The 111,055-nt window shown below is 64.3% G+C and carries 109 protein-coding genes and 4 tRNA genes (2 of these 113 cut by a window edge); 61 read left to right on the forward strand and 52 right to left on the reverse strand.

What is annotated here, in order from left to right; all coding sequences use genetic code 11:
* A protein-coding gene (locus E4S61_RS17695; RefSeq protein WP_135305273.1) for a hypothetical protein crosses the window boundary here: on the forward strand, positions 1 to 88 show its end. 518 nt of this gene lie to the left of the window's left edge; the window shows 88 of its 606 coding nt (coding positions 519-606); the start codon falls outside the window, past its left edge; it ends in the stop codon at positions 86 to 88.
* A 161-nt stretch (positions 89 to 249) separates the two neighbouring features.
* Here E4S61_RS17695 and azf read toward each other — a convergent pair whose 3' ends face one another.
* Complete coding sequence (azf, locus tag E4S61_RS17700) at positions 250 to 1,023, reverse strand: NAD-dependent glucose-6-phosphate dehydrogenase Azf (protein WP_135305274.1); 774 nt, start codon at positions 1,021 to 1,023, stop codon at positions 250 to 252.
* 75 nt (positions 1,024 to 1,098) lie between these two features.
* Here azf and E4S61_RS17705 point away from each other — a divergent pair, with 75 nt between their 5' ends.
* Complete coding sequence (locus E4S61_RS17705) at positions 1,099 to 1,446, forward strand: dihydroneopterin aldolase family protein (RefSeq protein ID WP_135305275.1); 348 nt, start codon at positions 1,099 to 1,101, stop codon at positions 1,444 to 1,446.
* Between the two features lie 66 nt (positions 1,447 to 1,512).
* Positions 1,513 to 2,631, forward strand: a complete 1,119-nt coding sequence (locus E4S61_RS17710; protein WP_135305276.1) for a DUF7544 domain-containing protein — start codon at positions 1,513 to 1,515, stop codon at positions 2,629 to 2,631.
* Positions 2,632 to 2,769: 138 nt separating this feature from the next.
* Here the strand turns inward: E4S61_RS17710 and E4S61_RS25565 are convergent, their stop codons facing one another.
* Entirely contained in the window at positions 2,770 to 2,934 is a 165-nt protein-coding gene (locus E4S61_RS25565; RefSeq protein ID WP_167768555.1) for a hypothetical protein, read from the reverse strand.
* A 204-nt stretch (positions 2,935 to 3,138) separates the two neighbouring features.
* Here E4S61_RS25565 and E4S61_RS17715 point away from each other — a divergent pair, with 204 nt between their 5' ends.
* Positions 3,139 to 3,600, forward strand: coding sequence for a DUF5790 family protein (locus E4S61_RS17715; RefSeq protein ID WP_135305277.1), 462 nt, complete (start codon positions 3,139 to 3,141; stop codon positions 3,598 to 3,600).
* An 82-nt stretch (positions 3,601 to 3,682) separates the two neighbouring features.
* Here the strand turns inward: E4S61_RS17715 and E4S61_RS17720 are convergent, their stop codons facing one another.
* The gene (locus tag E4S61_RS17720; RefSeq protein ID WP_135305278.1) at positions 3,683 to 4,396 is read right to left on the reverse strand and encodes a creatininase family protein; all 714 of its coding nucleotides are present in this window, start codon (positions 4,394 to 4,396) and stop codon (positions 3,683 to 3,685) included.
* A gap of 165 nt (positions 4,397 to 4,561) precedes the next feature.
* Here E4S61_RS17720 and E4S61_RS17725 point away from each other — a divergent pair, with 165 nt between their 5' ends.
* Complete coding sequence (locus E4S61_RS17725) at positions 4,562 to 4,879, forward strand: twin-arginine translocation signal domain-containing protein (protein ID WP_135305279.1); 318 nt, start codon at positions 4,562 to 4,564, stop codon at positions 4,877 to 4,879.
* Positions 4,880 to 4,944: 65 nt separating this feature from the next.
* On the opposite strand, the gene E4S61_RS17730 is transcribed toward E4S61_RS17725, so the two are convergent.
* Positions 4,945 to 5,466 (reverse strand): DUF6789 family protein, encoded by a 522-nt coding sequence (locus tag E4S61_RS17730; protein WP_135305280.1) that lies wholly within the window; start codon positions 5,464 to 5,466, stop codon positions 4,945 to 4,947.
* A gap of 119 nt (positions 5,467 to 5,585) precedes the next feature.
* Between E4S61_RS17730 and coxB the strand changes: the two genes are divergently transcribed.
* From coxB to E4S61_RS17745, 3 genes are read left to right on the forward strand one after another with little or no spacing between them, the layout of a single operon-like run.
* Complete coding sequence (coxB, locus tag E4S61_RS17735; RefSeq protein ID WP_135305281.1) at positions 5,586 to 6,476, forward strand: cytochrome c oxidase subunit II; 891 nt, start codon at positions 5,586 to 5,588, stop codon at positions 6,474 to 6,476.
* Positions 6,473 to 9,082, forward strand: coding sequence for a cbb3-type cytochrome c oxidase subunit I (locus E4S61_RS17740; protein ID WP_135305282.1), 2,610 nt, complete (start codon positions 6,473 to 6,475; stop codon positions 9,080 to 9,082). The genes coxB and E4S61_RS17740 overlap by 4 nt, the downstream gene beginning before the upstream one ends.
* A gap of 11 nt (positions 9,083 to 9,093) precedes the next feature.
* Positions 9,094 to 9,360, forward strand: a complete 267-nt coding sequence (locus E4S61_RS17745; RefSeq protein WP_135305283.1) for a cytochrome C oxidase subunit IV family protein — start codon at positions 9,094 to 9,096, stop codon at positions 9,358 to 9,360.
* Positions 9,361 to 9,422: 62 nt separating this feature from the next.
* Here E4S61_RS17745 and E4S61_RS17750 read toward each other — a convergent pair whose 3' ends face one another.
* The 4 genes from E4S61_RS17750 to E4S61_RS17765 all read right to left on the reverse strand — a co-directional run bounded on the left by E4S61_RS17750 (position 9,423) and on the right by E4S61_RS17765 (position 13,557).
* Positions 9,423 to 9,863 carry a hypothetical protein gene (locus E4S61_RS17750; RefSeq protein WP_135305284.1) on the reverse strand — a complete coding sequence of 147 codons (441 nt, stop codon included), beginning with the start codon at positions 9,861 to 9,863 and terminating at the stop codon, positions 9,423 to 9,425.
* An 81-nt stretch (positions 9,864 to 9,944) separates the two neighbouring features.
* Positions 9,945 to 10,856 (reverse strand): NAD(P)H-binding protein, encoded by a 912-nt coding sequence (locus tag E4S61_RS17755; RefSeq protein ID WP_135305285.1) that lies wholly within the window; start codon positions 10,854 to 10,856, stop codon positions 9,945 to 9,947.
* Between the two features lie 127 nt (positions 10,857 to 10,983).
* A complete protein-coding gene (locus E4S61_RS17760; protein WP_135305286.1) occupies positions 10,984 to 12,906 on the reverse strand; it encodes an ABC transporter ATP-binding protein in 1,923 nt (640 codons plus the stop codon).
* Between the two features lie 39 nt (positions 12,907 to 12,945).
* Complete coding sequence (locus E4S61_RS17765) at positions 12,946 to 13,557, reverse strand: DUF192 domain-containing protein (RefSeq protein ID WP_135305287.1); 612 nt, start codon at positions 13,555 to 13,557, stop codon at positions 12,946 to 12,948.
* A gap of 84 nt (positions 13,558 to 13,641) precedes the next feature.
* Here E4S61_RS17765 and E4S61_RS17770 point away from each other — a divergent pair.
* The 3 genes from E4S61_RS17770 (at position 13,642) to E4S61_RS17780 (ending at position 14,909) form a co-directional block, all read left to right on the forward strand.
* Positions 13,642 to 13,715, forward strand: a tRNA-Val gene (locus tag E4S61_RS17770).
* A 498-nt stretch (positions 13,716 to 14,213) separates the two neighbouring features.
* Positions 14,214 to 14,287: transfer RNA gene (locus E4S61_RS17775), tRNA-Phe, on the forward strand.
* 310 nt (positions 14,288 to 14,597) lie between these two features.
* Positions 14,598 to 14,909, forward strand: a complete 312-nt coding sequence (locus tag E4S61_RS17780) for a hypothetical protein (protein ID WP_135305288.1) — start codon at positions 14,598 to 14,600, stop codon at positions 14,907 to 14,909.
* Between the two features lie 189 nt (positions 14,910 to 15,098).
* On the opposite strand, the gene E4S61_RS17785 is transcribed toward E4S61_RS17780, so the two are convergent.
* A complete protein-coding gene (locus E4S61_RS17785; RefSeq protein ID WP_135305289.1) occupies positions 15,099 to 15,347 on the reverse strand; it encodes a hypothetical protein in 249 nt (82 codons plus the stop codon).
* A 642-nt stretch (positions 15,348 to 15,989) separates the two neighbouring features.
* On the opposite strand from E4S61_RS17785, the gene E4S61_RS17790 reads away from it, so the two are divergent.
* Positions 15,990 to 16,268 carry a hypothetical protein gene (locus E4S61_RS17790; protein ID WP_209309549.1) on the forward strand — a complete coding sequence of 93 codons (279 nt, stop codon included), beginning with the start codon at positions 15,990 to 15,992 and terminating at the stop codon, positions 16,266 to 16,268.
* Between the two features lie 109 nt (positions 16,269 to 16,377).
* On the forward strand, positions 16,378 to 16,866 hold the full coding sequence (gene gvpH / locus E4S61_RS17795) for a gas vesicle protein GvpH (RefSeq protein ID WP_135305290.1): 489 nt from the start codon (positions 16,378 to 16,380) through the stop codon (positions 16,864 to 16,866).
* A gap of 21 nt (positions 16,867 to 16,887) precedes the next feature.
* On the opposite strand, the gene E4S61_RS17800 is transcribed toward gvpH, so the two are convergent.
* The 5 genes from E4S61_RS17800 to E4S61_RS17820 all read right to left on the reverse strand — a co-directional run bounded on the left by E4S61_RS17800 (position 16,888) and on the right by E4S61_RS17820 (position 21,342).
* The gene (locus tag E4S61_RS17800; RefSeq protein WP_167768556.1) at positions 16,888 to 18,192 is read right to left on the reverse strand and encodes a DUF4397 domain-containing protein; all 1,305 of its coding nucleotides are present in this window, start codon (positions 18,190 to 18,192) and stop codon (positions 16,888 to 16,890) included.
* Positions 18,193 to 18,701: 509 nt separating this feature from the next.
* Positions 18,702 to 19,592 carry a hypothetical protein gene (locus E4S61_RS17805; protein ID WP_135305292.1) on the reverse strand — a complete coding sequence of 297 codons (891 nt, stop codon included), beginning with the start codon at positions 19,590 to 19,592 and terminating at the stop codon, positions 18,702 to 18,704.
* A gap of 40 nt (positions 19,593 to 19,632) precedes the next feature.
* Positions 19,633 to 20,337 carry a hypothetical protein gene (locus tag E4S61_RS17810; protein ID WP_135305293.1) on the reverse strand — a complete coding sequence of 235 codons (705 nt, stop codon included), beginning with the start codon at positions 20,335 to 20,337 and terminating at the stop codon, positions 19,633 to 19,635.
* Positions 20,338 to 20,365: 28 nt separating this feature from the next.
* Positions 20,366 to 20,695: a hypothetical protein gene (locus tag E4S61_RS17815; RefSeq protein ID WP_135305294.1), complete on the reverse strand. Its 330-nt coding sequence runs from the start codon at positions 20,693 to 20,695 to the stop codon at positions 20,366 to 20,368.
* On the reverse strand, positions 20,692 to 21,342 hold the full coding sequence (locus tag E4S61_RS17820; RefSeq protein WP_135305295.1) for a hypothetical protein: 651 nt from the start codon (positions 21,340 to 21,342) through the stop codon (positions 20,692 to 20,694). Before E4S61_RS17820 ends, E4S61_RS17815 begins: the two co-directional genes overlap by 4 nt.
* A 173-nt stretch (positions 21,343 to 21,515) precedes the next feature.
* Between E4S61_RS17820 and E4S61_RS17825 the strand changes: the two genes are divergently transcribed.
* Positions 21,516 to 22,079 (forward strand): type 1 glutamine amidotransferase domain-containing protein, encoded by a 564-nt coding sequence (locus E4S61_RS17825; RefSeq protein WP_135305296.1) that lies wholly within the window; start codon positions 21,516 to 21,518, stop codon positions 22,077 to 22,079.
* A 12-nt stretch (positions 22,080 to 22,091) separates the two neighbouring features.
* Here E4S61_RS17825 and E4S61_RS17830 read toward each other — a convergent pair whose 3' ends face one another.
* Both E4S61_RS17830 and E4S61_RS17835 read right to left on the reverse strand, forming a co-directional pair.
* Positions 22,092 to 22,757: a class I SAM-dependent methyltransferase gene (locus E4S61_RS17830; protein ID WP_135305297.1), complete on the reverse strand. Its 666-nt coding sequence runs from the start codon at positions 22,755 to 22,757 to the stop codon at positions 22,092 to 22,094.
* Between the two features lie 171 nt (positions 22,758 to 22,928).
* Complete coding sequence (locus E4S61_RS17835; protein WP_135305298.1) at positions 22,929 to 23,282, reverse strand: hypothetical protein; 354 nt, start codon at positions 23,280 to 23,282, stop codon at positions 22,929 to 22,931.
* Positions 23,283 to 23,408: 126 nt separating this feature from the next.
* Between E4S61_RS17835 and E4S61_RS17840 the strand changes: the two genes are divergently transcribed.
* Complete coding sequence (locus E4S61_RS17840; protein WP_135305299.1) at positions 23,409 to 24,431, forward strand: NADP-dependent oxidoreductase; 1,023 nt, start codon at positions 23,409 to 23,411, stop codon at positions 24,429 to 24,431.
* Here the strand turns inward: E4S61_RS17840 and E4S61_RS17845 are convergent.
* Positions 24,425 to 24,913, reverse strand: a complete 489-nt coding sequence (locus E4S61_RS17845; RefSeq protein ID WP_135305300.1) for a hypothetical protein — start codon at positions 24,911 to 24,913, stop codon at positions 24,425 to 24,427. The two genes, E4S61_RS17840 and E4S61_RS17845, sit on opposite strands and share 7 nt — an antisense overlap.
* Before the next feature lie 135 nt (positions 24,914 to 25,048).
* On the opposite strand from E4S61_RS17845, the gene E4S61_RS17850 reads away from it, so the two are divergent.
* Together E4S61_RS17850 and E4S61_RS17855 are read left to right on the forward strand one after the other, a co-directional pair.
* Positions 25,049 to 25,243, forward strand: coding sequence for a cold-shock protein (locus tag E4S61_RS17850; protein ID WP_135305301.1), 195 nt, complete (start codon positions 25,049 to 25,051; stop codon positions 25,241 to 25,243).
* A gap of 2 nt (positions 25,244 to 25,245) precedes the next feature.
* Positions 25,246 to 25,440 (forward strand): cold-shock protein, encoded by a 195-nt coding sequence (locus E4S61_RS17855; protein ID WP_135305302.1) that lies wholly within the window; start codon positions 25,246 to 25,248, stop codon positions 25,438 to 25,440.
* An 87-nt stretch (positions 25,441 to 25,527) separates the two neighbouring features.
* Here the strand turns inward: E4S61_RS17855 and E4S61_RS17860 are convergent, their stop codons facing one another.
* Positions 25,528 to 26,271 (reverse strand): DUF429 domain-containing protein, encoded by a 744-nt coding sequence (locus E4S61_RS17860; RefSeq protein WP_135305303.1) that lies wholly within the window; start codon positions 26,269 to 26,271, stop codon positions 25,528 to 25,530.
* Between the two features lie 118 nt (positions 26,272 to 26,389).
* Between E4S61_RS17860 and E4S61_RS17865 the strand changes: the two genes are divergently transcribed.
* On the forward strand, positions 26,390 to 27,097 hold the full coding sequence (locus tag E4S61_RS17865) for a nucleotidyltransferase family protein (protein ID WP_135305304.1): 708 nt from the start codon (positions 26,390 to 26,392) through the stop codon (positions 27,095 to 27,097).
* A gap of 37 nt (positions 27,098 to 27,134) precedes the next feature.
* On the opposite strand, the gene E4S61_RS17870 is transcribed toward E4S61_RS17865, so the two are convergent.
* Genes E4S61_RS17870 through E4S61_RS17880 form a run of 3 tightly spaced genes read right to left on the reverse strand, consistent with a single transcriptional unit; the run spans position 27,135 to position 30,456 of the window.
* Positions 27,135 to 28,205, reverse strand: coding sequence for a sugar ABC transporter permease (locus tag E4S61_RS17870; protein ID WP_135305305.1), 1,071 nt, complete (start codon positions 28,203 to 28,205; stop codon positions 27,135 to 27,137).
* Complete coding sequence (locus E4S61_RS17875) at positions 28,205 to 29,167, reverse strand: carbohydrate ABC transporter permease (protein ID WP_135305306.1); 963 nt, start codon at positions 29,165 to 29,167, stop codon at positions 28,205 to 28,207. Before E4S61_RS17875 ends, E4S61_RS17870 begins: the two co-directional genes overlap by 1 nt.
* A gap of 8 nt (positions 29,168 to 29,175) precedes the next feature.
* A complete protein-coding gene (locus E4S61_RS17880) occupies positions 29,176 to 30,456 on the reverse strand; it encodes an extracellular solute-binding protein (protein WP_135305307.1) in 1,281 nt (426 codons plus the stop codon).
* A gap of 291 nt (positions 30,457 to 30,747) precedes the next feature.
* On the opposite strand from E4S61_RS17880, the gene E4S61_RS17885 reads away from it, so the two are divergent.
* The 3 genes from E4S61_RS17885 to E4S61_RS17895 all read left to right on the forward strand — a co-directional run bounded on the left by E4S61_RS17885 (position 30,748) and on the right by E4S61_RS17895 (position 35,945).
* Positions 30,748 to 32,823, forward strand: coding sequence for an alpha-amylase family glycosyl hydrolase (locus E4S61_RS17885; RefSeq protein ID WP_135305308.1), 2,076 nt, complete (start codon positions 30,748 to 30,750; stop codon positions 32,821 to 32,823).
* A gap of 217 nt (positions 32,824 to 33,040) precedes the next feature.
* Entirely contained in the window at positions 33,041 to 34,498 is a 1,458-nt protein-coding gene (locus E4S61_RS17890; protein WP_135305309.1) for an outer membrane protein assembly factor BamB family protein, read from the forward strand.
* A 283-nt stretch (positions 34,499 to 34,781) separates the two neighbouring features.
* The gene (locus tag E4S61_RS17895) at positions 34,782 to 35,945 is read left to right on the forward strand and encodes an ABC transporter ATP-binding protein (RefSeq protein ID WP_135305310.1); all 1,164 of its coding nucleotides are present in this window, start codon (positions 34,782 to 34,784) and stop codon (positions 35,943 to 35,945) included.
* Positions 35,946 to 36,282: 337 nt separating this feature from the next.
* On the opposite strand, the gene E4S61_RS17900 is transcribed toward E4S61_RS17895, so the two are convergent.
* Complete coding sequence (locus E4S61_RS17900; protein ID WP_135305311.1) at positions 36,283 to 38,289, reverse strand: glycoside hydrolase family 15 protein; 2,007 nt, start codon at positions 38,287 to 38,289, stop codon at positions 36,283 to 36,285.
* 98 nt (positions 38,290 to 38,387) lie between these two features.
* Positions 38,388 to 40,787, reverse strand: a complete 2,400-nt coding sequence (locus tag E4S61_RS17905) for a glycoside hydrolase family 15 protein (RefSeq protein WP_135305312.1) — start codon at positions 40,785 to 40,787, stop codon at positions 38,388 to 38,390.
* 139 nt (positions 40,788 to 40,926) lie between these two features.
* On the opposite strand from E4S61_RS17905, the gene E4S61_RS17910 reads away from it, so the two are divergent.
* On the forward strand, positions 40,927 to 41,976 hold the full coding sequence (locus tag E4S61_RS17910; RefSeq protein WP_135305313.1) for a TrmB family transcriptional regulator: 1,050 nt from the start codon (positions 40,927 to 40,929) through the stop codon (positions 41,974 to 41,976).
* Here E4S61_RS17910 and E4S61_RS17915 read toward each other — a convergent pair.
* Positions 41,973 to 42,473, reverse strand: coding sequence for a type IV pilin (locus E4S61_RS17915; RefSeq protein WP_245180824.1), 501 nt, complete (start codon positions 42,471 to 42,473; stop codon positions 41,973 to 41,975). The genes E4S61_RS17910 and E4S61_RS17915 overlap by 4 nt on opposite strands.
* 76 nt (positions 42,474 to 42,549) lie before the next feature.
* A complete protein-coding gene (locus tag E4S61_RS17920) occupies positions 42,550 to 43,548 on the reverse strand; it encodes a glutathione S-transferase family protein (protein ID WP_135305314.1) in 999 nt (332 codons plus the stop codon).
* A 169-nt stretch (positions 43,549 to 43,717) separates the two neighbouring features.
* On the opposite strand from E4S61_RS17920, the gene E4S61_RS17925 reads away from it, so the two are divergent.
* The 3 genes from E4S61_RS17925 (at position 43,718) to E4S61_RS17935 (ending at position 45,735) form a co-directional block, all read left to right on the forward strand.
* Positions 43,718 to 44,251, forward strand: coding sequence for a 50S ribosomal protein L16 (locus E4S61_RS17925; protein WP_135305315.1), 534 nt, complete (start codon positions 43,718 to 43,720; stop codon positions 44,249 to 44,251).
* A 358-nt stretch (positions 44,252 to 44,609) separates the two neighbouring features.
* The gene (locus E4S61_RS17930; protein WP_135305316.1) at positions 44,610 to 44,813 is read left to right on the forward strand and encodes a hypothetical protein; all 204 of its coding nucleotides are present in this window, start codon (positions 44,610 to 44,612) and stop codon (positions 44,811 to 44,813) included.
* 58 nt (positions 44,814 to 44,871) lie between these two features.
* Positions 44,872 to 45,735 (forward strand): ATP-grasp domain-containing protein, encoded by an 864-nt coding sequence (locus E4S61_RS17935; protein ID WP_135305317.1) that lies wholly within the window; start codon positions 44,872 to 44,874, stop codon positions 45,733 to 45,735.
* A 32-nt stretch (positions 45,736 to 45,767) separates the two neighbouring features.
* Here E4S61_RS17935 and E4S61_RS17940 read toward each other — a convergent pair whose 3' ends face one another.
* Positions 45,768 to 46,151: an Hsp20/alpha crystallin family protein gene (locus tag E4S61_RS17940; protein ID WP_135305318.1), complete on the reverse strand. Its 384-nt coding sequence runs from the start codon at positions 46,149 to 46,151 to the stop codon at positions 45,768 to 45,770.
* Between the two features lie 185 nt (positions 46,152 to 46,336).
* Here E4S61_RS17940 and gap point away from each other — a divergent pair, with 185 nt between their 5' ends.
* Together gap and E4S61_RS17950 are read left to right on the forward strand one after the other, a co-directional pair.
* Positions 46,337 to 47,344 (forward strand): type I glyceraldehyde-3-phosphate dehydrogenase, encoded by a 1,008-nt coding sequence (gap, locus tag E4S61_RS17945; RefSeq protein WP_135305319.1) that lies wholly within the window; start codon positions 46,337 to 46,339, stop codon positions 47,342 to 47,344.
* A 131-nt stretch (positions 47,345 to 47,475) separates the two neighbouring features.
* Positions 47,476 to 48,681, forward strand: a complete 1,206-nt coding sequence (locus tag E4S61_RS17950; RefSeq protein ID WP_135305320.1) for a phosphoglycerate kinase — start codon at positions 47,476 to 47,478, stop codon at positions 48,679 to 48,681.
* Here the strand turns inward: E4S61_RS17950 and E4S61_RS25570 are convergent.
* Complete coding sequence (locus E4S61_RS25570) at positions 48,678 to 48,824, reverse strand: hypothetical protein (RefSeq protein WP_167768553.1); 147 nt, start codon at positions 48,822 to 48,824, stop codon at positions 48,678 to 48,680. The genes E4S61_RS17950 and E4S61_RS25570 overlap by 4 nt on opposite strands.
* A 153-nt stretch (positions 48,825 to 48,977) precedes the next feature.
* Here E4S61_RS25570 and ribE point away from each other — a divergent pair, with 153 nt between their 5' ends.
* The gene (gene ribE / locus E4S61_RS17955; RefSeq protein ID WP_135305321.1) at positions 48,978 to 49,613 is read left to right on the forward strand and encodes a riboflavin synthase; all 636 of its coding nucleotides are present in this window, start codon (positions 48,978 to 48,980) and stop codon (positions 49,611 to 49,613) included.
* On the opposite strand, the gene E4S61_RS17960 is transcribed toward ribE, so the two are convergent.
* Positions 49,610 to 50,641: a PrsW family intramembrane metalloprotease gene (locus E4S61_RS17960; protein ID WP_135305322.1), complete on the reverse strand. Its 1,032-nt coding sequence runs from the start codon at positions 50,639 to 50,641 to the stop codon at positions 49,610 to 49,612. The two genes, ribE and E4S61_RS17960, sit on opposite strands and share 4 nt — an antisense overlap.
* Before the next feature lie 112 nt (positions 50,642 to 50,753).
* On the opposite strand from E4S61_RS17960, the gene pdxT reads away from it, so the two are divergent.
* From pdxT to E4S61_RS17975, 3 genes are all read left to right on the forward strand, one after another.
* Complete coding sequence (gene pdxT, locus E4S61_RS17965) at positions 50,754 to 51,347, forward strand: pyridoxal 5'-phosphate synthase glutaminase subunit PdxT (protein WP_135305323.1); 594 nt, start codon at positions 50,754 to 50,756, stop codon at positions 51,345 to 51,347.
* Between the two features lie 41 nt (positions 51,348 to 51,388).
* On the forward strand, positions 51,389 to 51,682 hold the full coding sequence (gene hisE, locus E4S61_RS17970; RefSeq protein ID WP_135305324.1) for a phosphoribosyl-ATP diphosphatase: 294 nt from the start codon (positions 51,389 to 51,391) through the stop codon (positions 51,680 to 51,682).
* A 222-nt stretch (positions 51,683 to 51,904) separates the two neighbouring features.
* Positions 51,905 to 52,633: a hypothetical protein gene (locus E4S61_RS17975; RefSeq protein ID WP_135305398.1), complete on the forward strand. Its 729-nt coding sequence runs from the start codon at positions 51,905 to 51,907 to the stop codon at positions 52,631 to 52,633.
* A 26-nt stretch (positions 52,634 to 52,659) separates the two neighbouring features.
* On the opposite strand, the gene E4S61_RS17980 is transcribed toward E4S61_RS17975, so the two are convergent.
* Positions 52,660 to 52,980, reverse strand: a complete 321-nt coding sequence (locus E4S61_RS17980) for an ASCH domain-containing protein (protein WP_135305325.1) — start codon at positions 52,978 to 52,980, stop codon at positions 52,660 to 52,662.
* Positions 52,981 to 53,117: 137 nt separating this feature from the next.
* On the opposite strand from E4S61_RS17980, the gene E4S61_RS17985 reads away from it, so the two are divergent.
* Positions 53,118 to 54,116 (forward strand): NOG1 family protein, encoded by a 999-nt coding sequence (locus E4S61_RS17985; protein ID WP_135305326.1) that lies wholly within the window; start codon positions 53,118 to 53,120, stop codon positions 54,114 to 54,116.
* Positions 54,117 to 54,131: 15 nt separating this feature from the next.
* Here the strand turns inward: E4S61_RS17985 and E4S61_RS17990 are convergent, their stop codons facing one another.
* The 3 genes from E4S61_RS17990 to E4S61_RS18000 all read right to left on the reverse strand — a co-directional run bounded on the left by E4S61_RS17990 (position 54,132) and on the right by E4S61_RS18000 (position 57,333).
* Positions 54,132 to 55,109, reverse strand: a complete 978-nt coding sequence (locus tag E4S61_RS17990; protein WP_135305327.1) for a calcium/sodium antiporter — start codon at positions 55,107 to 55,109, stop codon at positions 54,132 to 54,134.
* Between the two features lie 81 nt (positions 55,110 to 55,190).
* Positions 55,191 to 55,910 (reverse strand): SIMPL domain-containing protein, encoded by a 720-nt coding sequence (locus E4S61_RS17995; protein WP_135305328.1) that lies wholly within the window; start codon positions 55,908 to 55,910, stop codon positions 55,191 to 55,193.
* A gap of 142 nt (positions 55,911 to 56,052) precedes the next feature.
* Positions 56,053 to 57,333, reverse strand: a complete 1,281-nt coding sequence (locus E4S61_RS18000; protein WP_135305329.1) for a TIGR00341 family protein — start codon at positions 57,331 to 57,333, stop codon at positions 56,053 to 56,055.
* Between the two features lie 150 nt (positions 57,334 to 57,483).
* Between E4S61_RS18000 and E4S61_RS18005 the strand changes: the two genes are divergently transcribed.
* Entirely contained in the window at positions 57,484 to 58,257 is a 774-nt protein-coding gene (locus tag E4S61_RS18005) for a coenzyme F420-0:L-glutamate ligase (protein ID WP_135305330.1), read from the forward strand.
* Positions 58,244 to 59,224 (forward strand): 5,10-methylenetetrahydromethanopterin reductase, encoded by a 981-nt coding sequence (locus E4S61_RS18010; protein ID WP_135305331.1) that lies wholly within the window; start codon positions 58,244 to 58,246, stop codon positions 59,222 to 59,224. The genes E4S61_RS18005 and E4S61_RS18010 overlap by 14 nt, the downstream gene beginning before the upstream one ends.
* On the opposite strand, the gene E4S61_RS18015 is transcribed toward E4S61_RS18010, so the two are convergent.
* Entirely contained in the window at positions 59,178 to 59,399 is a 222-nt protein-coding gene (locus E4S61_RS18015) for a hypothetical protein (protein ID WP_135305332.1), read from the reverse strand. The two genes, E4S61_RS18010 and E4S61_RS18015, sit on opposite strands and share 47 nt — an antisense overlap.
* Before the next feature lie 89 nt (positions 59,400 to 59,488).
* Between E4S61_RS18015 and E4S61_RS18020 the strand changes: the two genes are divergently transcribed.
* From E4S61_RS18020 to E4S61_RS18045, 6 genes are all read left to right on the forward strand, one after another.
* Positions 59,489 to 59,818, forward strand: a complete 330-nt coding sequence (locus E4S61_RS18020) for a DUF7573 domain-containing protein (RefSeq protein WP_135305333.1) — start codon at positions 59,489 to 59,491, stop codon at positions 59,816 to 59,818.
* Between the two features lie 176 nt (positions 59,819 to 59,994).
* Complete coding sequence (locus E4S61_RS18025) at positions 59,995 to 60,954, forward strand: AAA family ATPase (protein ID WP_135305334.1); 960 nt, start codon at positions 59,995 to 59,997, stop codon at positions 60,952 to 60,954.
* Complete coding sequence (locus E4S61_RS18030; protein WP_135305335.1) at positions 60,951 to 61,925, forward strand: DUF58 domain-containing protein; 975 nt, start codon at positions 60,951 to 60,953, stop codon at positions 61,923 to 61,925. Before E4S61_RS18025 ends, E4S61_RS18030 begins: the two co-directional genes overlap by 4 nt.
* On the forward strand, positions 61,922 to 64,162 hold the full coding sequence (locus tag E4S61_RS18035; RefSeq protein WP_135305336.1) for a transglutaminase family protein: 2,241 nt from the start codon (positions 61,922 to 61,924) through the stop codon (positions 64,160 to 64,162). Before E4S61_RS18030 ends, E4S61_RS18035 begins: the two co-directional genes overlap by 4 nt.
* Positions 64,163 to 64,216: 54 nt before the next feature.
* Entirely contained in the window at positions 64,217 to 64,510 is a 294-nt protein-coding gene (yciH, locus tag E4S61_RS18040; RefSeq protein ID WP_135305337.1) for a stress response translation initiation inhibitor YciH, read from the forward strand.
* Between the two features lie 289 nt (positions 64,511 to 64,799).
* Entirely contained in the window at positions 64,800 to 66,104 is a 1,305-nt protein-coding gene (locus tag E4S61_RS18045; protein ID WP_135305338.1) for a dicarboxylate/amino acid:cation symporter, read from the forward strand.
* Between the two features lie 31 nt (positions 66,105 to 66,135).
* Here the strand turns inward: E4S61_RS18045 and engB are convergent, their stop codons facing one another.
* The 5 genes from engB to E4S61_RS18070 form a co-directional block, all read right to left on the reverse strand.
* Complete coding sequence (engB, locus tag E4S61_RS18050; protein ID WP_135305339.1) at positions 66,136 to 66,753, reverse strand: GTP-binding protein EngB; 618 nt, start codon at positions 66,751 to 66,753, stop codon at positions 66,136 to 66,138.
* A 64-nt stretch (positions 66,754 to 66,817) separates the two neighbouring features.
* Complete coding sequence (locus tag E4S61_RS18055) at positions 66,818 to 67,315, reverse strand: metallophosphoesterase family protein (protein WP_135305340.1); 498 nt, start codon at positions 67,313 to 67,315, stop codon at positions 66,818 to 66,820.
* 40 nt (positions 67,316 to 67,355) lie between these two features.
* Positions 67,356 to 67,661: a winged helix-turn-helix transcriptional regulator gene (locus E4S61_RS18060; protein WP_209309551.1), complete on the reverse strand. Its 306-nt coding sequence runs from the start codon at positions 67,659 to 67,661 to the stop codon at positions 67,356 to 67,358.
* A gap of 276 nt (positions 67,662 to 67,937) precedes the next feature.
* Positions 67,938 to 68,588 (reverse strand): hypothetical protein, encoded by a 651-nt coding sequence (locus tag E4S61_RS18065; protein ID WP_135305342.1) that lies wholly within the window; start codon positions 68,586 to 68,588, stop codon positions 67,938 to 67,940.
* A 337-nt stretch (positions 68,589 to 68,925) separates the two neighbouring features.
* Positions 68,926 to 68,998: transfer RNA gene (locus E4S61_RS18070), tRNA-Asp, on the reverse strand.
* 282 nt (positions 68,999 to 69,280) lie between these two features.
* Here E4S61_RS18070 and E4S61_RS18075 point away from each other — a divergent pair.
* Genes E4S61_RS18075 through E4S61_RS18100 form a run of 6 tightly spaced genes read left to right on the forward strand, consistent with a single transcriptional unit; the run spans position 69,281 to position 77,419 of the window.
* Positions 69,281 to 69,508, forward strand: coding sequence for a DNA-directed RNA polymerase subunit H (locus E4S61_RS18075; RefSeq protein WP_135305343.1), 228 nt, complete (start codon positions 69,281 to 69,283; stop codon positions 69,506 to 69,508).
* Positions 69,508 to 71,073 carry a DNA-directed RNA polymerase subunit B'' gene (locus E4S61_RS18080; RefSeq protein ID WP_135305344.1) on the forward strand — a complete coding sequence of 522 codons (1,566 nt, stop codon included), beginning with the start codon at positions 69,508 to 69,510 and terminating at the stop codon, positions 71,071 to 71,073. The genes E4S61_RS18075 and E4S61_RS18080 overlap by 1 nt, the downstream gene beginning before the upstream one ends.
* A 1-nt stretch (position 71,074) precedes the next feature.
* Entirely contained in the window at positions 71,075 to 72,901 is a 1,827-nt protein-coding gene (rpoB, locus tag E4S61_RS18085; RefSeq protein ID WP_135305345.1) for a DNA-directed RNA polymerase subunit B, read from the forward strand.
* 1 nt (position 72,902) lies between these two features.
* Positions 72,903 to 75,809, forward strand: coding sequence for a DNA-directed RNA polymerase subunit A' (locus E4S61_RS18090; protein ID WP_135305346.1), 2,907 nt, complete (start codon positions 72,903 to 72,905; stop codon positions 75,807 to 75,809).
* A 3-nt stretch (positions 75,810 to 75,812) separates the two neighbouring features.
* Positions 75,813 to 76,994: a DNA-directed RNA polymerase subunit A'' gene (gene rpoA2 / locus E4S61_RS18095; RefSeq protein WP_135305347.1), complete on the forward strand. Its 1,182-nt coding sequence runs from the start codon at positions 75,813 to 75,815 to the stop codon at positions 76,992 to 76,994.
* Complete coding sequence (locus E4S61_RS18100; RefSeq protein WP_135305348.1) at positions 76,994 to 77,419, forward strand: NusA-like transcription termination signal-binding factor; 426 nt, start codon at positions 76,994 to 76,996, stop codon at positions 77,417 to 77,419. The genes rpoA2 and E4S61_RS18100 overlap by 1 nt, the downstream gene beginning before the upstream one ends.
* Positions 77,420 to 77,447: 28 nt before the next feature.
* Here E4S61_RS18100 and E4S61_RS18105 read toward each other — a convergent pair whose 3' ends face one another.
* Positions 77,448 to 79,850, reverse strand: a complete 2,403-nt coding sequence (locus E4S61_RS18105; protein WP_135305349.1) for a methyl-accepting chemotaxis protein — start codon at positions 79,848 to 79,850, stop codon at positions 77,448 to 77,450.
* Positions 79,851 to 80,065: 215 nt separating this feature from the next.
* Between E4S61_RS18105 and E4S61_RS18110 the strand changes: the two genes are divergently transcribed.
* The 5 genes from E4S61_RS18110 to E4S61_RS18130 all read left to right on the forward strand — a co-directional run bounded on the left by E4S61_RS18110 (position 80,066) and on the right by E4S61_RS18130 (position 83,206).
* Positions 80,066 to 80,494, forward strand: a complete 429-nt coding sequence (locus tag E4S61_RS18110; protein ID WP_135305350.1) for a 30S ribosomal protein S12 — start codon at positions 80,066 to 80,068, stop codon at positions 80,492 to 80,494.
* A gap of 2 nt (positions 80,495 to 80,496) precedes the next feature.
* The gene (locus E4S61_RS18115) at positions 80,497 to 81,114 is read left to right on the forward strand and encodes a 30S ribosomal protein S7 (protein ID WP_135305351.1); all 618 of its coding nucleotides are present in this window, start codon (positions 80,497 to 80,499) and stop codon (positions 81,112 to 81,114) included.
* A gap of 102 nt (positions 81,115 to 81,216) precedes the next feature.
* Positions 81,217 to 81,801 (forward strand): biotin transporter BioY, encoded by a 585-nt coding sequence (locus tag E4S61_RS18120; RefSeq protein ID WP_135305352.1) that lies wholly within the window; start codon positions 81,217 to 81,219, stop codon positions 81,799 to 81,801.
* Positions 81,798 to 82,499, forward strand: coding sequence for an energy-coupling factor ABC transporter ATP-binding protein (locus E4S61_RS18125; RefSeq protein ID WP_135305353.1), 702 nt, complete (start codon positions 81,798 to 81,800; stop codon positions 82,497 to 82,499). The genes E4S61_RS18120 and E4S61_RS18125 overlap by 4 nt, the downstream gene beginning before the upstream one ends.
* Complete coding sequence (locus E4S61_RS18130; protein ID WP_135305354.1) at positions 82,493 to 83,206, forward strand: energy-coupling factor transporter transmembrane component T family protein; 714 nt, start codon at positions 82,493 to 82,495, stop codon at positions 83,204 to 83,206. The genes E4S61_RS18125 and E4S61_RS18130 overlap by 7 nt, the downstream gene beginning before the upstream one ends.
* Here E4S61_RS18130 and E4S61_RS18135 read toward each other — a convergent pair.
* Positions 83,203 to 83,952, reverse strand: coding sequence for a DUF5781 family protein (locus E4S61_RS18135; RefSeq protein ID WP_135305355.1), 750 nt, complete (start codon positions 83,950 to 83,952; stop codon positions 83,203 to 83,205). The genes E4S61_RS18130 and E4S61_RS18135 overlap by 4 nt on opposite strands.
* Before the next feature lie 263 nt (positions 83,953 to 84,215).
* Here E4S61_RS18135 and E4S61_RS18140 point away from each other — a divergent pair, with 263 nt between their 5' ends.
* A complete protein-coding gene (locus E4S61_RS18140) occupies positions 84,216 to 86,402 on the forward strand; it encodes an elongation factor EF-2 (protein ID WP_135305356.1) in 2,187 nt (728 codons plus the stop codon).
* Positions 86,403 to 86,555: 153 nt separating this feature from the next.
* On the opposite strand, the gene E4S61_RS18145 is transcribed toward E4S61_RS18140, so the two are convergent.
* Positions 86,556 to 87,644, reverse strand: a complete 1,089-nt coding sequence (locus E4S61_RS18145; RefSeq protein WP_135305357.1) for a peptidase — start codon at positions 87,642 to 87,644, stop codon at positions 86,556 to 86,558.
* A 94-nt stretch (positions 87,645 to 87,738) separates the two neighbouring features.
* Here E4S61_RS18145 and E4S61_RS18150 point away from each other — a divergent pair, with 94 nt between their 5' ends.
* The 7 genes from E4S61_RS18150 (at position 87,739) to E4S61_RS18180 (ending at position 92,142) form a co-directional block, all read left to right on the forward strand.
* The gene (locus tag E4S61_RS18150; protein WP_135305358.1) at positions 87,739 to 87,960 is read left to right on the forward strand and encodes a hypothetical protein; all 222 of its coding nucleotides are present in this window, start codon (positions 87,739 to 87,741) and stop codon (positions 87,958 to 87,960) included.
* Between the two features lie 89 nt (positions 87,961 to 88,049).
* A complete protein-coding gene (locus E4S61_RS18155; RefSeq protein WP_135305359.1) occupies positions 88,050 to 88,583 on the forward strand; it encodes an amino acid-binding protein in 534 nt (177 codons plus the stop codon).
* Positions 88,580 to 89,533, forward strand: a complete 954-nt coding sequence (locus E4S61_RS18160; protein WP_135305360.1) for a homoserine dehydrogenase — start codon at positions 88,580 to 88,582, stop codon at positions 89,531 to 89,533. The genes E4S61_RS18155 and E4S61_RS18160 overlap by 4 nt, the downstream gene beginning before the upstream one ends.
* A 153-nt stretch (positions 89,534 to 89,686) precedes the next feature.
* The gene (gene tuf / locus E4S61_RS18165) at positions 89,687 to 90,952 is read left to right on the forward strand and encodes a translation elongation factor EF-1 subunit alpha (protein WP_135305361.1); all 1,266 of its coding nucleotides are present in this window, start codon (positions 89,687 to 89,689) and stop codon (positions 90,950 to 90,952) included.
* 3 nt (positions 90,953 to 90,955) lie between these two features.
* The gene (gene rpsJ, locus E4S61_RS18170) at positions 90,956 to 91,267 is read left to right on the forward strand and encodes a 30S ribosomal protein S10 (RefSeq protein ID WP_135305362.1); all 312 of its coding nucleotides are present in this window, start codon (positions 90,956 to 90,958) and stop codon (positions 91,265 to 91,267) included.
* Between the two features lie 238 nt (positions 91,268 to 91,505).
* Positions 91,506 to 91,577: transfer RNA gene (locus tag E4S61_RS18175), tRNA-Ala, on the forward strand.
* A 148-nt stretch (positions 91,578 to 91,725) separates the two neighbouring features.
* Positions 91,726 to 92,142 carry a hypothetical protein gene (locus tag E4S61_RS18180; protein WP_209309552.1) on the forward strand — a complete coding sequence of 139 codons (417 nt, stop codon included), beginning with the start codon at positions 91,726 to 91,728 and terminating at the stop codon, positions 92,140 to 92,142.
* 112 nt (positions 92,143 to 92,254) lie between these two features.
* On the opposite strand, the gene E4S61_RS18185 is transcribed toward E4S61_RS18180, so the two are convergent.
* The 8 genes from E4S61_RS18185 to E4S61_RS18215 form a co-directional block, all read right to left on the reverse strand.
* The gene (locus tag E4S61_RS18185; protein WP_135305363.1) at positions 92,255 to 93,136 is read right to left on the reverse strand and encodes a hypothetical protein; all 882 of its coding nucleotides are present in this window, start codon (positions 93,134 to 93,136) and stop codon (positions 92,255 to 92,257) included.
* A gap of 234 nt (positions 93,137 to 93,370) precedes the next feature.
* Entirely contained in the window at positions 93,371 to 95,326 is a 1,956-nt protein-coding gene (locus E4S61_RS18190) for a PKD domain-containing protein (protein ID WP_135305364.1), read from the reverse strand.
* A 223-nt stretch (positions 95,327 to 95,549) separates the two neighbouring features.
* A complete protein-coding gene (locus tag E4S61_RS18195; RefSeq protein WP_135305365.1) occupies positions 95,550 to 103,007 on the reverse strand; it encodes a malectin domain-containing carbohydrate-binding protein in 7,458 nt (2,485 codons plus the stop codon).
* A gap of 635 nt (positions 103,008 to 103,642) precedes the next feature.
* Positions 103,643 to 103,780 carry a hypothetical protein gene (locus E4S61_RS25575; protein ID WP_164509626.1) on the reverse strand — a complete coding sequence of 46 codons (138 nt, stop codon included), beginning with the start codon at positions 103,778 to 103,780 and terminating at the stop codon, positions 103,643 to 103,645.
* 91 nt (positions 103,781 to 103,871) lie between these two features.
* On the reverse strand, positions 103,872 to 104,054 hold the full coding sequence (locus E4S61_RS18200) for a hypothetical protein (protein WP_135305366.1): 183 nt from the start codon (positions 104,052 to 104,054) through the stop codon (positions 103,872 to 103,874).
* Positions 104,055 to 104,061: 7 nt separating this feature from the next.
* Positions 104,062 to 104,901, reverse strand: coding sequence for an aldo/keto reductase (locus E4S61_RS18205; RefSeq protein WP_135305367.1), 840 nt, complete (start codon positions 104,899 to 104,901; stop codon positions 104,062 to 104,064).
* On the reverse strand, positions 104,898 to 105,212 hold the full coding sequence (locus tag E4S61_RS18210) for a Gfo/Idh/MocA family oxidoreductase (RefSeq protein ID WP_135305368.1): 315 nt from the start codon (positions 105,210 to 105,212) through the stop codon (positions 104,898 to 104,900). The genes E4S61_RS18205 and E4S61_RS18210 overlap by 4 nt, the downstream gene beginning before the upstream one ends.
* A gap of 30 nt (positions 105,213 to 105,242) precedes the next feature.
* Positions 105,243 to 105,539: a DUF7577 domain-containing protein gene (locus E4S61_RS18215; RefSeq protein WP_135305369.1), complete on the reverse strand. Its 297-nt coding sequence runs from the start codon at positions 105,537 to 105,539 to the stop codon at positions 105,243 to 105,245.
* Between the two features lie 136 nt (positions 105,540 to 105,675).
* Between E4S61_RS18215 and E4S61_RS18220 the strand changes: the two genes are divergently transcribed.
* Together E4S61_RS18220 and nucS are read left to right on the forward strand one after the other, a co-directional pair.
* A complete protein-coding gene (locus E4S61_RS18220; protein ID WP_245180826.1) occupies positions 105,676 to 106,137 on the forward strand; it encodes a DUF6735 family protein in 462 nt (153 codons plus the stop codon).
* 9 nt (positions 106,138 to 106,146) lie between these two features.
* Positions 106,147 to 106,875, forward strand: coding sequence for an endonuclease NucS (gene nucS / locus E4S61_RS18225; RefSeq protein ID WP_135305370.1), 729 nt, complete (start codon positions 106,147 to 106,149; stop codon positions 106,873 to 106,875).
* A 41-nt stretch (positions 106,876 to 106,916) separates the two neighbouring features.
* On the opposite strand, the gene E4S61_RS18230 is transcribed toward nucS, so the two are convergent.
* The 3 genes from E4S61_RS18230 to E4S61_RS18240 form a co-directional block, all read right to left on the reverse strand.
* Positions 106,917 to 107,180, reverse strand: coding sequence for a HalOD1 output domain-containing protein (locus tag E4S61_RS18230; protein ID WP_167768558.1), 264 nt, complete (start codon positions 107,178 to 107,180; stop codon positions 106,917 to 106,919).
* 77 nt (positions 107,181 to 107,257) lie between these two features.
* Positions 107,258 to 110,062, reverse strand: a complete 2,805-nt coding sequence (mutS, locus tag E4S61_RS18235; protein WP_135305371.1) for a DNA mismatch repair protein MutS — start codon at positions 110,060 to 110,062, stop codon at positions 107,258 to 107,260.
* A gap of 63 nt (positions 110,063 to 110,125) precedes the next feature.
* Positions 110,126 to 111,055, reverse strand: the 3' portion of a protein-coding gene (locus E4S61_RS18240; protein WP_167768559.1) for a DUF5305 domain-containing protein. It continues 270 nt past the right edge of the window; only the last 930 of its 1,200 coding nucleotides appear in the window; its start codon lies off the right edge, out of view; its stop codon occupies positions 110,126 to 110,128.

The raw sequence follows: 111,055 nt of genomic DNA on the forward strand, positions 1-111,055 counted from the left end.
CCCATCACTCGTCATAGGAGCGATATTTATATGTTGGTCGTTGGTCTGTCTAAGGGCTGAAATTCAGCAGATTAGCCGTAAGAACTAGAACCCCCCAGACCGTACTACGAGTGAACCGACGGATGGCGACGACCCACCGATACGCTGTGTATGACTATAAAATCGCCTGTCCACAGAGAGGGGTTTCTGAGAAGAATTTCTCCTGTTCTGTCTCAGGCACCGGAATGTCTAAAGAGCCGCTTGCGGCTCTTAGGCGTCCGGTTCCACGACCCTATCTTCACCCTCGAAGTGCGCAGAGTTGTCCTGCGGGGCGTAACCGAGCACGTCTTTCGCCCGCTGGATGGAGTAGTACTTCCGGTCGTTGTCGGAGATGCCGTAGACGATCTCGAAGTCGTAGTCGGCATCCAGCGCACAGGCGTGGATGTTGGCGCAGTCGCGGTAGGAGAGCCACATCGCCTGCCCGCGTTCGTAGTCGATGGGTGGGTGGCCCCGCGTGAGGTTGCCGATGCGGATGTTACAGACGTCGATGCCGTACTCGTCGTGGTAGTACCGACCCAACACCTCGCCGGTGGCCTTCGAGACGCCGTAGAGGTTGCCGGGGCGGGGGAACTCGGTCCCGTCGAGCAGGAAGTCGTCGTCGGAGCGATACATCTCGGGGGTGCGGCGGTCGGTCTCGAACGCGCCGACGGCGTGGTTCGAGGAGGCGTAGACGAACTTTTCGACGCCTTCCTCGACAGCGGCCTCGTACATCTTCTTCGTGCCGTCGATGTTGGTCGAGAGGACCGAGTCCCACGGGGCCTCCGGGCGCGGGTCGCCGGCGAGGTGGATGACGGCACCGACGCCTTCGACCGCGGCCTCGACGTCTTCGGGAGTGATGACGTCGCCGACGAGGTACTCGTGGTCGGGTTCCTCGGCGGGGGGGCTGTGGAACATGAGTTTCCACTCGTAGGCGTCCCCGATGCCTTCGAGGATGGCCGTCCCGACCGCGCCGCCAGCACCTGTGAGTAGAACCGGCTCGTCCATTCGTATGCGGGGGATAGAGAGCGCACAATAGGTAGCTTGCGGTTCTATTATGTCCCGACTCGCCGACGTACCGATATGGAACCGACAGACGCGCAGGTCGCGTGTTTCGAAGCGGGCATCAAGTTCGGGTCGCTGTACCACCAGTTCGCGGGGACGCCGGTCAGTCCCGACAGCGCCGATTCGCTGACGGCGGCGATGGAGGAGGCAATCGAGAACCAACCCTACTGCGAGACGGTGACGGTCTCGGTCCACGAGGATGTGCTTCGGGAAGCCATCGAATCGGCCGGCGCAGACTACACGGAACTCACCGGCCGGTTCCTCGACGTGACGATGACCATCGACTACGAGGACGTGGTCGTCGAGACGAGCATGGCGATGGAGGACGGCTACCCGCTGATGCAGGTGGAGACGGTGCGGGACTGACTCTCGCTACCGTATTCGCTCGGACACGTCGAAAATCTTACCCCATCTCCCGCTGGAGTTCCGGTCGTGTCCCTCCATGCAATCGACGACATCGGCGACGCGATCGACGCCACGAAGTCCTTCCTCTTCCCCGTCGAACGGGGGACGTGGCTCCGGCTGGCGTTCGTGGTGTTCTTCATCGGTGGCGGCGGTGGCGGCTTCAATTTCCTCCGGACGCTGAACGGTTTTAGCACCTCCGAGGGAAGCAGTGGGCCGAGTGGGCCGACCGGACCGATAGGGTCGGGAAGCGAGTTCGCAGTGACAGGGGTACTCGACGCGCTTCCGAGGGTCGGCGGCGGCCTCGCGACGCAGGTGTCGGGACCCGGGTCCGGAATGCCGGGTTCTACCGACGCGCTCTTCGCGGGCCTCGGACTGGCAATTCTCGCCATACTGGGTCTTCTGCTGGTCGTCGTCTTGGTGATGGGATTGGTGAGCAACTTCATGGAGTTCGTCTTCGTGCAGTCGCTCGTCTCCCGGGAAGTGCACGTCCGGCGGTACTTCAGTGACCACCTCGGAAACGGCCTGCAACTGCTGGCGTTCCGAATCGTCTTCGATATCATCACAGCTCTCGTCGGCATCGTCGTCCTCGCCGCGTTCTTCTTCCTCGCCCTCGGCGGAGAGATGAGCGATCTCGGCGGCGGCGTCTTCGCCGCGCTCTCGCTACCGCTCATCGCCCTCGTTGGTATCGGCCTCCTCGTCGCCGGTATCGTCACGGGGTTCACCACTGTCTTCGTCGTCCCGTTGATGGCGACGCGAGGAGACAACATCCTCGAAGGCTGGCAGCGACTCCTCGGCTCGATCCGCGACCACCCCAAACAGTACCTCGCGTACCTGCTCCTCTCGGTGGTCATCGGCATCGGCGTCGGTATCCTGAGTGCCGTCCTCGGTGTCGTCGCGTTCGTCGCGCTGGGGATTCCGTTCGGCATCGCCGGTCTCGGCCTCTGGTTCGCGCTCGGGCAGGGCCTTCTGGCCGGCGTCCTCGCTGGTATCGTCGCGGTCCTGTTCCTGCTAGCGGTGTTCGTCGTCGCGCTGCTCGTCAGCGTCCCGCTGACGGCGTTCACGCGCTACTACGCGATGCTGGTGCTGGGCGACATCGACGAGTCGCTGGACCCGATCCCTGAGGTCCGCGCGGACATCCGGAGCTAAGGGTTCGGTTTCGCGCTATCGGAATCCGCGACAACAACACGACAGTCACTGTCGGCGTGCGAGAGACGGCGACTGACTGCTACATCGGGACAGTTGCAGCCGCCACAGCCGTCGAGAACGGCGGGCGTCGAGGCGGGGCTACGCGGCTGGTTCGACCGAATCCTCGCCACATTGGGGACAGTATTCGTAGTTCTCGTCGAGCGGTTCCTCGCAGGCGACACAGACATATTCCGCTCGCTTGCTATCGGTGAACGCCTGTTTCGTCTTCTCGACCTTCCGCCCGACGTCACTGAAGAGTCCCATCCGCGAAATTAGCGGTGCGACGTGGATAAACGTTGGTTTGGGCTTCGGTTCTCTGTCTCGTCTGTACGCGGACGGTGTGACTGTTTGCGGAGCTTCGCCGATGCCTTTGTTTTCGGTTTCCAATTTCCCCCTCCCCTCACGTCTGTCGGTTTCACTTTCACTTTCAGGCGGGCTTTTAACCTCCTACCACGTCAACGAGTCACCATGAGTCAGACGAACCTGGACGACGACGAACTGTTCGGCGAAGCGGCCAACGAGATGCGTACGGACGTGGAAGCCTCGCTCGACGAAGCACGCGAGGCGCTTCCAGACGGTGACGACGTGTGGGAGATCGACGCCGACAACACGCTCGGTGCGCTCAACGCGCTGAAGGATGCCCTCGACGTGGGCGACGCCGAAGACCACTTGCGGGACGCCAAGAAGTGGTACACGATGGGCGAACGCGCCGACGCCTTCGAGGACGCCGACGACCTCGCCGAGGCCATCGAAGAGATCGAAGACCTCATCGAGGATGTCGAGGAGGCCCGCGAACAGGTCGGCGACCTCACGTCGACCGTCCCGCAACTGCGGAGCACGTTCGACGAGTTCGACGAAGAGGAGGAAGCTGCGTCCGAATCCGACGCCGACACAGACGCGGATGGCGACGCGGAAGAGGCCGAGGCCTGATACGGGTTGTTGTCGCTGTTTACCGATACTCGTCGCACCGGGCCCGAGAATACCGGTACGAGACTACAACAATCCGTATGAGTCACCGCTCGCGAGTCGCCACTCGGTCGAGCAGTTCGACGAGCGCAGCGCTCGCTTCGTCCAGCAGTCGCGCTCCCCGGTCGGCTCCGCTCTCGCGCGGGTCGCCGACGGTCCCGTTCTCGCTGAACTCCGCAGCGTCGTAGGCCAGATTCACGCCGCTGACCCACTCGCCCCAGCCGTCGGCAGCGCCGTCTGCCGCTTCGTCGAGTCGGTCCTCGTGGACGAGTTCGGGGTGGCTGTATCGGAGTAGACTCGTCTCCAGTGGCCCGCCGTGGCCCATGTCGTCGGCGTCGACGGCGTCGAACCACGTGAACGGGACTGCGTACGCGTCGTCGTGGCGGCTGATACGTGCACAGACCTCTCGCAACGGTCCGACGTTGCCGCCGTGGCCGTTGACGACGATGACGCGGTCCCAGCCGTGATGGGCGAGGCTGTCGACCGTCTCGCGGACGTAATCACGGAAGGTGTCCTCGCTGACCCACAGCGTTCCGATGAAGTGGCGGTGCTCCTCGGCGATACCGACGTTTACCGGCGGGGCGACAATGACCTCGCCGTCGTACTCGTCCGCACCCGTTTCGGCGACCGTCTGGGCGGTTAGCGCATCGGTTCCCAGCGGCGCGTGTGGGCCGTGCTGTTCGGTGCTCCCGACCGGGAGGAGCGCGAGGTCCGTCTCGACGCGTTCGGCGTCTGTCCACGTCGCTGATTGTAGGTTCATGCGTGTGCGGTGTGCGTGCGAGGACACAAGCGTAGCGGTCGGATGGCCATTTCGACTCGACGTATGATCTCTACGTTAGGATATATAACGGTCGATACCACTATGTAATGCGGCTGTTTGAGTATAAATTCGATTTAATACAGTTTGGGAAAAACAGGACGGCGTATGTCTACCAACGACGGAATTTCACGACGACGCTTCATCGGTGCCGCAGCAGGTGCAGCAACTGTCGCCATCGCCGGGTGTAGCGGTGGTTCCTCCCAAGCGGAGAGCACCGGAACGGGCGAGGGCGAAACCGACGGAACGGCGGCCAACGAGACGAGTACCGGGACCGTCGAGGAGACGGATACCGTGGAAGTCGAGACGGGAACCGAGGACGAGACAACTACCGTGAACGAAACCAGTACGGCGAACGAGACCGCGACCGACAACGAGACTGTGGCGACCGACGCGACGGTGACCGCGAACGAAACGGCCGAGTAACGAGCGACCCATTCCACACGACGGACCGATTCGGCGTCGAGTTCGACGCCGCGCTTCTCGACGACTCAGACGATGGAGTCCGGTCGCGTGGCGAAGTAGTTGAACACGGCTCCGAGCCCTATTCCGTAGACGACGTGAGCGACGAGCGTCAGCACCGCGTACAACACCAGCGAGAGCCCGGTCTGGTCGGTGTAGAAGGCGAGGACGAACCCAGTCCACATCGCCGCGCCGAAGAAGGCCCCGGAGACGGGGTCGGTTCGACCGGGCAGGTACTCCTTGAGCGCCGCAAAGAGGAGCGGCCACGGGAACATCCCGCCGCCGAGAAAGATGAAGAAGCCGAAGAGTACCTCGGGGACGTAGCCGGTCAGCCCGACCAGTTCGGTGAGGATGGCGAAGTCGGCGAGGTCGAACGCGCCGAGCGACTGCGCGATGAGAAAGACCACCGTCATCATCGCGGTGCCGACCAGCCCGCCGGCCGCGCCGACGACGCCGTCGGCGAGGATTCCCCGCAGACTGTCGAACTCCTCGCTGTCGGCCACGGACTCGCCGTTCACTGGGTCTTCGACCCCGGATGACGTATCTGCCATGTTGTGGTGTAACATACCAATGAACAAAAAGGTTCGCGCACGCCCCTGCTGCGGCGACCATACATGTAATATATCTGTCCACAATACCTAATAGACGCTACAAAAAATCATGAAGAAGGATGAGTCACATGGTACCACGCGGCGTGACTGGGGTTCCACTTCACGGGGGGAGCGTCAGGGCACCGGCTGATGTCTTCAACAGCATCTTCGAGGTGTTCCTGTTGTTGGGGACGGCGGTCGGGATCCTCGTGGTGTCCTATACGCTGTACCACGCCATCAAGTACCGCGAGACCGCGGGCGATGACCCGTATGCGGGCAAAGTCGAACGGCCGCAGATGGGGGAGCTGCCGACGGGCGGGTCCGGCGGGCGGAAGGTGTTCTACTCGTTCGGAATCAGCGCAATCATCGTCGTCTCGCTCATCGCGTGGACGTACACAACCCTACTCTACATCGAGAACGGTCCTGAGGGACCGCAGATAGACGCTATCGAGATCGACGTTGAGGGATTTCGGTTCGGCTGGGAGTTCACCTACCCGAACGGGCACCAGACGAACACGCTTCGCGTGCCACAGGACCGGGTGGTCAGATTAGACGTGACGTCGTCGGACGTGTTCCACAACTTCGGGATTCCGGAGTTGCGGGTGAAGACCGACGCCGTCCCAGGCCAGACCACGCAGGCGTGGTTCACGGCCAACCGGACGGGCAACTACACGGCCAAGTGCTACGAACTGTGCGGGAGCGGCCACTCCATGATGACCGCGCCAGTGCGGGTGGTCTCCGACGAGGAGTACGACGCGTGGTACGCAAGCACCGGAAACCAGACCGAGAGCGGAACGCAGACCGAGAACGGGACGCAAGCGGAGAGCGGGACGGCTCAGAACGGTACCGAGGCGAACGGAACCGCGACGGCGACCGGCAGGACCGCAACCGCAACTCCAACCAGCGGAACCGCCACGCAGACGACGGCCCGTCTCAGTAGTCCGGCGGCCATCGGGGGTGTCCCGGCATGAGCGAGAGCCACGAGCACGGCCTACCGCCCAAATCCTCGATCAGCCGCTGGTTCCTCACGACGAACCACAAGGACATCGGCGTCCTCTATCTCGTCACCGCGCTGTTTTTCTTCGTCTTCGGCGGGACCTTGGCACTCCTGTTCCGACTGGAACTCATCACGCCCGGGGCGGACCTACTGGGGCCGATAGGGTACAATCAGGCCGTCTCGACGCACGGCCTGCTGATGGTGTTCTGGTTCATCTCGCCCTTTGCCTTCGGGTTCGCTAACTACGTCGTCCCCCTGCAGATCGGGGCCGACGACCTGGCGTTCCCGCGCCTGAACGCGCTGTCGTACTGGCTCTACCTCTTTTCGGGCGTCCTGATGGGCGTCTCCTTCTTCCAGGGCTCTACCTTCGCCGGCGGGTGGACGATGTACGCGCCGCTGAACACGCCCGCCTACATCCCCGGTGAGGGACTCGGGGCCACGTCGGTCGTGCTGGCGCTCATCATGTTCACCGCCGCCGTCACGCTCGGGTCGGTGAACTTCCTGACGACGATGTACCGGATGCGCGCCGAGAACCTGCGGATGCGCGATATCCCCATCTTCTCGCTGTCGATAAATCTCACCGTGTGGATGATGCTCTTTGCCTTCGCCGCGCTGCTGGCGGCGCTGATGATCCTCGCGTCGGACCACATCATCGGGACGAACTACTTCCAGTACTCCATCGACGGGACGACGATGGCCACCGACGCCGACAACCCCGGGGCGTCACTGCTGTGGGCGCACTTGTTCTGGTTCTTCGGCCATCCGGAGGTGTACATCGTCTTCTTCCCGGCACTGGGCGTGATGGCCGAGTGCTTCCAGACCTTCACGGGACGGCGACTGGTCGGCCGCAAGTGGTTCATCATCTCGATGGTGTTGGTGGCCATCCAGAGCTTCGTCGTCTGGATGCACCACATGTTCCTCACGGGCATCAATCTCCCCATCAAGACGGTGTTCATGGCGACCACCATCGGCATCTCCCTGCCGTTTGACCTGATGGTGTTCTCGCTCATCTACACGATGGCGAAAGGCCGGGTCAGGTTCAAGACGCCGTTCCTCTTCTCGTTGGGGGCCCTGATACTGTTCATCATCGGCGGCATCACCGGCGTCTTCCTCGGCGCGATCGTCTTAGACTACCAGTTCCGGGGAACCTACTGGGTGGTCGCGCACTTCCACTACGTGATGGTCGCGGGCGCAACGGCGCTGTTCGGCGGGCTGTACTACTGGTATCCGAAAATCACCGGGAAGATGTACGACGAGACGCTCGGGAAGCTCCACTTCGCCGTGTACTTCGTCGGGTTCAACCTGCTCTACTTCCCGATGTTCATCGCGTGGGAGACGCCCCGGCGGGTGTTCGAATACTCCCAAGACCTCCAGATCTGGCACTCCCTGGCCACCGTCGGCGGGTTCCTGCTGGGGGCGAGTTTCCTCATCATGTTCTACAACCTTTTCGTCTCGCTGTGGCGCGGCGAGGATGTCGGCGACAGTCCGTGGGCCTACGCAACCTCTGCGGAGTGGACCATCTCCTCGCCGCCGCCGCTGGAGAACTTCCCCGGCGTCCCGAGCTACGCCGGCGGCTCGCTCTCCTTCCTCGACGACGAGGAGGTGGCCGAACGGACCCGGAAATCCGGGAGCGGCGTCGCGGCCGACGGCGGGGCTGCGACCGATGGTGGTGAGCCGTCCTCCGGACGGCGGGCCTCATCAGGCTATCAGTCTGACGCTGGCACCGCGTCGGTGACGCCTGTGACCGCGACCGGAACGCCAGCGACGACTACCTACGCGATGGGCGACGAGGAACACGCAAGCCACGCCAGTTTCTGGCCGTTCCTCGTCGGCCTCGGCGGGTTCATCGCGTTCTTCGGTCTCTCGGGCGTGCGGACCGGGAGCGTCGTCTACGTCACGCTGGCCGCCCTCGGCGGGCTGGCGACCTTCGGGGCGCTGTTCGGGATGACCCGTGAGCCGTTCCACGCCCCGGAGACGCCCATCGCCGAGCGCTGGCCCTTCGCCAAAGTCGAGAAGCTGAAACTCGGGATGTGGACGTTCCTCGCGAGCGACATCGTCCTCTTCGGGGCGTTCATCGGGTCCTATGCCTTTGTCCGGGTCGCCTACGGGTGGACCGAGTGGCACCACGACCTCATTCCCGCCGAACACGTTACGATGCCGGGACTCATCAACACCTACCTTCTGCTCACGTCGAGCTTCCTCGTCGTGCTGGCGATGGTCGCCGCCGAACGGGAGAGCAAGAAGGGGACTACGGCGGCGCTCGCGGGTACGTTCGCTCTCGGCGTCGGCTTCCTGATAAACAAGGGACTGGAGTGGCAGCACCTGTTCCACATCCACACGGAACTGTTCCCCAACGGCTGGAACCTCTCGACGAACATCGCGTCCTCGACGTTCTACCTCACCACGGGCTTACACGGCGCGCACGTCACTGTCGGTCTCATAATCTGTGCGTACATGACCGTTCGCGCGTGGAACGGGGCCTATCAGGGCGACGACAGGGCCATCGAGTACTTCGGGCTGTACTGGCACTTCGTGGACATCGTCTGGCTGTTTCTGTTCCCGCTGTTCTACATCCTCTGAGGTGAGAGACAATGGACTGGAAAGGATACACCGCAATATACGTCGTGTTGTTCGTCTTCGCAACCGCACAGGCCGTCGTGGAGTTCGCCGGCCTCGTCGAGAGCGCCTATTGGTTGGCCTTCGGGGTCATCATGGTGCTGTCGGTCATCAAAGCCGTCGGCGTCGCCGCCTACTATCAGCACCTGCGCTGGGAACCGCGGTCGGTGACGTACCTCGTGCTTGGCGGCACCGTCGCGGCGATGGCGTTGACCTTCGCCGCCGCGTACTCTATTCTCTGAGCCGGAGCTAACCGTCCTTCGTCGAGTTCCCAGACTGTACAGACGACCACGCAGCGCGGCGCTCAGCCGACCAACTGTAGCGTCACGGCGACCAAAAAGAGCGCGCCGGCCACCGTCGCGGATTCGGCGACGGCCAGCGATCGAGGGTGGCCCCGCCGCGTCGCCGAGAGGTAGATGCCAAAGAGGAGATAGCCGACCAGCAGGAGCCCACCGCCGAGCGCGACAGCGATCCCTGCGGCGGCTCGCATCTCTGGTGGGCCACCGATGTACAGCGCGACGCTGCCGACGGCACCGACCACCAGCAGCGCGAATGCCACCGTCAGCGCAATCGGGTCACCCGACAGCCGGTTGAACCGCTCGTTCAGCCCGTCGCCGGGCGGCAGTGGGACGCGCTCGGTGCTCGGCGAGTAGTGGTACCACCCGCGACTCCGCCCGATCCACCCCAGTACCGCGAGCACGAACATCCCCATCAGGGCCGTGCTCACGAGGTACGCCGTCGTCATGGTACGTCAATACATGACACTCAGTCATAATTGTTTGTGCTAGTTTCCGAACGAAGTCAATAGTGTCCGAACTCGTCCAGTTCAAGCCTCGACGACTCGCTTCCACGCCGCCTTCTCCTCGTCGAGCGCTCGTTGGACGCTCTCTTCGAACGGCGTCAGGTCCACGTCGACCAGTTCCTCGATGCGGTGGTCGTCGACGACCACGCGGTTTCGCAGCCCGTCCACGAGCGGTTTGGCGACGCTGGTGGGGACGTCGGTGACGAGTCCGAGCCACCGTGCCGAGAGGCTCGGCGAGAGGATGGGGACGGGAATGATGAGTGGTTCCCGACCGCGCACGTGCCGGGCCGTCGTCAACAGTATCTGCTGGTAGGTGAGGACGTCGGGACCGCCGATCTCGTAGGTGCCGCCGGCCGTCTCCGGCACGTCGAGGACACCGACGAGGTACGCCACCACGTCGTCGACGTAGATGGGTTGGCAGTCCGTACGGACCCACTCCGGCGTCACCATCACCGGCAGCCTGCCCGCCAGTTGCCGGATTATCTGGAAACTCGCGGAGCCGTCACCGATGACGATAGCCGCCCGTAGCGCCGTCAGTTGCGCGTCGCCGCTGCCGAGGATGTGTTCGACTTCGCGCCGGGACTTGAGGTGGTCAGACAGCGTCTCGTCGTCGTCGCCGCCCAGTCCACCTAAGTAGACGAGGCGCTCGATGCCCGCCTCGTCGGCGGCCTTGAGGAAGTTCCGGGCCGCGTTGCGGTCTCGTTCTCGGAAGTCCTCGCCCGCCTCCATCGAGTGGATGAGGTAGTACGCGGCGTCGACCGACGGCAGCGTCAGGTCCGAGTCGAGGACGTCACCCTCGACGACTTCGACCCCCTCTGGAGCGTCGTAGCTATCCGGGTCGCGGGTCAGTGCGACCACCTCGTGGTCCTGTTCCACCAGGGCTGGGACGAGGTTACTGCCGATGAACCCGGTCGCACCGGTTACGAGAACTCGCATGCTTCGACTTGCGGCGCGAGGCGTTTAACTGTCGGCCCGGCAATCGAGCGTCGCACTCGAACCGTCGCCGCGTTATTCGTCCGCAACTGCGAACGACCGACTGATCAGACATGGCGTCCGCTCTGCGTCAGTCGTCAGCGTCAGTCTGCGCCCGGCGCTGAATCGCCCGCTGGACGAAGTCCTCGGGCAGTTCGTCGATTTCGCCGGCTTGCACCGCCCAGAGGTTCGCGTAGAGGCCGTCCGCCGCGAGGAGTTCCGCGTGGGTGCCCCGCTCGACGATGCGGCCGTCTTCGAGGACGAGAATGGTGTCGGCATCCTTGATAGTCGAGAGGCGATGCGCGATGGCGAACGTCGTCCGGTCGGCGCTCAACGCGTCGAGCGAGCGCTGGATGAGCATCTCCGTCTCGGTGTCCACGTCGCTGGTCGCCTCGTCTAGGACCAGCAACTCCGGCTCTTTCAACATCGCGCGGGCGATGGCAATCCGCTGGCGCTGGCCGCCCGAGAGCTTGACGCCGCGTTCGCCGACCATCGTGTCGTAGCCGTCGGGCAGTGTCTGAATGAACTGGTGGGCCTCGGCGGCTTTCGCGGCCTCGCGTATCTCGTCGTCGCTCGCGTCGAACGTTCCGTACGTGATGTTCTCGCGGACGGTGCCGTAGAAGAGGAACGTCTCCTGACTCACGTAGCCGATTGCTCGACGGATGGACGGGATTTGCACATCACGGAGGTCCTGTCCGTCGATACGCACTGCGCCCTCGTCCACGTCGTACATCCGCAAGAGCAGTTTCATCACCGTGGACTTACCCGCGCCCGTCGGGCCGACCAGCGCGACGGTGTCGCCGCCTTCGACCTCGAAGGAAATATCTTCGAGAATGAGATCGTCGTCGCCGTCGTATCGGAAGCTCACGTCGTCGTACTCGACGGCTCCCTCAGTCACGGACAGCGGCGGCGCGTCGTCGACCTCTCGGAGGCGTCCGGGCGTATCCATCAGGCCGAATACCCGCTCTGCGGAGGCGTAGGCCCGCTGATACATGTTGATTATCTGCCCGAACTGGGCCATCGGCCAGACGAACCGCTGCGTGTAGATGATGAACGCGACGAACTCGCCGGGCGAGAGCGACAGGGAGAGCGGGCCAGGCGCTTGGCCGATGACCATCAGGCCGCCGATGGCGAACGTGAGGACGAAGCCCAGTCCCGAGACGAGACGGAGGCCGGGGAAGAACGTGATGCGCGTCTCGATGGCGTCCCAGTTCGCGTCGAGGTAGTCCTGCGAACTGTTCTCGACGCGCTCGGACTCGAACTTCTCGGTGTTGGCAGTCTTGATGATCTGGATGCCGCTCAGGTTGTTCTCTAGCCGGGAGTTGAGTTTGCCGACCGAGGCGCGCACGTCGGCGTACTTGGGCTGGATCGTCTCGATGAACCGCTTGGTGAATATCGCGATGATCGGCACCGGCAACAGCGCGATGAGCGCCAGCTGCCAGTTCATGTAGAAGAGGTACGTGGCGATGCCGAGCACCATGATGACCAGCCGCGAGGTGGAGTTCAGCCCGTCGTTTAAGAACTTCTCTAGCCGATTGACGTCGTTCGAGAGGACCGACATCATCTCGCCGGTCTGCTTGTCGGCGAAGAAATCCATGTTCAGCCGCTGCATCGTCTCGTAGGTGTCGGTTCGCACCGTGTGCTGGACGTGCTGGGCGAACTTGTTCCACCCCCAGTTTCGACTCCAGTGGAAGATTGCCCCACCCGCGAAGGAGGCGGCGATGAGCCCCGCCGTCAGCCACAACTGCCCGACCGTGCTTCCCGGAATCCACGTCTCGGGGACCAGCGGGAGGCTGTAACTCGTCCGCCCTTGGATGACTGAGTCGATCGCCAGCGCCAGCAACACCGGTGGGAGGAGGTCCAGCATCCGGGCAAAAATCGAACTGACGAGACCGACGAGAAATGCACCGCGTTGGCCGCGACCGTAGGTCGTGAACAGTCGCCACATCGGCCGGTCGACGCGTTCGCGGGCGTCCTCGAAGACGTCGTCGTCCGACGCCGCATCGAAATCCATCAGCCAGTCTAGCGGCCCGAGCCGCAAAAGCGCGTTGGGCTACGCGATGCTCTCGGGCAGTTCGACCCGGTCGCCGACGCTCACGCCGGTTCGGTTGGCCCACCCGCGGTTCACTTCGAGGACGTACTTCCCGCGGCCCTCGTAGCGCTTGAGGTCATCTGTCCCCTCCGGCGGAAGCGGCGCGTGGTGGATGGTCGTTATCGTTCCGTTCGCGTCGATGAAGATGATATCAAGTGGGAAAGACATGTTCCGCATCACGTAGGCGAACTCCCCTTCCTCATCGTGGACGAACAGCATCCCCTCGTTCGGTTCCAGTGACTCCGTCTCGCTTAGCCCGACGTAGCGTTGTCTGTAGGTGTCCGAAATTCGGACCTCGACGGCCGCCAGCCGCTGTGTGTCGTTCGACCGAACCGCCACCGTCGGATTCTCCTCGCCGTCTGTAGTCGTCCCTTCGCTCGCACTCTCAGTGCCCGCCTCGGTCGCGGGCACGCCCGTTGCGGTGGCGTTCGACTCGTTGTAGACGGTCACCTGTCCTTCGTCGTAGCTCCCCACACCGACGATGTCTACCCACAGGCCGGTCTGCAGAGCGACCACGGCGAACACGAGCACGCCGACCAGCCCGAAGACGACGGCCAGCGGACGGCGGTCCATACCCTCACTGACGGCCAGAGAGCGGGTAAGCGTTCCGACCCAGAGAGAAAGGGTTATTCCCGATGGTGGAAAACGTGGAGATGCGGGTCCGTGGTCTAGTTGGTTATGACGTGGCCTTTACAAGGCCGAGGTCGGTGGTTCGAATCCGCCCGGACCCATAGATTCTGCCGCGAACGAACCGTGAGCGGCGAATCCATCTTCCGGGCGGTTCGAATCAGGGAACGAGACTCTCTGTGTTCGTCTCGTAGGGTTCGAATCCGCCCGAAACGCGCCGCGTTTCTGCGCCTCGTCCTCGCTCCGCTCAGACGAGACGCCCGGAGAGCTTCGTTCTCTTGAGCCCTGCGTTCACTCCGGTCGCGCAGAACGCCCGGACCCAGCGATGCCGTCGACTCTCACCGAGATGACAGCTGCCGAAAGTCATTTATCGGGCTCTGTGTTACCGCAGACCATGATCAACGGCTCGACGTGTCCCAAATGTGGGGGGCGCGTCTCGACGGCGAACGGGGCTGAGTACGTCTGTGACGACTGTGGCGCGGAGTTCGACAGTACGGACCTCTTCTTGCCGTAGCGACGTGGGTAACCGACACACGATTCGCTGGATGACGAGCGGACTTTCGAAATCCTTTTTTCTACCCTCGTCCTCGCTTGGAGTGCGCGCCGCCTTAGCTCAGACTGGGAGAGCACTCGACTGAAGATCGAGCTGTCCCCGGTTCAAATCCGGGAGGCGGCATCCCGATTCGACACGATTTCTATTCGAATAGTCTCACACCCGACTGACGGTTGCGCTGTCCCCGTTCCCGCGAGCGGATCGAGTCTCCCGGGAGTTCACAATATAGGGGCGACATATTCTCGCGGTTCGTTTCGTATTGGCCGTATACCCTCGAATTTCGGCGCTCGCATCCCCTCTCCTTCGCGGCACTACTGTTTGTCCCCGTATTAAACAACTCGTAGCTACGCGCATATTACTCGCTCACAACGCGGCTCTCTACTCGGGGGGTTCGAGCAACACGCTCATGGGAATAACGTCCCACTATTCTATCATGACCTGTCCTCTCTGCGGTGGGGAAGTGGAAGGAAATACGGACAGCTACGTTACCCTCGTGTGCGACGGCTGTGACCGGTCGGCGGTAGGCGAGGACGGCGAACCCGCGAAGTACGGTTTTGAGTATCTCGATCGCGAACCCGATACTGACGGTGGAATACAGATGGAACCGGACACCGGGACGAATCCCGTGTTCATCGACGGCGAGAAGTGCTGGCGAAGGTATCGATTCGGGGGGCGGATCACTATGAAGGACAACCACGACTGTGATAGCCTCGAAGAGTTCTACGAGGCCCACGGGATGATGTAGCAATATGGGGCGGTAGACGTCTGCTGGCGACGACGTGAACGAGTGTCGTGAGTGAGCCGTCGGCAAAAGAGGTGGTCGTGGCAAGACGGACGCAGGGGCGCTGAAACCGGAGCAAATCACGCCGTACCGACGATTGGACGGAGAGGTATCGCACGCCGAAAAATAAACTGGTCGGGTCGGACTAGCCGCTTATTTCGAGCTGCGCAGTCGAACTTCGTCGTCGTTGATGCTGTCGACGTGCTCGTTACGGACCTCGTTCGAATCGTCGTCGCCCCAGCCGAGCATGTCCTTGATCTTGTCTGTGAGGCCGTCGTCGTCGTCGTGGTCGCGGTCGACCGTCGCTCGGTCGTTGTCGACGTTTCGAACGGTACCGATGCGGTTGCCGTCTGCGGTGACGACATCCTTATCGCGGTCGTCGTCAGTGAAGTTTCGTGCCATCGCACTTAGCATACGTGGGGCACAGAGGGACCGTTACTGCTTGTTCCTGCGTGGTCGTTATACCTGTGTGGTGAGTGAGACAGCAGCACGACCGGATGCTAAACGTGTGCCTCTGGACGGTTCGTCTGTTCGGAATGGGCGGGTTTCCGTCCGAGGGCTGGATCCCGATTCCGGTGGGGACGACGAGAGGTCGCGTTCGATATCGCTTCGAACGACTGTCCCGCCCGCAGTAAACCGAGCCCTCGGTCGCGCCCGCTTTCGCGTGTGGAGTGTGGGACCAGGATGGCATGGAAAGCGCCCGAGCGACACGGGAGTGAAACGACCCCGTGGTCACGAGACCAGTGGTGCTTTCGGGTGCGTGCCGTGGACTAAAGACGCTCCGTCCCTCCTGACCCCGTTAGGAACGAACACGACTTCTCCGACGGAGCAGACGGCTACGAACGGCGGGTAGTGGGCTCGCGCGGCAATCGACGGCGGCGGTAGCCACTCGTCGTGATTCCGCAGAGACGGGATTCGTCGTCGGTGGTTAGCCGCGATGCGAGCGGAGCGAACCGCCGTCGGTGGCGGATTCTCGATACGCGATAATCGTCTGCAGGTACAGGCAGCGGACGGATTCGGCGGCCGCCCGTTGTTTTAGTCGCAATGGGAATCCAATCAGAGAGCGACTCCGAGACGACAGAAGAGGACACGATGAGTACGGTCGACGACGTCGCTGAGTCGACGCCACTGTCGATGGGTGACCCGGTGGCCACGCTTGCGGCGGGGTCGATCCTCTACTCGTGGTACAAGTTCTACGTTGAAGGGAACAAGGAGGGCGGCATCTTCGTTGGCCTCTGGGCACCGACGCTGCTCGCGGGGGCCAGCTATCTCCAACAGAAGGACGTCATCCAGTCGATCAAGCGCGGCGTCGCCTCGTTCTGAGGCGACGAGTCGCGGCGGCGGACCGTTGCCCGGTCTCGAACGAGGTAGTGCATTCCGGGCGATACCTTTTGCCGCTCCTCGCGCTACGTGAGCATAGTCAGCATTGACCATGACTTCTGGTGACAACAGTGGTTCAGACGATTGGGACGGCGATAGTACCGACACGGATGGCAAAGGTATTCACATCGAGTTCGGCATCTCGTTGAGCGACCTCGTCGACGGCATTCTCGATGGAGACCACACGAGTGACGACCGAGGAAGCCTCGGACACCGCCCCGAGCGGTCCGGAACCGAGCAGTCCTCGCCAGATTCGGATGAGATCGACAGACAGGAACTCGACGAGTCTGCGGTCGATAGCCACGTCAGGACGTACCGCGATGGCGACCAGTTGACCGTTGTCGCCGACCTGCCGGACACTGACTTCGACGACGTCTCGGCCGCGGTCGGTGAACGCACGAACGACCTCGTGGTTCTCGTCGACGAGGCCGTCGTCGACCGAGTATCGCTCCCGTGGGAGGTGTTCGAAGTGGATGCAGCGACGTTCAACAACGGCGTGTTGGAGATTCGGGTCCACGCGGTCGGCGACTCCGTCTCGTGAAGCCGGGATTCGGATAGGGGTTTACAGCTCGCCCGTGCCGCCATCGGAACGCTCACCCTCTTGCGCATCTTGGACGACAACGAGTTCGAACTCCTCTCCAGAGGGATCTCTGGTCGAAACACCGTCTTCTGTTCCGGTGCCGCCGGGAGTCCTTTCGGTCGCCGTTTCCGCGGGCGTGCCGTCTGTTTCGGTGCCCGTCTGTGCCTCCGCTGCTGCGGCTGTGTCCGGGTCGAAATAGCCGAGCGCGAAACCGCTGTAGACCGCTCCGCCGTCGACGGAAACCGTCGCCTGACGCGCGTTCTCACCGACAGCACCGGTACCGCCGTCGGTCTGCCCCCCTTCTGTGGTCGTGCCTGTATCGGTTTCCGTACCGCCCGACTCGCCCGGAGTCGCGGTCCCCCCGTCCGTGCCGCCCTGTTCCGTCGACGTTGCTTCCGACGATACGGAGACGGTCACGCTGTCTACGTCTGGAACAGCGTGGAAGACTCGCACCCGGGCGGTTTCTTCGCCGGGCGCGCTGAGGTCGTCTTCGAGAAGCGAGACCTGAAAGCCGCGGTTGGATTGGTCGCCCTCGCTCGGCGTGCTCTCTTCGCCGAAGCCGTCCTCGGTTTCGGTACCGGTCTGTTCGCCGACCGTCCCTCCGTCGGTCAGCCCCGCCTCACTACTCTCTTCGATGACGAGCGAGTACTCGCCCGCTCCGACCTCGAAGGTGTCGTGTTCGCCGAACGACAGTCCCTCGACGAGCGTCTCGCCGCTGGCGGCAGCCGAACTACCGGACTGATCGCCTGCGCCCTCGTCGGTGGGGGCCTCTTCGAGTCCGCTCGCCGTCTCAGTCTCAGTCGTTGTTTCGCCGATACCACCGTCAGTTTCGGTGCCGGTACCGCCGTCGCTTTCGGTAGTGGTGGGGCCCCGAGCCACCTCGCCGAAACCGACGGCAGTGTATGTCGTCCCCGATTCGAGGGTTACCTCCTGGTCGAAGAGAACGGTCCCCTCGCCCTCGCTGTCACCGAACAAGTCGTCGAGTACTCCCCCGAGGAAGCCCTGTTCCGTCGCCACGACCTGTAGTTGGTACGTCCCGGGGTCGACCTCGTTGTAACTGCTGACGTTCCGAAAGCTTACCCCGTCTATCGCTGTCTCGCCGTCCAGACGGACCTCGATGCTCGGTGCGTCGGGCGACGCGTGGGCGACCCGCAATGCAGCGCTGTTCTCTTGTGTCGTCTCGGTCTGTTGCTGTGCCGTGACGACCGAACTTCCGACGACGCCCGCTACGCCGAAGGCTCCCGCTCCCTGTACGACACGCCGCCGAGTGACGTTGTGGTCGGTCATGCGAACACGCATCGACGCGCGACCGACTTTGTAAGTCAGACACGACTCGGAGACAAGCGAGCGCTTCGCCCAACTACGGGCTGCTTTATTCGGCCTATTTGTGCCGTATACAGCGTAAGCGAGGTGTACCTCGATAATATCTGATTACCAGAGACGGTAAGTTCGGGTCCCTACAGCTGTTTTCGGTAAGGTGCTCCACGCGTAGCGCTGACGCCCGAACACACATTCTTCGGTCCTATCCAGATGGCATGCGTCGCTGATTCGCGTGGCGAGACCGCCACGTTACCTCGGACGCTGGAGTACCGGTAGTGCCCGCTACAACAAGGACCGCAGCAGGCGCAGTGGGAACGTGATGATAGCGATTAGTAGGCTGATGATCTGCTGGAGTATTGCGCGAATGCTACCGAGCATGTCCCATGCTATCTTTCGCCATTGGAATAACTTCTCGGCACGCATATGCCGGCAGCGGTGGAGAAATGGCCCTATGGCGTTGAGAGCGGGTTTTTCACTCACTCATCCTCGTCGTCGTTGGGCGGTGGCTGAAGTGTCGAGAGCCGTCGCGGCTGGCGCATGTCCGATCGGTTCGACGAGGGCATCGAGGAGAAAGTGTTCCGTCGGTGACCGGGATCGGCCACGGTGTCTGTGGCGTCGCTTTCGGCCGTCGACGTCTCATCTGTAGTTTCGTTTTCGGCCGTCGACGCGTCGTCGGCCTCGTCGGCCTCGGCCTTCGTTAGCTGCTCGCGCAGCGACGACTGCGCCGCTTCTATCTCCTCGCGGAAGTCCTCGAGCGATGAGGTGAGCTCTACGTCGAGTTCCTCACCGAATTGCGCCATCGGGTCCATCGACTCGTCGCTGTCCGCGTCCGGACTGTCGCCCGGTTCGTTCGAACTCTCCGTCTCAGACTCGCTTTCTGTCTCTGACTCTCCGTCTGTTCCGGACCGGTCCTCGTCTTCGTCCGCTTCGTCGGCGTCTTCGGCCGCTTCGCTCTCCGTCTCTGACTCGCCCTCACTTTCGGCCGTTTCGGCCGTGGTCGTCGCGTCCGCCTGCGCAGTCAGTTCTCGAAGCTCTTCGAGCGGCTCCGCTGCCGCGTCGTCTTCCGTCTCGGATAGTTCCGAGAGCAAGAAGAGCGTCCGTAACTCAGCAACCGACTCGGAGTCGCTCTGTGAGAGCGCTTTCGGTATCGTCTCTGGACCGCTGTCTTCGGGCAGATCCGTACCCGTCGCTTCCAACAGTGCTTCGGTGTCGGCGCCCTCGATCAGGTCGTCGGCCTCGGCGGCCACGTCCCGGAGCGACGACGACGGCTTCTCGTCAGACGCTTCGTCGCCGAGTTCCTCGCGCGCCGCTCGAAGCAGTTGCTCGACCCGGTCTTCTGTCGGTTTTTCGTCCGTGTCCTCTGTCATTGCTTGTCCATCCGTTCGATTTCTCGCCGCGGTCGCGTTCTCACTCGTCCGATTCGTCAGTCGAGTCCGCCGCGTCGCCAGCGTCCTCCTCGTCGGCCGTGAACTCCTCGACGATGCGCTCTCGCATCGTCTCCGTGTCGAGATTCGCTTTCACGCCGACCTTCTTCGCGATGGACTGCAGCTCGTCGTAGGACATCAGATCGAGGATTTCACGGAGCGTCTCCTCGCGGAGGTTGTCGAGTTCCTCGGGTGAGGTGACGCCTGCCCCGTCTTCGCCGTCCGACTCTGATTCGCCTTCCTCGGCTTCGTCGGCCGCTTCTGCTTCGTCAGCTTCTGCCTCGGCTTCGTCGGTCGAACCGTCGTCTGCGCTCGATTCCTCCTCCTCACCCGCCGCTTCCTCGCCGGCCTGTTCGGGGAGCGAGCGGGCCGTCTCCTGAATCTCTGCCAGCGCCGAATCGGCGTCGGCGTCCGTGAGCAGTTCGGAGAACACCGCGACGAGGAACTCGCGAACCTCGCCGAGAACGTCGTCGGACGAGGATTCCTCTCGTAGTTCGGCGGCGACGAGTTCGCCGACTGACCGACCGAGAACAGCTCCGATCTCGCGGCCGATGCGGGCGCCGACCGCGCGGCCCGTCGACGTTCCGTCCCCGTCCTCGGCTAATTCGTCTGGCACCCATTCGAGGGAGTTGGTTAGCACGTCTACCGATTCTGTGACAGCGTCGGCCACTCTAGACGTATCACTCATGGGTTACCGTCGCGGAGCGTTCGGTCGTTCATTCATCGTCCGAATCACTCTCGTTGTCACTCTCTTCAGCACTCTCCTCGTCCGTCTCGCCGTCTCCCTCCGTCTCCTCGTCTCCGGCTGTCTCGTCGTCTGACCCTTCGAGTAACTGTCCGATCAACATCGCGCCGAGGTAGCCACCGAGGAGTTCGCCGAGTTTGCGACCGGTCAGTTCGCCCAGCCTGCGGCCGACCGCTTCCGTTATCTCGCCGTCCTCCTGCTCGATTCCCTCCAGTTTCGTCCCCTCGAATAGCTCCTCGTAGTCGAGATTCGACAGTATCTCGCTCGTATCGACGGCCGACGCGAGTGAGTCGGAGCTCATGAGTCGTCGCTCTCCTCTGCCGACTCTTCACCGCTCGAGGAGTCCGAGCTGGACGTCTCGGTCAGTTGACTGACCAGTTCGGTTATGAACTGACTGACGAACTTCTCGATGGGGATGTCGTCCATCACGGACTGGGCCGACCCTTTGACGTACTCGCCGATGCCGCCGGAATCGGAGTCCTCGTCACCGCCGCCGCCGAGCAACCCGCCGCCGAGGCCGCCCAATAGGTCACCGAGGCCCGGACCGTCGAGTAGCCCCGAGACCGCCGAAAGCAGATTGCCGAGCAGGTTCCCGTCGCCCTTGCTCGCGGTCACGTCGAGTTCGACTTCGTCTAAGTCCACCTCTAACCCGAGGAGGTCGAGAAAGAGCCCCTCGAGGTCGAGGTAGAGGACACCCGTCTCGCCGTCGCTCTCCTCTGATCCCTGTTCGCTCTCTTCGTTTTCGCTTTCTTGACTTTCGCTCTCTTCGTTCTCCTGTTCTTCACTCTCTTGACTCTCACTCTCGGTTTCTTCCGTCTCGTCGGTCTCTGTCTCCGCTTCGTCGGCGCCGGAGTCGTCACTCGACTCTTCTTCGCTCTCGCCACCGTCAGTCATCAGGCGTCGCTTCGTCTCGGCGTCCGTGGACACGTCCTCGGTAGAGTCTGCCATGTACACGAAACACATTCGTAACACAGAAGTGGCAACTGCTTGCAAAAGCAGCCTGCCGTTTCTGGCTGGGGAGTCAGTGACAGCTTTGGTCGCTGAGAGGAACCGGTTGTTCTCGACTGGACTTGCAAGGGCTTGCCAGCCCCTTACCCGGACACCACCCCGACTCTCCTCCGATGAGCGAATCCGAGAGTCAACGACTCGATGGAGCACGGGTCGCGATCCTGGTCGCAGAGGGAACCGAGTCGGTCGAATTCACCGAACCGAAAACAGCCCTCGCCGACGCGGGGGCCGACGTCGACGTGATCGGGTCCGAAACGGGCAACGTACAGACCGTCGAGAACGACCTGCAGGAGGCAGAGACGGTCGAAGTAGAGCAAGCGATCGACGACGTTTCGGCGGACGAGTACGACGGCCTCGTCGTCCCCGGTGGCACCGTCGGCGCGGACACGCTCCGGTTCGACGACGAGATCGTCTCGTTCGTCACGGAACACGTAGAATCGGGAACGCCCGTCGGCGCGATCTGCCACGGTCCGTGGGTACTGGTCGAGGCGGACGTCGTCGACAGCCGGACGCTGACGTCCTATCCGAGTCTCCAGACCGACATCCGCAACGCCGGCGGCGAGTGGGTCGACGAGGAAGTCGTCACCGACGAGAATCTGATCACGAGTCGGAAACCCGACGACCTCGACGCGTTCTGCGAGGCCGTCGTCGAGGCGGTCGCGGAAGACGTCGCCTAATCGCGGTGTCGGCTACGCCGGTTTCTCGCCGACGACGAACGTCCACCACTTGACGAACTGCGTTCGCTGGTACGCCTCGTAGAGATGTTTCGAGAGGTCGGATTCGGCAATGCTCGCGACCATGAGCGGCGAGCCGAGCGTCCGTTTCGTCACCACGTCGAACTCCTGGGCCACGAGTTCGTAGACGTCCGCCTCTGAGAGGTGACCGTAGATATCGGTATCCTCTTCGAGGAGTCCCAGTCGGAAGGCGACTCCCTTCGTCAGTCGCCGGTACAGTCCTGGGGTTCCTTCCAGAAGAACGACTCTGCCGCCGGGTTTCAGGACGCGTGCGGCCTCGCTGAGGATCCGCTGGCGGTCTTCCGGCGGGACGTGGTGGAGAAACCGTCGGCCGATGACGGTCCCGAACGACGCGTCTTCGAACGGTAGCGAGCGTGCGTCACCGGCGACGGCCGGGTCGGGAACTGACTGAGCGTTCGAGAGCCATCCTTCCAGACCGACGTCCGCGTCCGGGTGCATGTGCTGGCCGAACGCGAGTTCGAGCGTTCGCCCCGTCGAGAGACTCTCCGAGATGAGCGCGTCGTGGCGCTCGTATATCCGCGCCAGCAGCGGATGGCGTCGAATCTCCCGGGGTTGTTCTACGATGGCACCGTCTTGGATGTCCCATGTGGCCTCTGACATACTCAGTCCTCGTGCTCGCGCTTCCGCAGTGCCGTATTTGTTTATAGAGCGGCTATGCGGCCGAAATCGTGCCCTTCGCCGACAGTTCGCTCCCTCGCTGTTATCCGCTTACTACGAGTTGGTAACCGGCTGGCGACGCGAACGACCGCGCTCGACTGCCTGCCGGGCATTCTAGCTCGAGCTATCGTCGTCGCTCTCGACATCGATGCGGAGCGGTTCCCCGTTGTCGTCGTCCTCACTCCCGCCTAGAAACTTAGAGCGAACGTCGTCGGCGAGGGACTGCACCTGATTGCGTAGCGTCTTGACCTCCTCTTCGAACTCGTCGACCGATCGCTCGACGTAGTGGACGCGGCGGGTGGGGATTCGGCGGACGACGTCCCAGTCTCCGTCTTCGTCCTCGCCCATTTTGACTATCCAGTGGTCCTGAAAGTACGCGAGGTGTTCGTTCTGGACCGTTCGCTCGACGGTCCCTTCGTCCGGCGTCTCGTAAACGATAGTTGCCTCGCCGAGGTCCTCATCTACCATGTCTCCGACGACGGGTTGCTGTGTGTTATGTACTGTGGCCGCCCACACGGCGAGCGAATAAACTTTAAACCGGTGTATATCTCTTCTTTCGATGCCCCCTTTCGGGTCTCCGGTGTATGGCTCGTGATGTCCGAGACTAACCGCGTCTATCGGCTGGCGAAGCGTCCCGAGGGAACGCCGGACCGCGACACCTTCGAACTGTCCGAGGAGTCGGTCCCCGACCCCGGGCCGGGCGAGGCGCTCGTCCGCACGCTGTATCTCTCCGTCGACCCGTACATGCGCGATCGGATGCGCGAGGGCGAGTCCTACGCCGAACCGTGGGATGTCGGCGACCCACTGCAGGGCGGCGTCGTCGGCGAAGTCGTCGAATCGAACGGCGCTGGCTTCGAGGCTGGCGACGTGGTGACCGGAAACCTCGAGTGGGCCGACTACGCCACCGCACCCGGCCCGGAACTGACGCCGGTCGACCCCGACGTCGCATCCGTCTCGACGGCGCTCGGTGTCCTCGGCATGCCGGGGCTGACCGCGTACTTCGGCACGCGCGAAGTCGCCCAACCGTCGGCCGGCGATACGTTCGTCGTCACCGGTGCGGCCGGTGCCGTCGGCTCCGTCGCCGGGCAACTGGCGAAGCTACAGGGAGCCCGCGTCGTCGGGTTCACCGGCTCCGAGGAGAAAGTCGAGTTCCTCGAAGACGAACTGGGCTTCGACATCGCGATCAACTACAAGGAGACGGACGATTACCGCACGGCTCTCTCGGAGGCCGCGCCCGACGGCGTCGACGCGTACTTCGACAACGTCGGCGGCGAGATAACCGACGCCGTCTTCACGCAGTTGAACGTCGACGCGCGCGTGGCCGTCTGTGGTCAGATTTCGCAGTATAACGACGAAGATATTCCGGTCGGGCCGCGCAAGCTCACACAGCTCATCCAGTCGCGGGCCACCGTCCGCGGGTTCCTCGTCGGCGACTTCGAGTCGCGCTTCGAGCAGGCGACCAAGCAGTTGGGGCAGTGGGTCGCGACCGGCGACATCGAGTACCGCGAGACGGTCACCGAGGGCCTCGAGAACGCCCCGAACGCCTTCCTCGGCCTGTTCGAGGGCGAGAACATCGGCAAGCAACTCGTGCAGGTCGGCGAACGCGAGGGTCAGTAGTCACGGACGGCAGCGACGATGCCGGCGGTTTGGCCGACGTTCGTCAGCGTCAGTCCGGCGAGTACCAGCGCCGAAACAGGGAGCGCAACACCCGCGAGGTAGACGACCACACCTGCGGCGCTCGCCGCCGCCCCACCGGTATAGGCCCACGGAGTGCGGTCGACGTGTCGACCAGTGTAGGCGAGACCGACCGCTGGGACGACAGTGGCGGTCAACAGCGGTTCGATGTCGCCGAGCAGTCCGGCGACACCCGCTAGCGTGATGGGAAGGCCGACGACCAGCACACGTCGCCACACCAGCAGAACACCGTCGGTCATCTCCCGCCACGAGAGGACGGTGAACGCGGCGATTATCGTCGCCATGACCGCGTGCGCGATGAGTACTGTCCGAGCGGCCAGCAGGCCGAGGTGGGCAGCAGTGGCGAACGTCCACGCCAGCGGGACGAGGACGACCGGGCCGTTCTCTCTGAGTCGACGGAGCATGTTCCACAGTCGGAAGCGACCGACAAGAACGGCCCGAATGCGGTAACTCGCTGCTACTGCCTCTCTACCGTCGTTCTGTGGTCTGATGGTCGTACCGGAACTGTTATCCGTGGTCCCGGCATCTTTGGAGATGCAATGGCGAAAGGAACGGTTGATTTCTTCAACGACACTGGCGGTTACGGTTTCATCGACACTGAGGACGCGGACGAGGACGTTTTCTTCCACATGGAAGACGTCGGCGGTCCTGACCTCGAAGAGGGGCAGGAAGTCGAGTTCGACATCGAGCAGGCGGACAAGGGTCCGCGCGCAACCAACGTTACACGGCTCTAACAATGGCGAAAGGCAAAGTCGACTTCTTCAACGACACTGGCGGGTACGGTTTCATCGAAACAGAGGATGCGGACGAGGACGTGTTCTTCCACATGGAAGACGTCGGCGGTCCTGACCTCGAAGAGGGGCAGGAAGTCGAGTTCGACATCGAGCAAGCGGACAAGGGTCCGCGCGCGACGAACCTCGAACGGCTGTAAGACGGACTTCTTGTCTACAGTCTCGCAATTATTCTCACCGACGAGCGACTGCTGTCGCCTGGCGTGTAACCGTCGTCCACCGCGTGCTCACTCGGTCGAGAGCGGCGTCTCTGCCCGATAGACGAGTTCCATCGGGAGTCCCGCCGCATCCGTCGGCGGCTCGGACGGGAGCGTCCGTAGGTCGCCGTCGGCGGGCCGCGCGGTGTACGCGAGCGCCACGGTGTCTAAGACGTCGGCGACGGTTACGTCGTGGCCGTCGGTCGCCTCGGCTACTCGTTGGACCAGTGGTGCCGCGTCGCGGTCGTAGTTGACGAGCGTCCGCATCCGCTCCGCGTAGCCGCCGGCTGTCTCGCGGGGGTATTCCAGCGGTTCTCCCGCGAACGCGCGAAAGCAAAGCTCCGGGTGGGACTCGCGAACGACGGCGGCGGCTTCGGGGACTTCCCGAAGGAGTTCGTCACACATGGCGATTCCCTCGCGGCGGGCGAACGCCGCCTCCGAGAGTTCCTGCCCGCTCTTTCGCTCGTGAACCCGATTCGCCGTGGAGTAACGCCGTTTTCGGGTCGCCTCCCGCACGGGCGGGTCGAATACGGCCACGCTTCGGGGGCCGAGCACCGTTCGGGCGAGTTCGTCACAGCGACGAACCGGATCGCCAGACTCGACGAGCCCGATGGGGATGTCAACCAATATCCGCGCGGCGGTCTCCTCGTATCCCGACCAGCAGTCGCCGATGCTGTCGCAACGCTTGGTGTGGTCGTACCCGTCCGGTCCGAACGCTACCGCGAGACACGGCCCGTCACCGCAAACGACACCCACGTACAGGTCTCCGGCCATCACTCAAACTCGGTGACGGGGGCGCAAAAGTCTGACCCGCGTTTACTATCCGACTCGTCTTCCGGCTATCTCTCGCATCGCCACCAATCATTTCTCCGTGTCGGTCGACGGGACAGACATGGACGGCGTCGTATTGGCCGCCGGGAAGGGGTCTCGGATGCAACCGCTCACTGAACAGCGGCCGAAGGGGCTGGTCGAAGTTGCCGGGCGTCCGCTACTCTCGTATGCTTTCGACGCGCTGCTGTCGGTCGGGTGTGACCGACTGGTCGTCGTGGTCGGCTACCGGGGCGACGATATCGTCGCCCACTACGGCGAGTCGTATCGGGAGACGCCGCTCGGCTACGTCGAACAGCCCGATCGACTCGGAACGGCCCACGCCCTTCGGCAGGCGTTCCCAGTCGAAGAATCTCCCGTGGTCGTGATGAACGGCGACAACGTCTGCCGTGCCAATCTAGATGCCGCCGTCCGGCGACACCGCGAGACGGACGCCGCCGCGACGCTACTGGTCGAACCCGTCGCGCGCGAGCAGGCCCGGACGACCGGCGTCGTCGAGACGGACGCCGACGGCCGGGTTACTGGCCTCGTCGAGAAACCCGATGACCCGCCGTCGTCGCTCGCCACGCGCGGATTCTACGTCTTCGACGCCGAAATCGATCCGGCGGTTCGACTCGTCACGCCGTCGGCCCGCGGCGAGTACGAACTCGCCGACGCCATCGACCTCCTCGTCCACGCGGGCCACCGCGTCGAGGCGGTCGAACTCGACGGCTGGTGTCACAACGTGAACGAACCCGCCGACCGCGAGCGCGTCGCCGACCGACTGCGGTAGCTATCGAGCAGAGAAAACGGGAGAATACGCGGTCGAATTACCCTTCCATCCCGCTAAAGGATAGGCCGCCCTCGATGTACCGCTGTGCGAAGAGGTACACCAGCATGATGGGCAGCGCGAAGGTGAGCGCGAACGCGGAGAAGCGCGCCCACGGGATGGAGTACTCGTCGACCAACGAGTACAGACCGACCGGGAGCGTGTAGTTCTCGGTGCCCAACAGCGTCTGGGCGACGACGAACTCGGTCCACCCGGTCAGGAAGATGAAGATGAAGATGGTCGCCAGACCGGCGGCGGACATCGGGAGAATGACCTCCGTGACGACCCGCCACGGCGGCGCGCCGTCGACGACGGCGGCCTCCTCGTAGGAGACCGGGATGCCGTCCATGTACGTCTTCAATAGCCACGTGTTGAACGGCACGGCCGTCGCAGCGTAGTACACCGCAAGCGCTAGCTTGCTGTCGTTGAGCCCGAACTGGACGTAGATAGCGTACATCCCGATCAGCAGGGCGACGCCGAGGCCGCCTCCAACCTGCGTCAACAGGACGTAGAGGAACAGTACCTTCCGACGAAAGAGGAACTCACGGCGCGACAGTGCATACGACGCCGGAATAATCAGTGCCATCGCGATGAGTACCGTCGGGATAGCGACAGTGACGCTGTTCCAGAGGTACGTCTTGAAGCTCGAGGGACGCTCGACACCGTAGGCCGAGGCGTCCAGTAGCATGACTTCGGGCGTGACTAGCGAGAGGTTGCTCAGCGGAATCGAGACGACCAGACTGGGTATCCCGATATCACCGAGTACCCAGATAAATGGCTGCAACGTCGGGTTTTCCGGGAAGAGACTGAAGTCGTTCGAGGTGTATAACGAGGCACCGCTGCCAGATAGCGCCGCCGTCAGGATCCAGTAGATGGGAAAGAGCAACAATAACACGACGACGAGTGCTACGATGGTCCCACCGATGATCTTCAGCACTTCGCTGGCTGGCAACTCCCCGTTCTGCACGCTCCGAGCGGTGTGTCGCCAATCACGAAGCGTTCGGGCAGGTGCGGTCGCGACGTTCTTTGCGTCTTCTGCGAGCTTTCGTGTGATACTACTCAGTAGATCCATCAGTCGTTCACCCCGTCGGCGAGTCGTCCTTTCTTGACGTTCAGCCACATGAACGCGCCGATGAACACCAGCGCGATGATGCTAATGGTCGCCCCACGGCCGTACTTCTGGAAGCTCAGCGCTTCCCGGTAGCCGTAGACGATGATGAGCTCGTTGGCTCTGGCCGGGCCGCCCTGGTTGAACACGTACGGGATCAGGAACTGCTGGAACGACGCTGCCGAGGTGAGAATCGTCGCGAACAGCACCGGCCGCTTGATCGACGGTAAGGTGACGTGGAAGAACCGCGAGAAGAAGCCGGCTCCGTCGACGACGGCGGCCTCGTGTAGCTCCTCCGAGACGTCCTGTAGGGCGCTGACGGTGATGATGACCATGAACGGGTACGCGAGCCACATTTCGGTGACGTTGTAAGCGATAAAGGCCGTCCAGCGGCCCGAAAGCCAACCGACGCTCTGGAAGCCTAGCCCCGTTAATAGCTGGTTCATCAGTCCGAAATCAGCCGAGCTGAAGATTCCGCGCCACACCGTGATGGTGAAGATGGCTGGCAGTCCCATCGGGAGGATGATGAACGAACGCATCAGCCGCTTGCCGCGGACGTAGTCGCTTGTCACGACTAGTGCGACCGACACCGACAGGAATATCTTCAGGATGACGCTCGTCGCTACGAACAGCCACGTCACGCCGAAGGAGTTCCAGAACTGTCCGTCGGTCAGGACGCTCACGTAGTTCTCGATACCAACGAACGACGCCTCGCCGAAGGTTAACACCGCGATGATGCCCTCACCGGCAAAGAGATTTGCCGGTTCGGCGTTGGTAAAGGAGATACCGATCAGGTAGACGACCGGAAACAGCATGAACGTCGAGAAGACGAACAGTCCGGGCAACACCAACAGCAGCGAAGCGTCGTCACTATCGAGGAACGGAATCTTTTCGACGCGGTCTGCAACGCGTGTTGCCGTACTCATTATGCGGGTTAGTCTTCCCAGTTGCTACGGACCTGCTCTGCGGCGGCGTCCATCGCCTCCTGAGCAGAGGAATCGCCGTTGAACGCACGAGTCAGGGCGTCGTTGACCGGCTGCCAGACACCGTCCATGTCGGGGTGGCTCGGCATCGGCGTCCCCTGACCGGCCGACTGAGAGTAGGCCTGCACCGTCTCGGGCAGGCCGTCTCCGCCGACGAGGTTGCTGAGGACCGGGATCGAGCCGAGGTCGCTCGCCAGTTTGGTTATGTGGTCCTCGTTGGTTGCGAACCACTCGGTGAACTCCCGTGCGGCCGCGGCGTCGTCGCCGCCGTCTTCCATCGCCGAGGCGAAGTACCACATCTGGATACCCGTGTACGGCCGCGGCTCCCCGTCGCTCATCTCGGGGAAACTGAAGACTTCGTAGTTGACGTCGTTGTCGTTGAGTGTCGCCAGCGACCACGGACCGTTGATGGTGAAGGCGGCGTTACCCTCGTTAAACGCCGCGGCCTGCGGTTCGTAGGTCGGGTCGTTCGGCATGTACGGGACGAAGTTCTCGAGCATGAACTCGACGCCCTGTACCGTCTCGCTCTTGTTGACGCCGAGTTTGTCGTCGGCACTGTTGTCGTAGAGGTACCCACCGAAGGCGTGCAGCCACGCGCTAGTAAAGTAGCCGTCGGCGAACGGGAACGCCAGTCCGTACTGGCCGTTGTCCGGGTCGTGATTCTCCTCAATGAGGGTGAGCATCTCGTCGACGCTCTCTGGCGTCGAATCGACGATGTCTCGGTTGACGATGGGCGTCACCGTCTCGGCACCGTACGGGAGACCGACGAGGTTTCCATCGTACTGGATGGCGTCCTGTGCCGTCTCCGTGAACTGGCCGAGGTCTATCGACACCTCGTCGCTCTTATCCACGACGAAGCCCTGCTCGTAGACGTTGCCAGCCCAGTCGTGTGCCCAGTCGAATATGTGTGGTCCCTCGCCGGCCGGAATCGCACTCGTCGTCTTCTGCTGGAGGTCGGAGATGTCCGCCCCTTCGATTGTGTTGCTGGTCTCGTCGTTGTACGTGCTGATGACCTCTTCACGGATCGCGAGCTCGCTATCGGAGAGCGAGTACCACGCTGTGGCGGTCCCGCCCGAGCCGCTGCTGCTCGACCCGTCCGAGCCGTCACTGGAGTTTCCGTCGCCGCCGTCGCTTCCGCCGTCGTTGTTCTCTTGGACGCTACAGCCAGCGAGTGCTGTCGCGGCACCGATACCACCAATCTGTTTCATCAGCGTTCTGCGGTCCATTGTCATGGATGGATAATGGATGAAATAGTCTTTCACAACTTAAATCATTCGGATACTCACAAACGTTCATCACATATGCTCCGACTGCTACAGCTCATGATGATCGAAGAATCACTCGGCGAGCGGGTGGCGTGAACGGTATTACCCGGCGCTCACGACGTAAATTATCCTCCATGCACAAAAGTAATACGAAATCATACTTCGCTCCTACCGCCAGTGGCTGAATCTACGGTTGACTATTCAAACTAAGTTCGAAAAATAGGAACTGTGAAATAGCGGGCTGGCAACGCTTGGACTATGCACCACCCCGGTCCACCACGGTTTTGCTCCGTCGGCGAGTCAGTCGAATTAGCGCCACGGCGGCCGGAGCCCGACGCTGATTTCCGATGGCGACTCGCGGACGTTCCGGCGTCGAGTTCGGTCTCGCTGGGCGACGGTCCCGTCGTCCACCTCGAACCGGACGCGCCGGGCACCTACCGCGTTGAACTCTCCGCGCCGGACGGGACGCACACGCAGACAGTGCGTGCGTTCCCGGCCTCGACCACGCAACCCGTTCGGTTCAGCGCCACTGCAGACGACGTCGTCGAAGGCGACCCCGCCGACGTCGCCGATGCCGAGAATTGCGTCGTCTTCGGGAAGTTCAACGACTTCACGATGGGCAGTCACTGGGCGACAGAAGAAGATGGCGAGTGGGTTCTGGAAACGGAACTCCCGCCGGGGACGCACACGGCGAGTTTCGCGTTCGACGGGGAGTTCGATCCGTATGCGACCGACGAAGTCACTATCGAGGGGGCCGGCCGACCGCGTATCGAACTCGACAGCTACCGCGAGGGCGAGGAACTGGTCGTCACCGCTGACGCGCGCGCCGCGCCCGACGGGAACGACCCCGATGTAGAGTTCCACTTTGACGACAGAGATTCGCTCGACGAATCGGCGGTCGATATCGACGGCGACGAACTGCGAGCGCCCGTCGACTCACTGCCGGTTCTCTCTCGCGTCCACGCCGTCGCCGTTGCCGAACAGCACAGCATCGCTGATACGCTCGAAATCCGTTCCGGCGCGTCCGGGGACCTCACGATCTCCCGGCCCGCAGACGCCCCCGAGTGGGCCGCCGACGCGACCATCTACGAGATCTTCGTCCGCGAGTTCGTCGGCGACATCGCGGAGACCTCCTTCGAGGAGATCGAGCGCCGGGTTCCGTACATCGAGTCGTTGGGCGTCGACGTGGTGTGGTTCACCCCGGTCGTCCAGAGTCCGACGCGACACGGCTATCACATCACGGACCTTTTCGACACCGCCACTGACCTCGGCACGCGCGAAGAGTTCCGGTCGCTGGTCGACCGCTTCCACGAAGCGGACATCCGCGTCATCTTCGACCTCGTCGTCAACCACACCTCGCGGGACCACCCGTACTTCCAGTTCCACCGCGCCGGCGTCCCGGAGTACGCCGATCACTACGAGCGCGTCCCCGCCGAGTCCGATGTGACCGATGTGGACTGGGCGGGTGACGACGCTCCGGGGCTTTACTTCAACTGGACGCGAATCCCCAACGTCAACTACGACTCGCTCGCCGTCCGCCGGTGGATGCTCGACGTGGTCGAGGAGTGGGCCGACGAAGTCGATGGCTTCCGCTGTGACGTGGCGTGGGGCGTCCCGCACGGCTTCTGGAAGGAAGTCCGCGAGCGGGTGAAAGCCCACGACTCCGAGTTCCTCCTGCTGGACGAGACGGTGCCACACCGTGACGCCGCCTTCCGGGAAAACGAGTTCGACGTCCACTACGACCCGGACTTCTATTTCGCCCTGCAGGACATTGGCCGCGGCGAGGAACCGGCGACGGTGTTGTTCGACGCCCTGGCGGAGTCCCAGCAGTGGGGCTACCCCGACCGCGCGGTTCACATGCGCTACGTCGAGAACCACGACGAGGACCGCTACCGCGACGAGTGCGGGCCAGAACCGCTCCGAGCGGCCGTCGGGGCGACGTTCACCGTCCCCGGCGTGCCCATGATATACTACGGACAGGAACGCGGCGTCGAGGAGCAACGAGGGACGATGCGCTGGCACGACGGCGACACCGAACTGACCGACTTTCACCGCCGACTGGTGACTGTTCGGGACGAACATCCCGCGCTGCGCGCGCCCGGCGTCGACCCGGTAGAGTGGACCGTCGTCGACGGTGACGAGAATGGTGTCGTCGCCTACGAGCGCGCCGACGACGAGGAGACGCTCGTGGTCGTCCTGAACTTCGCCGCCAAGGACGCGACCGTTACCCTCGACCGCGAGGTGACCGGTCGCGACCTCCTCTCAGAGACTGACGTGACGACCGACGACGGTCTGCGGGTCGCCGACGTGGTCGTGACGCGCGTCGCGGAGTGACGTGAGAACTCACCGGCTATAGAGCGACCCTCCCGCTTGCGATGGCGCTCCTTCTCAGGGGGCAGCCGTGATACACGGCCCGTTTCACAAACTCTCCTCGTGAGGGGTTTAGATGCTGGTTAAATGCTGCGGGTTATTGTTTCATATAGTTTCTGGCTGCTACTAGGATATATTTGACTTGATAATAATAAGAAAGCTATTCGTAGAATCCGATGCGATGTCAAGACAGACCTCCGATAGTAGTACCAGCCGCCGAGCGCTTCTCAAAGCCTTCGGCGGCGCGGCCGCCCTCACCAGCGTTGGCGGCGTCGGCAGCGCCCTCGCACAGCAGTCTTCCAATAACAGTGACAGCAGTGGTTCTACCGATGCTCTCACCGGCTGGACCTCCATCCACGGCGGGCCGGGGAACACGAGTTACGCCCCCGACGCGTCCGGGCCGAAAGAGGGAGTCAACCGCCGCTGGGTGGCGGACCCGGAACCGGGAAGCGACAGTGGCTACTCGACGCCAGTCGTCTACGACGGGACGGCGTACGTCGGAGCAAACGAGTTCTACGCGATGGACGCGGCCACCGGTGACGTCCGCTGGGCGTTCTCGACTGACGACTCCGAACGAGAGGCCGACACAGATGATATCGACATAGGAAACCGGTTTCATACGCCCGCGACGGACGGAGAGACAGTGTACGTCGGCACCGGAAACCCCAGTAGCATTCGAGGAACCGTCTACGCAGTCGACCCCGAGAGCGGCACCGAGAAGTGGCGTTTCCAGCGGAACCCGCCCGAAGGCCCCAGTCAAAAGAGACTGGCTTACACCACGATTACAGTCGACAACGACCGGGTTTTCGCTATCGGCCAGAGTACCCTAATTCAGAGTGTGCTCGTCGCTCTCGACGCGGAGACCGGCGAGAAACTGTGGTCGGCCGAAGTCGGCGGTGGTGACCCGGATTACGGCTTCACTGCCGGAGCGGCCGCCGCCGAAGACGGGATGGTATTTACGAAGGCCGACGGTACTATCGTCGCATTCGACGGTGAGACCGGCGATATCGTCTGGACATTCGACGGGAACGTCTTCAGTGCGACGGCAGTCCAGACGCTCGCCATCGACGATGGTACCGTCTACACGAGCGGTGCGGTTGGTGGAGACGAGTTCAACGACAACTACAAACTGCTCGCTCTGAACGCAGACGACGGCAGCGTCGAGTGGACGTTCAAACTGCAGACGAACGTCAGTCTGCGATGGCACGCCCCAATCGTAGACGACGAGTCGGTATACACCCACTACAGCCCCCGTTTCGACGTCGATGAAGAAGTTACCGCGACGGTCGCCGTCTCGCGCGAGGATGGCACGCTCCAGTACGAGGGTGCGAAACTCGGTAACGTCGCCGACGGCGTTGTCTACACAGAGGACGCCGCCTACGCTGCGGCCGACGGGTCGAAACTGTTCAAGTACGGCGTCGAGGGCGAGGGCCCTGCGGTGTACGGAGACGGGCTCTTCTTCGGTGGCGACCGGGTGTTCGCGCTAGAACCCGGTCAGGGGAGGGCGACGCTTCCCGAACCCGAGACCCCGGAGCAACCGGACGAACCGGCCGACGACCCGGATGAACCGACTGACGGTCCAGACTACCCATCCGAGACGCCCGACGACTCGGACGACGACCCGGTCTGCGAGGCCTAACGAACTGCCTGTCGGCGTTGTCACTCCTCTTTTCACTCCGATGTGTATCTCGTGACTGACGAGCAGTGCGCGCCGGCATAACGGTCGTGGTAGCCCCCACCGCCGAAGGCTACGTTGCTGATCAGTGCCTCTCACGCCGTCACTTCACCCCGCCTATCGTTTGATAGATGTGAACTATTGCCATTCTCACGGCTCGTCTCGGAAAAAAAACCTACGAAATTTCCCCTCATAGATTCACTTTTTTGGGGAACATTTATCATGCGGGACACGTACACGGGTACTAATGGCGAGTCTCGAACTGAAAGCACTGAGAAAGGAGTTCGATGGTGGGTCCATCGTCGCGGTCGACGACCTGGAACTGTTCATCGAGGACGGAGAGTTCGTAACGGTCGTGGGACCGTCCGGCTGTGGGAAATCGACGACGCTGCGGATGATCGCCGGTCTCGAACGACCGACCAGCGGTCGTATCCATATCGGCGGCAACGACATCACAGACGTTCACGCGCGCCACCGCGACGTGGCGATGGTGTTTCAGAACTACGCGCTGTATCCGCACAAGACCATCCAGCAGAACATGGCCTTCGGCCTGCGGATGAGCACGGACATGTCCGCGGAGAAACGCGAACAGCGCGTCTACGAGGCCGCGGAGATGATGGGCATCGAGGACTTACTCGACGACACGCCCGGGGAACTCTCCGGCGGGCAGAAACAGCGGGTCGCACTCGGCCGCGCTATCGTCCGCGAACCCGACGTGTTCCTCTTCGACGAACCGCTGTCGAACTTAGACGCGAAACTGCGGACGACGATGCGGACCGAGATCCAGCGCCTGCAGGAGGAACTGGGCATCACGTCGGTGTACGTCACCCACGACCAGGAAGAGGCGATGACGATGGGCGACCGCATCGTCATCCTCAACGACGGGAAACTCCAGCAGACGGGCAAGCCCACCGAGGTGTACCAGAACCCCACCAACCAGTTCGTGGCCGGGTTCGTCGGGTCACCATCGATGAACTTCATCGACATCGAGGCCACACCCATCGATAGCGGCGTCCGCCTGACTGGAGCCGACGGCGCGTTCTCCTACCACCTCACGTCGGGCCGGACCGACACGTTCGGCGACATCAGTGGCACCTACGTCCTCGGTATCCGGCCGGAACACGTCGTCGTCAGCGAGGACGGCGGAGAGGACGCCGTCCCGGCGACGGTGGACGTGGTCGAACCTATCGGGAGCGACAACTACCTCTACTTGGATCTCGGAACGGAATCGCGGAGCTTCGATACCGAGGACGCGCCGGACTTCATCGCTCGCGTCCCGGCCGACATCGAACCGGAGGTCGGCGACCTGATTCATATCTCCTTCGAGGAGTCTTCTGTCCACCTGTTCGACACAGAGACGGGCGAGGCAGTCACAGCGGCCGACGAACCGACCGTCACCGCGCCCCAGTAACGACCCACCGTTTTCCAGATTTCCGAGAACCGACCCGACGAGTGGCGACCGTGCGGTGAAAAACTATGCCGCTACTCCCCAGTCGTTTTGACGAGGGCCGCTCCCTGCGGTCGTCTTACTGCGGCTCTTCGCGTGCGCGAAGATCCATCGCTACTGCTCGCGGCTTCGCCGTCGTCGGGCGGCAACGCCGCCCGACTGCCTGCGGGACCGAAGGTCCCTCTCCGCTGCGCTTCTCTGAGGGCCGCGCTCCTTTCAGTCGCGCGCCCCTCGCTACTGCTCACGAGTCGCTACGCTCCTCGTTCACAATTCGAGGGTCTTCGTTTCACTCAGACCCTCGCTACTCCGCGGCTTCCCGTGGTTCCGCTCGCTGTTCGCCGGCCGCCGAGAGGTGGGCGATGGTCGCCAGCCGTAGCGCGTGTGGCCACCCGAGCGGCGTTGCGGAGTCGGGCGTGCCGTCGTCGAACAACTGTTCCGGAAGATAGCCATTGTCCCGGACGAGCGACCCGCCGGGGAGAATCTCGCTCAGGAGGTCCTGCGACCGACCGTAGGCGTCGGCAGCTCGGTCGTCGTCGACGGCGTCGAGGAGGCTGCCGAGTTCGGCGGCCGCGTTGGCTCCCCACGCCGTCGAGACGGTCCAGACCTTCTCCCCGGCCTGTCCGTGACAGCGCCAGTCGTCGCCCTCGAAGCGGACGAGTCCGCGGATGGCGTCGGTCTCACGTTCGAGACCGTCGAGCGTCGCCTCAACGTGGGTCACGAGGCGGTCGAGCGTCGTCTCCGAGAGGTCGGCGACGGCGGCGTACTCCCGGAACGCACCGGGCAGAGCGAGCGATCCGGAGTCGAGGCGCTCGTCGAGTTCGCCCTCGTGTTCCCGAAGCGCGTAGAACTCGCCGGTCCAGAGGGCGTCGAGGCCGTCGAGGACGGCGTCGGCCTGTGCCCGAGCGTGATCACGCAGGTCGGTCGACACCGGCGCGCGCGCGACGGCGGCGTAGGCGTGGAGGAAGGTGGCGGCGGTGTGGACGAACCGGCCCTGCATGTTCTCCCAGGCGTTCTGACAGGCGATGGGGAGCCCGTCGGCCTCCAGCGTGTCGTCGAGGCTCTCGATGGCGTCCTCGATGGACTGTTCGAGTCCCTCGGGGTCGTCGGGGTCGCCGGTCCGAAGGTAGGTGGCGAGGAAGCCGACGATACTGCCGGTTTGGTCGGCCTGATAGTCGGTGTCCGCGCCAGTTTCGAGACGGGCGTTGGCCCAGCCGGGCGCGAGCGTCTCGTCACCGGGCCAGACGCGGTGGGGCCAGCTCCCGTCGTCGAGTTGGCTCCGACGGTAGAAGTCCGCGGACCGCTGGTGCCAGTGGTCGATGTCGACACCGAGCGTCTGCGCGCTGTCGAGGAGGAACCGTGAGATCTCGCTGTCGTCGCGGAACCACGTGTAGCCGTAGCCGCCGGAGGTGACGTAGAAGGGGTCGAAGTCCGGGCCAGCGATGCGGGCCCCGTTCTCGGCCGACAGCAACGAGACGACGCGCAGGTCGGAGACGACGGTTTCGCGTCGAGGTGCCGAGTCGGGAAGCGACCAGTCGCGCGCCGCGGCGCTCTCGGTCTGAAGCGAGTCGACATCGGCGTACTCGTCGGCCACCTGTTCGACGGTCGAGAGCGCCGACTCGCGGTCCGTCTCGCCTCGTTCGGCCAGGAGTGTCACGAGGGTGACGGTCCCGTCTTCGAACGGTGCGGTGAGGAGAACGCCGCTGGTCATCACCGCGTCCTCGTACCGTTCCTCGTCGGTTCGGCGCGGGAACTCGACGGGGTCCTCGTCGACCAGTTCGTCGAATCGTTCGGGGATCTGTCCGTGGACCTCCTCGAAACCCGTCGAGGTTCCGACGTAGTCGTGCTCGCGTCGGTGGTAGGCCTCGACGGCGGTCTCGTGGAACAGGAGGCTGGTCTGGCCTTCGCGTCCGTCGGGCGCGAACCGCACGTACGCCTGCAAGTCGGGGTTCTCGGGTGCGTCGCCAGCGAGTTTGAACTGGGTAACGTGCGCTCGACCGAGGGTCAGGTCTCGCTGGTAGACTTGCCATCCCTCCTGGTCGTGTACCGTCACGACGACGCCCGCGTCGTCGTACCGCTGGTTGGCGTCAGCGTCGAACCACTCGCCAGCGACACCGAAGCGAGAGCTGTCGATGCCCGAGAGACCGCTGAGCGGATAGGAGTAATCCTGCAGTGCACCGTCGTCGTCGACGTGGACGAGGCGGTCACCCCGTCCAGAGAAGGTGCCAGTCGTAGAGCGGAGTTCGCCCGGGAACTTCCGGTCGTGGTCCCGGTTGCGCTTGTAATCGTTCAACGATGTCCGAAGCGTCATTGCCACTACCCACCACGTCCCTCATTATAAAATCTGCTGTAATACTTTTTCGTCCTTGAAGACGGCCGATAGCGTCGAGTTCGACCGGCCGCCGTCGCTCAGACCGACCGGACGACGGCCGTCGTCCCGATAGCCGGCAGTTCACCGGTCGACGCGACGACGGTGACGCGAGCCGAATCGTCGAGAGCGACGGTCACGTCTACGTCGCCGCCGTCTACGTGGACCGTCTCGGCGCGGGTCTTCACCACGAGGTCGTCGCCATCGGTGTGGCCGGTGACGCGCGCAGTGTCGCCGTCGCGCTCGACGCTCACGTCGAGTTCGGGGCCGGCCGCCAACGGACTGCCGCCGTAGCGTTCGCGGACGACGGCGGGCGTCTCGACGGGTTCGCCCGCGTCGATGCTCCACGCCAGCCTGACGAACTGCGCGTTGGTCCACGAGAGCGGCGTCGCGCTGGACGTGCCCTCGCCGAACTCCCAGTCGAAGTCGTTCTCGCCGTCCTCGTCCCAGACCTGTTCGGGGAGCATCCGCCCGTCGTTGGCGAAGGCTGCGAGCGTCGCGAGGAGGTCCTCGGGTTCGAAGTCCCGCTCGTCTAGCAACAGTTCGTACTCGCCGCGTTCGCCGGTGAAGAACGGCCAGATTCGCCCCTTCCCGGTCATGTCCGGTTGCCACGGCGCGCCCGGCTGGACGCGCTTCTCGCCGTAGCCGTCGCCGGTGTAGCGGTACCAGCCCGGCCCATGGGGCGTCTCAACCATGATGTCGTCGTCGTACTCCGCGACGGAGTTGCGAACCGTCGGGTCGTCGGCCGAGAGAATACCCAACCGAACGAGTTCGAGGAACCCGCCGTCCAAAATGTTCCGCTCGTCGAGCATCCCGCCGCCGTTGTTGTGAGTGCGCAACTCGCCGTCGTCGGGGTTGCCTTGGTCGGTGATGCGGACGTAGTACGGCGTGTTGGTATGTTTCGCGGTGCCGGTCGTCGTCGCGTGCCACTCTTCGAGATTTCGGACCCAGTGGTCGGCGACGCCCAGATAGGCGATGGCGTCGGCGTCCTCGCCAGCGTCGATAGCGAGGTCGGCGGCACAGACCAGCCCGGCGATCTCGGCGGCCGTCGTCGATGGGGAGTAGCCGGGCTCTTCCTCCCAGCGCTCCTGCTGGGAGTGCGGGCCGGTCCCGACGACGTAATCCGAGGAGAGGCGGACGTTCTCGTAACCGTAGGTCGCCTCCTCGAAGTCGTAGCCGTGGCGTTCTTTCAGTTGCTGGGCCATCACCTGCGGAAAGGCGATCTCGTCCATCTGCTCGCCGCCCCAGCGGGTCCGGCCGTCGAGGAAGGTGTTCTGCGGAAGGAAGCCGTCAGCGTCCTGCTGGTAGGCGTAGACGTACTCCGTCGCGTCGATAGCGCTTTGCGTGTCGCCGATGGCGTCGAAGGCGGTGTAGGCCTGATAGAGGTCGCGCGGCCAGACGTAGTTGTAGCCGTAGTCCTGCGGGTCGTTGGCGGCAACGGCGTCACCCCACGGGACCGAGGGGCTGGCGATGCCCGCGCCGGGGAACTCCTTGGAGTCGGCGGCTTTCATCACCATCACGGCGGTCTTGTACTGTGCCAGTAGGTCGTCGTCACCGGCGACGCTGTCGGGAACTGGCACCTCGTCGAGGTATCGTTCCCACGAATCGGCGTAGGCCGCACGAACATCCTCGAAGGGGTCGTCGAGGGCGGCTTCGGCGGTCGCCAGCGCGGCCTCGTCGTCGCTCTCCTCGGCGAAACCGAGCGCCAGCGTCGTGTCGTGACTCGACAGCGTGCCGGCCAGGACGACGTTGCCGCGGGCCTCGTCGTGGCGCTCGTCTGTCGCGCCGGTTTCGAGGAGCGTCGTCTCGACGGCACCCTCGCGGACGTCCGCGGTCGTCCAGTCGAATCCGTCCACGCTCGCAACGCCCAGTCCAACGTCGATGGGGTCGCCCTGTTCGGTCCGGAACGCCGGTTCGGCGTCCTCGGGTGCGTCGTGGGCCGCGAGCAGCGCGACCTCGCGTGCGCGAGCGACGTCGTGGTCGGCGTGGCAGGACAGCGCCGGATCGACGACGACGTGGAGGTCGTACCCCTCGCCCTCGAAGTCTACGTCGAGGAGGAGAGCGTCCTCGTCGGGATGAGCGACGTGTTCGACGGTCAGCGACCAGTCGTGGTCGTCGGTCGGCTGAGCGGTCTGCCGGAAGAGAAGGGCGTCCTCGCTGACGGATTCGGCGGTTCGTTCGACGGTCGTCGGCAGGTCGCGCCGCTCTCGGAAGGTTCGGGCGGCGTAGCTCTCTCCGTCAGTGACGAGAAAGTCCAGTTCGCGGACGTTCATCACGTCGATACGGGGGAATCGCACTTCGGTGACTGCGCCCTCGGTCAGTGTATACCAGATACGTGACGGGTCCGCGTCGTCGTGGTCGGCGACGGTGCCGAACCCATACTTCTCGCCGACCGTCCACGTCGCGTCGGCGGTCGCGGTCGGAATCGCTTCTCGTGTCATACGAGAGCCTGTACGACCAGTACCTTAATGGTTTCTCAAGTCGTAATGAACTATTACAACTACCTTGCCGCTGCTGGCGGCCACCCGCCGCTGGAGACCGAAACGAAATTACTTGCCTTACCGATGATTTTGAGATAACATGGACGATTCGACGCTCGCGGACCGGCTTACGCAACTAGGGCTCTCGGAGAAGGAGGTGGACACGTATCTCTCGATACTCCGGAACGGCGAGGCGAAAGCCAGCGAAATCGCCGACAACACCGGCGTCTCCAAGCGATACGTCTACAGTATCAGCGAATCACTCGAAGACCGAGGGTTCGTCGAGGTCAACGACCACGTCGTGCCGACGACGATTCGCGCACGGCCGCCGTCTGAGGTCATCGAATCGCTATCGAACCAGCTCTCGGAGATGGAGACGGCGCTCGACTCCCGCTACTCCGACACCGAGCGCCGCACCCAGCAGTTCGACGTCATCAAATCCCGTGTGACCGTGGTCAAACGGCTCACGGAGTACATCTCCAACGCCAACAACGAGGTCATGCTGTCGGTCCCACAGCAGTATCTCTCGGAGATCGCCGGCGAACTCGAAGCGGCCGTCGACCGTGGCGTGTTGGTGTTACTGGTCGTCAGCAACGCGACCGACGTCAGCAGCGAGGACGTCGCTGGGATGGCTTCGGTCGCCCGGTCCTGGCAGCAGGAGATGCCCATCATGCTCACCGTCGACGGACAGTTCGGGCTGGTCGCGCCCGCCGACATGGTCATGCGGTCGAACTCCGACCAGCGCGCCATCGCGTTCGTTCAGGAACAACTCGTCCCCGTCCTCTCGGGGTCGTTCCTCGGCAACTACTGGCCGATGGCGGCCGAACTGTACGTCGCCGAACCGCGCGAACTACCCGCGACCTACCGGCGGTTCCGGCAACCCGTGTTGCAGGCGACGCTCCGACTGCGCGCCGACGACCCGGTTCACGTCACCGCGTCGGTCCACCCGGTGCAAGCCGACACCGACGTTCAGACGCTCGAAGGGACCGTCGTCGATACGCGGCAGGGCCTCGTCGAACCACAGACCAACGCCTATCCCATCGAGCACACGCTCGTCGTCGATACGGGCGAGGAAACGGTCACGATCGGCGGGCCGGGGTCGTTCATCGAAGACTACGAAGCCGAGGAGATAATCCTCTCAGACTCCTAACGACGGCTCGGTTCGGGCCACCGGTAGATGACGTAGCTGTCGGCGTCGCCCGCGTCAGTCGGCTTCCACACCAGTCGGAGCGTCGCCTCGCTCAGGTCGAGGTGTTCGCCAGCGGCCGGGTCCACCGCGTCGAAGTGCCCGGCGTGCATCGTTATCTCGATGCCTGACGTGATTCTGGTCGGTGCCTGCGTCCCCAGTGGATCACCGGTCAACGGTGCGGCCGTCCCACCCGAATCTCTCGCGCCCGAGACGACGAGTGAGAGATTCTGCTTATCGAGCGTCTCGCCGCTCTCGAAGCTCAGATTCAGATACTCCCCGTTCCCGCTCGTCCGCTCGCTGTACTCCGCGACGATCGCCATCTGCGGTGCCTGTGTCGCTCGCTGGTCGCCGAAATCGAGAACGTAGACGGCGACGGTCGCCGAGAGCACGACTACCATGGCGACGACGAGTACCACCCCGATGACGGGACTGATACCCCTGTCTGTCTCCCCACGCATTGCTTGTGCTCTCTCGGTGTCAGCTAAAAGCCCTCTCCCCTACTCACTCCTCGATACGGTGGCCACAGCACCATTTTCAATGTGTCGAGGGAATCTCATTTGGCGATCCGCCAGCCAACTCGTCCCGGTTGTGTGCTGCCTCGAAGTCGAGGTCGGGACCGACGGCGACGATACGCTTCGGGTTCACGTCGGGATGGGTCGTGTAGTAGTGTTCCTTGATGTGGTCCATGTTCACCGTCTCGGCGACGCCGGGGGTCTGGTACAAGTCTCGGAGATACGGCCAGAGGTTGTCGTACTCCCGGATGAGCTGGCGGTTGCACATAAAGTGGGTGTGATACACCTGGTCGAAGCGAACCAGCGTCGTGAACATGCAGATATCCGCCTCCGTCAAGCGGTCGCCGGCGAGATAGCGCTGGTCCGCGAGTACGTCGTCCCAGTGGTCTAGTGCGTCGAACAAGTCCGTGACCGCGTCGTCGTAGGCCTGCTGCGTGTCCGCGAAGCCGGCGCGGTAGACGCCGTTGTTGATCGGGTCGTAGATGTCGTCGATGACACGGTCGACCTCCTCGCGATACCCCTCGGGGTAGAGGTCCACGTCGTTCTCGGCCACCGAATCGAACTCGGTGTCGAGCATCCGCAGGATCTCCTCGGACTCGTTGTTGACGATGGTCTCCTCCTGTTTGTCCCAGAGGACGGGCACCGTCACGCGACAAGTCACGTCGTCGTCGGCTTTCACGTACAGCTCTCGGAGGTAGTCAGCGCCGTACAGCGAGTCCTCGGTGCATCCCTCCTTCTCGGACGTGAACTGCCAGCCGTCCTCGTCGCGGTAGGGGTCGACGACGTCGACACTGATGGCGTCCTCCAATCCTTTCAGTTTGCGCACGAGTAACGTCCGGTGTGCCCACGGGCAGGCAGAGGAGACGTAGAGGTGATAGCGCCCGGCTTCGGGCTGGAACCGCGCGTCGGGGTCGTCTTCGATGCGGTCCCGAAACGTCGTCTCCTGTCGGTCGAACTCACCGTCGTCGTTCGTACTCCTGTAGGCGTCCGTCCGCCACTCGCCCGCTACGAGCATGTTCATGGTATCTTTCGGTAGACGCTCGACCCGCATAAACACCCCAGCGAGGTAACATCCGTGTCACCGCGTCGTCGCGTCGGCGGATTCGCGGCCGTGCGACCGTTCGCCACACATCGGTCGGCCTTCGAAGCCCTTATGCCGTCGCTCGGCCACGTATTCGCCAAGAGTACCTATGTCGGACAAACCCGCCTCGATGTACCGGGACATCGACAAGCCTGCGTACACCCGACGCGAATACATCACGGGCATCCCTGGTTCGAAGATTGCACAGCACGAGATGGGCCAAAAGCAGACCGACACGGACGACTATCCCGTCCAGATCAGCCTCATCGTCGAGGAGTCGGTCCAGCTCCGTCACGGCTCGCTCGAAGCCTCGCGCCTGTCGGCCAACCGCCACCTCATCAAGGAACTCGGCGAGGACGGCGACTACAAGATGACGCTGCGAAAGTTCCCCCACCAGGTCCTGCGAGAGAACAAGCAGGCGACCGGTGCCGGGGCCGACCGTGTCTCAGACGGGATGCGACAGGCCTTCGGGAAGATCGTCGGCACCGCCGCTCGCATGCAGGCCGGCGAACAGTTGTTCACCGCCTACTGTCGAGTCGAGGACGCCGAGCACGTCAAAGAGGCGTTCCGCCGTGCCTACAACAAGATCACGCCGTCCTGCCGTATCAAGGTCGAGCGTGGCGCGGAACAGCTGGTTTCGTAAAACCACCTTTTTCTGCGTTGGGTTTCCTCGCACGCTTCGCGGCGCTGCGGGAGGTGCGTGGCGGCTTCGCCGCCACGTCACTCGGTTGCGGGCCGTCGGCCCGCAACCCGCTCCTTGAAAAATCTGGACCAAAAAGGCCGGTCGCGCTCCGCGCGACCGATGAACCGCGGCGCTTCGCGCCGTGGATGCTTCGCTCGTCAGCCTGCCCTTCTCCGTCTTGGTGAGCGGAGCGAACGAAGGCTCGTCAGAGTAGGCTCTGACGGCGTCGCGCGCGATGAAACGCGCGCTCGGCCACCGCAGCCGATGAAATACCGCGATCGCCGAAATCCTATTCACCTAACACGTCGTATCGTCGAGTATGGCATTCCGATTGCTACTGCTCGTCACCGGGCTGGTTGAACTGCTCGCACCGAAGAAGATGGTCGACTTCTGGATGGGGGTGGCGGCGAAAGACGACGACGTGGAACTGCGGCCGTGGGTGTACTCGGTCGCGCGGCTGGAGGGCGCGATTATCGTGTTGTGGCTGTTGAAGCGCCGACGTGCCCGCGGCAGGACGGAGTAACGGCCGGTCTCGGCGGTCGACCGGGAGTATTTGTAGCGACCGCACCAAGCGACGGGTGATGCTGAACCTCGCCGTCACGACGCGGGAGGAGACGTTCGAGCGGATGCGAGAGCCGCTTTCGGCCCGCAACATCGCCGTCGGCCACGTCGACGGCAGCGAGCGGTCGCTGTCGCTTACTGACTCGCCGTTCGCGGCCTACGACGTGGGGTTCGTCTACCCCTCTCGCATCATGGAGGGGGCCGTCGCCGACGCGATGCTGGGCGTGCCGTGGGTCAACGACCGCGAGGCGATACTGCGCTCACGCAACAAAGCCGACGTGCTGACTCGACTCGGGCGGGCCGACGTTCCGGTACCGGAGACGGTGCTCGTCTCGAACCCCGCTGACGAAGCCTCCCTCGTCGCCGCCTTCGAACGGTTCGATCCGCCGGTGGTCGTCAAGCCCAACTCGACGACCCGCGGCGTCGGCGTCACGACGGCCCACGACCTCGATTCGTTCCTGGGTATCGCTGACTACCTCGATTTGGTCCACGACTACCGGGCGACTGGTGATCAGTCGTTTCTGGTTCAGGAGTACCTCCCCGACGCGCGTGACTACCGGGCGATGATCGTCGACGGCGAGTACGTCGGAGCCGTCGAACGATGTCTCTCCGCAGACGCCCGCGCGGGCGGGCGTTGGAAGCACAACGTCCACCGCGGGGCCGACGCCCAGGGGATCACGTTGCCCGACTCGCTGCGCGACCTGGCAGAACGCGCGGCTGACGTACTCGACATTTCGTATCTGGGTGTCGATTTGCTCGTGACCGACGACCGCGCCGTCGTCAACGAGACGAACGCCCGGCCAACCATCGACGACGCGACGAAGTACGAAGAGGGATTTTGGAACCGACTGGCGGCGTTAGTTCGCGCGACAGCACGGCAGTAGCAAAAATCGGTTGGACGCCGATGAGTGCGGCGTTACAGCTCGATGTCGGCTGAATCCTCTTCGCGGTCGAAGGTGACTTCGAGGATGCCGTTGTTGTAGGTGGCCGACGCGGAGTGTTCGTCGACTGCACTGGGGAGAGTGAGTCGCTCGTGGTACTCTCGCTGGTGGCTGTCGGCGTCGATGGTGAGGACGTTGCCGTCGCATTTGAGGTCGATCGCTTCTTTCTCGATGCCGGGGATGTCGGCGACGACGCGAACTTCCTCGTCGGTCTCGTGAACGTCAATGTGTAGGTCGCTCCCCCCGGCCGCACCGTCTCGGTCGATGTGGACGTCCCCTTCGGCACCCATCATCTCGTCCATCATCCGCTCTATCTCGCGGAAGAACTCGTCGAAGGGGTCGTCGTCGTCCCGTCTCATTACTATAGGGCCATTCGGTCGTATCTCTCAAAAGCCTTCTGTCGAACTCAGCTAATCTATTTCGACCGGACACACGGCGCGATGTTTGTCATAGACGTTCGTTCGAAACGTAACGAACACAAACAAACACGGCTCGAAACAATTCCGAAAACACTTTACTCCGAACAGGCACTTTACTAGCCGGTATGAGTGACCCAGTCCGCGTCGGCCTCAACGGCTTCGGCCGTATCGGCCGTAACGTATTCCGTGCTTCGCTGGAGAACGACGATGTCGAAATCGTCGGCATCAACGACGTCATGGACGACGACGAGATCGACTACTTCGCCCAGTACGACACCGTCATGGGCAATCTCCCCGGTGCGAACGTCGAGGACGGCGTCCTCAGCGTCGAGGGTTCCGACTTCGAGGCGGGGATCTTCCACGAGACTGACCCGACGGAACTCCCGTGGGAGGACTTAGACGTCGACGTCGCGTTCGAGGCGACGGGCATCTTCCGGACGAAAGAGGACGCGAGCCAGCACCTCGAAGCGGGTGCCGACAAAGTGCTCATCTCCGCGCCGCCGAAGGGTGATGAGCACGTTAAGCAGATCGTCTACGGCGTCAACGAAGACGAGTACGACGGCGAGGACGTCGTCTCGAACGCCTCCTGTACGACGAACTCCATCACGCCGGTCGCGAAGGTGCTCGACGAAGAGTTCGGCATCGAATCGGGCCAGCTGACGACCGTCCACGCCTACACTGGGTCGCAGAACCTCATGGACGGTCCCAACAGCAAACCCCGCCGCCGCCGCGCCGCGGCCGAGAACATCATCCCGACCTCGACCGGTGCCGCACAGGCCGCCACCGAGGTCCTGCCCGACCTCGAAGGGAAACTCGACGGGATGGCCATCCGCGTCCCGGTCCCGAACGGCTCCATCACGGAGTTCGTCGTCGACCTGAACGAAGAGGTCACCGAGAGCGACGTCAACGCGGCGTTCGAAGCGGCCGCCGAGGGCGACCTCGAAGGCGTGCTGGGCGTCACGACCGAGGACGTCGTCTCCTCCGACATCCTCGGCGACCCCTACTCCTCGCAGGTCGACCTCCAGTCGACGAACGTCGTCAACGGGATGACGAAGATTCTGACGTGGTACGACAACGAGTACGGCTTCTCGAGCCGGATGCTCGACGTGGCGCAGTACATCACCGAACAGTAGACTGGTCTCTCCGCTTCGTTTTCACCTCTCTCGATTTCGCGGGTTCCTGAGCCGGTAGTGTCGTCGGCGACTCGCGAGTCACTCGGTGGACTCGGAAACGCCTAAGCACGGGGCGACTGTGTCTTCGCGTGATGACTTTCCAGACGCTCGACGACGTCGAGGACGGGCAGCGCGTCCTCGTGCGACTCGACCTCAACTCCCCCGTCGAAGACGGCGAAGTACAGGATAACCGACGGTTCGACCGCCATGCCGAGACAATCCGCGAACTCGTAGAGCGTGACTTCGAGGTTGCGGTGATGGCCCACCAAGGTCGGCCCGGCCGGGACGACTTCGTCTCCCTTTCCCAACACGCCGACATCCTCGAATCCCATATCGACAGCCCGGTCGACTTCGTCGCAGACACCTTCGGCGAGGAGGCGCTCGACGCTATCGGCGAACTCGACGGCGGCGACGTCCTCGTCTTGGAGAACACGCGGATGTGCGACGAGGAACTGCCCGAAGAAGAGCCCGAGGTGAAGGCCGAGACCGAGTTCGTCCAGACGCTTAAAGACGAGTTCGACGCGTACATCAACGACGCTTACTCGGCGGCACACCGCTCGCACGCCTCGCTCGTCGGGTTCCCGCTGGTCATGGACGCATACGCGGGCCGGGTCATGGAGACCGAGTACGAGGCTAACACCGCCATCGCCGAGAAGGAGTTCGACGGGCAGGTGACGATGGTCGTCGGCGGAACGAAAGCGACCGACGTCATCGACGTGATGACGCACTTAGACGAGAAGGTCGACGCCTTCTTGCTGGGCGGTATCGCTGGCGAACTGTTCCTCCGAGCGGCGGGCTACCCCGTCGGCTACGACATCGACGACGCCAACCTCTACGACGAGCAGTGGGAACAGAACAGCGACAAAATCGAGTCGATGCTTGAAGACCACCGTGACCAGATCACGCTCGCAGTGGACCTGGCCTACGAGGGCGACGACGGGAGCCGCGCCGAACAGTCGGTCGACGATATCGACGAGAAGACGGTCTCGTATCTCGACGTGGGCAGCGAGACGGTCATGGAGTACTCGCCGATAATTCGGGAGTCCGAGGCCGTCTTCATGAAGGGCGCGCTCGGGATGTTCGAAGACGAGCGCTTCTCCGTGGGCACGGCGGGCGTCCTCGAAGCCATCGCGGACACCGACTGCTTCTCGGTCGTCGGCGGCGGCGACACCTCTCGTGCAATCGAGATGTACGGGATGGAAGAAGACGAGTTCGGGCACGTCTCCATCGCCGGCGGCGCGTACATCCGTGCGCTCACCGGCGCGGAACTCGTCGGCGTCGAAGTGCTACAGCGTTAGTCGCGGTCTGTCTCGGCGTGGCGAACGTTCCAGCCGTCTTCGAGCTCGTAGTCGGCGACTGGCCGTTTCTCGCGGGGACGCGTCCGCGCGTGTCTGGCCGTCCAGTCACCGTCGTCGCGCTTCGGGGGAGCCATCTCTGGCATACCACCGGATAGGGCCGTCAACGTTAAATTCCTTGTGACTAGTGATGTAAATATATTACTCGATTTCGAGTAAGTGTCTTCGATGGGGTCCGGTTCCGTGCTCGACGCGTTGCGAGGCGAAGCGCTTTCCACGCCAGTCGCCAAGCAATCGGTATGTTCACCGGGATTGTCGAGGCGACCGGCGAGATACGGGAAGTCGTGGACGACGAAGACGGCCGGCGAATCCGCATCGGCGCGCCCTTTTCGGACCTCGAATCTGGCCAGTCGATCAGCGTCAGCGGCGCGTGTCTCACCGTCGAGGCGTTCGCCGACGGGGAGTGGTTCGAGGTGTTTCTCGCCCGCGAGACGCTCGACCGGACCTTCTTCGACCGGCTGACCGAGGGGGCGACCGTCAACCTCGAACGGGCGATGCCCGCCGATGGCCGCTTCGACGGCCACATCGTGCAGGGCCACGTCGACGCGACGGCCGAAATCGTCGGCATCGAACGGGAGGGCGGTGGTCCCGCGAGCGACGCGAGTGGGATTTCGTCGTCCGAGCGTAGCGAGTACGACGGCGATTGGACGTTCTCCTTCTCGCTCCCCGACGCACAGCGCGATTACCTCGTCGAGAAGGGGTCGATTACGGTCGACGGCATCAGTCTCACCGTCGCCGCTCGCGACGACGACCGCTTCGACGTGGCCATCGTCCCGACGACGTACGAGGAGACGACGCTCTCTGCGAAGTCCGTCGGCGACCCAGTCCACCTCGAAGTCGACGTGGTGGCAAAGTACGTCGAACAGCTCCACTAGGGTTCGAACTCAATCTGCTCGATTTCGTCCGGGGAGCTATCCGTCACCTGGTGTGCCTGCTCGTATGCTCGCCGGTAGGCGTTGAGTTTTCGAAGCAGTAGCAGGCCGAACAGCGCGTCGTAGACGACGACGAATCCGAGGAAGGCAGTGAACTGGCTGATACCGTACACACCCGAGAGTACCACGGTCACGGGACCCGACAGCGTGTTGTACGTGGCGTGGATGAGCGTGGCGATGAGCAGCCCTTTTAGAATGATTGGGCCGGCGTCGTCCGGGTTGAACTTCGCTAACCCGAGGTAGTAGCCCGCGAACGCCGAGTAGATGACGTGACCCGGCCCGGCCAGCGCCCGCACGGCCGCGATGTCGCTGCCAGCGTTGATTGCCTGTATCGTCCCGTCGACGGCCTCGGTGTTCTGGACGATGTACAGCGCGTTCTCGATAGTGGCGAAGCCGAGCCCGGCGGCGGCCCCGTACACCGCGCCGTCGATAACGGCGTCGAAGCGGTCGTCGCGGTACGGGTACAACCGCACCGCGAGCAGTTTCACGCTCTCCTCGACGGGACCGACGACGAGGAAGAAGAAGAAGAACAGCCCGGCGGGTTCGAACAGCCCGAACCCGGAGCCGATGGCCTGCACACGGTCACCGATGACGACGTTGAGGATGCCCGCGAAGCCGGCGAACAAGACGCCCAACAGGAAGGTCCCGACCAACAACGTCAGCGGTTCCGGGCTGGTCACGTCCGCGCGCCAGATATAGACCGCGAGCAGTAGGGCCGGAACCGCTGAGAGGGCCGCGAGACCGGCGAACAGCGGCTGTACGCCGAGCGCGCCGAGGCTGCCGAACGCGATCTGCAGTATCAAGATGACGAGAGCGATGAGGATGACCATCCCGCGCAGCGCCCAGATGCCCGTGTGATAGAGCCAGTGGGCGAAGCGGTCCAGGCGGGACCGTACCTCCCAGTCAGCGATTTCGTAGAGGTCCGTCGACCGGTCCGCGTTCGATGCGACCGGGTCCCGTCGCTTTCCCATACTCACGGTCTGGGGTGCCCAGCACCTAACGGTTTGGCTCGCGGTATTCGGCCCGGAACGGTGTGCTCACCGAGACGAGAGGGTTTTGATGGTCCCCGGCGTATCGACGACCATGACTCTACGGGCAGGTGTCCTCGCCGTGCAGGGCGACGTCTCCGAACACGCCGACGCGATCGAACGAGCGGCAACAGCCCACGGCGAGACGGCGGAGGTCGTCGAGATACGCGAGGCGGGGCTCGTCCCCGACTGCGACGTGCTCTTGCTGCCCGGCGGCGAGTCGACCACCATCTCACGGCTCGTCCACCGAGGGGGCATCGACCGGGAGATTACGGCCCACGTCGAGGCCGGGAAACCGGTGTTGGCGACGTGCGCCGGCCTCATCGTCGCCGCCAGTGACGCCCACGACGATCGCGTAGAGACGCTGAACGTCCTCGACGTCACCGTCGAGCGCAACGCCTTCGGTCGACAGAAAGACAGTTTCGAGGCCCCGCTTTCCGTGACCGGTCTCGACGAGTCGTTCCCGGCGGTGTTCATCCGCGCACCGGTCATCGACTACGTCGGCGACGGCGTCGAGGTGCTGGCGTCGTGGGACGACCGCCCTGTCGCGGTGCGTCAGGGTCCCGTCGTCGGCACCTCGTTTCACCCGGAACTGACCGAGGACCCGCGCATCCACGACCTCGCCTTCTTCGACAGCGTCGAGACATAACGCTTCGACGGCCTGAATAGGGCCCCCGCCGACCGCCCGGTATGGACGACGCCGACGACGTCATCGACGACCTGTTCGCGGTCATCGAAGACCGCAAGGAGAATCTCCCAGAGGATTCGTACACCACGTCCCTGTTCACCCACGAGAAGGGCGAGAACGCCGTTCTGGAGAAACTCGGCGAGGAAACTACCGAGTTGATTCTCGCGGCAAAAGACGACGACCGCGAAGAACTCGCTCACGAGTCCGCCGACATCGTCTATCACCTGCTCGTCTTGCTCTCGATGAAAGACATGGACCTCGCGGATTTGCGGGCTGAGTTAGCAAAGCGACGATAGCGAGGGGCGTGAACGAAGCGAACGGCCCTCGAAAAAAGCGCAGCGGAGAGGGACCTTCGGTCCCGCAGGCAGTCGGGCGGCGTTGCCGCCCGACGACGGCGAAGCCGCGAGCAGTAGTGGGATCCCGCTCACAAAAACTGACCTGAGAGCTAGGTTTAAACCGCTGCCAAGTGGTTTCCTGATTACATGAGTGGGGAGACCGTTCGTGGGACGATAGCGGGGTTGGGACGACGAGCGAATCCGGCGTTCGCGGTCGGGGTAGTCGCCATCTCCCTCGTCGCACTCGCCTACGCCACGACAGTCGCGTCGATACAACAGCACACCTACGTCCACGTCATGGCGGGCGTCCTCTGGACTGGGACCGACATCTTCATCGGCGCGATTCTCGGCCCGGTCATCGGCGGCTTAGAGGAGAAACAGAGCGCCGCCGTCTTCGAGCGGCTGACGCCCAAGACCGCCTTCTTCCTGCCGTCGATGGCGTTTCTCACCATCGCGTCGGGCATCGCGCTGGCGCTCCGACTGGAGATATTCGCCCACTCGGGACCGTGGCTCGCGTTATTCACGGCGGCCAACGTCATTCCGATCTTCCTGTTGCTGGGCTGGCGGCTGAACGCGTACTCGGACTGGCGCTGGCAAGTGCCGTTCGCCGTCGGCACCGTCGGGTCGCTGGTGTGGATGGCGACGACCGTCGGCGCGTTCCAGATGACCGCCCCCGCCATCGTCGTGGCGCTGGCACTCGTCACCATCCTCTCGGTGCAGGGCTTTGGCTTCTTGATGCCCGGCGAGGTACGCATCTACAAGGAGATGGTCTCGGCTGCACCGGACACGAGCGTCATCTCGGCCGTCGGCCAGCAAAACGCCATGCTCGGCGGCGTGCAGGGCCTCGTCCAACTGCTACTCATCGCCGACATGGTGTATCTGCGCTGGGGCGGATTCGGCGGCCTGCTGTAGCCATTCGGGAGTCACTCGCGACTCGCTCACTCGTCGTCCGCCGGCGCGAACCGATGCCGGACGACGTCGCTGTCGTCGTCCCACTCGAACTCGTCGTGGACGCGGGCGAGCCGATCGCGGTAGGCCGCTAAGTTTTCGGAGCCTTCGCGCTGTGCGTCCTCGTCAGTCAGGTCGCCGAGCGTCCGTTCGGTCACGTCTGTCACTTCGTAGGTGGTGCCGTCGATGTCGAACGTGTCGCCCTCGTCGGCGTAGCGGTGACCGCGGTGCATCTGCGTGATCTTCCCCTCGGCGGCCATCTGCTGGACGTGCTCGTTGGGCAGGAGTTCGCCGGCGTCGATGTGTGCCATACCGGGCGTACGAACGGACCGGTGAAAAGCGTGGGTCGCAGTTGTTTGGGGTCACCTCGCCCTAATCCACGCGCACCCCTCACACGGCTGTCACCGATTGGACGCGTTTTTACGCGCTGGCCGTCTACGACGGCCCAATGAGCCATCCTTTCGAGAATCTACCGACGACGCCGACCGGCGAGGAGGTCATCGACAAGGCCTTCTCGCGGGCGACGCGCGCCGGTGGAAGCAAAGACGGCGTCGAGGCCCAGCAGTCGATGCTGATGACGGCCTCGAACATCGTCTCCGACAACTTACAGAACGTCGCCCAGTCGTGGCCGACCATCGACGAGTTAGACCCGTTCTACGTCGAACTGGCCGACGCCGTGGTCAGCGAGTCCGATCCGGCCGACGACGACCCGGGCATCGACGCCCTGAAACAGCACCTCTCGGAGGTCTCGTGGGCCGGTCGGAAGGCCAAGGAGATTCGACAGGAGTACGAAGGTCGGCTGGTCCGCGGCGATAAGGACACTGCCCGCAAGCTCCGTAAGCAGGCGTTCGCCCGCATGGCCGACGTGGTCGAGGAAGTCGAAGACGACCTCGCGGCCGTCTCGACGGCCCGAGACGCGCTGAAGGTCCTGCCCGATATCCGCCCGGACGAACCGGCCATCGTCGTCGCGGGCTACCCTAACGTCGGGAAGTCCTCGTTCGTCAATCGCGTCACGCGCGCGGACAACGAGATTGCCTCTTACCCGTTCACGACGACCCAGATCCGCGTCGGTCACTTCGAGGACCAGCGCATCCGCTACCAGCTCGTGGACACACCGGGGCTACTCGACCGACCACCGGAGGAGCGCAACGAGATCGAGTCACAGGCGGTCAGCGCGCTCGAACACCTCGCCGACGCCGTCCTCGTCCTCGTCGACCCCAGCGAGGAGTGTGGCTACCCGCTCGCCCAGCAACTCGAACTGCGAAACGACATCCAGACGCGCTTCGACGTGCCGGTGCTCACGATCGCCAACAAGAGCGACCGCTCGACGGACGTAGAAGCCGACCACTACATGAGCGTCACCGAGGACGACAACGTCGAGGGTGTCTTGGCCGCGGCCGTCGACGCCGTCGGCTATGACCTGGAACTGCCGTTCGACGACGAGTAGCGAGCGGAGAGTCAGTCAGCCGAGGGCCCCGAGTAGTCCGAGGGCCCACCGGACCATCTCGGACGCTGCGAACAGCGCCCCTTCGAGGCGCGAGAGCACCCGCCCGGTCCACAGCGCCGCGACCATGGCGACCGAGACGCCGACCAGCCACAGCAGCGTCGCCGTCGCCGTCCCGCTCGCCGCGAGGGGCCGGACGAGCGCCGCGACGCCGACGATTCCCGTGAGGTTGTAGACGTTGCTCCCGATGACGTTCCCGACGGAGACGCCGAGGCTTCCCCGTCGAATCGCCACCAGCGAGACGGCGAACTCCGGCGTTGACGTCCCGGCCGCGACGATGGTTCCCCCGATGACCCACTCGGAGATGCCCGCGCCCCGCGCCAGCGCCGACGCCGCCAGAACCATGTAATCCCCACTCACGAGCACCAGCGCCAGCCCGCCGAGCAACAGTAGGCCGTCCCGGCCGCGGAACGACAGCCGCTCGGTGACTGTGCCGGTCGCCGCGCTCGCCGACTGCTCGGTCCCCGTCTGGTCGGACTGTTCGGTCCGGAGCAGGTACGCGGTGTAGGCGAGGAACACTCCGGTCAGGACGACCCCTTCGAGCCGCGTCACCGCCCCGTCGAACAGAACCGCGACGCCGAGGAGGGTGCTCGCGAGCAGCGCCAGCCCGTCCCGTCGGACCAGCGTCTCGGTGACCGGGAGCACCCGGAAGAGGGAGACGACGCCGAGGATGAACGCGAGGTTGTAGATGTTCGACCCGAGGACGTTCGCGACGGCGATGTCGCCCAGTCCCTTGAACGCGGCGTCGACGGAGACGGCCAGTTCCGGCGTGGACGTCCCCATCGCCACGATGGTCAGGCCGATTGTGAGGTCCGAGAGGCCGAACCGGCGAGCAAGTCGGACGACGGCGTCTACGAGGAATCTCGCTCCGAGCCACAGTCCGAGGACCGACAGAACGACGACGGCGAGTTGGACGATGGGACCACCGGCGGCCATGTGTAGATGCTATCACCGATGGCGGGAAGATGAAAATTTTGTTCGCGAGGCGGTCGGGGCGACCGCGACCCGTCGGTCCGCTCACCCGAGTTCGTAGGTCACCTGCACCGCCGCATCGACGGTGACCGGGCCGGGCGAGATAACCGTACTTCCGCCGGCGCTTCCGGCGTCGGCGGTGGCCATCTCGGCACGGACGACGTATCGGCCGCTGTCGCTCGTCTGGATGGTGGCGACGCCGTCGACGGAGCGCCCCTCGGCGGCGGCGACGGTCTCGGCGTCAGTTCGCGCGCGGTCCATCGCGGTCGTCAGGGCCTCTTGTCGCGCGTCCTGTCGGGTCTCCTCGCTTAGGCTGTAGGTGATGCCATCGACGCGGTCCGCACCCGCATCGACGGCGACGTCGACGAGCGACCCGACCGAGTCGACGTCGCTCGTCTCGGCTTCGACGGTGTGGACGGCGACGTAGCCGACCTGTTCACGGCCCGTCTCGGTCCGTTCGTACTCGGGATGGATGCTAAAGCGCGAGGAGGTGACGTTCGCGCCCGCGTCTTCGAGCGCCTGCTGGACGGCGTCGGCGTCGCCGCTCAGGTTGTTCCGGGCGGCGGCGGCCGTCTCGCCGCGGCCGACGGCGGCGACGGTGACGGTCGCTCGGTCGGGCGCGCGCTCGACTGTTGCGTCCGCGCTGACGCTGACGGTCGCGTTCTCCGCCGACGGGACAGGGCCGCCGCTTGCGAGGGCGAACCCGACGCCGCCGGCCAGTAGAACGGCCAGTACACCTGCGATTGCGAGTGGTCTGGAGACCATACGCTGTCAACGCGCTCGACTGTATTTATGTAATCGTACGTTCAAAAACGCGTTTGAGCGTCGTGTGGACCGTTGTCGTTCAGTTCGACATTTCGCCGAAACGGGGCCGTCGGATATCGGGACACAGCGACAACAGTCCGTCTCAGATGGCGTGTTCGACGACCACGTACTGGACTGAGACCGAGACGTCCCGGCCCGCTGCGGCATCGGCGGCCGCGTCGATTTCGCTGGCGAGACTCGGTGGGTCGGTTCCGGGCGGAATCCCGACGGTGACGGTGACGTGGCGCGGCTCCTGAAAGATGACTGTGTTGGTCTGCTGGACCTCGACGGAAATGAGGTCGGCAGGCGAGGGAACCTCTTCGTCGATGCTTTGGCGTATCTCCCGGTCGGAGGTGGCTCGTTGATAGGAGTCGAGCGTCACGCCCCCGAGGAACGCCGACAGCACGAGGATTGCGACGACGAGGACGCCGATTCGCTTGAGCGTTGCCGACCGGGCCTCGCCCTTCTGAAACCAATTCACAGGTTGGTAGCCCTGATACCAGAGGCCGAGGAGGGCGGCGAGATTGATCGAGAGGACGTTTACGAGTAAGAGCACGCCCGACCCGAGGCTCACGAGCGGTGCGCCCCACGCGATGCCGATCCCCACTGCCGCGGCGGGCGGAATGAGGGCGACGGCGATCATGACGCCGACGAGCGCCGTCGAGACACCGCTGGTGAGGCTGAGGATGCCTGCCGCGCCAGCGCCTAACGCGACGGCGAGCGAGAGGAAATCGGGGGCGACGCGCTCGCCGATCTGGTCGATGGTGGTGATGTCGGTGATGGGCGGGATGACGTTGGCCATCCGAACGAAGAAGGCGAACACCGCGGCGCTGGCGATAGACAGGAGGAGGCCGAGCGCCTGTAGTTTCACGCCGCGGCGGAACATCTCCTGGTCGTCGACGACGGTGCCGACGTTCGCCGACAGGGCCGGGCCGATGAGCGGCGCGATGACCATCGACCCGACGATGACCGCCGCCGAGTTCAACAGGAGGCCGGCGGTGGCGACGACTGCGCTGATGACGGTCATTACGGCGTAGATGGGGAACGCTGGGGCGAGTTCGTTGGCCTTCGCCGTCAGTTCCTCACGGGCGATACGGTCTTCGCTCTCCTCCTCGGCGTACTTCTCCTGCAGTTCGTCGAACTGCCGGGAGATGACGGTGCTCGCGTCGACGACGACGGTGTAGGTATCCTCGTCTAGGCCCACCTCGCGTAGTGCCGCGAGGACGGGTTCGAGCGCCTCCGTCGGAATGGGGAACGAGACCACGGCCGCGATGTCCCGATTGCTCGTCTCGTCGGTGACGACGTAGTCGATCCCCTCGCCGTCGAGGACGTCGAGCGCGGCTTCGAGTTTGCCCGTCGGGACCGTGAGTTGTACCAACCGCACGGCTACTGGTGAGAGTGCGTCGAATAAAAACCCGCGTGGTCGAGATAACCGGGCGACGACTCCCCGCTATCGATGCGGCAGCGATTGCCGACGACGGCCCCGCTTGCACCTAACGGCGGCCTTTTTCCGTCTCACCCCGGAGAAAGGAGTATGGAAGTCTCTGCGGTCGAGGGATTGCCGGAGGTCCGTCCCAGCGACGACGTGGCCGAACTCGTCGCGGAGCGAGCGGCTCTTCGAGACGGTGACATCCTCTGTGTAGCGAGCACGATTGTCTCGAAGGCGGCGGGTCGACAGGCGGACCTCGACGAGTTCGAGGCGGGCGAGCGAGCGGAGCGGATCGCCGAGCGAATCGGGTCGATTACCGGTGAGGAGAAAGACCCCCGGTTCGCACAGGCAGTTCTCGACGAGAGCGAGGAACTCGTCGTCGACGCACCGTTCATCCTCGCGGTCACGCGTTTCGGCCATATCACGGTCAACGCGGGTATCGACCGCTCGAACGTACCCGACGCCGATCTGCTCCTCTTGCCCGAAGACCCGACCGGAAGCGCCGAGGCGATTCGTGCGGGCATCCGCGAGCGCACGGGGGCAGACGTGGCCATCGTCGTCACGGACACCTCCGGTCGGCCGTTCCGCCTCGGCCAACGCGGGGTCGCCCTCGGTTGGGCGGGCATCCCCGCCGCCCGCGACTGGCGCGGCGAACACGACCGCGACGGGCGCGAACTCGGCGTGACGGTACAGGCCGTCGTGGACGAACTCGCTGCCGCGGGCAACCTCGTCACCGGCGAGGGCGGTGGCGGCACGCCGGTCGCTCTCGTCCGCGACTTCGACTTCGGCGACCACGGCGAGAGCGACTCCCTCTACCGCTCGCCGGAGAACGACATCGTCAGGCAGGCGCTCAGAGAGTGGTCTCATGAACGCGATTGAACTCACCCCGGAACACCCGGTCGCACAGCTCTCGGATTTCGCCGTTCAGGCCGAGAAACAGGAATTCGACGCCGTCTTCGTCAGCCACCACTACAACAACCGCGACCAGTTCATGGCGCTCGCGGAGATGGCGAACAGGACCGAAGACGTCCTGCTCGGGCCGGGCATCGCCAACCCCTACGAGACGCACCCGGTGACGCTGGCCTCGCGGGTCGGGACCCTCTCGGAGATGAGCGACGGCCGCGCCGTCTTCGGCGTCGGCCCCGGCGACAAATCCACGATTCGGAATCTCGGATTCGACCACGACGACGCACTGCGTCGCGTCTTGGAGACGCTCAAAGTCGCCGAGCGGCTCTGGGACGGCGAACGCGTCGACCACGACGGGACCTTCGAGGCGGTCGACGCGGGCCTCAACTACGATATCGTCGGCGAGATTCCGACGTACGTCGGCGCACAGGGACCACACATGACGCGAATGGCAGCGAAACACGCTGACGGCGCGCTGTACAACGGCGCGCACCCGAAGGACCTCGCGTGGGCGCAAGAACAGGTCGAGAAGATGGCCGACGAGCGCGTGCCCGACACCGAGTTCGACCTCGCTGCCTACGCCAGCGTTTCCGTCGCCGAGGACGCCGACGCCGCTCGCGAGGCCGCCCGGCCGCCGGTCGCGTTCGTCGCCTCGGGGTCGCCGCCGCCGGTGTTAGACCGCCACGGCATCGACCACGGCGTCGCCGCGGACGTCGGCGACGCCATCTCGGCTGGCGAGTTCGAACGAGCCTTCGGGCTAGTCACCGACGCGATGCTGGAGGCGTTCTGTATCACCGGCACGCCCGAAGACGTGGCCGACCGAGTCGAAGCACTCCGAGAACACGCCGACAGCGTCGTCTTCGCCTCGCCGCTCGGTCCGGATATCGAGGACGCTATCGGTCTGCTCGGGGCGGCGACCGACCGCTCCCCGGACGCATGAACAGGGAGACGACTGCGCCCAGCGAGAGGTAGCCGAAGACTGCCGAAGCAGCCCCGACCAACAGTGCGCCGATGAGGATGAGAAGCCCCGAAAGTGGGTCGGCCAGGGCGATTTTGATGAACTCGCCCGGTGCGTCGAGGATGCTCTGTACGAGTTGTGTGAGGAGTCCTTGCATGGCCGGGCATTAGCGGTGCCCCCACTTTGTGTTTCCGTTCGCGGCGAGGGCAAGACAGCTATTTGGCGCTCCCGGTCGGAGTAACTGCCATGAGCGAAGACGCCTCGCTTGACCAGTTCCTCGGCGGCGGGGACGACGCCGAGGCGGGAGAGAGCGATTCGTCGCCGGACGAATCGGACGCGGGAGACGACCCGGCGGTCGCAAATGTGGAGTCGCCGGACGACTCAGCGTCAGCCGATGGCACGGAACCGACCGACAGGGAACCGACCGATGACGGTGGTGTGACGCCGGCAGTGACGACCTACGCGTGGTCGGCCGAGGGCGCGGCCTGCAGTGTCTGTGGCGAGGCCGTCGAGCGCCGCTGGCAACAGAACGAATCGCTGGTCTGTTCCGATTGCAAGGAGTGGGACCGCTCTTGATCGGCCGTGTGGCAAAGGTCCGCATCCAGCAAAGTTACGTGTACGCACTCCTAACAGGTAGCTACATTGGAACTGCGCACGGTGCGGACGAGCGACGGGCGAACTGACTCACTCGTCGCGGGGTGGTACGCTCGCCCATCGCGCGGTCGGATGCTCGCCGCGCAGCATCTCCACACATGACAGATACGGATACAACACGCGGCCAACAGTCGGACAGTGCGCTCCGCGACGCGAGTCGCGTCGCGACGCAGGTAATCGAGAACGTCGAGGAGGTCATCGTCGGCCACCACGACGAGATCGAACACATCGTGACGGCGTTGCTCGGCCGAGGCCACATCTTACTGGAGGACGTCCCCGGCGTCGGCAAGACGATGCTGGCGCGGTCGGTCGCGGCTTCCTTCGACGGCGAGTTCAAGCGCGTGCAGTTCACGCCGGACCTCCTCCCCACGGACGTCACTGGCGTTAACGTCTACAACCAGAAGACACAGGAGTTCGAGTTCCGCCGCGGTCCAATCTTCGCCAACGTCGTGTTGGGCGACGAGATCAACCGCGCCCCGCCGAAGACCCAGTCCGCACTGCTGGAAGCGATGGAGGAGGGACAGGTTTCGGTCGACGGGACGACCTATTCCGTCCCGCAACCGTTCACCGTCATCGCCACGCAGAACACGGTCGAACAGAACAAGGCCTACGACCTGCCGATGGCCGAGCTCGACCGGTTCATGACGAAACTCCATCTGGGCTATCCCGAGGAAGCCGAGGAGACGGCGATGCTCGGCTCGGTCGTCGGCCACCATCCCATCGACGACCTCTCGCCGGTGGCGACGCTCGCGGACTTACAGGCCGCCCGGGACACCGTCGCCGACGTGACTGTCGAAGAAGCCATCCGGTCGTACGCGACCCGCCTCGCGCGCTACACCCGAGAGAACGCCGAACTCGGCGTCAGTCCGCGCGGGAGTATCTCCCTGCTACGGGCGTCACAAGCCCGCGCGGTGATGAACGGCCGAACCTACGTCGTCCCCGACGACGTCCAGCAGGAAGCGCCGGTCGTCCTCCCCCACCGGATTCGGACCGATAGCAGCGAGCAGACCGCCGACGTCCTCGTCGCGGCGGCCCTCGATTCAGTCGACGTCGAATGAGACCGACACGTCGTGGTGTCGGCGTCCTCCTCGTGGCCGCCACCGCCGTGGCCGTCGCCTCCCGATTCGGCCAGCAGGCACTGGGCGCGGTCGCCGGCCCACTGCTCGTGGGGTTCGTCGTGGCCGTCGGGCAAGTGTATCTGGCCGGGCCGCCGACCGTCGAGCGGTCGTCGCCCCGGCGTGGCTTTCCCGGCGACCACCGAACCGTCGAACTCACCGTCGATGGGAGCGGCGTCGCCCGCCTCGCCGACCGCCTCTCCGACGGACTCAGTGGTGACAGCACCGTTCGCCGCTCGCTCCCGGCGACCATCAGCTACGAGGTGACCTACGACCGGCGGGGCGAACACCGTCTCGGCCCGGTCGACGTGGCGCTGACCGACGCGCTGGGTCTCGTCGTCTCGAAGACGACGGTCGACGCGACCCGCGACGTCCTCGTCTACCCATCGGTGTACCGAGTGGGCGGCCCGGATACCTTCGTCCAGACGCTCGTCCCCGACACCGAGGACCGACAGGCGTTCGACCGACTGCGAGAGTACGTCCCCGGCGACTCCCTGCGGGACGTTCACTGGAAATCCAGCGCCAAACGCGACGACCTTCTCGTCAAGGAGTTCGCCGACCAGCGAAGCGACCGCGGCCTCCTCGTCGTCGCGGAGGCCGAAGACGGCCACGGAGACGAGATGGCAGCCGCCGCCGCGACGGTCGCAATGGGCGCACTGGAGAGCGGACTCGCCGTCGAACTGGCCGTTCCCGGTGGGACCGTCGAGAGCGGCTACGGCGACACCCACCGGACTCGGCTGCTGGAACTGCTCGCCCGCACTCCGGCCGGCGAGACCGGGCGGGCCGACGACGCCGACGTTCTGGTGACCGCCGACGAGGGCGGCGTCACCGTCACCGTCGCGGACCGCCAGCAGACATTCGAGGACGTGACGACGAGCCGAGACAACCCGCTCGTCGGGGAGGTAGAGACGTGAGCGGCGTCACCGACCGACTTCGTGGCGTCTCTCCGTGGAGCGAGACGCGGGTGCTCGCGTTGCTTGCCGTCGCGCTCGCGCTCGGCGCGCCGTTGCGGACGATGTACCACCTCATCGACGTGGTCGGCGACCCGACGCTGTTTCTCGCCGTCAGCGCCGTCTCGCTGGTCGCGGCGGCCCTGTTGGCGCGCTTCCTACCGCCGGTGGTAGCGCTTGTTATCGGCGCGATCCTGTTTGCGGCAGGGCTGGTGTGGTACATCACGAACCTCACGACGGATCCCGCCTTCGCCGACTTGCTCCGGGACACCGCGGCGCTGCTCTCCGGACGGCGACTCCTCCAGATAGCCAACGTTCGCCTGTGGGTCATCTCCTTCGCGCCCGCGCCGGTATTCCTCACGACGTACTTTGCGCTCCGGCGCTGGTACGTCACGGCGGTACTGGCCGCCGGCACGACGCTCGCCTTCTTTGTCCTGACGACTGACGCCGGCGTCGTGACGACGCTGCTCGGCGTCGTCGGGGGGTTCGCCGCCATCGGCTTCGGGAACCTCGATACGCTCTCGCCGCCGGACGAGACGATTCTGCCCGAGTCTGCGGCCTCCGCTTCGGCGACTGCCGGGAGTGCGGCGGCGGAAGACGACGCCGGCATCGATTCGGGTCGGCGGGCGGTCCTCGAACAGTTGGCCGCCATCATCGTTCTCCCGGCTGTTCTCTCTCGCGCGCCGTCGGTCTCCGGAAGCGCTCTCTCCTTTACCGACGAGAGCGGAACGACCGTCGAGGGTAGTCTGCTCAACGCCGACGAGTCGTTGACGGTACAAGGCGATATCTCGCTGTCGCCGACGGTCAGGTTCACCGTCGAGAGCGAGGAGCCGCGCTACTGGCGCGTCGCCGCCTACGACCGCTACACCGGTGACGGTTGGGTCCGCACTGGAAACGCGAGCCCCTACGGTGGCAACCAGCTTTCCGGTCCGCCCGGCGATAGCCGGCCGCTCCGTCAGTCCTTCGAAGCCGAGTCGGCCATCGGCACCGTCCCGGCGGCGTGGAAGCCGGTTCAGTACGATGGAGGGGTCGACGTGAAACTGACGACCCACCGCGGGTTCCAGCCGACCGAGCAACTCGACGCGGGCGACAGCTACGAAATCACGAGCGAGGTCATCGTCGCCACGCCACGGCAGCTGCGCGAGGCCGGCGAGGACTACCCCGACAGCGTGACACAGCGCTATCTCCAACTGCCCGACAGCACGCCCGACCGGGTCCGCGAGACGACGACGACGCTGACTGCCAACGCGGAGAACCCCTACGAGACGGCGCTGGTCGTCGAGCGCTGGTTGCAAAACGAACGGGAGTACTCGTTGGAGGTCGACAAGCCAGATTACAATGTCGCCGACCGGTTCCTCCACGAGATGGACCGCGGCTACTGCGTCTACTTCGCCACGACGATGGTGACAATGTTGCGAACGCAGGGCATCCCCGCCCGGTTCGCCGTCGGCTACACTTCTGGCGAACAAGTCGACGAGAACCGCTGGGTGGTCCGCGGGCTGAACTCCCATGCGTGGGTCGAGGCATACTTCCCCGACCACGGTTGGATTCAGTTCGACCCGACCCCGAGCGGTCCGCGCGAGTCGGCCGAACAGGACCGGGTCGACGAAGCCCGCTCGGACGGTGACGACTCGGCCGACACTGACGAGACGGGCGACGGCAGCCAGTTCACGCCGACACCGACGGCCACCCCACCGCCGCTGACCGAGACCCCCGAGGAGACCGAGACCCCGACGCCCACACCGAACGGCACCGACGAAGTGGCCGATACACCGACGCCACGGGGCGGTGCTGGCGGCGGCACCGAAGGTGGGGACAGTGGCACGACGCTGCCGGAACTCCCCTCGCGCGAGGAAGCCGCGCTCGGCCTCGTCGCGCTACTGGGGACGGCCGCCGGGCTCCGCCGTGCCGGCGTGACCGACCGCGTCTCGCGGGCGATCTGGCTCCGCTACCAGCGCCGGGAGGACCCCGAGACCGACGTCGAACGCGCGTTCCAGCGCGTGATGGCCGTCCTCGCCGACGAACACCGCCCCCGCGAGCGCGGCGAGACGGTCCGGGAGTACCTCGACGCCATCGACGCCGACGCGGATGCCCGGCGAATCGCGACCCTGCGCGAACGGCTTCGCTACGGCGGCGACGTCTCCGAGGCGGCCGCCGACGAAGCGGTCGAAATCGCGGACAGCGTGGTCGCAAACCGGTAGGCGCGGCTTTCGCCCGACAGTGTTTAATACGAAGGTTTCGTACGGGCCGGTGTAATGTCGGAAGTCTGCTCGACGTGTGGGCTGCCTGAGGAGCTCTGCGTCTGTGAAGACGTCGCTAAAGAGTCCCAGCAGATTAACATCCGCATCGACGAGCGCCGTTACGGGAAGGAGGTAACGATAATCGAAGGGTTCGACCCCAAAGACGTGGACATGGACTCGCTGTCTTCGGACCTCAAGTCCAAGTTCGCCTGCGGGGGGACGGTCGAAGACGGCCAGATCGAACTCCAGGGCAACCACACCGGTCGCGTCGAGGACTTCCTCCGCGACAAGGGCTTCAACGTCGCCTGACCTCCTAACCGTCGGAACGGTTCTGCGGCAGCTAGTTGGTGAGTGCCTACAGTGTCGTCACTGAATAGCGACAGTAATTGCCGACATCTGGGGGAGGATGCTAGTCGACGGTCCGAAACTGGCCGCTAAAACCGGTTGAGTATCCGTGCTCACGCGTCCGACTTCGATCGACGCGCGCTGAGAGGGTTGCGCTCACCCGGAGAAACGGCTGACTCGGGCGCCGTCGAAGGTGCCTGCAGATACTGACGGGACGCACGCCCCTTTACCGGTCGCTGGCTTTCCGAGAGGTATGACTCGTTCCGTCAGCTCCCTCTGGAGACAGTATCGGTCCGTCCCGCTCATCTACCGCATCTTCGTCGCATTCGTACTGGGCTCAGTAGCGGGTCTCGTTTTCGGTGACCGAATGGCTATCGTCACGCCGCTTGGCGACCTGTTCCTTCGCTTGCTCGATATGCTGGTCATCCCGATTATCGTCTTTACGCTCTTGACCGGCATCCGACAGCTCTCGCCGGCACGCCTCGGGAGAATCGGCGGCGCGACGGTCGGACTGTACGCGGTGACGACGACGATAGCCGGGATTATCGGACTCGCCGTCGCCAACGTCCTCCAACCGGGCCGAGGCGTTGAACTCGTCGGAGGCGAAGCGCAGTCGCAGTCACCACCGTCGCTGATGGAAGTCGTTCTCGGAATCGTTCCGAGTAACCCGGTGGCGGCGATGGCCGAGGGGAACCTGCTCGCAACAGTATTTTTCGTCATCGTCTTCGGTATCGCACTCACCTACGTCCGCGCCCAGAAGCCGGACCTCGCAGACAGTGTCGACTCGGTGTTCGAGGCCTTCGAGGTCGGTGCCGAGGCGATGTTCGTCGTGGTTCGCGGCGTCCTCGAATACGGCGTAATCGGCGTCTTCGCGTTGATGGCCGCGGGTATCGGCACCGAGGGTATCGGCGTGTTCACGACGCTCGGCGAACTCGTCTTAGCGATCGCAATCGCCATCGTCGTCCACATCGGTGTTACCTACCTCCTCATTCTGATGGTGCTGATAGCAGACGTCTCGCCGCTTGCCTTCCTCGCCGGCGCGAAGGACGCGATGGTAACCGCCTTCGCTACGCGTTCCTCCAGTGGAACCCTGCCCGTGACGATGCGAAACGCCGAGGAAGACCTCCGAATCGCCGAACGAGTGTACTCGTTTACGCTTCCGGTCGGCGCAACGGCGAACATGGATGGCGCTGCTATCCGACAGGCGATTACGGTCATGTTCGCTGCGAACGTCGTCGGGCAACCACTCGTGCTCACGGAGCAGGTGTTCGTCTTGCTCGTGGCCGTCCTCATTAGTATCGGTACCGCCGGCGTGCCGGGAGCGGGTATCGTCATGCTCACCGTCATCCTCACACAGGTCGGCCTCCCGTTGGAAGTCGTCGGATTCGTGGCGGGCGTCGACCCGATTCTCGGCCGCATCGCGACGATGAACAACGTCACCGGCGACCTCGCCGTCTCCACCGTCGTCGGGAAGTGGAACGACGCCATCGATTTCGACCGGGGCGTCTGGACCAGACAGACGAGTCGGTTAGACAGTGTTATGCCCGGTGGAGACTAGGAAAAATCGACTCCTCGACCCCGAGCGGTGCCTAGAAGAACTGAAACAGGTCGTCCCGTTGTGCTTCGTGCAGGTGGTGTCGTACCGCCTCGTTCAGCGCGTCGATGTTCCCGCGTTTGGCGCTGATTGGGGCGATAGTCTCCTGCCACTGTTGCCACGGCGGGTGGAGACCGAGGCGGTCACAGAGGTCGTCTAAGCGTTCGTCCTCGTCGTCGACCTTGTCCATCTTGTTGACGGCGACGACGGGTTCGACGCCGACCTCGCGGAGGAAGTGGAACATCTCGACGTCGTGGGGAATCTCGTCGGGACCGGAGTGGCGGTCGATGATGTCGACGACGGACTTTCCGTCGACGACGAGGATACCGACTAGAATCTTCTCGGCGTTGGTCTCGACGTAGCGGACCACGTCGGTCTTGATTTCCTCGCGGACATCCTCGGGGACGCCCTTCATGAAGCCGAAGCCGGGGAGGTCGGTGAGGACGAAATCGGGACCAGCCCAGTCGTAGTGGTTGGGCTTGCGGGTGACGCCGGGACGCTGGCCGGTGTCGAACGTGTGGCCGGTGAGCTCTCGCATCAGCGTCGATTTGCCGACGTTGGAGCGGCCGACGAGGACCACTTCGGCGTCGCGGTCCGGGCGTGCATCGAACATACTGCCGGTACAGCGCCGACGGGGAAAAGCGCGTCAGTTTCGCTCGGCGGGCCGAACGAGCGGACTACTGCTCGTGTAACATCACGTCGAGCGCACCGTCTCGCACCGAGGCAGTCATCATCGTCGTCCGGTCGGTGGGGGCCGCGCCCGTCGCGCTTCCGGGATTCAGCAGTCGCACGCCGCCGTGCGTCGTATCCACCACTTCGTGGGTGTGACCCGCGACGCCGACGGCGTCGCCGTCCGCCTCCTTGGCTTCCTCGCGGACGACACCGGCGACACGGTCCTCGTATCCTCGATGCGAGCCGGTGCCGTGTGTCACGACGAAGGTGACGCCGCCGAGTTCGACCGTCGCTCGGCTAGGAAGCCCGATACGCGGGTCCATGTTTCCCGAGACGGCGGTCAGCCGTGCCGACATCGCTCTGACGTTCGACAGCGCGCCCTCGCTGTCGAAGTCCCCGGCGTGAATCACGTGGTCGGCCGCTTCGATGCGTTCTCGGAAAGCAGCGGGTATCTCGGTGGCCCGCGACGGGATGTGCGTGTCGCTGATGAGTGCGACGTCCATGGCCGCTGGTTCGACGGCCGACGACAAAATCGTTGGTCCGCTACTCGGCAGTTTCCGTCGTCGTAAACAACCCTTCGAGTTCTTCGAGACGACCGACGAGCGTCTCGATCCCCTCGTTTATCTCCGCGACCCGCTGGTCGATGTCGTCGGCCGGAATCGCCCCCTGCGGCGTCGGGTCGACCAACTCGTCGTCCTCAAGCATCCGGAGCGAGTATCGCACCTTGTGCTCTGGAATCCCTGTCTCCTTTGAGAGCCGAACGATACCGATCGGCCCGTTGTCGATAACCGCTTCGAGAATCGTCAGGTCTCGTCCCTCCTTTTCGACCTGATTGCTCAGTCTTTCCATGCCCATAGAGAATCGTATCTATCCGTACTGTGTGCCGATACATAAACGCCCCAGTTGTGGCCACGCCGACGTTTCACTCGCTTCGAACCACGCTACTGCTCGCGGCTTCGCCGTCGTCGGGCGGCAACGCCGCCCGACTGCCTGCGGGACCGAAGGTCCCTCTCCGCTCGCTTGTCCGGAGACCCCTCGCTTCGCTCGGGGCTGTCCTGCTCGCGTGTCGCTTCGCTCCCGTTCGCGTTTCGTGGTTCTCGCTCGTTTCACTCGCTTCGAACCACGCTATTCTTCGACGGGCGTCCGTCGCAACTCGTCTAGCTGGTCGCGCAACTTCGAGAGCTCCGTCTCCAGTTCCTCGCGGCGGTCGATGAGCGTGCTTAGCTCCTCGGTGTTGACCGAGTAGTCGTTCTCTAGGGCCACGTCGAGGGCGTCGGTGGTCGCCGCCGCGAGGTCCGTCGAGACGCGCAGGACCTCGCTCGGCGTGCCGCGCGACTCGTACAGCTGCTGGTTGCCCGAGAGCGGGCTGTAGGCTATCATCGGCGATTCGACGCCGTGGTGGTACGTGACCGTGTAACTCGTGTCTGTCACCGGATTGAGGCGGTCCTCGGCACGCTCGGTTCTGACGATGTTGAACGGCTCGGCGAGCGTCGGATACGTCTCCGCGAGGTCTCGCAGGCGGTCGGCGGCGGTCACGTCGAGTTGGGCTTCCACGTCGCCGAAGAACTGTCGGGAGTTCGTCAGACTGAACGCGACGGTGTAGAACACGGACTCGTCGCTGTCCGCGAGATTTCGAACCCGCTCGCGCACCTCGCCGTGACGCCCCTCGATGGTCAACTTCTCCAGTTCTTCGAGCAGCGCCCGGACACCCTCCTCGCGTTCGAGGAACGCCTCGACAATCGCGCCGGGCATCGCCTCGCCCTCTCCGTCGTCCATGCCCTCCGTTGGAACGTGCCCACTAAACAGTCTATCGGCGACTGAGCATCGAACCGACCGGCAACGGGGACAAAACATATGCCGGATTGGTGTCTTGCTTCCTACGTCCGCCTCCCGGGGCGGGCCTATGACAGGGCGAGGGGCGCACACCCCCTCATACGCCACACTTCCTCCCGGTAGGCCATTGTTATAGCCGTACTAACCCGCTATCAGTTGCGAGAGCGGTCACTATCGACGTGCTAACCGAGAGGATTCTAATCCCTTTGTCTACGTTTCCTCAAACTCGCCGCCGCTCGGTGACGAGACACCTCTCTGGGGAGTTGAGTTAGAGAGAAAGCGCCCGGAGCGGGATTTGAACCCGCGTCACGACCGTGACAGGGTCGTATGATGGGCCACTACACCATCCGGGCACGCTGCCTTGCTGCACTTCTTCGTATCCCGGTGGTAGTATTAAGGCTTTCCAAAGGAAGGCGCTCTGTGATGGGTACCCGTGACGGGACCCAAACTTCTATATCTGGCCTGACCGAACTGGTTGGTACGCGAGTTCACCCCAACGTTCCCGGCGGGGGTCGGGGTCGAGTAGCTACTGCCGGCCGAGTTAGTAAGCGTTATACCCGTGCCGACAATAACGACCTGTAGTATCTCGTGACAGCAACCTTCTCCAGTAGCAGGCCCCACGCACACGCACACATATGGTAGATGTAAGTCAACACGACCTCGTCCCCGACCACAGCGTCGTCGACGAGGACGACCTCGAGGTAGTGCTCGAGGAGTACGACATCAAACGAACCGACCTTCCGAAAATCAAGCGTGCCGACCCGGCGCTCCCGGAGGACGCCGAGATCGGTGACGTCATCCGAATCGAACGCGACTCTCGAACGACCGATGTCGCGGTCGTCTATCGGCTGGTGGTGGAATAATGGATACACAGGACCGACGCGCAATCTCGCGTGAGTACTTCGCTAAGGAACGGCTCGCAGAACATCACTTCCGCTCGTTCAACTCCTTCCTCGACCGCGGAATGCAACAGGTCGTCGACGAGAAGGAGACCATCGACACCGACATCGGCGACAAAGAGGGCCAGGAGCCGGTGTGGGTCGAACTCGGCGACGTCCGCGTCGTCACCCCCCGAGTCCGAGAGGCCGACGGGAGCGAGGAACTCCTCTATCCGCAGGAGGCCCGTCTCCGCAACATCACTTACTCCGCACCGGTGTTCATGGAGATGGCCATCGTCCGCGGCGGCGAGGAGGAACCCGAGGAAGTCGTCGACCGGACCGAGACCAAGATCGGGCGGATGCCCGTCATGGTCGGTTCGAATAAGTGTAACATCGCCGGCTTCTCCGACGAGGAACTCATCGACATCGGTGAGGACCCGGCTGACCCCGGCGGCTACTTCGTCGTCAACGGCTCCGAGCGGGTGCTGATGACCAGCGAGGACCTCGCCCCGAACAAGATTCTCGCCGAGTACGACACGAAGTACGGCGACGAGGTGCAGGTCGCAAAGACCTTCTCCCAGCGCCGTGGCTACCGCGCGCTCGTCCTCTGTGAGCGCACCCGCGACGGCTTGCTGGAAGTTTCCTTCCCGTCTGTCTCCGGAAGCATCGACTTCGTGACGCTGGTTCGGGCGCTCGGCCTGGAATCCGACGAGGAAATCGTCCACCGCGTCAGCGAGGACCCGGAAATCGTGAAGTTCATGCTCGAAAACCTGGAGGAGGCCGAAGTCCAGACCACCGAGGGTGCAATCGAGACTCTCGGCCAGCGCGTCGCCTCCGGACAGGGCAAGAACTACCAACTGAAGCGGGCCAACTACGTTATCGATCGGTATCTCCTGCCGCACCTCCACGAGGAGGGCGTCGACGAGGAAGAAGTCCGCATCAACAAGGCGTACTACCTCTGCCGGATGGCCGAGGCCTGCTTCGAACTCGCACTGAATCGCCGAGAGTCCGACGACAAGGACCACTACGCCAACAAGCGGCTGAAGGTCAGCGGCGACCTGATGACCGACCTGTTCCGGACGGCGCTGAACAAGCTCGCCCGGGACGTGAAGTACCAGCTCGAACGCGCGAACATGCGGAACCGCCAACTGTCTGTCTCTACGGTGGTCCGCTCGGACGTGCTGACCGAGCGGCTCGAACACCCCATCGCGACGGGGAACTGGGTCGGCGGCCGTTCCGGTGTCTCGCAACTGGTCGACCGGACGGACTTCATGGGCGTTCTCTCTCACCTCCGTCGCCTGCGCTCGCCGCTCTCGCGTTCACAGCCCCACTTCGAAGCGCGTGACCTGCACGCGACCCAGTGGGGTCGCATCTGCCCCTCCGAGACGCCGGAGGGCCCGAACTGTGGGCTGGTGAAGAACTTCGCGCAGGCTATGGAGCTGTCACAGGACGTCGAGGACAATCAGGAACTGAAGCAGGAACTGGCGGATATGGGGGTCCAGGGCATCCCCGGAATCGAATCCATCCAACAGCAGCCCGCGGACGATTAATATGAGTCAGGGACGCGAAGCCAAAGTATACGTAAACGGTAGCTTGGTCGGGACACACCCCGACCCCGAACAGCTCGCAGAACAGGTTCGACAGGCCCGACGGCGGGGAGACGTCTCCCAGATGGTCAACGTCTCGGTCAAGGACCGCACCGAGGAAGTTATCATCAACGCTGACGCCGGCCGCGCCCGACGCCCACTGTTGGTCGTCGAGAACGGCGAGCCGCTCATCTCCGAGGAGGAGGTCGAGCAGGTCAAAGACGGCGAACTGGAGTTCGAGGAACTCGTCGAACGCGGCGTGGTCGAGTTCATCGACGCCGAGGAAGAGGAGGACATCCTCGTCGGCGTCGACGAGACGGAACTCACCGAGAACCACACGCACCTCGAAGTCGACCCGCAGCTGATGTTCGGTATCGGCGCGGGGATGATTCCGTACCCCGAACACAACGCCAGCCCCCGGATTACGATGGGGTCGGGGATGATCAAACAGTCGCTCGGACTACCGAGCGCGAACTACCGCATCCGCCCGGACACGCGTCAGCACCTGCTGCACTACCCGCAGCTCTCGATGGTCAAGACCCAGACCACCGAACAGATTGGCTACGACGATCGGCCGGCCGCACAGAACTTCGTCGTCGCCGTCATGAGCTACGAGGGGTTCAACATCGAGGACGCCCTCGTCATGAACCAGGGCTCGGTCGACCGCGCGCTCGCTCGCTCGCACTTCTTCCGGACCTACGAGGGCGAGGAGCGACGCTACCCCGGCGGACAGGAAGACCGCTTCGAGATGCCCGACGACGAGGTTCGGGGCGCTCGCGGCGAAGAAGCGTACACGCATCTGGACGACGACGGGCTGGTCAATCCCGAGACGGACGTCGGCGAGAACGCCGTCCTCCTCGGGAAGACGAGCCCGCCCCGGTTCCTCGAAGAGCCCGATGACATGGGCGGCCTCTCCCCGCAGAAGCGCCGAGAGACGAGCGTGACGATGCGCTCGGGCGAATCCGGCGTCGTCGACACGGTGACGCTGATGGAAGGCGAGGACGGCTCGAAGCTCTCGAAGGTCTCCGTGCGTGACGAACGCATCCCCGAACTCGGGGACAAGTTCGCCAGCCGACACGGGCAGAAGGGCGTCGTCGGTCACATCGCGCCCCAGGAAGACATGCCCTTCACAGAGGAGGGCGTCGTGCCGGACCTCATCATCAACCCGCACGCGCTGCCGTCGCGGATGACGGTGGGACACATCTTAGAGATGATCGGTGGCAAAGTCGGCGCGCTGGAAGGCCGCCGCGTCGACGGCACCGCCTTCACCGGCGAGGACGAGGAACGACTCCGCGGCTCGCTCGAAGAGCACGGCTTCGATTCCTCGGGCAAGGAGACGATGTACTCCGGCGTCACCGGCGAGAAGATTGAAGCGGACATCTTCGTCGGCGACATCTTCTATCAGAAGCTCTACCACATGGTCTCGAACAAACTGCACGCCCGCTCGCGCGGGCCGGTGCAGGTGCTTACCCGCCAGCCCACTGAGGGTCGCGCCCGCGAGGGCGGGCTCCGTGTGGGCGAGATGGAACGGGACGTGCTCATCGGGCACGGCGCGGCGATGGCGCTCAAAGAGCGTCTGCTCGACGAGTCCGACCGCGAGTTCATCAACGTCTGTGGTCGCTGTGGAATGACCGCCGTCGAGAACGTCGAACAGCGCCGGGTCTACTGTCCGAACTGCGAGGAGGAGACGGACATCCACGAGGTGGAGATGTCCTACGCGTTCAAGCTCCTCTTAGACGAGATGAAGGCGCTCGGCATCGCTCCGCGAATCGAACTGGAGGACGCAGTCTAGCATGAGTTCCCAACAGACACCACAGGAAATCGGTCAGCTCAGTTTCGGGCTGATGGACCCCGAGGAGTACCGCGAGATGTCGGCGACGAAGGTCATCACAGCCGACACCTACGACGACGACGGCTTCCCCATCGACATGGGCCTGATGGACCCGCGACTGGGCGTCATCGACCCCGGTCTCGAATGTAAGACCTGCGGGAAACACAGCGGGTCGTGTAACGGCCACTTCGGCCACATCGAACTGGCCGCGCCCGTCATCCACGTCGGGTTCGCGAAACTCATCCGACGGCTCCTTCGGGGGACCTGCCGCGAGTGCTCGCGGCTCTGTCTCGACGAACACGAACGCGACGAGTTCACTGACCGTCTCCAGCGGACCCGCGACCTCGGCCGGGACTTAAACGACGTGACGAAGGCTGCCATCCGGCAGGCTCGAAAGAAGGACCGCTGTCCGTTCTGCGGCGAGAAACAGTACGACATCAAACACGAGAAGCCGACCACCTACTACGAAGTCCAGCAGGTGCTCGCTTCGGACTACCCCGACCGCCTCGCCGCCGCGATGGAGGAAGCCGAAGACCGTATCTCGCCGCCAGAACTCGCAGAGGAGACGGGTATCGATTCGGGCCGTGTCCAGCAGATTCTCAGCGGCGAGTTCCGCCCGCGACAGGAGGACCGCCGCGCACTGGAGAAGGCGCTGTCGGTGGACCTGACCGAAGAGGACATGAACAAGCTCATGCCCTCGGACATCCGGGACTGGTTCGAGGACATCCCGGACGGCGACATCGAAGTGCTCGGGATGAACCCCGAGCGGTCCCGGCCCGAGTGGATGATTCTCACTGTTCTTCCGGTGCCGCCGGTCACCGCTCGACCCTCGATTACGCTGGACAACGGCCAGCGTTCCGAGGACGACCTGACGCACAAACTGGTCGACATCATCCGCATCAACCAGCGGTTCATGGAGAACCGCGAGGCGGGCGCGCCCCAACTCATCATCGAGGACCTCTGGGAACTGCTGCAGTACCACGTCACCACGTTCATGGACAACGAGATATCGGGGACGCCACCGGCGCGACACCGCTCCGGCCGTCCGCTGAAGACGCTCTCGCAGCGCCTCAAAGGCAAGGAAGGGCGCTTCCGTGGCTCGCTCTCGGGGAAGCGTGTCAACTTCTCGGCTCGTACCGTCATCTCTCCGGACCCAACGCTGTCGATGAACGAGGTCGGCGTCCCGACGCGGGTCGCGCGGGAGATGACCCAGACGATGAACGTCAACGAGCGCAACTTAGAGAACGCGCGGCGCTACGTCGCCAACGGGCCGGAGGGTCACCCCGGTGCGAACTACGTCCGGCGACCGGACGGCCGCCGACTGAAGGTCACCGAGAAGAACTGCGAGGAACTCGCAGAGAAGGTCGAACCCGGCTGGGAGGTCTCCCGGCACCTCGTGGACGGCGACATCATCATCTTCAACCGGCAGCCATCGCTGCACCGGATGTCCATCATGGCTCACGAAGTGGTCGTGATGCCGTACAAGACGTTCCGGCTCAACACCGTCGTCTGCCCGCCGTACAACGCCGACTTCGACGGCGACGAGATGAACATGCACGCCCTGCAGAACGAGGAGGCCCGCGCGGAGGCTCGCGTCCTCATGCGCGTGCAAGAACAGATGCTCTCGCCGCGCTTCGGCGAGAACATCATCGGCGCGATTCAGGACCACATCAGCGGGACGTACCTGCTGACTCACACCAACCCACACTTCAACGAGACGCAGGCGCTGGACCTGCTCCGGGCGACGCGTATCGACGAGTTGCCCGAACCGGACGGCACGGAGGACGGCGAGGCGTATTGGACGGGACGGTCCCTGTTCTCTGAACTCCTGCCGGACGACCTCAACCTGGAGTTCACCGCCTCCGCTGGCGATACGGTGCGTATCGAGAACGGCGAGATGACCTCCGGGACCATCGACGAGGACGCCGTCGGCGCGTTCGGCGGCGAAGTCGTCGACACCATCGCCAAGGACTACTCGAAGACGCGCGCCCGCATCCTCGTCAACGAGGTTTCCGCGCTGGCGATGCGTGCCATCATGCACTTCGGGTTCTCCATCGGAATCGACGACGAGTCGATTCCCCGCGAGGCCGAAGAGCAGATCAACGACGCCATCGACTCCGCCTACGACCGCGTCGAGGAACTCATCGACACCTACGACCGGGGCGAACTCGAATCGCTGCCCGGCCGAACTGTCGACGAGACCCTGGAGATGAAGATCATGCAGACGCTCGGCAAGGCGCGTGACTCCGCCGGCGACATCGCCGAGGATCACTTCAGCGACGACAACCCGGCGGTCGTCATGGCCGAGTCCGGCGCCCGTGGGTCGATGTTGAACCTGACCCAGATGGCCGGCTGTGTCGGCCAGCAGGCAGTCCGGGGCGAACGAATCAACCGCGGCTACGAGGGCCGTACCCTCTCACACTTCGAGGAGGGCGACCTCTCCGCGGACGCACACGGCTTCGTGGAAGCCTCCTATCGCTCGGGGCTCGGGCCGAAGGAATTCTTCTTCCACGCGATGGGTGGCCGCGAGGGACTCGTGGACACGGCAGTCCGTACCTCCAAATCCGGCTACCTCCAGCGGCGGCTCATCAACGCGCTCTCCGAACTCGAAACGCAGTACGACGGGACGGTCCGAGACACCTCGGACACTATCGTCCAGTTCGAGTTCGGTGAGGACGGCACGTCGCCGGTCAACGTCTCCTCCAATCAGGACGAGGCGGCCGTCGATGTCGAACAGATCGCCGACAGCGTCCTGAACGAGGAGTTCCAAGACGACAAGCAGAAAGAGAGCTTCCTCGGGCAGCGCACCGAGCGGACCAACCTCTCGGAACACGCCGACGACTGGTGGATGGCCGAGGGAGACGACTGAACCATGACGAACGTCACCGAAGACATCGAAGCCGTCGTCGAGGACACGGAGCTCCCGCGCCGGCTGAAAGACGACGTGTACAGTTCCATCGAAGCCCGTGACGTCTCCGTCGCGGAGGCCGACGAAATTGCGCAGGCCGTCGAGACGCGCTACATGAACACGCGCGTCGACCCGCTGGACCCGGTGGGGACCGTCTCCGCACAGTCCATCGGGGAGCCAGGAACGCAAATGACGATGAACACGTTCCACTACGCGGGCGTCGCCGAAATCGACGTGACACAAGGGCTTCCGCGCCTCATCGAACTGGTCGACGCGCGGAAGACACCCGACACGCCGATGATGACCGTCCATTTGGACGAAGACCACGCCGACGACCGCGAGCGCGCACACGAGGTCGTCTGGAAGATCGAAGCCACGCGCATCCTCGCGCTTGGTGACATCTCGACGAACGTCGCGGACATGCTCGTCCAGATCGACCTGAACGAAGACACGCTGCTGGAACGATGGCCGACGATGAACGACACGAACGCCATCGCCGAGGAGATCGCCGACATCATCGAGTCGAACCTCGGCGTCACGGCTCGCCAGTCCGACACAGTCATCGAGTTCGGCCCTGAGGAGCCGAGCTACCGGGACCTCCTCCAGCTTGTCGAAGAACTGCGCGACATCGTCTTCAAGGGCATCGAAGAGATATCCCGCGTCGTCATCCGCAAAGAAGACCTCGAAGACGGCGAGGAGTTCGTCCTCTACACTGAGGGGTCTGACTTCGGCGAGGTACTGGGTATCGAGGGCGTCGACGCCTCCCGGACGACGTGTAACAATATCCACGAGATCTACCGGAGCCTCGGCGTCGAGGCGGCCCGCGAGACACTCATCAACGAGACGATGAACACGCTCGAAGAACAGGGGCTGGACGACGTGAACGTCCGCCACCTGATGCTGGTCGCGGACATCATGACCAACGAGGGGACCATCGAGTCCATCGGCCGCCACGGCATTAGCGGGTCGAAAGACTCCGTGCTCGCACGTGCGGCCTTCGAGGTGACGGTCAACCACCTGCTCGACGCCGCCATCCACGGCGAGGTCGACGAACTCGACGGCGTCACGGAGAACGTCATCGTCGGTAAGCCGATCAAACTCGGCACCGGCGACGTGGACCTCCGCATGGGCGCGAGTCAGGACTGATGCGAATCGAAATCTCGGACGAAGCGCGCCGACTGGTCGCCCTCTTCGAGGACGAGGCCGACGTTACCGTCCGGGATTGTATCGTCGACGAGGCACACGACCAGATCGTCTATCTGGTCAAGCGCGGCGAGATGGCCGACGCCATCGGGCCGGGCGGCCAGACGGTCGGTACCGTCGAGGAGCAGCTCGGCCGCGACGTAAAACTCGTCGAAGATGCGGAGACGGCCGAGAACTTCGTCGCCAACGCGCTCGCGCCGGCGGCGGTGTACAACGTCACCATCTCCGAGAACGACGACACCGTCGCCTACGTCGAAGTGGCACAGGAAGACCGCGGGGCTGCCATCGGTCGCGAGGGGAGAAATATCGACGCTGCACGCCAACTGGCGAAGCGGCACTTCGGGATCGACGGCATCGAACTCACCTGAAAACGACTCGATCGAACGTTTTTGTCGCTCAGTCGTCACCAGCCACCGAGGTATCGGTCGCATCGGGGTCGTAGACATCCGTGTCGGTCATGGGCGTCTGTGCCGTCTCCACGTCGAACTGTGCGAGGAGGTCGCGGAGGTCGGTCGCCTGTCCGGACAGCGACTCGATGCTCGTGGTCACCTCATTGATCGTAGCGGTCTGTTGCTCTGTGGCGGCGGCGACGTTCTCGGCTTGGCTGGCGGTCTCCTCGCTGATAGAACCGACTTCGTCCACCATAGCGACGGTCTCTTCGGTAGCACTCGCCTGTTCGTCCGTCGCGTGATTAATCGACTGGATGCCGTCGTTGACGGTGTCGACCCGGTCGACGATGGTCTCTAAGGATTCGATGGCGTCGTCGACGGTCTCGATGCCGTCGGTGACGCTGTCGCCCATCTCCTGGATGTCGTCGACGGCGGTACTCGTCGAGGACTGTACGTCGTCGATGACGGCCGATACCTCGTCGGTCGCCGTGCTGGTCTCCTGTGCGAGTTGTTTTATCTCGTCGGCGACGACGGCGAAGCCCTCGCCGGCCTCACCGGCGCGGGCGGCCTCGATCGAGGCGTTCAGCGCGAGCATGTTCGTCTGTTCTGCGATGTCGTCGATGAGGTCGACCACGTCGCCGATGTGAGCCATCTCCTCGTCGAGCGCTTCCACCCGGTCGATGGTCTCGTCGGCGCGCGCTTCGATGTCGCCCATCACGTCCATCGCTTCGGTGGCTCGCTCGCTGCCGGTCTCGCCGATGTCGGCGGCCTCGTCGGCGGTGCCGGCCACCTCGTCGGCCTGTGCGGCGACCTCCTCGATGGTCGCCGAGAGGTTCGACATCTCGTTTGCAGCCTGCTGGAGGTTCTCGTGTTGTCTGTCCGCACCGGAGGCAATCTCTTGGACGGACTCGCTGACCTCCTCGCTCGCGTCCCGAACCTCGGTGGCGCTCGCGGTGATCTGGTCGGCCGAACCGTCGACGTCGGCGGCGAACTCGCGGATGTGGACGACGGTCTGGCCCAGCTGGGCGAGCATCGCGTTGAACGCCTGTGCGATTTCGTCCATCGCCTCGGTCCCGGTCTCGGTGTCGAGTCGCTGGGTCATGTCGCCCTCCGCGGCCAGACGCATCACGTCGGAGAACTCTTCGGCCTGTTGTTCGAGCGAGTCGGCGAGTTCTTCGGCTTCGCGCTGGGCGGCCTCTGCGTCCGTCTTCGCCGCTTCAATCTCGGTGACGAACTGCTGGAGGTCTGTCTGCATAGCTGAAAGCGACTCACCGAGGCGGCCCGGCACTTCTTCGTCTAAGACCGGATCGTCGAACTCCTGTGCGGCCAGCGCATCGGCCTGGTCTGCGACGGTAGCGAGATACGATTGGATGTCAGTGAACGCCCGCTCGACCTGTCCGATCTCGTCCATCCGCTCGCTCGATTCGCCCTCGCCGTCGATTCGGCCGGCGGCCAGTGCCTCGGCGCGGTCGGCGACACCGGTCAGCGACCGTTTGATGTCGCGACCGACGAACGCCCCGAAGACGACGAAGCCGAGCAGTGCGAGGCCGATGAGCATCGCGAGGTCCTGTTGTATCGTGTCTCGGAGTGCATAGACGCTCTCTGCAGGCGCACGCTTTACGATGAGCCAGTCGCCATCCGTCGTCTCGGCGTAGCCGAACACTTCGCCCTCGCCGACGACAAGTCCGGACGTCTCGTTTTGGCTCTCCTCGACCACCCGTTTTTCCGTTCCCTTCGTGTAGCGTTTGAGAATGGACGAATCGTTCGTGGCGAACTGTATCTCACCGTCACTGCCGAGGACGTGTGTCGTCGTCTGGTCGATTGAAGACGCGAACTGCTGGGCGCGCGTACTGACGTCGTACGTGAGTACGACCGCCTGTTTCTCGTCGGGGACTTTGCTGGCGAAGGCGACCTTGTACTCTCCTTCCCAGTAGAACACCTTCGACCGGGCGACATCGTTCTCGTCGTCGAAGACGAGCATCCCTCGCTCCCAGGACATCCCCATCCGGCTGATGGATTCTCCCCGCATCGACCGGTTGGAACTGCGGACGATTTCGTTCGTCGATAGCGAGATCAAGTGGGCCTCGTCGATGGTCGTTCCCATTCGTGAGCGCTCCTCGGTGAGCGTCGCCTCGATACGGGTCGATGTCGAGTTGCTCACGTATCGGTGGTTCGAGATGAGACGCGTGGCCTGTCGCTGTTCGCTGAGCCAGCGGTCAAACGTCTGTGCTTCCTGTTCGGCCGACGTCGCCAGCGCCGCATTACGCTGTTCAGTTACGTCGGCGGCGATAGCGTTCTGTGCAGCTAGTCCCGCCCCGGTCACGACGATCGCGATGACGGCGACGGCGACGGCGAACTTTCGAAGGTAGCTCTGCCGTATAAAATCTGGGAGAAGTTTAGTTTTCTTCATCGACACTTGGCTCTTCTGTAGCGGTTTTTCGACGCTCTACCTAAGTTCTCCCCTCCAGTTATCACGAGTAAGTATCGCGGACAGACAGAGAGAAATGATGTTTGCCGTCCTCGGTACGTTCGTCAGCGTCATGTGTGCGAACGCCACACATCGACCGTCTCGGCCGCCGACGAAAGAGGAGTCTTAAGTATCTCGGCAGGATACGGAAGCGTACTATGGCAAACGGCAAATACGCCGCGCGCAAACTCAAGAAGGACCGCCAGAAGCACCGGTGGTCCGACTCTGATTACGCGCGCCGCGAACGCGGGCTCGGCAAGAAGTCCGACCCGCTCGAAGGCGCGCCGCAGGGTCGAGGCATCGTCCTGGAGAAGGTGGGCATCGAAGCGAAACAGCCCAACTCCGCTATCCGAAAGTGCGTCCGCGTTCAGCTCATCAAGAACGGGAAGCAAGTCACCGCGTTCTGTCCCGGTGACGGCGCGATTTCGTTCATCGACGAGCACGACGAGGTCACCATCGCCGGGATCGGTGGCGCAAAGGGTCGTGCGATGGGCGACCTCTCCGGTGTCAACTACAAGGTCGAGAAGGTCAACGGCGTCTCCATGATCGAACTGGTCCGCGGTAACGCCGAGAAACCCGTCCGATAATTATGAGCGAAGAAGAACAACCCGAACCCGACGCCCCCGCCGGCACAGACGACGAGGAGACGGCCAGCGCCGAACTGTTCGGTACGTGGTCGGTTATGGACATCGAGTACTCCGATCCCTCGACCGAGCGTTACATCACGGTCACTCCCATCGCACACACGATGGGTCGTCACGCTGACAAGCAGTTCAAGAAGTCCGAAATCAGCGTCGTCGAGCGCCTCATCAACCGCCTGATGCAGACTGACGAGAACACAGGCAAGAAGCAACTGGCCACCTCCATCGTGCAGGACGCCTTCGAAATCGTCCACGAGCGCACGGAGGAGAACCCGGTGCAGGTGCTCGTCAGCGCCGTCGAGAACAGCGCCCCCCGCGAGGAGACCGTCCGCCTGAAGTACGGTGGCATCTCCGTCCCGAAGGCCGTCGACGTCGCGCCCCAGCGCCGCGTCGACCAGGCCCTGAAGTTCCTCGCCGAGGGTGTCTACGGCAGCTCCTTCAAGACGACCACCAACGCCGAGGAAGCGCTGGCCCAGCAGCTCATCGGCGCGGCTAACGACGACGTACAGGCGTACGCCGTCAACCAGAAAGAAGAGAAAGAGCGCGTCGCGGCCGCCGCTCGCTAATCTGCGACTGTCTTTTTCCGATTTTGCCATCGGGCAGCGATGGCTGTGTATCGCGGTCGGTGAACCGTCGATTATATTCTGGTTGACGAGAGAGAGTAGCGCATGTCACAACAGCACGAGTCCGTCGAACTGGTGGGCGACGAGACGGTCAAACACTTCACGACGGCCGTCCTCATCGCAGCACTGACGGCAGCGCTCTCGCAGGTGTCGATACCGCTTCCGGGAACGCTTCCCCCGTTCTCGCTCCAGCCATTCGGGATGTTCTTCGCCGGGCTCTTGCTCGGGCCGCTTTGGGGCGGGCTGGCGCTGGCACTGTTTCTGTTGGTCGGTATCGCCGGCGTCCCGGTCTTCTCGAACGGTAACGCCGGACTTGGATACGTCCTCGTCGGACAGGGGACCGGCGGGTTCCTCGTGGGCTTTCTCGTCGGAGCCGTCGTCGCCGGCGCGCTCATCCATCGCGGAATCGAACCACGTGACATCGCGTCGGTCTCGCTCTCGGTGCAGGTTCTTGGCTTCGTAGCGGCGCTCGTCGTCGTCTACGCCATCGGCGTCCCGTGGCTCTCGGCGGTCACCGGACTCCCGCTCTCGCGTGCGGCAGTCGTGATGGCCCCGTACTTCCCCCTCGATCTCGTGAAACTCGGGATCGCCGTCGCCATCGTGCGGGGCGGCTACCTCGCGCAGCGATGATCGCCGTCGAGGACCTCGTCTACGGCTACGACGACTCCGTCCTCAACGGTCTCTCGCTTTCGATTCCTGACGGGGAGTTCTGTCTGCTGGTCGGCCCGAACGGGAGCGGGAAGACGACGCTGGTCCGGCACTTCAACGCGCTGTTGACGCCTGACGAGGGAACGGTTACGGTCGACGGGACCGACGTGAGTGAGCGGCCGGTCGCCGCGCGGACGAGCGTCGGGATGGTGTTCCAACAGCCGCGGGATCAGTTCGTCGCCGCGACGGTCGGCGCGGATGTGGCCTTCGGCCCGGAGAACCTCGGACTCGACCGCGCGGAGATCGACCGCCGAGTCGAGACGGCGTTGTCGGCGGTGGGCTTAGACGGGAGGGCCGACGAGCGACTAGACGAACTCTCGGGCGGCGAGCAGGCCCGGGCGGCCATCGCCGGTGCGCTAGCGATGAAGCCGTCCTATCTCGTTTTGGACGAACCGCTTGCGGGGCTCGACTGGCCGGCCCGCGAGTCGGTGCTTTCTCATCTCAGCGAGTTACACGCCGAGGGGACCGGCGTCGTCGTCGTCACCCACGACCTGCGTGACCTCCACGAACGGGCCGACCGCGTCGTCGGGTTGCGAGCGGGTCGAATCGTTCTCGACGACACACCCGAGACGGCCCTCGACGAAGTGGCGGCCCTCGGCGTTCGAGATCCGCGATGCTGAGCTATCGGCCCGGCGACTCCGTCGTCCACCGACTCGACCCGCGGTCGAAACTGCTGGTGCAGTTCGGGCTCGCCATCGCCGTCGTCGCCCACCCGACCGTGCCATGGCTCGTCGGAGCGACCCTCCTCTCCTTGCTCGTGCTGGCGGCCGCACGACTCTCACCACTCGCGGTCCTTCGTTCGTATCGAATCGTTATCGCGGTGCTGGTGCTCGCACCCGTGCTCGCCGGCGTCGCACTCGGCCCGCCCTGGTTTCGCATCGAACCGGCGCTTCGCTCCGCGCGACTCGTCGCCCGCGTCGTACCGGTGTTGTTCGTGAGCGCCGCCTACCTGACGACGACGCCGGTCAGAGCGACACGCGCGGCCGTCCAGCGACTCGTTCCGGGGAAACCCGGACAGTTGCTCGGCGTCGGGATGGCGCTGGTCGTCCGCCTCTTTCCGGTCGTGCTGGGCGACGTTCGGGAGGTTCGGGACGCGATGCTGGCCCGCGGCGGGGAGCGCCGACCGGTGTGGGTGCGCGCGCGACTCCTGGTCGTCCGCTCGCTCGACCGGACGCTCGCGCGCTCCGACCGACTGAGCGTGGCGCTCAGAGCGCGCTGTTTCGCGTGGAACCCGACGCTGCCGCCGCTTTCCTTCGAGCGCCGCGATTATCCGGTGCTTGCGGTGGGAATCGCACTCACGTTGTCGCCGACGACGCTGCTCTTCTAGTCGGCGGCCTGCCCACCGTCGCCGCTGGCGTACGCTCTGGTCACGTCGACCAGCGCCTTCCGAAACTCCGATTCGTCGGGGTCGGGCGACAGCGATTCGAAGTGGCGCTTGAACTCCGCGAGGTCTACGTCCGCGGCGTCATGGGCGGCCGCGTGCGCGAGATCGTACATACGGTGGCCCTCACCGACGAGGTCGTGGCGCTCACAGAGTGCCAGCGCGAACGCGGCGTTGACGGCCGTGATGTCGGGGTCAGACGCCGGCGTCAACCGCTCCCAACCCGGTTGCTCGACCGGTCGGTCGGCGACGGCCGCCGCGAGGCTCGCTTCGAGGAAGCCGACGAGCTTGTCGCCCGGTGCCATCGCCATCCAGATGTCGTCGGCGTAGACGTCTTTCATGTGGTTCGCTATCTGATAGCAGTGCGTGAGCTTCCGCTGCTCGACGGAGCGGCCGGCCAGCGCGAGGTAGATTGCCTCTTCCGTCGATTGGGTGTGCGAGGGGTGACCCCGCTCGTAGTGATGCATGTGGGCGAACTCGTGGAGGGCGAGCTCACGGGCCATCGCGCTGGTCGCCGCCTGCCGAGAGATGGTCAGTCGGTGGCCGTGGTCGTCGTGGCTCACCCGGGTTCGCTCGTCCGGACTCTGTTCTATCCGTACTGTCACGGGTCGTTCGAGATCGTACTCGGTGGAAAAGAGGTTCCGGGCCCCGAGAAACGGTTCGGCGGGCCCGCCCTGTACGTGCACGTCCATGTGTCACGTTCACAGGTATCGAAAACGTATGTCTCTTGTGGAGCAGACACTCGTCGCCGGGGTCGTACCGATGCGCTGACGACAGCGGTCGCCTCGTATCGCTCGAACCCGGACCTTCGCGTACGAATGACACGCTCACGCCGAAACACCGGCAGTCCGTTCGACAGACTCTCTCCGTGCCGAGCTTCCGCATTCGCGTGTCTCTGACACGCTCGTGCGGAAACACTATCCTTTTGACCCTCCTGTTGATACGCTTCTGTATAATGGGCCGACGTAAGAAAATCGTTCAGGAATGTGAGACACTGATGGACGACCCGGAGCACATCCGGAACATCGCCATCGCCGCTCACGTCGACCACGGGAAGACGACGCTGACGGACAACCTGCTCGCTGGCGCGGGCATGATCTCCGACGACACCGCCGGTGAACAACTGGCGATGGACACGGAGGAAGACGAACAGGAGCGTGGGATCACCATCGACGCCGCGAACGTCTCGATGACCCACGAGTACGAGGACAAGAACCACCTCATCAACCTCATCGACACTCCCGGCCACGTCGACTTCGGTGGCGACGTGACCCGTGCGATGCGCGCCGTCGACGGTGCGCTCGTGGTCGTCGACGCTGTCGAGGGTGCCATGCCTCAGACCGAGACAGTCCTCCGGCAGGCGCTCCGCGAAGGTGTCAAGCCGACGCTGTTCATCAACAAGGTCGACCGCCTCATCTCCGAACTGCAGGAAGGCCCCGAGGAGATGCAACAGCGCCTCCTCGCTGTCATCCAGGACGTCAACGAACTCATCCGCGGAATGACCGAAGAGATGGACGACATCGAGGACTGGACGGTCTCCGTCGAGGAAGGTACCGTCGGCTTCGGTTCGGCCCTCTACAAGTGGGGCGTCTCGATGCCCTCGATGCAGCGCACCGGGATGGACTTCGGCGAAATCATGGAACTGGAGCGCAACGACAAGCGCCAGGAACTCCACGAGCGCACGCCGCTTTCGGACGTCGTGCTGGACATGGTCTGTGAGCACTTCCCGAACCCCGTCGACGCCCAGCCGATGCGTGTCCCCCGCATCTGGCGCGGTGACGCGGAATCGGAGCTCGCAGACGACATGCGTCTAGTCAACGAGGACGGCGAAGTCGTCCTGATGGTCACCGACATCGGCGTCGACCCTCACGCTGGCGAAATCGCCGCCGGGCGTGTCTTCTCCGGAACGCTGGAGAAGGGCCAGGAGCTGTACGTCTCCGGGACCGCCGGCAAGAACCGCATCCAGAGCGTCGGCATCTACATGGGTGGCGAGCGTGAGGAAGTCGAACGCGTCCCCGCCGGGAACATCGCGGCCGTCACCGGTCTCAAAGACGCCATCGCCGGCTCTACGGTGTCCAGCGTCGAGATGACACCCTTCGAATCCATCGAGCACATCTCGGAGCCGGTCATCACCAAGTCCGTCGAGGCCCAGAATATGGACGACCTGCCGAAGCTCATTCAGACGCTCCAGCAGGTCGCGAAAGAAGACCCGACCATCCAGATCGAGATCAACGAAGACACCGGCGAGCACCTCATCTCCGGTCAGGGTGAACTCCACCTAGAAGTCATCGGCCAGCGCATCGAGCGCAACCAGGGCATCCCCATCAACACCGGCGAACCCATCGTCGTCTACCGCGAGGCCCCGCAGTCCAATTCCCGCGAGGTCGAGGGCCGCTCGCCGAACAACCACAACCGGTTCTACATCACCGTCGAACCGCTCAGCGACGACATCGTCGAGACCATCAAGCTCGGCGAGGCGTCGATGGACATGCCCGAACTGGAGCGCCGCGAGGCGCTGCAGGAGGCCGGCATGGACAAGGACGACTCCCAGAACATCGAGCACATCCACGGGACCAACATCCTGCTCGACGAGACGAAGGGTATCCAGCACCTCAACGAGACGATGGAACTGGTCATTGAGGGCCTCGAAGAGGCGCTCGACGACGGCCCGCTGGCCGCGGAGCCAGTCCAGGGCTCGCTCCTGCGACTGCACGACGCCCGACTGCACGAGGACGCCATCCACCGCGGTCCCGCACAGGTCATCCCCGCCGTCCGTGAGGCCGTTCACAACGCCCTCGTCGACGCGGACATCAAACTGCTGGAGCCGATTCAGCAGGTCCGCATCGACGTGCCCAACGACCACATGGGCGCAGCGTCCGGCGAGATTCAGGGCCGCCGTGGCCGCGTCGACGACATGTACCAAGAAGGCGACCTGATGGTCGTCGAGGGCGTCGCGCCCGTCGACGAGATGATCGGATTCTCCTCTGACATCCGCTCGGCCACCGAGGGTCGTGCCTCCTGGAACACCGAGAACGCCGGCTTCCAGGTCATGGCCGACAACCTCCAGCCCGAGAAGATCACCGAGATTCGAGAGCGCAAGGGCATGAAGACGGAACTGCCCGCCGCGATCGACTACTTCTAAACCACCTTTTTCTTCGTTGGGTTCGCGCTTCGCGCGAACCGCGCCTCGAAAAACGTGGGCGAAAACGACCGAACTCGCGGCCTCGCCGCGAGTTCGGTAGAAACCGCTCGCCGCTGGCGAGCGGTATGCTTATCGCTATTTCTCGCCTGCTTTTTACTCTCGCAATCGGTCGATTCGGTCGCCAAGCGCAGGCGTCTTCGAGAGCGGGTTCGGGATACGCCGACGACTCGGTTCGAGTGTGTGGAAGGCGGCGTAGCGCTCGAACGCGACGGCAAGCGTCTCGCTACCCACCTGTTCGGCGGCGTAGTCGTCGGCAGCGACCACTCCATGACGAGTGAACCAGAGACCAGCGAGGAGGAGCGCGAGCGCCCCGACCACCGCCGGGACCGTCAGTCCGCCGGGGTTCAACAGGAGAAGCGCCAGAACAGCGACGAGGGTACCGATTACTCGCAGGAGGACTCGGGCGTGGCTCCGGCCGGCCTGCACGGCGAGCAGCGCTGTCGCGGTGTCATCGTCAAAGGCGTCGAGGAACGTGTCGGTGACGAACAAGCGGCGGTAGCCCGGTGGCCCGCGTACGACGGTACTGGCCGTCTCGGCGTCCTCGCTTTCGAGAATGCGGGTATCGCGGACATCGAGACCAGCGCGTGACCGGAGGCGTTCGAGGCGGTCGGCCGTCTCGCTGTCGGGACGGTGCGTCGAACGTAGTATCGGAATGTACCACGGCGCGCCGAAGTAGAGGGCGACGGCGAACGCAACCAGCGCGGCGAAGAGCGCGAGCGGCGAGCCGCCGCGCTGGAATGCGGTGAGAAAGACGGCTGCGAGTGTGCCCACGCCGAGGCCCCATCGAAGCATCTGTGCGACCGCTCGGCCTGTGCTGAGGTCAACGTCTCTGACCGCTCGAACGCCACGAACCGTCGGTGCGTAGGCGGCCACGGTGAGTAGGCCCGCCGTAAGCGTCTCGACGAGGGTCGCCGCGCTAGCCACGAGGAAGCCGGATTCCACTTCAACTAACGGCCAGATGACGGCCGGCCCCAGTTCGAGGGCGCTCAGGAGGACGTACGTGACTGCGGCGAACGGGACGAGGACGACCCCATAGAAGAGGCGGTACTTCCCGACGGGATTTGGGAGACGGCGCACGACTGCGTTCCCCATTGCGCCGAGGACGACCCCGACGACGGCGAAGACGGCGATACCCACGAGTGGTGGCCCGAGGGCGGGTGGGGCTGACTGGAGGGCGGACATACGAATGTCCCCATGGCGCGTTGACAAAACGGTGGCGTCTCACGGCTGCACGTCGGTCCCACACGCTTAGGGCGGTTCACGGCCAACCGGCGGTATGGCGAATCGACTACACCAACTCGTGGACCTCCTCATCGCGGCGCTCATCGCGGGCACGTCGGTCGTCCTCTGGGGGCTCGTGGTCCCGCCGGCGGTAGCACTCTGGATAGCGACGCTCTTTGCCGCTATGTACTACTTCTCGCGGAACCCGTGGGGCACACCGAAAGGAGAGGCGTTCAACGAGTTCATCGACGACCTCTACGACCGATATCTCCCCTGACTCTGCCCGCCAAACGGACGGTTTCTTATACGTGCCCCTGCTGAGTCACCCACAATGAGCGGCACTACTTCACAGGAGGTGAGCGGGCGATGAGCGACTCGACCGACGAGGTGCGGTCCTACACAGTTCGGCTGGAACTAGTCGACGAACCGGGCGAGTTGCTTCGAGCGCTCGGTCCCATCGCCGACAGCGGCGGCAACCTCCTCTCTATCTTCCACGAGCGGGGTAACGTCACGCCCCGCGGGCACATCCCCGTGGAGGTCGACTTAGAGGCGACGCCCGAGCGCTTCGATGGAATCGTCGACGCGCTCCGGGACGCCGGTATCAACGTCATTCAGGCCGGAGCCGAGCGCTATAGCGAGACGATGACAGTCATCCTCTCCGGTCATCTCATCGATACGGACCTCTCGGATACGCTCTCGCGCATCCAGGCGGCGACGAACGCGACGGTGACTGACCTCTCCCTTTCGGCCCCCGAAGGGACCGACGACGCCTCCAGCGCCCGCATCCGACTGGCGACCGAACAGGGCGCTGCGGACAGCATCCTCGACACCGTCAGAGCGGTCGCCGACGAGAAGGAACTGCGCGTCATCGAACCGCTGGCGACCGGGGGCGACCTATGAGATTGGCCGTCCTCGGTGCCGGCGCGGTCGGTTCCTCGGTGGCCGAACTGGCCGCCGACTACGGGCATACCGTCACCGCCTATGCCGACTCGCAGAGCGCCGCGGTCGACGCCGGCGGCATCGACGTCGACGCCGTCCTCGACCGGAAACAGGCTGACGGTATCGTCGGTGACGCCGATGCCGAAGCGGCGCTGACAGCGGACTACGACGTCCTCGTCGAGGCGACGCCGACGACGCTAGACGACGCCCAGCCCGGTTTCGGCCACGTCGAGGCGGCCCTCGAACGCGACCGGCACGTCGTGCTGGCCAACAAAGGCCCGGTCGCCGAGCGATACGCCGACGTGCGCGCGCTCGAACGCGAGAGCGAGGGTACCGTCCTCTTCGAGGCCACCGTCGGCGGCGCGATGCCGGTGCTCTCGACCATCGACGACTTCGACCCCGAACACATCGACGCCGTCCGCGGCGTCCTCAACGGCACCGCAAACTTCATCCTCTCGCGGATGGCCGCCGAGGGCCTCGGCTACGAACACGTCCTCGCGGAGGCTCAGGACCTCGGCGTCGCCGAGGCCGACCCGACCTTCGACGTCGACGGCACCGACGCCGCGCTCAAGGGTGTCATCGTCGCCAACGTCCTCTCAGGCGACGACCGAGAGTACGCGCTCGAAGACGCCGACGTGGAGGGCATCCAGGACATCTCCGGTAGCGCGCTCGAACTGGCTGCCGAAGACGGCCGGACTATCCGCCTCATCGCCGAGGTCACCGACGGCGAGGTTCGTGTCGGCCCGCGACTCGTCCCCGAGAACGCGCCGCTCGCGCCGACAGGTACGCGAAATATCGTCCAGCTGGAGACCGAACACGCCGGGCGACTCAACATCTCCGGACGCGGTGCTGGCGGTCCCGAGACGGCGAGTGCCGTTCTCGCAGATATCGGCCGTCTCCCGGAACTGTAGGTGGTTTCTGCTGGTAGGCGCTTTCCCCGTCGCGTGACACCGCGTCCCAAATCGCCAGACAGCGCCACTCTCCCCGGCGAGCACTTTCGAAATCGTTTTATGAACCACTGGCTAAAGACTCCGATATAGCGCCCCTGCGCGTGAGAAACAACAATGAGCGACGAACAACACCAGAACCTGGCCATCATCGGCCACGTTGACCACGGGAAGAGCACGCTCGTCGGCCGACTCCTCTACGAGACAGGATCGGTACCGGAGCACGTCATCGAACAGCACAAAGAAGAGGCCGAGGAGAAGGGCAAGGGCGGCTTCGAGTTCGCCTACGTCATGGACAACCTCGCCGAAGAGCGCGAACGCGGTGTCACCATCGACATCGCCCACCAGGAGTTCAGCACCGACGAGTACGACTTCACCATCGTCGACTGTCCTGGCCACCGCGACTTCGTGAAGAACATGATTACCGGCGCGAGCCAGGCCGACAACGCCGTGCTCGTCGTCGCCGCCGACGACGGCGTCCAGCCGCAGACCCAGGAACACGTCTTCCTGGCCCGCACCCTGGGCATCGGCGAACTCATCGTCGCCATCAACAAGATGGACCTCGTCGACTACAGTGAGTCCGACTACAAGCAGGTCGTCGAGGAAGTCAAGGACCTCCTCAACCAGGTCCGCTTCGACACCGAGAACGCGAAGTTCATCCCTGTCTCCGCCTTCGAGGGCGACAACATCGCCGAGGAGTCCGACCACACGGACTGGTACGACGGCGAAATCCTCCTCGAAGCGCTCAACGCCCTGCCGGCACCGGAGCCGCCGACGGACGCACCGCTCCGCCTGCCGATCCAGGACGTCTACACCATCTCCGGTATCGGGACCGTCCCGGTCGGCCGCGTCGAGACCGGTATCCTCAACACCGGAGACAACGTGAGCTTCCAGCCCTCGGACGTCGCCGGTGAGGTCAAGACCGTCGAGATGCACCACGAGGAAGTCCCGAAGGCAGAACCCGGTGACAACGTCGGGTTCAACGTCCGTGGCGTCGGCAAGGACGACATCCGCCGCGGTGACGTCTGTGGTCCCGCCGACGACCCGCCGTCGGTCGCCGAGACGTTCCAGGCCCAGATCGTCGTGATGCAGCACCCGTCGGTCATCACCGAGGGGTACACGCCGGTCTTCCACGCCCACACGGCACAGGTCGCCTGTACCGTCGAATCGCTCGACCAGAAGATCGACCCGGCCTCCGGCGAAGTCGCCGAGGAGAACCCCGACTTCATCCAGAACGGGGATGCCGCGGTCGTCACGGTCCGACCCCAGAAGCCCCTCAGCATCGAGCCGTCCTCCGAGATTCCGGAGCTCGGCTCGTTCGCGATCCGAGACATGGGCCAGACCATCGCCGCTGGGAAGGTCCTCAGCGTCAACGAGCGATAACACATGTCCCAGCAGGCACGCGTTCGGCTCGCGGGCACGAGCCCCGAGGACCTCGACGACATCTGCGCTGACGTGCGGGAGATCGCCGAGAAGACGGGCGTCGAACTCTCCGGCCCCGTCCCGCTCCCCACGAAGACGCTGGAGGTTCCCACCCGCAAGTCCCCCGACGGTGAGGGGACTGCGACGTGGGAACACTGGGAGATGCGGGTCCACAAGCGGCTCATCGACATCGACGCCGACGAACGGGCGCTGCGCCAACTGATGCGCATCCAGGTGCCCAACGACGTCTCCATCGAGATCGTCCTCGAGGACTGAGCGAAACCGCAAGTTTCGCGAGGGTCGAGTCGCGCCCGCAGAGCGCGACTCGGAACTGAGCCAAGCGGGCGGTCAGAAGACAGCGGTCTTCCAGACGCCGCTCGCTCTGGTCTCTTGTCGGCACCCGACCGCTTCCCGAATCGCACGCCGGGACACACACCACACACCGTGTGAATCGCTATCGAAGTTCGCCCTCACGCGCAGGGTTTTTACCACCCCGCGTTCGAGAGGGAGATGCGGGCTCGTAGATCAGTGGCAGATCGCTTCCTTCGCAAGGAAGAGGCCCCGGGTTCAAATCCCGGCGAGTCCATTCCTTCGCTCGCTACGCTCGCTCAGTCCTGGACTCGCCGACCATCGCGAACGCTTCGCGTTCGCTTAGTCCCGGCGAGTCAATAGCCCCTACGACTTCACCAAGTGTTTCATATTATTTAATAAAGTCTCGTATCTCTGTTGACTACATGAGAACTCCTCCAGAAAGCGTCGAAACGGGGAACGGCTACACACAGACTGAGATTGAGGAGGCATTTGACACTGGCTTTGGATATCAAATATCTGGTATTAATCCTAGAAGGGATAACCAAGATAGGCAGTACGTGTTAGTGTTTGCCAATGAAGATGGCCCGTACAGCGATTCTGTGACACAGGGTCGATTCGAGTATATTGGAGAGGGGCTTTCTGGTGATCAGAGCAAAACATCTCCGGGTAATTCGGTACTTATCGATGCAATTTCAAGCGGTACTCCTATTCATTTCTTCTATCAGGATTCTGGAGACGGAAATTGGGAATATCAGGGGTTAGTTGATGTTTTGGATTGGGCGTTTGAGGAACGTGATGGGCGTGAGGTGATTGTGTTCAGTATGGAACACCAAGAGTAGCGAAAATGAAGCCCGCCTCGGCTCGTATCTCTCTAATACAAGTTTGAAGCAGTAGCTTGTGCTCGCTATTGTAAAATAAAATATTTCGCTGTTTCGCAGGTGGCCCCTGCTCTCAGAGCCGGCGAGCAAGGGCAGCCACAGCGATCAGCGCGACGAGTCCGCCCCCTGCGGCAATTCCCGTGATTGGTAGGCCGCTATCCACGTCGGCTGGCGTCACCGTGCTGACGGTCGTCTCCGTCTGCGGCCCGGATTCTGGCGTCTCAGTGTTCGTCGCTGGCGCGGTGGTCGATTCGGCTGGTGCGCTCGTCGTCGGTTCCTCGTCGGTGGGCGAGTCGGGCGTCTCGGTCGCCGTCGGCTCGGGCGTCGACTCGGTCGATTCCGACGTCTCACTGTCAGCGGAGTCGTCGTCGTCGTTCGAGCCGCCGGACGCGCCCGAATCACCACCGCCTCCGCCGCTACCACCGCCATCACCGCCGCCGCTACGGGCCTCGGTCACGGTCAGCGTCCCGTTTCGAACCTCCGAGATGGCGTAGCCGTCGCCGCGCTCGTCGAAGGCGAGGACGGCGTCGTTGTCAGCTCGGGGCAGGACCGAGAAGTCGGTCGACCCGGCGGCGCGGCCCTCGACGGTGACGGTCAGGATTGGCACGTCGCCGCTATCGGTCGTGTTCGCGGTGGCGTACTCGACGTCGACCCACGAACGGTCGTCGGCGTAGGTCACGTTGGTCAGGCTCGGTGCGCCGCGAATCGTGACGTTCGTTATCGACGCTACACTCGGCTCCGTCACTGCGACTCGCAGTTCGGACGCGCCCACCCCGCGGTTGGCGTCCCCGACGACGACGTCGACGGTCGTCGTCTCGTCTTGTGCTATCTCCGATTCGGTCGGTGTCACGAACACGTCGGTCGTCCCGGCGGCGCTCACTGGCGCGGCGACGCTGACGAGCAGCGTCACCAGGAGCGCGGCCGCGACGACGGCGTGCTGTCGGTTTCCGGTCATCCTTGCTTTCCCACTCCTGACCCGGCGAGGATTCCTTAAAGATATAGACTGACTGAACGGTCTGCGTGGCGTCGGGCGCGTTCCGGAGTGTTTCCGTAGGGGCCGTTTAACCGGCTAGCGACCGCGTCTCGATCGACCGGTGGGGTCGGTAGACAGACGATACCACTCGTAGCAGCCGACTGCGTCTCGGGTCGAGCGGTCGAAAAAAGGTTATCGTGGCGGTCTCGCGGTCGGTTACTGTGACAGGACTGCCTGGTAGAAGGCGGTCTGCACGTCACCAACGTTGATCTCGCCGTCGCCGTTGAAGTCGAACTGTTCGACGTTGTTCTGGACGACCGGGTTGTCCAGGTTGTAGAACAGCGCCTGCACGTCGACGATGTTGAACTCGCCGTTCCCGTTGATGTCTTCGAGGACTGCGTCGTCGTCCATGTTGGCGGGCGGCGTGTCGCCGACGACTGGTTCGAGGCCCACGGACAGCGTCGCACCGCTGGTGCTGTCGACGGTGTAGCCGCTGCCCTGTTCGTCGAAGACGCTGGTGTCCGACAGTGAGATGTCGGTGTCACCGACGCTCTCAGCCGAGAGGGTGATCGTCGCCACGGTCACGGGGTCGTCCGTGCCCGACGGCAGACTGAACACCTGGATATCGGCGGTCTGGTCACCGAGGGCGATGATCTCGTTGCCGTCCGAAGCGGGCGTCGAGACGTCGGTGATTATCGCACTCGACGTGTCCGAGAGCGTGACGGTGCCGTCGAACGCGCCGACGTCGTCGGTGCCGCTGACGACCACGTCGTAGGTCACTTCGTCGCCGGTCGTGGCGGTCTGGTCGGCGGGCACGAGGCTCACGTCGACCGTTCCGGGCGCGGGGTCGGACGCGGCTTCGATCGTCATCGTCCCGCTCGCACTGTCGTCGTCGGTGGCGACGGCGACGGTGTGGTCACCAGTCGAGAGATCGGTGGTGTCAACGTCGAAGCTGACCTGCTGGCTCGCGCCGCCGGCCAGCGTCACGCTCTGGCTGTCGGCTTGCGAACCGTCGAGGTCGAACGCGACCGTCTGGGTCGCTTCCTCATCGCCGGTGTTCTCGACGGTCGCGGTGACCGTGGCGGTGTCGCCTTGGGTCACCGGCGATTCGACGTTCAGGTTCGAGAGGTCGAAGCTCGCCGGCGCGGGCGCGGCGTTGACGGAGACGGTCTGGGTCGCCGTGGCGGTCGCACCCTCGTCGTCGGTGACGGTCAGTTCCACGTCGTAATCGCCGGTGGCGTCGAACGTGTGGGTAACGGACTGACCGGTCGCGGTCTCGCCATCGCCGAAGTCCCACTCGTAGGAGGCGATGGAGCCGTCGTCCGACGCGGTCGCGTCGAAGGTCAACTCTTCGCCGACCTGCGCGCTCGTCGGCCCGCTGATGTCCGCTGTCGGGTCCTCGTTGACGGGTTCGACCGTGACGCTCACGGTGTCGGTGTCGGTGCCACCGTTGCTGTCGGCGACCGCGACTTCGAAGGTGAGCGTGGTCGTGCTGTCGACGCTCGGCGCGGTGAACGTCGGCGTCGCCGTGTCGGCGTCGGTGAGGCTCACGCCAGCGTCGCTCGTTTCCGTCCACGAGTAGCTCAGTGTGTCGCCGTCCGTGTCACTGCTGCCGGAGGCGTCAAGGGTCACGTCGTCACCCTCGTCGACGGTCTGGTCTGCACCCGCGTCCGCGGTCGGCGCGGTGTTGGTCTGCTCTTCTTCGACCGTGATGACGGTCGAGGCGCTATCGGCGGTCGAAGACGAGTCACTGGGACTCAGAGCCGACCCCTCCGCGTCGATGGAGTAGTCGCCGGGACTGGCGTCCTCGGGGACCTGCACCGTGTATTCGACGGTGTACGAGACGTTGACACCGTCGGAGTCACCTGCGAGCCAGGTCCACGTTCCGTCACCGTTGTACGCCGCTGGCCCTTCGGCAGTCTGGTCCGTTATCGCCCAGCCCTCGGGCGTCGTGGCGCTCAACTGCGGCGCGTTGAGCTCTTCGACCGAGAAGTCGGTCGTGACCGTGACTGTATCACCGGGGTTGACTGTCGTGCTATCCGCCTGCTGGGAGACAGAGACGCTCGGCGCGGCCGCGGCCATTCCCACCGGTCCGAGGACCGATAGGACGACCGCGAGCGCGAGGAACGCGGCTGTCGCCCGCTTGAATCGAGTCTGTATCGTCGTTCTCATGAGATGTTGTGGTTTCGTTGGTGTCGCTGCGCGTTGCTACTCGGTTCGTCGTGATCGGGACCCTCACGCGTCGGTCGCGTGTGGTGTCGCTGTCGCCGCACACCCGCTGCCGTTCGATGTTTCTGGCAGTTACCCCCGAACGGCGAGGGGTGCGGGCGGACGCTTACACGCCGGACATCCGGCGCAGTTTGTAGAGTCCCGTACATCGGTCTCGGTCGCGTCCTTACGCGCTCCCTCCTTCGACGATTTCGATGGCGTTGACCTGCGGGTTCTCGGCCGTCCCCTGTTCGAAGGTGACCGTGATCGTCCCGTCACCGTCGTCGGTGACGGTGACGTTCTTCATCGTCCCGGTCTGGTGGCCGACGTCGGCCACGGGGTCGTAGTTCGTCAGGACCTGCTGGCCCTCAACGAAGGCGTTGAAATCTCGGTCGCCTGGGTCGCTCGTGCCGGAGAACTGGTTTCCGACGTACAGTCGCACCTCGACCTGCTGACCGGAATCGACCGAGAACTCCCAGGTGGAGTTGCCGTAGCGCTCGCAGTCGTACACCGCGTCCGGCGTGCTCGCCGGAACGGCGGCGCTCGTCGAGGTGATGTTTCCGTCGCAGTAGTTCCCGCCGTTAGACGGGGCGACCGAGGCGAGGTACTGCGAACCAGTACCGGAGACGCCGGTCCAGTCGGGACCGTCGTCCGTCGCGCTGACGGTGGTGCCCTCGCCTGCGTTCACGCGGTGGAGCACCTGCGTGTCGGACGAGCCGCTATCGCTTCCCTCGTCGTACTTCATGACGACGACGTTCGACGTCGCGCCGGTGTCGCCGCTTTCGTCCTCGACGGCGGCGACGAAGTAGTTGAAGCCGCCCTCGACGCCGCTACCGGACGTATTCGTCAGCGTGACCGGAACCGTCGCCTGGCCGTTGCTGTCGAGTTGGACAGTCTGGTAGCCGACGTTCTCGGCGGTGTTGGCCTCGTAGGCTTCGAGGTCGTAGCCGTTCGCCTGGTTGGCGAGTTCGAGCTGGCCCTCGACGTGAAGCAGCGAGACGGTCGCACCGGCCGGCCCGGAGACCGTGACGGTCTGGTCGGCCGAGGAAACCGTCGCAGCGCTGTGTCGGCTGTCGAGCGCGGTCGAATCGAGCGAGACGCCCGCTGCGCCGGCGGTCGGCGCGGTCGCGACGTCCGCTTTCGCGGTGGCCTGCGAGCCACCCGCACTACCGTCGCCAAACAAGTCCGTCGTCTGCGTGGTGCCGTCGGCGTACTCGACGGTCACCGCCGCGCCCGAGAGTTCCAGCCCGGAGACGGAACCGGCCGCGCCGGTCCCCTGGGCGTTCTTGATACTCGTCGGGTCGATGTCCGTCGAGAAGGCGAAGGACTCGCCGGTCTGGAAGTCGTCGAACGACGCCGACAGTTCGTCGTAGCCGTCCGACGAATTCACGCCGTTGTGCGGGGCGGCGAACGAACCGCCCTGAAGACCGGTCGCGCTCGCGCCGCTGTCGGGCGTGAAGCCCTTCGCGCCCGAGTCACCGGCCGTCCCGTCCGGGTCGAAGACCACGTCGGGGAACGTCGCCGAACTCAGGTCGTAGGTGACCGAGGATATCTGCTTGTCGCCGGTGTTCGTGACCTCGAAGGAGCCGCTACCGTACGTGCTCGCGTCGACACCGCTGTTCGCGTTGACGGCGAAGTCGGCCGAAGCGGTTCCGCTGGAACCGCCCGAGCCGTCGTCGGCCGACACGACCTCGATGGCGCTGACCTTGGCGTTGTCGGATTCGGTGACGAACTCCAGGTTCAGTTCGCCGTCGGTCACCTCGACGGTGACCGTCTGGTTGGTCGCGTTGAGCGTGCCGGCGTTCGCGTAGATGTCGTAGTCGTTCAGGACCTGCTGTCCCTCGGCGTTGACGTCGAACAGTCGGTCGCCGACGTTCGTGCCGTCACCGTTGACGTCGGTGGTGTCTTCGGAGGTCCCGTGGTAGATCTCCGCGAACTCCAGGGTGACCTCGTAGGTGCCGTTCGGAACCGACGCGTTGTACCAGAAGTCGCCGTACCGTTCGGTCTGGTACAGCGGGTCGTTCTGCGTGTCACCGATGGCCTGATCCGTGCTGTAGGTCGAGCCACTGTTGAAGTTCGTATCCGCCTGATAGACCGTTCCGTCGGTCGCGGTGTACTCGCTTCCGCCGGCGTTCACGGCGAAGGCGACGTCATCGGAACCGCCGGTATCACCGCTGTCGGTGCTCTCTTCGTATTTCAGGACCACGACGTTCGAGGCCAGACCCATGTCGCCGCTGGCCTCGCCGTGTGCGGCCACGAAGTAGTTGTAGCCGGCGTTGCCGGCGTCCGAGTCGCCGGTCGTGTTCGTCAGCGTGACCGGGACAGTCGCTTCGCCGTTGCCGTCGAGCGTGACCGTGTAGTACTCGACCGCTTCGGCGTCGTTGGCCTCGTAGGCCTCGATGTCGTACCCCGGTTCGCCGTCGTTGTCGGCGTCCGGAACGTTCGAGAGCGTCAGTTCGCCCTCGACGCGAACGAGCGTGACCGTCTCGCCCGGTTCGCCGGTGACCGTGACGTTCTGGTCGGCCGAGGAGACGGTGGCGGCGCTGTGGTAGTCGTCGAGCGCGCTGTCGTCGAGCGAGACGTCCTGTGCGCCGATGGTCGGCGCGGGGGCCTCGCTGTCGTTGACGACGGCGGTCGAGCCGCCGTCGCTGCCGTCACCCATGAGCTGGGTGGTCTGAGTCGTCCCGTCCTCGTAGGTGACCGTCACCGTCGAGCGGGCGAGCTCCAGTCCGGAGACCGGCCCGGCCTCCTGTGAGCCGACCGTCGCGCCCTTGATGCTGGTCGGGTCGTTGTCGGCCCAGAAGGTGGCCTGCTCGCCGGATTCGAAGTCGGCGAACTCGACGGTCATCACGTCGTAGCCGTCGTCGGCGTTCTGCCCGTTGTGGGGTTGTGAGAACGCGCTGTAGTCGCCGTCGGTGGTTTCGGCGGTCGTGATGTTGGTCCCACCGTCACTGGCGATGTTGAACCCCTCACCGGTCGGGTCGCCCGCGGTTCCCTGCGGGTCGAAGACCATGTCCGGGAGCGTCGCCGTATCGAGGTTGAACGACACGGACGAGATGTTCTTCTCGCCGGTGTTGGTGACCTGATAGGTGCCGCTACCGTAGGTGCTGGTCTCCAGCCCGGTGTCGGGCGTGATCTCCACGAGCGCCGACCCAGCGGCGGTGTCGCCGTCGTCACTGGAGCCGTCGCCCACGGTGGCGCCGGTAGCCCACATATTGATGAGTTGTTGCATCTCCGCGTCACTGATGGTCTCGCCGCCGGTGTTCGGCACCTCGCCGCCGGTGGCCCACCAGTTGATGGCCTGCTGGATCTCGCTGTCCTCTATCTGCGTGTCGTTGTCGCCGCCCATCGCGACCGCCTCTGCGACGGTCATGGTGTCGTCACTACCGTCGCTGACTTTGACGATCTCGATGGCCGAGACCTTCGGGTTCTCCTGCTCGTGCAGGAACTCGACGTCGATAGTGCCGTCAGAGGGCGTCACCTCGGACGACTCCATCACGCCGACGTCGTGACCGTGCTGCTGATAGATGTTGTAGTCGTTCAGCTTCGTCTCTCCCTCCACGACGACGTCGAAGGTCCGTGGACCCTGTGCGTCGACGTTCGAGGCGTCGAGGAAAATCTCGGCAAAGTAGAGACGGACCTCGTAGGTCGCGCCCTGCTCTGCATCGAACGACCACTGCATCTCGGTGTCGTCAGCGGCCGAGCCGCTGGTGTTCTCGTCATAGCGTTCCGTCTGGAACACCGACGCGGGCGTGCTCGACGGCACCGAGCCGTCGAGCGTGACCGTATCCGTCGTACTGTACGTCTGGAGACCGTTGTCGCCGTCGGCATTGACGTACTGTGACGGACTGCTATCCGTGTCGGCGCTCCACGCCGGACCGCCATCGGTCGCCCCGACCTCGGAGCCGCCCGCGTTCACGCGGTAGACGACCTCGCCCTCGGCGGGCGCGGTGTCGGTGTCCTGCACGGTGACGTTCACCGTATCGGCGTCCGTGTCCTCGCCGTCGGAGACGTTGACCTCGAAGGTCAGGGTCGTCTCACCGTCGACCTCAGGTGCGGTGAACGTCGTCTGCTCGCCGTCGTTGACGCTCAGGCTGACGTCGGGACCGGCCGTCTGGGTCCACGTGTACCCGAGCTGGTCGCCGTCCGGGTCGTCGCTACCGGAGGCGTCGAGGGTCACGTCAGTGCCCTCGTCGACGGTCTGGTCAGCGCCCGCGTCGGCCGTCGGCGGCTGGTTCGCGGGCGGCGTGACGTACTCGACGGAGATGTCGGTCCACGTCGCCGAGAACGTGCTGCTCGCGCCGTTGGACGTCGAGATGACGCCGAACGCCGGCGCGACGCCGTCCGAGGTGTCGAACCAACTGGCCGGGACCGCGGCGGTTCCGACTTCGGTCGTGTTACCCGCGACTTCGTACTCGGCGGTCACCGCGACCTCTTCGACGCCGTTGTCCGGCGCGGGGTCGGTCGTCGGGTCCACCGTCATGCGGAGCGTCGTCTGTGACGTCGTGACTGCGCTGTCGCTGACGATGTTCGGCGAACTCGGGTGGGTGAAGGAGTCGTCGACCTCTTTGGCGAACTCGATGCCGCCGTTGCCGCCGTCGGCCGCGACGACCAGCTTCGTGTAGTTCGACTGGTCGCCGGTGCCGACGAACAGGCCGGCGGACTGGTAGTTCTCCGGGTTCTCCGGGAAGCTACTCACCGTCGTCTCGACGGTGAACGGCTCGTCGGGCGTGTCCGCGCCGAACTGGAAGCCGTACTGCTGGGTGTTCGTGTTCGAGTAGGCGTCCCCCTGCGGGACCTGCTCGACCGTCAGGACCTCGGCCGCGCCGCCGACCGTCATCTGCGTCGGGTCGTAGAGGTCCTGGTAGTTCTGCCCGTTCGTCATCAGCCCGGTCCAACCCTGTCCGTTCTCGCCGAAGAGGCTGAGTTCGGAGAGGTCGTGCTGGACCGGCAGGGTCGTGTCCATGCCGTTGCTGGCGTCGACCGCGAACGGGTCCTCAGTGTCGTCGAGGCCGTCGTTGTCGTCGTCCGGGTCGTTCAGGTTCGACGTGCCGTCGTCGTCGAAGTCGGCGGGCGTCGAGGCCGACGAACACGGGTCGGTGCCCGCGTCGATTTCGTCGGCGTTGTCGTAGCCGTCGCCGTCCTCGTCGAGCGAGGCGTCGTCCGCGCCGGTACACTGCGTGCCGCCGCCACCGCTGTCGCCGTAGTCGACGGGTTCGAGGATGGTGAGGCCGCCGCTGCCGTGGTTGGCGGTCCACACCGTCCCGGCGAACACCTCGTCGTCATCCTGCGCGGTGACGCCGAGGGGCCCGTTGGTGTTAGCGATGGTCTCGACGTTCGTGACCGTCGTGCCGTCGTCGCTCAGCTCGACGCGTTCGATGTCGCCGCCGAGCTCGACCTGCACGAGGTCGCCCTGCATGGCACCGCCGAAGTTCGAGGCGGTGTACTCCGTGGTCGCGCCGGTCGGCCCGAAGAGGACCGGGTCACCGTTCTCGAACTCCATCGTGTTCGCGCTGCCCGCGGGTGCGCCCGGGTCGGGCGAGCCGCTGGTCGGCGGGATGTAGTCCGCCTCCACCGGATTCACCATACTGGACGGAACGGGCGAGTTCGCCGTCGTGATGTCGAATATCACGTTCCCGTTCGCGTCGTAGATGTCCGCGCCGGTCGGGTTCGCGCGGATGGGCGCGGCGTGACCGCCGTAGTCGCCTTCGTCGACTTTGACGAGTTGGTCGTTCGTGCTGTAACTCCCGTCCTCGTTCGGGTGGTTCGTGACGCTCGACGCATCGGCGACGATGTTGCCGTTCGCGTCGGCCGGCTGGCCGCCCCAGCCACCGTTCGGGCCGTGGTCGGCCGCGTAGACCTGCCCGCTCTCGGTGACGACGAGGTCGTAGGGGTTCCGATAGCCGGGCGAGTAAATCTGCACCGGCCCGCCCTCAACGAGTTTCGCCTGATTGATGCCGTCGTTGCCGCCGAACGGCAGGTCGTCGCCGTCCGTGGCGTCGTCGTTCTGGATGGTCGGAATCCCGTAGAAGAAGGACAGGTCCGGGTAGTCACTGTCGTAGCTCTGGAGATTCTTCTCCTGATAGTTGTTCTCTATCTGAGCGAGATCGATCTCTAAGATGGCCGCCGAGAGCGCGTACTCGGGCGTGTGTCCGAAGTTGTCGCCCGGCGCACCCTTGTTCGTGTGCCCGCCCTGTGCGACGTACAGCGTGTCGCCGTCGGCGGAGAGGTCGATGCCGTTGGTGGCGTGGTTCTCCTCCGAGCGCGGGAGGCCGAGGACCATCACGTCGTGGCTGACCTCGCTCGCCTGTAGCGTGCCGTCGCTGCCGGGCGAGATCGTCAGCCGGGAGATGGCACCGGAGTTAGTGTCCGTGTCGTCGTCGTCCTGTCCGACGTCGATTTCGGGGTCAGACGAAGAGACGTAGACGACCGGATTCTCGGCGGTCCCGCCGGCGGTGATACCGGTGATCTGTCGGTTGGTCTCACTGGTATCGAGGTTTCCGAGGTCGTCGTGGTTCGGGATGTCTTTGATCGCGTCGATCTGGACCTCGTTGACGACCTGATAGCTGTTCTCGCCCGTGCGTTCGACCGTGAGCGCGTAGACGGTTCCGCCCTGCGTCGAAACGTAGGCGCGGCCGTCGGGGCCGAAGTCGATGGCCGTCGGGTTCCCGGCGCTAAAGCCCTGCAGTTGGCTCTTCGAGAAGCCGGGATCGACTGCGCTCGCGCCCTCGCCGGTCAGATTGACCGTCAGTGGGGAGTTGCTCCCCGTGTGGCTGACTTCGAGCGTCGCGCTCTTCGTGGCCACCTCTGACGGCGAGAACGTCACCGGAATGTCGGCGGACTCGCCGGGTGCGAGCGTCGTCTGTGACGCCGACCCCGCCGAGAACGCGCTGTCACCGGTAACCGAGATGTCCGAAATGTCGATGCTCTGATCGCCGTCGCCGCCGAGGTTCGTCACCGTCACCGTCTTCGTCTCGCTGTCGCCGGTGACGACCGACCCGAAGTCGACGTCCGACGGGCCGCCGAGCGTGTCGGGTTCCGGTTCGGCCGCAACGATCTCGATGGCGTTGACCTGCGGGTTCTCCGTGACGTGTCCGAAGTCGACATCGACGGTCCCGTCGCTCGTGACGGTGAACGACTCCATCGCGCCGGTGTCGTCGCCGTACGCCTCGATGATGTCGAAGTTCTCGAGGACGGTCTGGCCCTCTATCGAGACGTCGAAGACGCGGTCTCCGGGACTACTGGTCCCGGAGTACCCGTCGTAGAAGTAAAGTCTGACCTCGACTTGCTGGCCATCCGGGACGTCGAACTCGTACTGCATCTCCGGGCTCTGGGACGAGTCCCAGCGCTCCGTCTCCCAGATCTGGCTGGGCGTGTCAGATGGAACCGAGCTGTCGATTGTGCTCGGCTGACCGTGGCTGGACGTCTCGTCCTGACCCGCGACCTGATAGTCTATCAACGGGTCCCAAGTGTTCCCGTCCGCGGTGAACGAGCCGCCCGCGTTCGCCTGATAGAGTGTGTCGCCCGCTGTTTGTCCCTGCGCTACCCCCACACTGAACATCGCACCGATTCCCATCGCCGACGTGATCATCAAGACCGAAAAGACGACTGCGAAAAGTCGCGTCGCTTCGTTCGTTCCCCTCATCCTCTCCCTAACTGATTCACTGTAGCTGTTTGCATGATTCTCGACTGGCACCGACGGCGACCACGCCGAACCCCCCTCCCGCGCGGCGAGCAGGTCCGAGCGACGCGACTCCCGCTCCGCTCACGCCGGGAGACAGCAGTCGACTGGCCTGTCGGAGCCATCGCTCGTCTCTGCTCCAGTTGACACCTTTGTTATGGATTATATGACGCTAGTTTGATACTGGTGAATACCGTTCAAACACCGGTTATACTCGCTTAGGAGTCCTTCCACGTTATCTACGTACCAACTAGCGGTAGCGTGCTCAGCGCAGCCGCTGGCGAGAGTGTTAGGAAGCCATTTCTGGCCGTGAAACGCCTGAAATACCGTTCCGTGGGCGCTCGGGTTGACCAGACAGCCAGGGATGGCGGTCGAAGCCGGATCGAAGCGAACCGACCGCGACGGAGAGCCGGTGCTGACGGTCGTCGCTCACACGGCTACGAACGCAGTTATCGTCGACAGCGGTCGGCAACGACGACGAGACATCTCCGTGACGCGTCGGTCAAAGACAGCAGCACGTCGTGCTCCCCATCGTCGTTCGCTCGACGGACAGCTATCGCTCGTGAGTGGGTCAGCAAAGAACAGTCGGCAGCGTGGTGCTATCGTCGGTCTGATTCGGGGTTGTGCTTGCGGCGATACGTACCGACCATCTTCCAGATGGTGTCGTCGATGGCCTCTCCGTTGGCCTCGTCTTCGAGCTGGCGGTACAGGTTTTCCGAGACTTCGATGCGAGGCATCAACTGTGCATATGAACCGGGAGTTAATAAAATCTCTCTGACACGGAATCGAGTAAACCATTCGAGTCAGGCGGGTTAAACGACGAGTGGGTCACTCGGCGTAGAGCCATCTCGCGCCGAAGGCGACGAACCACGCCATCCAGACGCAGAAGATCGCCAGCCACGCGGCGTACTGCACCGTCGGACTGGGCGCGAGGCGATAGGCGACGAGAAGACAGAGCGCGACGCTCACGGCCGCCAGGGCGTCGAGTCGGGTCGGCGCGGGCGGCCCCATAGACGGCCTACTGCGAGATGCCGTAGGTGTCGCTCGTCCAGTCCCGTGCGGGGTGGTCGTACACCGGCTGGTGGTGGTCGATGTCGTCGATGCGCTGTCGGTCCTCCTCGGCGAGGTCCCAGTCGAACAGTTCGAGGTTCGCTCGGACGTGGTCCGGCGAGGTGGACTTCGGGAGGGGAACGACGTCGTTCTCGACGGCCCACTTCAGAATGACCTGCGGGACAGAGCGGTCGTACTCCTCGGCGACGGCCTGTATCGTCTCGTCCTCGAACACCTCGGTTCGGCCGAGCGGCGCGGCGGCCTCGACGACGGTGTCCGTCTCGCGGCAGTGCTTGACGACGTCGTCCTGGGTGTTCCACGGATGGTACTCGATCTGGTTGACCGCGATGGGCACGTCGCTGACGTGCTGGGCGGCGCTGAGTTGGTACGCGCTGAAGTTCGAAACGCCGACGTTCCGGACCTTCCCCTCTGCTTTGAGGTGGGCCATTGCGTTCATGGTCTCCCGAATCGAGATCGCCGGATTTGGCCAGTGGACCAGATACAGGTCCAGGTACTCCGTATCCAGTCGGTCCAGCGACGCCTCACAGGAGGCGATGACCGACTCGTAGTCGAGGTGTTTCGGCAGGACCTTCGACGTGAGGAAGAAGTCTTCGCGCTCGTAATCTGTGAGTGCGTCGCCGATGGCGGCCTCGTTGTGGTAGCCCTCAGCGGTGTCGACGTGACCGTAGCCGGCGTCTAACCCCGCCTGTACGGAGTCGCCGACGATGTCGTCGTCGAGTTGCCACGTCCCGACGCCGACCATCGGGAGTTCGTCGCCGCTCGGCAGTGTCGTGGTGGGAATCGTCACACTCGCCCGAAGTCGGCCGGGGGCAAAAACGGTTCGGCCCAGTCAGTTCGGGCCGGCCACGGCGACCGGCGCTCCCTCCTCGGCGCTCTGATACAGCGCTCGATGGCGGCCTCGGTGAGCATCGCCTCGTAGTCGCCGTAGGCCGACTCGATACCGAGTTCGTTGGTGACGGCACGGGCGCGGTCGGCATCACGAGAACCGATCGCGGCGACCTCGTGGTCGCTTCGCTGGATCGCTGGAATCACCGACTCGCGTCCGATTCTGGCCGTCGAGAGCACTCCGAAACGCGTGTCGACGTCGTCGCTTCCCACACACCTCAACGCATCCCTCCGGGAGCAAAATCAGTACGGTTGCGTGCGGTCGGGCGACTGTCGTCGGGGCGCGCTACTGGAGAGGTCGGCCACGCACTCCCGGCAGAACTGGTAGCCCCGCTGGTTGACGGCCCCGCAGTGAGCGCAGTTGACGGTCCCGCCCGCCTCCTCTTCCTCGTCGCTACCGACTGCTGGCCGCGTCTCCGCGTCCGCCTGCGTGGCACCGGCGGCGGCGTCGCTCTGCCGGCGGTAGGCGTACAGCATCGTCAGGACGTGTAACCCGACGAGCAGGGCGATGGCACCGTACAGCCATTCGCTCCCTATCATACTTGCTGATACGGCGACGTGCTACTTGAGGGTTGTGCATGATTAGCATGGTTCGGCTGACTCGCTGATTCCAGTAGGCGTCGACGGCCGGACCGAGCGAGCGTTCAAGTAGGGAGACGCGACCACCGACGTGCATGTGCAGAGACCGGGGGAACGAGCGCTGATGGGGCGGCGGACGCTCGTCGCCGTCGTGCGTGCGGACGGCCGATTCGACTGTCGGTACGCTCACTGGGGCGTCGACGCCGACCCTATCGCGCAGTCCGAACCGCTGGGACGTGCATGGCCGGCGGCGACCGTCTGTTCGACACTCGATGCGGGGTTCGACCAGTTGCTCGTCTGTGACGGGACGGTTCGGCGCTACTGCGTCTGTTGGCTGGACCCGACGCTCACCGACTCCGAGGATGTCGTCCTCGTCCGTGCCGACGACCCGGCGGCGCTCCGCGAGTGGTGGGTCGAGACGAAGAGCCGTGCCTGCGAGGTGGTCGGTGACGGGATCGACGCTCGGACTGCGCGGGCGGGACTACTCGTCGCCCTTCGTCAGCGGGCCGACGCGGTGTTCCTGCTCGACGACGCGTCCTTTTTACGGACCGACCGCTAACCGCAAGCCGTGACTGCCGAGAGCGCCGTCGAGACGCTGAGCCACCCCGCCCCCGACACCGCGCGCGACCTCGTCGAGCGCGCGATAGAGCGAGGTGCGATGGTGACGCTGTTCGGCCCTTGCACCGTCGAGTACCAGGGCCGTGCGGCCAGTTCGCTCGGTCTCGGCGACCGCCACGTGACGCTGAAGCCCGACGGGACCGCGCTGGTCCACACCGACGAGGGACAGCAACCCGTGAACTGGCAACCGCCGGGGTGTGACCACTCCGTCACCGTCGCCGATGAGTCGCTGGTGATTCTCTCGGAGCGGACCACTCCCGACGAGGAACTCGAAATCGCGTTCGAGACGGTGGCCCACGCCGCGGCCTTCGACGTAAGCGACCCCGAGGAACTGGCGGTTACCGGGACTGAGGCCGACCTGAAAGACCGGATACTGGAGACGCCGGACCTCGTCGAATCGGGCTTTACGCCGCTGGCGACCGAGCGCGAGACGCCCGCGGGCGCGGTCGACATCTACGGCGAAGATGCCGCCGGGCGAACTGTCGTCGTCGAACTGAAGCGCCGACGGGTCGGTCCGGACGCCGTCGGCCAACTGAACCGGTACGTCGACGCGCTCAGACGGGATTTACACGCCGAGACGGAGGTTCGTGGCATCCTCGTCGCGCCGTCGGTGACCGACCGCGCACGGCAGTTACTTGCCGAGAAGGGACTGGAGTTCGTCTCGCTCGCGCCGCCGTGACCGTTCGCTAAATCGCCGTGAGACTATTCGATACCGGGAATTCAGTAGACATCGATGTCGCCGGCCGCGGTGACGACCACGTCGTGACCGTGATAGCTGAACGCGACGTGTGCGACCGTCCCGCTCTCGACGAGCGCGGCGAGCGCGTCGGGGTCGACGGCCGTGTTGAGGGGTGGGAGCGACTCGATCGGGTCTTCGCTGACGTTCGAAACCGCCTGGACGACGGCCGGGGCGACTGCCTCCGGATCCTGGAAACTGGTCGAGACCAGCGGGGCCGTAGACGGGGTATGGGCTGACGTTCGCATAGTGGCTGTCATATCTCTAGGATAAAAATACCTGTACCTTACAGGTTAGTAAAGTATAGTATTCAACTGATTGCCAGCTAGTCCCCATCTGGACCGTCTCGCTCGACCCGGTCTTTGAGAGTCGCGAGCGTGTTCAGCGCCTCTAGTGGTGTCATCGTCGCGACGTCGGTCTCTCTGAGTGTGCGTACCAGCGTCTCGGGGTCGTCGGTCACCCTCTCCGGGGCGACCATGTCGGCCGCCGAATCGTGGCCGTTCGTCCGCAGCGTCGTCCCGGCCTCGCCGGCGGAACGGCCGCTGTCGCCGCTGTCCCCGCAATCGTTGCCGCCACTCCCGCTGTTTCCCCTGGCCGAGGCTCCGTCCCGCCGGTCGTCGGCGAGCAGTTCCCGAGAGCGGGCGACGACGTCGTCGGGGACGCCCGCCATATCGGCCACTTCGACGCCGTAGGATGCCGCGGCCGCGCCGGGCGCGAGTTCGTGGTCGAAGACGACGTTCCCCTCCTCACGGCTCGTCCGGAAGTGGCGGTTGGCGACGCCGGCCAGTTCCCCAGCGGCCGCCGTCAGATCGTGGTGATGCGTCGCAAACAGCGTGTACGCGCCCACCTCGTCGTGGAGGAACTCGGTGACGGCGCGAGCGATGGCCAACCCGTCCGCCGTCGAGGTGCCCCGTCCCACCTCGTCCAACAGGACTAGCGAATCGGCCGTCGCCTCCGAGAGGATGGTCGCCAGCTCGGTCATCTCGATCATGAACGTCGAGCGCCCGCCGGCGATGTCGTCGCTGGCTCCGACGCGAGTGAACACCCGGTCTAGTATCGGGAGGTCGGCCGACGCCGCGGGGACGAAACTACCGGCCTGGGCCAGCAGGCAGACGAGCGCTACCTGCCGCATGTAGGTGGATTTCCCGCTCATGTTCGGCCCGGTGACGACGGCGAAGAAGGGGTCCCGTTCGGTGTCGGTCTCTCGGTTCTCGTCGTCTACCCCGACCGGGCCGCTGCCGAGGTGCGTGTCGTTGGGGACGAACGCGTCTTCGGTGCGCTCGACGACGGGGTGTCTCCCGGCCCCGATCTCGATGCCGTCGCCGCCGACGGTCGGTCGGCAGTAGTCGTGGCCGCCGGCCACCTCGGCGAAGGAGACGAGGACGTCTAGTCGCGCGAGTCGGTCCGCGAGTGCCTGCACCCGTTCGGCCTCGTCGGCGACGGCATCCCGCACTGAGCAAAAGAGGTCGTACTCCAAGTCGTCGGCTTCGCTCTCGGCACGGAGAATCGTCTCTTCTCGCTCCTTGAGCTCGGGCGTGTAGAACCGTTCGGAGTTCTTCAGCGTCTGGCGGCGCTGGTAGTCCTCGGGCACCGAGTCGAGGTTGGCATTGGTCACCTCGATGTAGTAGCCGTGGACCGAGTTGTGGCCGACCTTCAGCGAGTCGATGCCAGTTCGCTCGCGCTCGTCGGCCTCTAGGTCGTCTATCCACTGCTTGCCCGAGCGCTCGGTCGAGCGCAGGTCGTCCAGTTCGTCGTCGTACCCCTCGCGGACGACGCCGCCCTCCGTGATCTCCTGTGGCGGGTCCGGTCGAATGGCGGCCTCTATCTCCTCGCGCGTCTCGGTCAACGGGTCGATTGTCGCGTGTAAGTCCGAGAGCAGGCGAGCGTCGGCCTCGGACAACGCTTCGCGCACGTCGGGCACCACCGACAGCGTCGCCGCGAGCGAGCGCAGGTCGCGCGCGTTCGCGCGGCCGCGAGAGACGCGCGAGATGAGCCGTTCGAGGTCGTACACGTCGGTCAACAGGTCGTGCAGCCGCTCGCGGGTCGCGGGGTCCCGCGACAGTTCCGCGACGGCCTCGTGACGTGCATCGATGCGGTCCTCGTCGAGCAGCGGTCGGCGGAGCCAGTCGGTCAACTTCCGGCGGCCGAGCGCGCAGGCCGTCTCGTCCAGCGTATCGACGAGCGTCAGGTTCGCGTGCCCCTGAACTGAGCGCCGTTCGAACAGTTCGAGGCTCTCGACGGCCACCGCGTCCAGCAGCATGTACTCGCGGGGGTCGTAGCGCGTGAGGTGGTTGAGGTAGTCGAGGGTCCCTTCGGGGTCCACGTCGGGATCTACGGGTTCGCCGTCGGGGCCGACCGCGCCCGCACTGCCGCGAGTGTACTCGGCGTAGGCCAACAGCGCGCCACAGGCCCGTCGCTCGGCGTCGCCGGCCAACAACCGCTCGGGTGACCCGAAGTAACGCTCGATGCGCTCCTCGGCCCGCTCACGCTCGAAGGCGTCGGCGTCGTACTCGGTCACGAGACACGCCGGACCGAACACCGCGTCCGCGTCGACGTCCACGTCGGGGCCGACGATAGCCTCGGCGGGGCCGAACCGACTCAGTTCGTCGGCGACGGCCGTCTCACTGCCGACGCTCGTCGCGTAGCAGTCGCCCGTCGAGATGTCGACCAGCGCGAGGCCGTAGTCGCCCTCGCCCTCGGTCAGCGCCGCGACGTAGTTGTTGTCCGCGCCGCCGAGCAGTTCGGCTTCGGTGAGGGTGCCGGGCGTGACGATGCGGGTGACCGCCCGCTCGACCACGCCGCTGACCTCGTCGGGGTCCTCGACCTGGTCGGCGACGGCGACCCGGTAGCCCGCGTCCAGCAGCGTCTCGATGTACGACTCGGCGTTGTCGATTGGAATGCCCGCCATCGGGTACTCCCCGGTGGAGTCCTCCCGTTGAGTCAGCGTAATCTCACAGAGACGGGCCACCCGCTCGGCGGCCTCGCAGAAGGCCTCGTAGAAGTCGCCCACCTGAAAGAGGACGAGTGCCTCGTCGTAGCGCTCGCAGAGCTCGAAGTACTGTGCCATCATCGGCGTCAGGTCGTCCTCTAGCTCGGCCATCTTCGCTGGCGGGCCAAGCGCAGCGTCCATGGCTGGTCTGGCGGTGCCGGCGCAGAAATACTCCACGGTCGGGCGGCTCTCGGGCGGGGTCGCTCAGTCTTCGTTGCCGGACGCACCAGGCACGTCGGATCCGTTCTGCTCCTCGGCGAGCAGGTGTTTGTCGGCGGCTTTTGATTCCGTTCCGGTTCTATCCTGCCCTTTCGTCGGCTCCGCCGGTCGGTCGTAACGGTACCACTGTCCGTCGCCGAGGACGAGACAGGCCCCGCGTCGGCGGTCCTCGATGACGCGTTCGTCGGTGTCGATAGCCACGTCGACCAGCCCCGACAGCGAGTCGACGGTGACGACCGGCGGCCCCTCTGCCTCGCTGGGCACGCGTCCGGTCGTTATCCAGTCGTCGAACTCCTCGCGGGTCGAGCGATACGCGAGCCACCGGCGCTCGGCGTCCGTGACGGTTAGCCGACCGGAGCGGCGCGCGGCCACGAGACCGAGCGCGCCGACACCGCCGAGGAGCAACAGGAGCGGGCCACCAGCGGTTCGGAGCGGGCCGTACTCGACAGGGACCGTCGTCTCCTCGGTCTGTCCGCCGGAATCGGTCAGCGGTCCCGAGTCGCTGACGCGATAGACGCCCTCCCCGGGGTCGATAGACAGTCGAGACGCGTCGCTCGCTTTGACGGGGCGGCCGTTGCGCATTCCCGAGCGCTCGACCTCGGCGACGACGGCGACTTCGGTTCGTCCGGGCGTTCCGCCCAACTCGCTGTCGATGCGGTCGGCCTCCGCGGCCGCCGCAGAGGCGTTGAGAGAGAACGGCACGACCGCTCGCTCACCGGGTTCGAGCGACGACGTGCTGACTTCGTTTAGCGGGCGTTCGACGCGCCAGTAGACTGTCTCGTTGCCCCCGCCGGTCTCCTCGACGGAGCGCATGACGAGCGTCACCGTCGTATCGACAGTGAGATTCCCGCCGTCGCTGGCGGCGTACGTGTAGACGAATGAACCGTTCAGGCGAGGTGTGAGTCGCTGGAAGTA

The sequence above is a fragment of the Haloarcula amylovorans genome, from assembly GCF_004681185.1.
In the GTDB taxonomy this organism is placed as follows: Archaea; Halobacteriota; Halobacteria; order Halobacteriales; family Haloarculaceae; genus Haloarcula; species Haloarcula amylovorans.

Excerpts from the sequence above, each read along its gene's own strand:
- gap (WP_135305319.1), top strand. The coding sequence starts at position 46,337 with ATGAGTGACCCAGTCCGCGTCGGCCTCAACGGCTTCGGCCGTATCGGC.
- E4S61_RS18120 (WP_135305352.1), top strand. The coding sequence starts at position 81,217 with ATGTCACAACAGCACGAGTCCGTCGAACTGGTGGGCGACGAGACGGTC.
- E4S61_RS18200 (WP_135305366.1), bottom strand. The coding sequence starts at position 104,054 with ATGGGGCCGCCCGCGCCGACCCGACTCGACGCCCTGGCGGCCGTGAGC.
- E4S61_RS17950 (WP_135305320.1), top strand. The coding sequence starts at position 47,476 with ATGACTTTCCAGACGCTCGACGACGTCGAGGACGGGCAGCGCGTCCTC.
- E4S61_RS17760 (WP_135305286.1), bottom strand. The coding sequence starts at position 12,906 with ATGGATTTCGATGCGGCGTCGGACGACGACGTCTTCGAGGACGCCCGC.
- engB (WP_135305339.1), bottom strand. The coding sequence starts at position 66,753 with ATGTTCGATGCACGCCCGGACCGCGACGCCGAAGTGGTCCTCGTCGGC.
- E4S61_RS18080 (WP_135305344.1), top strand. The coding sequence starts at position 69,508 with ATGGATACACAGGACCGACGCGCAATCTCGCGTGAGTACTTCGCTAAG.
- E4S61_RS18185 (WP_135305363.1), bottom strand. The coding sequence starts at position 93,136 with ATGACCGGAAACCGACAGCACGCCGTCGTCGCGGCCGCGCTCCTGGTG.
- E4S61_RS18150 (WP_135305358.1), top strand. The coding sequence starts at position 87,739 with ATGGCGAATCGACTACACCAACTCGTGGACCTCCTCATCGCGGCGCTC.
- E4S61_RS18190 (WP_135305364.1), bottom strand. The coding sequence starts at position 95,326 with ATGAGAACGACGATACAGACTCGATTCAAGCGGGCGACAGCCGCGTTC.
- E4S61_RS18045 (WP_135305338.1), top strand. The coding sequence starts at position 64,800 with ATGACTCGTTCCGTCAGCTCCCTCTGGAGACAGTATCGGTCCGTCCCG.
- E4S61_RS17800 (WP_167768556.1), bottom strand. The coding sequence starts at position 18,192 with ATGACCGACCACAACGTCACTCGGCGGCGTGTCGTACAGGGAGCGGGA.
- E4S61_RS25565 (WP_167768555.1), bottom strand. The coding sequence starts at position 2,934 with ATGGGACTCTTCAGTGACGTCGGGCGGAAGGTCGAGAAGACGAAACAG.
- E4S61_RS18135 (WP_135305355.1), bottom strand. The coding sequence starts at position 83,952 with ATGGACGTGCACGTACAGGGCGGGCCCGCCGAACCGTTTCTCGGGGCC.
- E4S61_RS17900 (WP_135305311.1), bottom strand. The coding sequence starts at position 38,289 with ATGACGCTTCGGACATCGTTGAACGATTACAAGCGCAACCGGGACCAC.
- E4S61_RS18230 (WP_167768558.1), bottom strand. The coding sequence starts at position 107,180 with ATGCGAACGTCAGCCCATACCCCGTCTACGGCCCCGCTGGTCTCGACC.
- E4S61_RS17980 (WP_135305325.1), bottom strand. The coding sequence starts at position 52,980 with ATGGCACACATCGACGCCGGCGAACTCCTGCCCAACGAGCACGTCCAG.
- rpoA2 (WP_135305347.1), top strand. The coding sequence starts at position 75,813 with ATGACGAACGTCACCGAAGACATCGAAGCCGTCGTCGAGGACACGGAG.
- E4S61_RS17990 (WP_135305327.1), bottom strand. The coding sequence starts at position 55,109 with ATGGCCGCCGGTGGTCCCATCGTCCAACTCGCCGTCGTCGTTCTGTCG.
- pdxT (WP_135305323.1), top strand. The coding sequence starts at position 50,754 with ATGACTCTACGGGCAGGTGTCCTCGCCGTGCAGGGCGACGTCTCCGAA.
- E4S61_RS18025 (WP_135305334.1), top strand. The coding sequence starts at position 59,995 with ATGACAGATACGGATACAACACGCGGCCAACAGTCGGACAGTGCGCTC.
- E4S61_RS17830 (WP_135305297.1), bottom strand. The coding sequence starts at position 22,757 with ATGTCAGAGGCCACATGGGACATCCAAGACGGTGCCATCGTAGAACAA.
- E4S61_RS18075 (WP_135305343.1), top strand. The coding sequence starts at position 69,281 with ATGGTAGATGTAAGTCAACACGACCTCGTCCCCGACCACAGCGTCGTC.
- azf (WP_135305274.1), bottom strand. The coding sequence starts at position 1,023 with ATGGACGAGCCGGTTCTACTCACAGGTGCTGGCGGCGCGGTCGGGACG.
- E4S61_RS17790 (WP_209309549.1), top strand. The coding sequence starts at position 15,990 with ATGGGAATCCAATCAGAGAGCGACTCCGAGACGACAGAAGAGGACACG.
- E4S61_RS18130 (WP_135305354.1), top strand. The coding sequence starts at position 82,493 with ATGCTGAGCTATCGGCCCGGCGACTCCGTCGTCCACCGACTCGACCCG.
- E4S61_RS17865 (WP_135305304.1), top strand. The coding sequence starts at position 26,390 with ATGGACGGCGTCGTATTGGCCGCCGGGAAGGGGTCTCGGATGCAACCG.
- E4S61_RS18015 (WP_135305332.1), bottom strand. The coding sequence starts at position 59,399 with ATGCAAGGACTCCTCACACAACTCGTACAGAGCATCCTCGACGCACCG.
- E4S61_RS17740 (WP_135305282.1), top strand. The coding sequence starts at position 6,473 with ATGAGCGAGAGCCACGAGCACGGCCTACCGCCCAAATCCTCGATCAGC.
- E4S61_RS18115 (WP_135305351.1), top strand. The coding sequence starts at position 80,497 with ATGAGCGAAGAAGAACAACCCGAACCCGACGCCCCCGCCGGCACAGAC.
- E4S61_RS18090 (WP_135305346.1), top strand. The coding sequence starts at position 72,903 with ATGAGTTCCCAACAGACACCACAGGAAATCGGTCAGCTCAGTTTCGGG.
- E4S61_RS18100 (WP_135305348.1), top strand. The coding sequence starts at position 76,994 with ATGCGAATCGAAATCTCGGACGAAGCGCGCCGACTGGTCGCCCTCTTC.
- E4S61_RS17715 (WP_135305277.1), top strand. The coding sequence starts at position 3,139 with ATGAGTCAGACGAACCTGGACGACGACGAACTGTTCGGCGAAGCGGCC.
- coxB (WP_135305281.1), top strand. The coding sequence starts at position 5,586 with ATGAGTCACATGGTACCACGCGGCGTGACTGGGGTTCCACTTCACGGG.
- E4S61_RS18180 (WP_209309552.1), top strand. The coding sequence starts at position 91,726 with ATGAGAACTCCTCCAGAAAGCGTCGAAACGGGGAACGGCTACACACAG.
- E4S61_RS18105 (WP_135305349.1), bottom strand. The coding sequence starts at position 79,850 with ATGAAGAAAACTAAACTTCTCCCAGATTTTATACGGCAGAGCTACCTT.
- E4S61_RS18195 (WP_135305365.1), bottom strand. The coding sequence starts at position 103,007 with ATGAGGGGAACGAACGAAGCGACGCGACTTTTCGCAGTCGTCTTTTCG.
- E4S61_RS18020 (WP_135305333.1), top strand. The coding sequence starts at position 59,489 with ATGAGCGAAGACGCCTCGCTTGACCAGTTCCTCGGCGGCGGGGACGAC.
- E4S61_RS17935 (WP_135305317.1), top strand. The coding sequence starts at position 44,872 with ATGCTGAACCTCGCCGTCACGACGCGGGAGGAGACGTTCGAGCGGATG.
- E4S61_RS17960 (WP_135305322.1), bottom strand. The coding sequence starts at position 50,641 with ATGGGAAAGCGACGGGACCCGGTCGCATCGAACGCGGACCGGTCGACG.
- E4S61_RS17925 (WP_135305315.1), top strand. The coding sequence starts at position 43,718 with ATGTCGGACAAACCCGCCTCGATGTACCGGGACATCGACAAGCCTGCG.
- E4S61_RS17705 (WP_135305275.1), top strand. The coding sequence starts at position 1,099 with ATGGAACCGACAGACGCGCAGGTCGCGTGTTTCGAAGCGGGCATCAAG.
- E4S61_RS18155 (WP_135305359.1), top strand. The coding sequence starts at position 88,050 with ATGAGCGACTCGACCGACGAGGTGCGGTCCTACACAGTTCGGCTGGAA.
- E4S61_RS17930 (WP_135305316.1), top strand. The coding sequence starts at position 44,610 with ATGGCATTCCGATTGCTACTGCTCGTCACCGGGCTGGTTGAACTGCTC.
- E4S61_RS17815 (WP_135305294.1), bottom strand. The coding sequence starts at position 20,695 with ATGAGCTCCGACTCACTCGCGTCGGCCGTCGATACGAGCGAGATACTG.
- E4S61_RS17910 (WP_135305313.1), top strand. The coding sequence starts at position 40,927 with ATGGACGATTCGACGCTCGCGGACCGGCTTACGCAACTAGGGCTCTCG.
- E4S61_RS17995 (WP_135305328.1), bottom strand. The coding sequence starts at position 55,910 with ATGGTCTCCAGACCACTCGCAATCGCAGGTGTACTGGCCGTTCTACTG.
- E4S61_RS17785 (WP_135305289.1), bottom strand. The coding sequence starts at position 15,347 with ATGGCACGAAACTTCACTGACGACGACCGCGATAAGGATGTCGTCACC.
- mutS (WP_135305371.1), bottom strand. The coding sequence starts at position 110,062 with ATGGACGCTGCGCTTGGCCCGCCAGCGAAGATGGCCGAGCTAGAGGAC.
- E4S61_RS17780 (WP_135305288.1), top strand. The coding sequence starts at position 14,598 with ATGACCTGTCCTCTCTGCGGTGGGGAAGTGGAAGGAAATACGGACAGC.
- E4S61_RS17725 (WP_135305279.1), top strand. The coding sequence starts at position 4,562 with ATGTCTACCAACGACGGAATTTCACGACGACGCTTCATCGGTGCCGCA.
- hisE (WP_135305324.1), top strand. The coding sequence starts at position 51,389 with ATGGACGACGCCGACGACGTCATCGACGACCTGTTCGCGGTCATCGAA.
- E4S61_RS17720 (WP_135305278.1), bottom strand. The coding sequence starts at position 4,396 with ATGAACCTACAATCAGCGACGTGGACAGACGCCGAACGCGTCGAGACG.
- E4S61_RS18065 (WP_135305342.1), bottom strand. The coding sequence starts at position 68,588 with ATGGACGACGGAGAGGGCGAGGCGATGCCCGGCGCGATTGTCGAGGCG.
- E4S61_RS17850 (WP_135305301.1), top strand. The coding sequence starts at position 25,049 with ATGGCGAAAGGAACGGTTGATTTCTTCAACGACACTGGCGGTTACGGT.
- E4S61_RS17985 (WP_135305326.1), top strand. The coding sequence starts at position 53,118 with ATGAGCCATCCTTTCGAGAATCTACCGACGACGCCGACCGGCGAGGAG.
- E4S61_RS17730 (WP_135305280.1), bottom strand. The coding sequence starts at position 5,466 with ATGGCAGATACGTCATCCGGGGTCGAAGACCCAGTGAACGGCGAGTCC.
- E4S61_RS25570 (WP_167768553.1), bottom strand. The coding sequence starts at position 48,824 with ATGCCAGAGATGGCTCCCCCGAAGCGCGACGACGGTGACTGGACGGCC.
- E4S61_RS17755 (WP_135305285.1), bottom strand. The coding sequence starts at position 10,856 with ATGCGAGTTCTCGTAACCGGTGCGACCGGGTTCATCGGCAGTAACCTC.
- E4S61_RS17855 (WP_135305302.1), top strand. The coding sequence starts at position 25,246 with ATGGCGAAAGGCAAAGTCGACTTCTTCAACGACACTGGCGGGTACGGT.
- E4S61_RS17805 (WP_135305292.1), bottom strand. The coding sequence starts at position 19,592 with ATGACAGAGGACACGGACGAAAAACCGACAGAAGACCGGGTCGAGCAA.
- E4S61_RS17905 (WP_135305312.1), bottom strand. The coding sequence starts at position 40,787 with ATGACACGAGAAGCGATTCCGACCGCGACCGCCGACGCGACGTGGACG.
- E4S61_RS17750 (WP_135305284.1), bottom strand. The coding sequence starts at position 9,863 with ATGACGACGGCGTACCTCGTGAGCACGGCCCTGATGGGGATGTTCGTG.
- ribE (WP_135305321.1), top strand. The coding sequence starts at position 48,978 with ATGTTCACCGGGATTGTCGAGGCGACCGGCGAGATACGGGAAGTCGTG.
- gvpH (WP_135305290.1), top strand. The coding sequence starts at position 16,378 with ATGACTTCTGGTGACAACAGTGGTTCAGACGATTGGGACGGCGATAGT.
- E4S61_RS18110 (WP_135305350.1), top strand. The coding sequence starts at position 80,066 with ATGGCAAACGGCAAATACGCCGCGCGCAAACTCAAGAAGGACCGCCAG.
- E4S61_RS18060 (WP_209309551.1), bottom strand. The coding sequence starts at position 67,661 with ATGGAAAGACTGAGCAATCAGGTCGAAAAGGAGGGACGAGACCTGACG.
- E4S61_RS17870 (WP_135305305.1), bottom strand. The coding sequence starts at position 28,205 with ATGGATCTACTGAGTAGTATCACACGAAAGCTCGCAGAAGACGCAAAG.
- rpoB (WP_135305345.1), top strand. The coding sequence starts at position 71,075 with ATGAGTCAGGGACGCGAAGCCAAAGTATACGTAAACGGTAGCTTGGTC.
- E4S61_RS18215 (WP_135305369.1), bottom strand. The coding sequence starts at position 105,539 with ATGATAGGGAGCGAATGGCTGTACGGTGCCATCGCCCTGCTCGTCGGG.
- E4S61_RS25575 (WP_164509626.1), bottom strand. The coding sequence starts at position 103,780 with ATGCCTCGCATCGAAGTCTCGGAAAACCTGTACCGCCAGCTCGAAGAC.
- yciH (WP_135305337.1), top strand. The coding sequence starts at position 64,217 with ATGTCGGAAGTCTGCTCGACGTGTGGGCTGCCTGAGGAGCTCTGCGTC.
- E4S61_RS17890 (WP_135305309.1), top strand. The coding sequence starts at position 33,041 with ATGTCAAGACAGACCTCCGATAGTAGTACCAGCCGCCGAGCGCTTCTC.
- E4S61_RS17920 (WP_135305314.1), bottom strand. The coding sequence starts at position 43,548 with ATGAACATGCTCGTAGCGGGCGAGTGGCGGACGGACGCCTACAGGAGT.
- E4S61_RS17860 (WP_135305303.1), bottom strand. The coding sequence starts at position 26,271 with ATGGCCGGAGACCTGTACGTGGGTGTCGTTTGCGGTGACGGGCCGTGT.
- E4S61_RS17880 (WP_135305307.1), bottom strand. The coding sequence starts at position 30,456 with ATGACAATGGACCGCAGAACGCTGATGAAACAGATTGGTGGTATCGGT.
- E4S61_RS18145 (WP_135305357.1), bottom strand. The coding sequence starts at position 87,644 with ATGTCCGCCCTCCAGTCAGCCCCACCCGCCCTCGGGCCACCACTCGTG.
- E4S61_RS17810 (WP_135305293.1), bottom strand. The coding sequence starts at position 20,337 with ATGAGTGATACGTCTAGAGTGGCCGACGCTGTCACAGAATCGGTAGAC.
- E4S61_RS18125 (WP_135305353.1), top strand. The coding sequence starts at position 81,798 with ATGATCGCCGTCGAGGACCTCGTCTACGGCTACGACGACTCCGTCCTC.
- rpsJ (WP_135305362.1), top strand. The coding sequence starts at position 90,956 with ATGTCCCAGCAGGCACGCGTTCGGCTCGCGGGCACGAGCCCCGAGGAC.
- E4S61_RS17840 (WP_135305299.1), top strand. The coding sequence starts at position 23,409 with ATGTCCGAGACTAACCGCGTCTATCGGCTGGCGAAGCGTCCCGAGGGA.
- E4S61_RS17875 (WP_135305306.1), bottom strand. The coding sequence starts at position 29,167 with ATGAGTACGGCAACACGCGTTGCAGACCGCGTCGAAAAGATTCCGTTC.
- tuf (WP_135305361.1), top strand. The coding sequence starts at position 89,687 with ATGAGCGACGAACAACACCAGAACCTGGCCATCATCGGCCACGTTGAC.
- E4S61_RS17940 (WP_135305318.1), bottom strand. The coding sequence starts at position 46,151 with ATGAGACGGGACGACGACGACCCCTTCGACGAGTTCTTCCGCGAGATA.
- E4S61_RS17820 (WP_135305295.1), bottom strand. The coding sequence starts at position 21,342 with ATGGCAGACTCTACCGAGGACGTGTCCACGGACGCCGAGACGAAGCGA.
- E4S61_RS17745 (WP_135305283.1), top strand. The coding sequence starts at position 9,094 with ATGGACTGGAAAGGATACACCGCAATATACGTCGTGTTGTTCGTCTTC.
- E4S61_RS18005 (WP_135305330.1), top strand. The coding sequence starts at position 57,484 with ATGGAAGTCTCTGCGGTCGAGGGATTGCCGGAGGTCCGTCCCAGCGAC.
- E4S61_RS17845 (WP_135305300.1), bottom strand. The coding sequence starts at position 24,913 with ATGCTCCGTCGACTCAGAGAGAACGGCCCGGTCGTCCTCGTCCCGCTG.
- E4S61_RS18055 (WP_135305340.1), bottom strand. The coding sequence starts at position 67,315 with ATGGACGTCGCACTCATCAGCGACACGCACATCCCGTCGCGGGCCACC.
- E4S61_RS18160 (WP_135305360.1), top strand. The coding sequence starts at position 88,580 with ATGAGATTGGCCGTCCTCGGTGCCGGCGCGGTCGGTTCCTCGGTGGCC.
- E4S61_RS17825 (WP_135305296.1), top strand. The coding sequence starts at position 21,516 with ATGAGCGAATCCGAGAGTCAACGACTCGATGGAGCACGGGTCGCGATC.
- E4S61_RS17895 (WP_135305310.1), top strand. The coding sequence starts at position 34,782 with ATGGCGAGTCTCGAACTGAAAGCACTGAGAAAGGAGTTCGATGGTGGG.
- E4S61_RS17915 (WP_245180824.1), bottom strand. The coding sequence starts at position 42,473 with ATGCGTGGGGAGACAGACAGGGGTATCAGTCCCGTCATCGGGGTGGTA.
- E4S61_RS18030 (WP_135305335.1), top strand. The coding sequence starts at position 60,951 with ATGAGACCGACACGTCGTGGTGTCGGCGTCCTCCTCGTGGCCGCCACC.
- E4S61_RS18140 (WP_135305356.1), top strand. The coding sequence starts at position 84,216 with ATGGGCCGACGTAAGAAAATCGTTCAGGAATGTGAGACACTGATGGAC.
- E4S61_RS17765 (WP_135305287.1), bottom strand. The coding sequence starts at position 13,557 with ATGGACCGCCGTCCGCTGGCCGTCGTCTTCGGGCTGGTCGGCGTGCTC.
- E4S61_RS18010 (WP_135305331.1), top strand. The coding sequence starts at position 58,244 with ATGAACGCGATTGAACTCACCCCGGAACACCCGGTCGCACAGCTCTCG.
- E4S61_RS17885 (WP_135305308.1), top strand. The coding sequence starts at position 30,748 with ATGCACCACCCCGGTCCACCACGGTTTTGCTCCGTCGGCGAGTCAGTC.
- E4S61_RS17835 (WP_135305298.1), bottom strand. The coding sequence starts at position 23,282 with ATGGTAGATGAGGACCTCGGCGAGGCAACTATCGTTTACGAGACGCCG.